General features: G+C 63.7%; 101 protein-coding genes, 2 tRNA genes and 1 pseudogene (1 of these 104 running past the window's edge). 36 read left to right on the forward strand and 68 right to left on the reverse strand.

From position 1 onward, the window contains the following. Positions 1-53: 53 nt before the first annotated feature. The 3 genes from ACFZAI_RS25135 to ACFZAI_RS25145 all read left to right on the forward strand — a co-directional run bounded on the left by ACFZAI_RS25135 (position 54) and on the right by ACFZAI_RS25145 (position 2,368). The gene (locus tag ACFZAI_RS25135; RefSeq protein WP_391569484.1) at positions 54-908 is read left to right on the forward strand and encodes a neutral zinc metallopeptidase; all 855 of its coding nucleotides are present in this window, start codon (positions 54-56) and stop codon (positions 906-908) included. A gap of 162 nt (positions 909-1,070) precedes the next feature. Then, on the forward strand, positions 1,071-1,607 hold the full coding sequence (locus ACFZAI_RS25140; RefSeq protein WP_391569485.1) for a hypothetical protein: 537 nt from the start codon (positions 1,071-1,073) through the stop codon (positions 1,605-1,607). After that, positions 1,604-2,368 (forward strand): DUF1828 domain-containing protein, encoded by a 765-nt coding sequence (locus tag ACFZAI_RS25145; protein WP_391569486.1) that lies wholly within the window; start codon positions 1,604-1,606, stop codon positions 2,366-2,368. The genes ACFZAI_RS25140 and ACFZAI_RS25145 overlap by 4 nt, the downstream gene beginning before the upstream one ends. A gap of 66 nt (positions 2,369-2,434) precedes the next feature. Here ACFZAI_RS25145 and ACFZAI_RS25150 read toward each other — a convergent pair whose 3' ends face one another. The 3 genes from ACFZAI_RS25150 to ACFZAI_RS25160 form a co-directional block, all read right to left on the reverse strand. After that, the gene (locus ACFZAI_RS25150) at positions 2,435-2,707 is read right to left on the reverse strand and encodes a hypothetical protein (protein ID WP_082387210.1); all 273 of its coding nucleotides are present in this window, start codon (positions 2,705-2,707) and stop codon (positions 2,435-2,437) included. Positions 2,708-2,939: 232 nt separating this feature from the next. Next, positions 2,940-3,557, reverse strand: a complete 618-nt coding sequence (locus tag ACFZAI_RS25155) for an N-acetyltransferase (protein WP_391569488.1) — start codon at positions 3,555-3,557, stop codon at positions 2,940-2,942. Between the two features lie 131 nt (positions 3,558-3,688). After that, a complete protein-coding gene (locus ACFZAI_RS25160; RefSeq protein WP_391569489.1) occupies positions 3,689-4,438 on the reverse strand; it encodes an ArsR/SmtB family transcription factor in 750 nt (249 codons plus the stop codon). 85 nt (positions 4,439-4,523) lie between these two features. On the opposite strand from ACFZAI_RS25160, the gene ACFZAI_RS25165 reads away from it, so the two are divergent. Beyond that, positions 4,524-5,831 carry an MFS transporter gene (locus tag ACFZAI_RS25165; RefSeq protein ID WP_391569490.1) on the forward strand — a complete coding sequence of 436 codons (1,308 nt, stop codon included), beginning with the start codon at positions 4,524-4,526 and terminating at the stop codon, positions 5,829-5,831. On the opposite strand, the gene ACFZAI_RS25170 is transcribed toward ACFZAI_RS25165, so the two are convergent. After that, positions 5,791-6,423: an FMN-binding negative transcriptional regulator gene (locus ACFZAI_RS25170; RefSeq protein WP_391569718.1), complete on the reverse strand. Its 633-nt coding sequence runs from the start codon at positions 6,421-6,423 to the stop codon at positions 5,791-5,793. The two genes, ACFZAI_RS25165 and ACFZAI_RS25170, sit on opposite strands and share 41 nt — an antisense overlap. Before the next feature lie 111 nt (positions 6,424-6,534). Then, positions 6,535-6,729 carry a hypothetical protein gene (locus ACFZAI_RS25175; RefSeq protein WP_054426635.1) on the reverse strand — a complete coding sequence of 65 codons (195 nt, stop codon included), beginning with the start codon at positions 6,727-6,729 and terminating at the stop codon, positions 6,535-6,537. Between the two features lie 258 nt (positions 6,730-6,987). Here ACFZAI_RS25175 and ACFZAI_RS25180 point away from each other — a divergent pair, with 258 nt between their 5' ends. From ACFZAI_RS25180 to ACFZAI_RS25195, 4 genes are all read left to right on the forward strand, one after another. After that, positions 6,988-7,701, forward strand: coding sequence for a DUF3313 domain-containing protein (locus ACFZAI_RS25180; protein WP_391569491.1), 714 nt, complete (start codon positions 6,988-6,990; stop codon positions 7,699-7,701). A gap of 191 nt (positions 7,702-7,892) precedes the next feature. After that, positions 7,893-8,306: a hypothetical protein gene (locus ACFZAI_RS25185; RefSeq protein ID WP_391569492.1), complete on the forward strand. Its 414-nt coding sequence runs from the start codon at positions 7,893-7,895 to the stop codon at positions 8,304-8,306. A gap of 213 nt (positions 8,307-8,519) precedes the next feature. Then, entirely contained in the window at positions 8,520-9,617 is a 1,098-nt protein-coding gene (locus ACFZAI_RS25190) for a DUF4105 domain-containing protein (RefSeq protein ID WP_391569493.1), read from the forward strand. Then, on the forward strand, positions 9,614-11,323 hold the full coding sequence (locus ACFZAI_RS25195; protein ID WP_391569494.1) for a hypothetical protein: 1,710 nt from the start codon (positions 9,614-9,616) through the stop codon (positions 11,321-11,323). Before ACFZAI_RS25190 ends, ACFZAI_RS25195 begins: the two co-directional genes overlap by 4 nt. On the opposite strand, the gene ACFZAI_RS25200 is transcribed toward ACFZAI_RS25195, so the two are convergent. From ACFZAI_RS25200 to ACFZAI_RS25300, 21 genes are all read right to left on the reverse strand, one after another. Beyond that, entirely contained in the window at positions 11,310-12,887 is a 1,578-nt protein-coding gene (locus ACFZAI_RS25200; RefSeq protein ID WP_391569495.1) for a diguanylate cyclase, read from the reverse strand. The genes ACFZAI_RS25195 and ACFZAI_RS25200 overlap by 14 nt on opposite strands. Before the next feature lie 113 nt (positions 12,888-13,000). Further along, entirely contained in the window at positions 13,001-13,492 is a 492-nt protein-coding gene (locus ACFZAI_RS25205) for a carboxymuconolactone decarboxylase family protein (RefSeq protein ID WP_391569496.1), read from the reverse strand. A 219-nt stretch (positions 13,493-13,711) separates the two neighbouring features. Beyond that, entirely contained in the window at positions 13,712-13,978 is a 267-nt protein-coding gene (locus ACFZAI_RS25210; protein WP_391569497.1) for a hypothetical protein, read from the reverse strand. After that, positions 13,962-14,456, reverse strand: coding sequence for a hypothetical protein (locus ACFZAI_RS25215; protein ID WP_391569498.1), 495 nt, complete (start codon positions 14,454-14,456; stop codon positions 13,962-13,964). Before ACFZAI_RS25215 ends, ACFZAI_RS25210 begins: the two co-directional genes overlap by 17 nt. Beyond that, positions 14,453-14,917 (reverse strand): hypothetical protein, encoded by a 465-nt coding sequence (locus ACFZAI_RS25220; protein ID WP_391569499.1) that lies wholly within the window; start codon positions 14,915-14,917, stop codon positions 14,453-14,455. The genes ACFZAI_RS25215 and ACFZAI_RS25220 overlap by 4 nt, the downstream gene beginning before the upstream one ends. Before the next feature lie 92 nt (positions 14,918-15,009). Continuing rightward, positions 15,010-18,753 (reverse strand): DUF1983 domain-containing protein, encoded by a 3,744-nt coding sequence (locus ACFZAI_RS25225; protein WP_391569500.1) that lies wholly within the window; start codon positions 18,751-18,753, stop codon positions 15,010-15,012. Further along, positions 18,750-19,361 carry a tail assembly protein gene (locus tag ACFZAI_RS25230; RefSeq protein ID WP_391569501.1) on the reverse strand — a complete coding sequence of 204 codons (612 nt, stop codon included), beginning with the start codon at positions 19,359-19,361 and terminating at the stop codon, positions 18,750-18,752. The genes ACFZAI_RS25225 and ACFZAI_RS25230 overlap by 4 nt, the downstream gene beginning before the upstream one ends. Before the next feature lie 3 nt (positions 19,362-19,364). Continuing rightward, a complete protein-coding gene (locus ACFZAI_RS25235) occupies positions 19,365-20,138 on the reverse strand; it encodes a C40 family peptidase (protein ID WP_391569502.1) in 774 nt (257 codons plus the stop codon). Between the two features lie 2 nt (positions 20,139-20,140). Next, the gene (locus ACFZAI_RS25240) at positions 20,141-20,869 is read right to left on the reverse strand and encodes a phage minor tail protein L (protein WP_391569503.1); all 729 of its coding nucleotides are present in this window, start codon (positions 20,867-20,869) and stop codon (positions 20,141-20,143) included. A gap of 9 nt (positions 20,870-20,878) precedes the next feature. Next, positions 20,879-21,319 (reverse strand): hypothetical protein, encoded by a 441-nt coding sequence (locus tag ACFZAI_RS25245; RefSeq protein ID WP_391569504.1) that lies wholly within the window; start codon positions 21,317-21,319, stop codon positions 20,879-20,881. A 2-nt stretch (positions 21,320-21,321) separates the two neighbouring features. Then, positions 21,322-24,201: a pyocin knob domain-containing protein gene (locus ACFZAI_RS25250; RefSeq protein WP_391569505.1), complete on the reverse strand. Its 2,880-nt coding sequence runs from the start codon at positions 24,199-24,201 to the stop codon at positions 21,322-21,324. A 3-nt stretch (positions 24,202-24,204) separates the two neighbouring features. Then, entirely contained in the window at positions 24,205-24,543 is a 339-nt protein-coding gene (locus ACFZAI_RS25255) for a phage tail protein (protein ID WP_346550802.1), read from the reverse strand. A gap of 25 nt (positions 24,544-24,568) precedes the next feature. Further along, complete coding sequence (locus ACFZAI_RS25260; RefSeq protein WP_391569506.1) at positions 24,569-28,081, reverse strand: tape measure protein; 3,513 nt, start codon at positions 28,079-28,081, stop codon at positions 24,569-24,571. 46 nt (positions 28,082-28,127) lie between these two features. Further along, a complete protein-coding gene (locus ACFZAI_RS25265) occupies positions 28,128-28,424 on the reverse strand; it encodes a DUF4035 domain-containing protein (protein WP_391569507.1) in 297 nt (98 codons plus the stop codon). Then, positions 28,424-28,885, reverse strand: a complete 462-nt coding sequence (locus tag ACFZAI_RS25270; protein WP_391569508.1) for a phage tail assembly chaperone — start codon at positions 28,883-28,885, stop codon at positions 28,424-28,426. The genes ACFZAI_RS25265 and ACFZAI_RS25270 overlap by 1 nt, the downstream gene beginning before the upstream one ends. 5 nt (positions 28,886-28,890) lie before the next feature. After that, entirely contained in the window at positions 28,891-29,358 is a 468-nt protein-coding gene (locus ACFZAI_RS25275) for a phage tail tube protein (RefSeq protein WP_391569509.1), read from the reverse strand. 62 nt (positions 29,359-29,420) lie between these two features. Further along, positions 29,421-29,771 carry a DUF3168 domain-containing protein gene (locus tag ACFZAI_RS25280; RefSeq protein ID WP_391569510.1) on the reverse strand — a complete coding sequence of 117 codons (351 nt, stop codon included), beginning with the start codon at positions 29,769-29,771 and terminating at the stop codon, positions 29,421-29,423. 179 nt (positions 29,772-29,950) lie between these two features. Beyond that, positions 29,951-30,682, reverse strand: coding sequence for a hypothetical protein (locus ACFZAI_RS25285; RefSeq protein WP_391569511.1), 732 nt, complete (start codon positions 30,680-30,682; stop codon positions 29,951-29,953). Further along, positions 30,679-31,458: an ATP-binding protein gene (locus ACFZAI_RS25290; protein ID WP_391569512.1), complete on the reverse strand. Its 780-nt coding sequence runs from the start codon at positions 31,456-31,458 to the stop codon at positions 30,679-30,681. The genes ACFZAI_RS25285 and ACFZAI_RS25290 overlap by 4 nt, the downstream gene beginning before the upstream one ends. Next, entirely contained in the window at positions 31,400-32,263 is an 864-nt protein-coding gene (locus tag ACFZAI_RS25295; RefSeq protein ID WP_391569513.1) for a replication protein, read from the reverse strand. Before ACFZAI_RS25295 ends, ACFZAI_RS25290 begins: the two co-directional genes overlap by 59 nt. Beyond that, the gene (locus tag ACFZAI_RS25300) at positions 32,260-32,520 is read right to left on the reverse strand and encodes a transcriptional regulator (RefSeq protein ID WP_391569514.1); all 261 of its coding nucleotides are present in this window, start codon (positions 32,518-32,520) and stop codon (positions 32,260-32,262) included. The genes ACFZAI_RS25295 and ACFZAI_RS25300 overlap by 4 nt, the downstream gene beginning before the upstream one ends. Positions 32,521-32,603: 83 nt before the next feature. Between ACFZAI_RS25300 and ACFZAI_RS25305 the strand changes: the two genes are divergently transcribed. Then, positions 32,604-33,662, forward strand: coding sequence for an XRE family transcriptional regulator (locus ACFZAI_RS25305; RefSeq protein WP_391569515.1), 1,059 nt, complete (start codon positions 32,604-32,606; stop codon positions 33,660-33,662). Positions 33,663-34,008: 346 nt separating this feature from the next. On the opposite strand, the gene ACFZAI_RS25310 is transcribed toward ACFZAI_RS25305, so the two are convergent. Beyond that, positions 34,009-34,084: transfer RNA gene (locus ACFZAI_RS25310), tRNA-His, on the reverse strand. Positions 34,085-34,293: 209 nt separating this feature from the next. Here ACFZAI_RS25310 and cls point away from each other — a divergent pair. Beyond that, positions 34,294-35,751, forward strand: a complete 1,458-nt coding sequence (gene cls, locus ACFZAI_RS25315) for a cardiolipin synthase (RefSeq protein WP_391569516.1) — start codon at positions 34,294-34,296, stop codon at positions 35,749-35,751. 13 nt (positions 35,752-35,764) lie between these two features. Here cls and ACFZAI_RS25320 read toward each other — a convergent pair whose 3' ends face one another. Next, positions 35,765-36,193 carry a PaaI family thioesterase gene (locus tag ACFZAI_RS25320; RefSeq protein WP_391569517.1) on the reverse strand — a complete coding sequence of 143 codons (429 nt, stop codon included), beginning with the start codon at positions 36,191-36,193 and terminating at the stop codon, positions 35,765-35,767. A gap of 242 nt (positions 36,194-36,435) precedes the next feature. Here ACFZAI_RS25320 and ACFZAI_RS25325 point away from each other — a divergent pair, with 242 nt between their 5' ends. Further along, a complete protein-coding gene (locus tag ACFZAI_RS25325; RefSeq protein WP_342066967.1) occupies positions 36,436-37,308 on the forward strand; it encodes an NAD(P)-dependent oxidoreductase in 873 nt (290 codons plus the stop codon). A 94-nt stretch (positions 37,309-37,402) separates the two neighbouring features. Here the strand turns inward: ACFZAI_RS25325 and ACFZAI_RS25330 are convergent, their stop codons facing one another. Together ACFZAI_RS25330 and ACFZAI_RS25335 are read right to left on the reverse strand one after the other, a co-directional pair. Continuing rightward, positions 37,403-38,665 (reverse strand): MFS transporter, encoded by a 1,263-nt coding sequence (locus tag ACFZAI_RS25330; RefSeq protein ID WP_391569518.1) that lies wholly within the window; start codon positions 38,663-38,665, stop codon positions 37,403-37,405. A gap of 458 nt (positions 38,666-39,123) precedes the next feature. Continuing rightward, positions 39,124-39,780 (reverse strand): GntR family transcriptional regulator, encoded by a 657-nt coding sequence (locus tag ACFZAI_RS25335; RefSeq protein WP_391569519.1) that lies wholly within the window; start codon positions 39,778-39,780, stop codon positions 39,124-39,126. Between the two features lie 163 nt (positions 39,781-39,943). On the opposite strand from ACFZAI_RS25335, the gene ACFZAI_RS25340 reads away from it, so the two are divergent. Both ACFZAI_RS25340 and ggt read left to right on the forward strand, forming a co-directional pair. Beyond that, a complete protein-coding gene (locus tag ACFZAI_RS25340) occupies positions 39,944-40,942 on the forward strand; it encodes a Bug family tripartite tricarboxylate transporter substrate binding protein (protein ID WP_391569520.1) in 999 nt (332 codons plus the stop codon). Positions 40,943-40,967: 25 nt separating this feature from the next. After that, positions 40,968-42,563, forward strand: coding sequence for a gamma-glutamyltransferase (ggt, locus tag ACFZAI_RS25345; protein WP_391569521.1), 1,596 nt, complete (start codon positions 40,968-40,970; stop codon positions 42,561-42,563). A 13-nt stretch (positions 42,564-42,576) separates the two neighbouring features. Here the strand turns inward: ggt and ACFZAI_RS25350 are convergent, their stop codons facing one another. Continuing rightward, entirely contained in the window at positions 42,577-43,278 is a 702-nt protein-coding gene (locus ACFZAI_RS25350; protein WP_391569523.1) for a response regulator, read from the reverse strand. A 442-nt stretch (positions 43,279-43,720) separates the two neighbouring features. Between ACFZAI_RS25350 and ACFZAI_RS25355 the strand changes: the two genes are divergently transcribed. Then, on the forward strand, positions 43,721-44,143 hold the full coding sequence (locus ACFZAI_RS25355) for an Hpt domain-containing protein (RefSeq protein ID WP_391569524.1): 423 nt from the start codon (positions 43,721-43,723) through the stop codon (positions 44,141-44,143). Positions 44,144-44,345: 202 nt separating this feature from the next. After that, on the forward strand, positions 44,346-46,094 hold the full coding sequence (locus tag ACFZAI_RS25360) for a ShlB/FhaC/HecB family hemolysin secretion/activation protein (protein WP_391569525.1): 1,749 nt from the start codon (positions 44,346-44,348) through the stop codon (positions 46,092-46,094). Between the two features lie 52 nt (positions 46,095-46,146). Here ACFZAI_RS25360 and ACFZAI_RS25365 read toward each other — a convergent pair whose 3' ends face one another. Together ACFZAI_RS25365 and ACFZAI_RS25370 are read right to left on the reverse strand one after the other, a co-directional pair. Beyond that, positions 46,147-47,082, reverse strand: coding sequence for a dihydrodipicolinate synthase family protein (locus ACFZAI_RS25365; protein WP_175171199.1), 936 nt, complete (start codon positions 47,080-47,082; stop codon positions 46,147-46,149). Positions 47,083-47,128: 46 nt separating this feature from the next. Then, the gene (locus ACFZAI_RS25370; RefSeq protein WP_391569526.1) at positions 47,129-47,914 is read right to left on the reverse strand and encodes an SDR family oxidoreductase; all 786 of its coding nucleotides are present in this window, start codon (positions 47,912-47,914) and stop codon (positions 47,129-47,131) included. Positions 47,915-48,199: 285 nt separating this feature from the next. Here ACFZAI_RS25370 and ACFZAI_RS25375 point away from each other — a divergent pair, with 285 nt between their 5' ends. After that, the gene (locus ACFZAI_RS25375) at positions 48,200-49,075 is read left to right on the forward strand and encodes a LysR substrate-binding domain-containing protein (RefSeq protein ID WP_391569527.1); all 876 of its coding nucleotides are present in this window, start codon (positions 48,200-48,202) and stop codon (positions 49,073-49,075) included. A gap of 74 nt (positions 49,076-49,149) precedes the next feature. Here the strand turns inward: ACFZAI_RS25375 and ACFZAI_RS25380 are convergent, their stop codons facing one another. From ACFZAI_RS25380 to ACFZAI_RS25400, 5 genes are all read right to left on the reverse strand, one after another. Continuing rightward, positions 49,150-50,550, reverse strand: a complete 1,401-nt coding sequence (locus ACFZAI_RS25380; protein ID WP_391569528.1) for a PLP-dependent aminotransferase family protein — start codon at positions 50,548-50,550, stop codon at positions 49,150-49,152. A gap of 91 nt (positions 50,551-50,641) precedes the next feature. Next, positions 50,642-52,852 (reverse strand): aldehyde oxidoreductase molybdenum-binding subunit PaoC, encoded by a 2,211-nt coding sequence (paoC, locus tag ACFZAI_RS25385; protein ID WP_391569529.1) that lies wholly within the window; start codon positions 52,850-52,852, stop codon positions 50,642-50,644. A 4-nt stretch (positions 52,853-52,856) separates the two neighbouring features. After that, entirely contained in the window at positions 52,857-53,807 is a 951-nt protein-coding gene (locus ACFZAI_RS25390) for an FAD binding domain-containing protein (protein ID WP_391569530.1), read from the reverse strand. Further along, complete coding sequence (gene paoA, locus ACFZAI_RS25395) at positions 53,804-54,445, reverse strand: aldehyde dehydrogenase iron-sulfur subunit PaoA (RefSeq protein WP_391569531.1); 642 nt, start codon at positions 54,443-54,445, stop codon at positions 53,804-53,806. Before paoA ends, ACFZAI_RS25390 begins: the two co-directional genes overlap by 4 nt. A gap of 10 nt (positions 54,446-54,455) precedes the next feature. Continuing rightward, the gene (locus ACFZAI_RS25400) at positions 54,456-55,484 is read right to left on the reverse strand and encodes an XdhC family protein (protein WP_391569532.1); all 1,029 of its coding nucleotides are present in this window, start codon (positions 55,482-55,484) and stop codon (positions 54,456-54,458) included. Between the two features lie 164 nt (positions 55,485-55,648). Between ACFZAI_RS25400 and ACFZAI_RS25405 the strand changes: the two genes are divergently transcribed. The 4 genes from ACFZAI_RS25405 to ACFZAI_RS25420 all read left to right on the forward strand — a co-directional run bounded on the left by ACFZAI_RS25405 (position 55,649) and on the right by ACFZAI_RS25420 (position 59,742). Further along, the gene (locus ACFZAI_RS25405; RefSeq protein ID WP_391569533.1) at positions 55,649-56,305 is read left to right on the forward strand and encodes an NTP transferase domain-containing protein; all 657 of its coding nucleotides are present in this window, start codon (positions 55,649-55,651) and stop codon (positions 56,303-56,305) included. 141 nt (positions 56,306-56,446) lie between these two features. After that, on the forward strand, positions 56,447-57,403 hold the full coding sequence (locus tag ACFZAI_RS25410; protein ID WP_391569534.1) for a glycosyltransferase family 9 protein: 957 nt from the start codon (positions 56,447-56,449) through the stop codon (positions 57,401-57,403). Then, positions 57,378-58,514 carry a glycosyltransferase family 4 protein gene (locus ACFZAI_RS25415; RefSeq protein ID WP_391569535.1) on the forward strand — a complete coding sequence of 379 codons (1,137 nt, stop codon included), beginning with the start codon at positions 57,378-57,380 and terminating at the stop codon, positions 58,512-58,514. The genes ACFZAI_RS25410 and ACFZAI_RS25415 overlap by 26 nt, the downstream gene beginning before the upstream one ends. Positions 58,515-59,178: 664 nt before the next feature. Next, complete coding sequence (locus tag ACFZAI_RS25420; RefSeq protein WP_391569536.1) at positions 59,179-59,742, forward strand: hypothetical protein; 564 nt, start codon at positions 59,179-59,181, stop codon at positions 59,740-59,742. Between the two features lie 131 nt (positions 59,743-59,873). On the opposite strand, the gene ACFZAI_RS25425 is transcribed toward ACFZAI_RS25420, so the two are convergent. The 5 genes from ACFZAI_RS25425 to ACFZAI_RS25445 form a co-directional block, all read right to left on the reverse strand. Then, positions 59,874-61,340, reverse strand: coding sequence for an amidohydrolase family protein (locus ACFZAI_RS25425; protein WP_391569719.1), 1,467 nt, complete (start codon positions 61,338-61,340; stop codon positions 59,874-59,876). Positions 61,341-61,374: 34 nt separating this feature from the next. Further along, the gene (locus ACFZAI_RS25430) at positions 61,375-61,614 is read right to left on the reverse strand and encodes a hypothetical protein (RefSeq protein WP_391569537.1); all 240 of its coding nucleotides are present in this window, start codon (positions 61,612-61,614) and stop codon (positions 61,375-61,377) included. Positions 61,615-61,746: 132 nt separating this feature from the next. Further along, complete coding sequence (locus ACFZAI_RS25435) at positions 61,747-62,208, reverse strand: hypothetical protein (RefSeq protein WP_391569538.1); 462 nt, start codon at positions 62,206-62,208, stop codon at positions 61,747-61,749. 161 nt (positions 62,209-62,369) lie between these two features. Next, positions 62,370-63,041, reverse strand: a complete 672-nt coding sequence (locus ACFZAI_RS25440) for a hypothetical protein (protein WP_391569539.1) — start codon at positions 63,039-63,041, stop codon at positions 62,370-62,372. 2 nt (positions 63,042-63,043) lie between these two features. Further along, entirely contained in the window at positions 63,044-64,075 is a 1,032-nt protein-coding gene (locus ACFZAI_RS25445; RefSeq protein WP_391569540.1) for a TRAP transporter substrate-binding protein, read from the reverse strand. Positions 64,076-64,250: 175 nt separating this feature from the next. Here ACFZAI_RS25445 and ACFZAI_RS25450 point away from each other — a divergent pair, with 175 nt between their 5' ends. Then, positions 64,251-65,102: an IclR family transcriptional regulator gene (locus ACFZAI_RS25450; protein WP_391569541.1), complete on the forward strand. Its 852-nt coding sequence runs from the start codon at positions 64,251-64,253 to the stop codon at positions 65,100-65,102. Here ACFZAI_RS25450 and ACFZAI_RS25455 read toward each other — a convergent pair. Continuing rightward, positions 65,095-65,916, reverse strand: coding sequence for an IclR family transcriptional regulator (locus ACFZAI_RS25455; RefSeq protein ID WP_391569542.1), 822 nt, complete (start codon positions 65,914-65,916; stop codon positions 65,095-65,097). The two genes, ACFZAI_RS25450 and ACFZAI_RS25455, sit on opposite strands and share 8 nt — an antisense overlap. 130 nt (positions 65,917-66,046) lie before the next feature. On the opposite strand from ACFZAI_RS25455, the gene ACFZAI_RS25460 reads away from it, so the two are divergent. From ACFZAI_RS25460 to pcaG, 6 genes are all read left to right on the forward strand, one after another. After that, positions 66,047-67,054: a TRAP transporter substrate-binding protein gene (locus tag ACFZAI_RS25460; RefSeq protein WP_391569544.1), complete on the forward strand. Its 1,008-nt coding sequence runs from the start codon at positions 66,047-66,049 to the stop codon at positions 67,052-67,054. 19 nt (positions 67,055-67,073) lie between these two features. Further along, on the forward strand, positions 67,074-67,517 hold the full coding sequence (locus tag ACFZAI_RS25465) for a type II 3-dehydroquinate dehydratase (RefSeq protein WP_054427825.1): 444 nt from the start codon (positions 67,074-67,076) through the stop codon (positions 67,515-67,517). Positions 67,518-67,557: 40 nt separating this feature from the next. Further along, positions 67,558-68,133 carry a TRAP transporter small permease gene (locus tag ACFZAI_RS25470; protein WP_391569545.1) on the forward strand — a complete coding sequence of 192 codons (576 nt, stop codon included), beginning with the start codon at positions 67,558-67,560 and terminating at the stop codon, positions 68,131-68,133. Then, entirely contained in the window at positions 68,130-69,410 is a 1,281-nt protein-coding gene (locus ACFZAI_RS25475) for a TRAP transporter large permease subunit (protein WP_391569546.1), read from the forward strand. The genes ACFZAI_RS25470 and ACFZAI_RS25475 overlap by 4 nt, the downstream gene beginning before the upstream one ends. A gap of 205 nt (positions 69,411-69,615) precedes the next feature. Beyond that, entirely contained in the window at positions 69,616-70,317 is a 702-nt protein-coding gene (gene pcaH / locus ACFZAI_RS25480) for a protocatechuate 3,4-dioxygenase subunit beta (protein ID WP_391569547.1), read from the forward strand. A 3-nt stretch (positions 70,318-70,320) separates the two neighbouring features. Next, on the forward strand, positions 70,321-70,899 hold the full coding sequence (gene pcaG, locus ACFZAI_RS25485) for a protocatechuate 3,4-dioxygenase subunit alpha (protein WP_391569548.1): 579 nt from the start codon (positions 70,321-70,323) through the stop codon (positions 70,897-70,899). Between the two features lie 3,862 nt (positions 70,900-74,761). Here the strand turns inward: pcaG and ACFZAI_RS25490 are convergent. Continuing rightward, a complete protein-coding gene (locus ACFZAI_RS25490; protein WP_391569721.1) occupies positions 74,762-74,872 on the reverse strand; it encodes a hypothetical protein in 111 nt (36 codons plus the stop codon). Between the two features lie 684 nt (positions 74,873-75,556). Between ACFZAI_RS25490 and ACFZAI_RS25495 the strand changes: the two genes are divergently transcribed. Then, on the forward strand, positions 75,557-76,045 hold the full coding sequence (locus ACFZAI_RS25495) for a hypothetical protein (protein WP_391569549.1): 489 nt from the start codon (positions 75,557-75,559) through the stop codon (positions 76,043-76,045). A gap of 420 nt (positions 76,046-76,465) precedes the next feature. Here ACFZAI_RS25495 and ACFZAI_RS25500 read toward each other — a convergent pair. The 11 genes and pseudogenes from ACFZAI_RS25500 to ACFZAI_RS25550 all read right to left on the reverse strand — a co-directional run. Further along, a pseudogene (locus ACFZAI_RS25500) lies at positions 76,466-76,722 on the reverse strand (ATP-binding protein); the annotation flags it as partial. A 51-nt stretch (positions 76,723-76,773) separates the two neighbouring features. Then, positions 76,774-79,254, reverse strand: a complete 2,481-nt coding sequence (locus ACFZAI_RS25505; RefSeq protein ID WP_391569550.1) for a TonB-dependent siderophore receptor — start codon at positions 79,252-79,254, stop codon at positions 76,774-76,776. Positions 79,255-79,372: 118 nt separating this feature from the next. Next, on the reverse strand, positions 79,373-80,377 hold the full coding sequence (locus ACFZAI_RS25510; RefSeq protein ID WP_391569551.1) for a FecR domain-containing protein: 1,005 nt from the start codon (positions 80,375-80,377) through the stop codon (positions 79,373-79,375). Further along, positions 80,370-80,882 (reverse strand): sigma-70 family RNA polymerase sigma factor, encoded by a 513-nt coding sequence (locus tag ACFZAI_RS25515; protein WP_391569552.1) that lies wholly within the window; start codon positions 80,880-80,882, stop codon positions 80,370-80,372. Before ACFZAI_RS25515 ends, ACFZAI_RS25510 begins: the two co-directional genes overlap by 8 nt. Positions 80,883-81,079: 197 nt before the next feature. After that, a tRNA-Arg gene (locus ACFZAI_RS25520) sits at positions 81,080-81,156 on the reverse strand. Positions 81,157-81,317: 161 nt separating this feature from the next. Continuing rightward, on the reverse strand, positions 81,318-81,902 hold the full coding sequence (locus tag ACFZAI_RS25525) for a helix-turn-helix domain-containing protein (RefSeq protein ID WP_391569553.1): 585 nt from the start codon (positions 81,900-81,902) through the stop codon (positions 81,318-81,320). 13 nt (positions 81,903-81,915) lie between these two features. Further along, the gene (locus ACFZAI_RS25530; RefSeq protein WP_391569554.1) at positions 81,916-83,208 is read right to left on the reverse strand and encodes an NAD(P)/FAD-dependent oxidoreductase; all 1,293 of its coding nucleotides are present in this window, start codon (positions 83,206-83,208) and stop codon (positions 81,916-81,918) included. A 16-nt stretch (positions 83,209-83,224) separates the two neighbouring features. After that, positions 83,225-83,914, reverse strand: a complete 690-nt coding sequence (locus ACFZAI_RS25535; RefSeq protein WP_391569555.1) for an amino acid ABC transporter permease — start codon at positions 83,912-83,914, stop codon at positions 83,225-83,227. 2 nt (positions 83,915-83,916) lie between these two features. Beyond that, positions 83,917-84,609: an amino acid ABC transporter permease gene (locus ACFZAI_RS25540; protein ID WP_391569556.1), complete on the reverse strand. Its 693-nt coding sequence runs from the start codon at positions 84,607-84,609 to the stop codon at positions 83,917-83,919. A 46-nt stretch (positions 84,610-84,655) separates the two neighbouring features. After that, on the reverse strand, positions 84,656-85,447 hold the full coding sequence (locus tag ACFZAI_RS25545; RefSeq protein WP_054427840.1) for an ABC transporter substrate-binding protein: 792 nt from the start codon (positions 85,445-85,447) through the stop codon (positions 84,656-84,658). 105 nt (positions 85,448-85,552) lie between these two features. Then, complete coding sequence (locus ACFZAI_RS25550; RefSeq protein WP_391569557.1) at positions 85,553-86,302, reverse strand: amino acid ABC transporter ATP-binding protein; 750 nt, start codon at positions 86,300-86,302, stop codon at positions 85,553-85,555. A gap of 162 nt (positions 86,303-86,464) precedes the next feature. Between ACFZAI_RS25550 and ACFZAI_RS25555 the strand changes: the two genes are divergently transcribed. The 8 genes from ACFZAI_RS25555 to cynS all read left to right on the forward strand — a co-directional run bounded on the left by ACFZAI_RS25555 (position 86,465) and on the right by cynS (position 95,127). Continuing rightward, complete coding sequence (locus tag ACFZAI_RS25555; protein WP_391569558.1) at positions 86,465-87,967, forward strand: aldehyde dehydrogenase family protein; 1,503 nt, start codon at positions 86,465-86,467, stop codon at positions 87,965-87,967. A 227-nt stretch (positions 87,968-88,194) separates the two neighbouring features. Continuing rightward, on the forward strand, positions 88,195-89,487 hold the full coding sequence (locus tag ACFZAI_RS25560; protein ID WP_391569559.1) for a phospholipase A: 1,293 nt from the start codon (positions 88,195-88,197) through the stop codon (positions 89,485-89,487). Positions 89,488-89,754: 267 nt separating this feature from the next. Further along, the gene (locus ACFZAI_RS25565) at positions 89,755-90,891 is read left to right on the forward strand and encodes a PAS domain S-box protein (RefSeq protein ID WP_391569560.1); all 1,137 of its coding nucleotides are present in this window, start codon (positions 89,755-89,757) and stop codon (positions 90,889-90,891) included. A gap of 6 nt (positions 90,892-90,897) precedes the next feature. Next, positions 90,898-91,536 carry a response regulator transcription factor gene (locus ACFZAI_RS25570; protein ID WP_054427845.1) on the forward strand — a complete coding sequence of 213 codons (639 nt, stop codon included), beginning with the start codon at positions 90,898-90,900 and terminating at the stop codon, positions 91,534-91,536. Positions 91,537-91,672: 136 nt separating this feature from the next. Further along, positions 91,673-93,031: a CmpA/NrtA family ABC transporter substrate-binding protein gene (locus tag ACFZAI_RS25575; protein WP_391569561.1), complete on the forward strand. Its 1,359-nt coding sequence runs from the start codon at positions 91,673-91,675 to the stop codon at positions 93,029-93,031. Further along, positions 93,031-93,873 carry a nitrate ABC transporter permease gene (gene ntrB, locus ACFZAI_RS25580; protein WP_391569563.1) on the forward strand — a complete coding sequence of 281 codons (843 nt, stop codon included), beginning with the start codon at positions 93,031-93,033 and terminating at the stop codon, positions 93,871-93,873. The genes ACFZAI_RS25575 and ntrB overlap by 1 nt, the downstream gene beginning before the upstream one ends. Before the next feature lie 4 nt (positions 93,874-93,877). Continuing rightward, positions 93,878-94,672: an ABC transporter ATP-binding protein gene (locus ACFZAI_RS25585; protein ID WP_391569564.1), complete on the forward strand. Its 795-nt coding sequence runs from the start codon at positions 93,878-93,880 to the stop codon at positions 94,670-94,672. 11 nt (positions 94,673-94,683) lie between these two features. Continuing rightward, complete coding sequence (gene cynS / locus ACFZAI_RS25590) at positions 94,684-95,127, forward strand: cyanase (protein ID WP_054427874.1); 444 nt, start codon at positions 94,684-94,686, stop codon at positions 95,125-95,127. On the opposite strand, the gene pdxK is transcribed toward cynS, so the two are convergent. The 12 genes from pdxK to ACFZAI_RS25650 all read right to left on the reverse strand — a co-directional run. After that, positions 95,128-95,991: a pyridoxine/pyridoxal/pyridoxamine kinase gene (gene pdxK, locus ACFZAI_RS25595; protein ID WP_391569565.1), complete on the reverse strand. Its 864-nt coding sequence runs from the start codon at positions 95,989-95,991 to the stop codon at positions 95,128-95,130. It abuts the gene before it with no gap. Between the two features lie 58 nt (positions 95,992-96,049). Continuing rightward, positions 96,050-96,547 (reverse strand): RES family NAD+ phosphorylase, encoded by a 498-nt coding sequence (locus tag ACFZAI_RS25600; RefSeq protein WP_391569566.1) that lies wholly within the window; start codon positions 96,545-96,547, stop codon positions 96,050-96,052. After that, entirely contained in the window at positions 96,544-97,044 is a 501-nt protein-coding gene (locus ACFZAI_RS25605; RefSeq protein WP_391569567.1) for an MbcA/ParS/Xre antitoxin family protein, read from the reverse strand. Before ACFZAI_RS25605 ends, ACFZAI_RS25600 begins: the two co-directional genes overlap by 4 nt. A 61-nt stretch (positions 97,045-97,105) precedes the next feature. Next, positions 97,106-98,170, reverse strand: a complete 1,065-nt coding sequence (locus ACFZAI_RS25610; protein WP_391569568.1) for a peptidylprolyl isomerase — start codon at positions 98,168-98,170, stop codon at positions 97,106-97,108. An 18-nt stretch (positions 98,171-98,188) separates the two neighbouring features. Then, on the reverse strand, positions 98,189-98,674 hold the full coding sequence (locus tag ACFZAI_RS25615; RefSeq protein WP_391569722.1) for a YbjN domain-containing protein: 486 nt from the start codon (positions 98,672-98,674) through the stop codon (positions 98,189-98,191). Between the two features lie 120 nt (positions 98,675-98,794). Further along, positions 98,795-99,493, reverse strand: a complete 699-nt coding sequence (locus ACFZAI_RS25620) for a DNA repair protein (RefSeq protein ID WP_391569569.1) — start codon at positions 99,491-99,493, stop codon at positions 98,795-98,797. 5 nt (positions 99,494-99,498) lie between these two features. Continuing rightward, positions 99,499-101,193, reverse strand: a complete 1,695-nt coding sequence (locus ACFZAI_RS25625) for a putative porin (protein WP_391569570.1) — start codon at positions 101,191-101,193, stop codon at positions 99,499-99,501. Between the two features lie 36 nt (positions 101,194-101,229). Then, complete coding sequence (locus ACFZAI_RS25630; RefSeq protein ID WP_054427855.1) at positions 101,230-101,943, reverse strand: TonB C-terminal domain-containing protein; 714 nt, start codon at positions 101,941-101,943, stop codon at positions 101,230-101,232. Positions 101,944-101,960: 17 nt separating this feature from the next. Next, positions 101,961-102,380, reverse strand: a complete 420-nt coding sequence (locus tag ACFZAI_RS25635; RefSeq protein WP_006222018.1) for a biopolymer transporter ExbD — start codon at positions 102,378-102,380, stop codon at positions 101,961-101,963. Positions 102,381-102,389: 9 nt separating this feature from the next. Beyond that, on the reverse strand, positions 102,390-104,315 hold the full coding sequence (locus tag ACFZAI_RS25640) for a DUF2341 domain-containing protein (RefSeq protein ID WP_391569571.1): 1,926 nt from the start codon (positions 104,313-104,315) through the stop codon (positions 102,390-102,392). A gap of 39 nt (positions 104,316-104,354) precedes the next feature. Further along, a complete protein-coding gene (locus ACFZAI_RS25645) occupies positions 104,355-105,971 on the reverse strand; it encodes a ShlB/FhaC/HecB family hemolysin secretion/activation protein (protein ID WP_391569572.1) in 1,617 nt (538 codons plus the stop codon). Positions 105,972-106,223: 252 nt separating this feature from the next. After that, positions 106,224-114,480, reverse strand: the 3' portion of a protein-coding gene (locus ACFZAI_RS25650; protein ID WP_391569573.1) for a filamentous haemagglutinin family protein. 4,424 nt of this gene lie beyond the right edge of the window; the window shows 8,257 of its 12,681 coding nt (coding positions 4,425-12,681); its start codon lies beyond the right edge, outside the window; its stop codon occupies positions 106,224-106,226.

Below are 114,480 nucleotides of genomic sequence, written 5' to 3' on the forward strand. Positions count from 1 at the left end.
CATGGCGCGGCGATGCAAAATGGCGGGAACGCCGACCCGCCCGGAGAAACAGTATGCGCCTCGATGACTCGCGCGAAAGCGACAATGTGGAAGACCGACGTGCCAGCGGTCCCCGAATCGGCGGCCGGGGAACCATCGGCATCGGTACGATAGTACTTGCCTTGGTGGCCATGTACTTTGGCGTGGACCCCAGCGTGGTCTTGCAGATGGCCGAAGGCCCGCCCGAAACGCAGCAGCAAGCGCCCGCCACGCGCCCGCCCGTGAACGATCCGCAAGCGCGCTTCGTGGCCAAAGTGCTGGGCGAAACCGAAGACACCTGGAGCGCCATTTTTCAGAAAGATCTGAACCGGCAATACGTCGCGCCCAAGCTCGTGCTGTTCCGCGGCGCCACGCCCACGGCCTGCGGCACCGGCCAGACCGCGATGGGCCCGTTCTACTGCCCCGGCGATAGCAAGGTGTATATCGACCTGGCGTTCTTTGATGAATTGCAGAACCGCTTCAAGGCGCCGGGCGACTTCGCCCAGGCCTATGTGATTGCGCATGAAGTAGGCCACCACGTGCAGCACTTGCTGGGCATCTCGGACCAGGTCGACCAATTGCGCCGCCGCAATCCGGCTCAGGCCAATGCGTTGTCGGTGCGGGTCGAATTGCAGGCCGACTGTTTTGCCGGCCTGTGGGCGCAGCGCGCGAATGCGGCGCGCAACATCCTGGAAGGCGGTGACGTGGAAGAAGCATTGGCGGCAGCCACCGCCATTGGCGACGACCGTCTGCAAAAGCAGGCGCAAGGCTATGCCGTGCCGGACTCGTTCACCCATGGCTCGTCGGCTCAGCGCGTGCGCTGGTTCAAGCGCGGCCTGGACAGCGGCAACATCAAGCAATGCGATACGTTCTCAGCCAGCACGTTGTAGGCGCGGCCCTTTAGCTGGATATCCATCCAGCCAAAAGAACGACATCGTCTTCATCTTGTAAGATTACGCCCCCTCGCACTGTTTCCGCGCATGAGTTCCCTGCGCCGACGCGAGCGGCGCCGCGCACCTTAAAGCGCAATTCCAAGACCCTAGATCTGTTTTATGGCCAACAAGTTCGAACCGCTAATCACCGTTGATGAGGTGCAAGAGATCCTTGCCGAACCCAAGGAAACCGTAAAGCCGATCGCCTGGGTGCCCAAGCCCGCCGCCAACAACATCCAGTGGATGGAGTTCGCCAGCACCTGCAAGGTCAAGGGTGAAGTGCGCGACGACGTGATCTTTCGCGTGACCTACCGCGGCGCGCGCACCGTGGTGCACGGCCAGGCCACGATCTTCCTGACGGAAGCATTCTGCGCCAGCCTTTTCGTGGGCCCGCACCGCGTGTTCGGCGTGGACACGGACGACTCCTTTCACACCAGCCTGGTGGGCGAAGGGCGGCCGCAGTACCGCAAGCCGCTGGCCGACCGCAGCCATGAACATATCTGGGTGGACGAAGGCGAAGGCTACGCCGAACCCATCGTGCCTGCCCTGCACACTATCGGCGCGCTGATGCAGTACTTCCTGCCGCGAGCGAACCTGACGCTTGCCGGCGGATTTGCGCATCCCCTCAAAGGCCGCCAAATCGAATTGATCCTATGAGCACTTTTCTGGAAGCCTCCGGCTGGACTGTCCTGCCGGCCGGTGAACACGCCATTCGCGCCGTCGCCCCCATGACGTTGGGGCTGGACGGCCAGCACGCGGCCTTCTTCATCGCGCACCCGGACGACGCCACCTTCTACCTGACCGACGCCTGTGAGACCACGATGCACGCGTCCAGCTACGGCATCGACGTGGGCGCCAAGCGCATTGACATGCTGAACGAAACGCCCGGTGTCACCCTGGCGCACTTCGACCGCGACGGCGCCATCGTTGCCTCGGGCCCCAACGAGCAGCTGCAAGAGGCGCTTTGGGACGCCGTGAAGCTGGCGATGGCCTTGTCGTTCCAATGCGCCAAGTGGATGCCGCGCTTCAGCCAACTGCGCTTTCGTGCTCAGGTGGGACGCGCGCTTGCGGAAGGCGTGGGCGTGAACCGCATGGTCAAGGGCGCGCGCGCCAAGGCCAGCAGCGGCCACACGGCCGACTTCGCGTTCGCCGTTCGTGCGGCGGGCAGCACGGCGCTGACCTACATTGAGCCGATTGCGCTGAAGGCCGGCAAGAAAATGGATTGGACGCAGGTTTACCAAACCCACGGCAAGATGTCGGACGTGAAGATGGCGAATGCGCGCCACTCACGCATGGTCATCCTGGAAGACGGCGCAACAGCCGAAGAATTCAAGAAGGCCGTGACCATTCTTGAGCAGTCCGCCACGGTGCAGACGCTGGCCAAGACGCGCGACTGGCGGGAAGTGTTTTCCGACTAGGACGACGCCGCCAAGACGGCCACACTAAGACGGCAACGCCGAGGCGGCGACACTAAGACGGCAACACTAAGACGGCATGTTCGTCAGGCCGTCCACGATCTCGCGGCCATGCGATATGGCCGCGTGCACGGCTTCTCGCGGACTGTAGACGAAACCGCCTTCGGCAAAACGGGGAACCGGGTACTCGTCGCCGCCTTCCAGCACGGCGCCTGCCTGAACCACCATTATCGAGGCGATGAATACGGGGCCGCTGGGCAACGCTTGAACCTCTGCGTCCGCGCCCCGGGACACCTTGGCCGTCAGCCGGTATCCCTTGTAGATCAAGTTGTTTGGATGCACTTCGAATGCCCTCTTTCTGCGGTCGAGCATACTCCGGGCTTTCATGACAGTTCAGATATGTTTTGTAACCTGGGCAGAAAATAGAAACATTGTTGCACCGCAAGAATTACGTCCCCATTTCTCAAATGTTGAGACGCGGAAAAGGCAATCTGCCGGATCGATAAGCCTGATGCGGGCTGCGGCGCAACGCAAGGTTCGCCGCGCCCGTATCAGCGCCAGGTCTCAGCCCGGCCTACGGGGATTTCCCTAAGTCCTGTTGCGAAATCGCATCTTCAGCCGCAAGCATGGCTGTCGCCCGCATGTAGTCATCCAGCGTCCACCCCCGACCCAACAGGATGATCCGCGTGTGCAGATCCTCCTGAACACGAGGCGCCACCTCACGCCCCAGATAGCGCAGCTGCTTGCGGCGCAGATCCACGTAGCCCAGCTCGTAATGCCGCGCCAGCCCCATCCACAAGCGATGCGCGCCGGTGGACTGGCGCGCGCCGCTGATGATGCACAGCCCTGCGTCCAGCCCCCACCGGTACACCGCCGTCGCCAGCCCCATGCCCTGATACGGCGCGGCGTATTTCGAGTGCGGCGCACGCACGTAGGGGTCGGCGCGCTTGCCCACTTCGATCAGCCGGTTGAACACGGTGTAGCCCGCCACCCGGTCGCGCTGCACATCCACCACATACACGTAGTACTCGCCGTCCGCTTCGCGATAGCGAAGCACGATGCCAGGGATGTCGGTCTTGACCTCCGGCAGGGCGTGCAAGCGATCCAAAGGGCGGTTCATCCGCGCGTGTATGGCATCGAGTTCGTTCTCCACTTCTTGGGGAGCATGATTGACGTCGATGCGTAGTTCCATTACTCCGCTCATGAAACGCGAGAGCGAATGCAATGCGTGCAGTGCCAACGTAGGCAAGGCCACCTCCTGTACAGCGTTGATAAAAAAATAGCCGCATTCGCGGCTGGGAATGGATGGGTTATGGGTGTGGGCTAGGCCGCGGCATGCGTATCTGCCTGCGTCCAGCCATTGGCATGTTGGGCCAGGGATTGCCCGTCGGGTTGGCCGAAGAACGCCGGAAACTGCCGCGCGCCCTTGCGCGTGACCGACAGCGCGCGCGAATCCAGATCCTTGGTGATCCAGCCGCGTTGCACCACCGCGTCAAGCAAGGCCGCGCCCAGCGCCCCGCCCAGGTGCGAACGGCGCTCGCTCCAGTCCAGGCACGCGCAAGCGAAGCGCCGGCGGCGTTGCCGGGCTTGCGCGACGTCAACGCCTGCCTGCGCAAGCGACGCTTCGCCCAGCGGCGTCAGCACGTAATCGCGCCCATCAGGCGTGAGCCATTGACGCGCGATCATCGCGTCGTGAATGCGCACAGCCAACGTGCCGGCCATGTGGTCGTAGCAGGTGCGGGCTTCGCGCAACGCAGAGGGCGTATTGGGTTTGAACGGCACGCGTTCGGCGCCGGCCACAACAAGCAGCGCTTCCAGCGCGTGCGCCACTTCACCATTGGCCAGGCGGAAGTAGCGATGCTTGCCTTGCACCGCCATCTCGACCAAGCCTTGCTCGCGCAAGCGCTGGAAATGGCTGCTGGCGGTGGACGCGCCAATGTCCGCCGCCGACGCCAATTCCGTCGCGGTGCGCGCGCGGCCGTCCAGCAGCAGGCACAGCATGCGCGCGCGGGCCGGGTCGGCAATGGCGCCCGCCACGGCCGAAAGATTGATGTCGGCGAACTCGGATTCCATGATTCGCTACAGACCAAAGTGTTGTGTGCAAGGCATAAGCATACTGCGACTCATCTCAAGAAAACATCCGACGCGTCTGAAAACCATGCCTACTGCTCAACCCTTCTTCGGCTGGAAAGTCCTGTCCGCCACGTTCGTCCTGGCCATCTTCGGTTGGGGCGTGGGCTTTTACGGCCCGCCGGTCTTCCTGCACGCGGTGGTGCAGCGCACCAGCTGGAGCGTGGCGCTGGTGTCCGGCGCCGTCACCCTGCATTTTCTAAGCGGCACGATCGTGGTGGCCAACCTGCCGCGCCTGTATCGCCGCGTGGGCGTGCCGCAAGCCACGTTGGGTGGCGCAGTGCTGCTGGCGCTGGGCGTGGCCGGCTGGTCGCAAGCCCAGGCCCCGTGGCAACTGTATGCCGCGTCGGTGCTCAGCGGCATGGGGTGGGTGGCGCTGGGCGCCGCCGCCGTCAACGCGCTGATTGCGCCGTGGTTCGTGCGCCGCCGCCCCGCCGCGCTGGGCATGGCCTATAACGGCGCCAGCGTCGGCGGCATCGTGTTTTCACCGTTGTGGGTATTCCTGATTGCCCAGGCCGGCTTTGCGCAGGCCGCCTTGTGGGTAGGCGTTGCGATGGTGCTCGTGATTGCGTTGCTGGCGCGCAGGGTGTTCGCCGTCACGCCGCAGCAGCTTGGCCAATTGCCCGACGGTGACACCGCCGCCACGTCCGCCGCGTCATCCGCCGCCCCGCTTGCCCGCGTCAGCAACCTGTGGCGCGACCGTGCTTTCCTGACGTTGGCGGGCGGCATGGCGTTGGGGCTGTTCGCCCAGATCGGGCTGATCGCGCACCTGCTGTCGCTGCTTGCACCCTTGCTGGGTGCGCAGACGGCGGGCGTGGCGATGGGGCTGGCCACCGCGGCCGCCATTGCGGGCCGCACGCTGGTCGGCGCGTTGATGCCAGCGGGCGCGGACCGGCGCAAGGTGGCCTGCGTGGCATATGCCATCCAGATCTGCGGATCGCTCACGCTGATGCTGGCCGCCGACCATGCCTGGGCGGTGTGGGTGGGCGTCGTGCTGTTTGGCTCGGGCATCGGCAATGCCACCTCGTTGCCGCCGCTGATCGCACAAACCGAATTCGCCCGCGAAGATGCGGCGCGCGTGGTGCCGCTGATTGTGGCGCTATCGCAAGGCGCCTACGCCTTTGCGCCCGCCCTGTTCGGCCTGCTGCGCGCCGTGCTCGACGCAACCGGGCAATCGATGCTCGGCTTCCTGGCGGCAACAGCGCTGGTGCAGGCCGCGGCCATTGTCTGCTTCCTGGCCGGGCGCGGTGCGGCGGCAGCGCGCGGCAACGTGTCCCATGACGCCGCGCACGCCCTCAGCCCAGCCCGCCCCGGCGCGCAACAAGACCGGCCATGATCGCGTTACCGCCTTCGCTGGCCAGCCCTTGCGCCACGCCCTGGCGGTCGGCCAGCGTGCGGTTCTGGCTGACTTTCCACTTGCCTTCGATACGCGAAATCGGAATCTCGACGCCCACAATCGCCCGCATCTGCGCCGCAATGAAATCCGCCGGCGCCTGGTCGACGCTCCACGGTTGCGTGCGCGCCTTTTCCTGGCTGTGGGTCAACGCGTCCAGCTGCGCGCGCAGCCAGGCCGGGTCATCCTGAATGACGGGCGTGCCCCACACATGCACGGCCACAAAATTCCACGTGGGAACGACCTTGTGCGTCTCGGCCTTAGTGGCGTACCACGAGGGCGTGATGTAGGCCTGCGCGCCATGAAAAGCGATCAGGCATTCCTGCCCCGCCGCCAAATGCGCCAGCTGCGGATTCGCGCGCGCCACATGCAGCCTCAACACGCCGTGCGGGCCTTCGGGATAGAGCAAACAGGGAATGTGGTTGGCCATCAGCCCGCCGTCCCCGCTGGTCATGATGACGCCGAGCGGATGGGCGCGAATGAAGTCATGCTGGACGGCTAGGTCGTCTTCACGGAAAGCGGACGGCAGATACATGGCGGGGCTGAAGTGGTCTGGAAAAATCACAACATAACGCCTTCGTGGCCCCATGCACAGGGCCATCGAACTGCTGTTTCATGGAGCCAGCCGGGCGGGCTGTCTAGCGCGCTATCGTCGGACGCGCTCGTAGGCTTGGTTCATGCGGTCTCGCGCCTCGGTTTCAAGCGCATAAGCGCGGTCGTAGCTTTCCAGGCACCCCGGCGTGGGGCTCGGCCACTTGATTGCGGCGATGGCTGCGGTGAGCTCGTCGCGGGCGCGCTGCCATTCCTTGACAGCGGCATACCATTCCTTGGCGGTGTCCATAGTTTCCTCCCTATGTGCACCGCCCCATCGTAGCGCCGGCATGCATGCCGCAACCGCGCGGCGCCACAGGAATAAAGGATGATCTCCATTTCCTGACAGGGTTTACCCAGAGGACTGGCGGGGCAGATCGCAAGGAAGATCTGCGGGAAACTCGCCTTGGATACCTCCCCTGAAAAAAGCTGCCCCCGCGCGGGGCGAGCGGAAGATAATTGGCGATGCGCTGGCGTGGATACCGCCACTTCCTGAAGGGGAACCATCATGAACGCACGCTTGAATCAGGCCGCTGGGTTCGTCACGCTCTGCGCCGCCATCGCGCTGGCCGGCTGCACCAACCTGCCCCGCGCTGAAAACTATTCCACGGAACTCGGAGAATCGCAGGCGCAGCTGCAACCGGACCCCGTCTGGAGCGGCGGCCGCATCTGGGTGCGCCCCGCCCCGCCCATCAGCAGCCAGTACGACAAAAAAATCTTGCTGGAGCCGATCACGTACATCCCCGGCGACCGGCCCGACCAGCTGGACATGAAGAACAACGCCGTCTTGCGCGAGCAGGTCCTGGCGTACATGAATGAAGCGGTGCGGCGCGAACTTTCGAAAGCAGGCTATCAATTGGTGGCGGCGCCCGCGCCACGCACGATGCGCGTGCGGGCCGCCATCACCGCCACCTTCAAGAACGACCGCGATCCGCGCGCGATGGAGTACATCCCGATCGGCTTTGTGCTCGGACAGGGCGCCAAGGCTGCCGGCCTCCGCGATGATTCCGCGCGGCTGCTGATCGAGGCGTCGGTGCGCGACGCCAACACCAACGAACTGCTGGTCGCCTCACTCGGCGCCGTCACCGGCGGCAATCTGCCCCCGGACAAGACGCCCACGCCGGACGACGTGCGCGCCGCCATTGACGATTGGGCGCGTCAGGTCACCGAGCAATTCAACCGCATCTGGCTGAACGCCCCGGCAACGAAAGCCAGTCCCTGAGCGCCGGCCGTGGACAGCGTCCGCCCCACCCCGCCGGCTTCCAGAAGCGGCAGAGCCATCCTTAGCCCATTTCATCGCGTCGCTGCGCAACCTGCGTAAAATCCGGCAGCCCGATCGGGACACGCGGGGCGCAGGCCTGCTGCCGCTGACGGCCAACCGCCGCCGACAGGCCCGGCAGATTCAGCCAGCGTATGGGCGCCTCGCGTAAGGCCGGCAATCAGGGCGCAATCAACGAAGGCCCGCCTCCGTCGAAACCGCCTATTTTTTATCTTGTTGGCAGCGACCCGCCGCGAGCAGGGAACATAGTTGCCGCCGCCATGGTCAAAAACGCCAAGTTTTTTCTTAAAAATCACGATGTGATGAATATTGACGTCAACCCTCACTTACTCACAGCCACGGCTAATGCTACTGTTCCGCCTGTGCAAGGAGTACATGCAATGGATCAGAAAACGAAGCCCTGGGCTTTTCCCAAGCCTCATCCGGAAAACACCCCACGTGGTGAGCGCAATAAACAGGAGTTTGACGCTCCGCCCGAAGTGAAAAAAGCCGCGCCCAAACCGCGCGCCAAGAAAGAGCCTCCGGCCGCGAGCCGCGTGCGCTCATGAACGTGCCAGCCAGGACGCGCGCCGCCATCACGGCGGCGCCGTCCTTGCAGCGCTGGCCGCTTTCCCCCTTCCCATCCCGCGGAACCCGCGCTGACACGCCCACGGCGTGATCACCCATTCAAAGATCGCCGGTTCAAAAATCGCCGGTTCAAAGATTGACGGTACAAATCAAGCCCGGCCATACTCTGGCGGCCTGGACCGATCAACACCCCCATGACCGCTTCCATCCTGCTTGGCATCACCATCGTGCTCGCCGCCGGTTGGGGCGCGCTGGCGCTATGGATACGCGCACCGTTGCCCGCAAGCGTGCGCGGCGCGCTCGCAATCGCCTGGACAGCACTGGCGCTTGCCGCTATCGCCGCATTGATCTGGCCCGCCTGGCAGCCTGCGGGCATTGGTTTTGCCGCCGCGCTGCTGCTGATGCTGATCTGGTGGCGCAGCATTCGCCCGTCAAACCACCGCGACTGGATTCCCGAAGTCGCGCAGCAAACCTACGGCGACATCGACGGCGATAACGTCACCCTGCACAACGTGCGCAACTTCAACTGGCGCACGCGCACCGACTTCACCCCGCATTGGGAAACGCGCCACTACGCGCTGCACGAACTCGAATCCGTGGACGTGGCGCTGTCGTATTGGGGCCGCCCCGCCATCGCGCATGCACTGGTCTCATTTGGCTTTGGGCACGATCGCTATGTCGTGTTTTCCGTGGAGATCCGGCGTAAGCAAGGCGACCGCTTTTCCGAGATCGGCGGCTTCTTCAAACAGTACGAACTCAGCGTCATCGCATCCAGCGAAGAAGACAGCCTGCGCGTGCGCACCAACGTGCGCGGTGAAGACGGCTATCTGTACCGCATCCACATGCCGCCAGACAACGCGCGATCGCTGTTTCTGGCCTACGTGAACACGGCAAACCAGTTGCGCGACACGCCGCGCTTCTATCACACGCTTACCGCCAATTGCACCACCATCGTGTTCCAGATGGCGCGCCGTATCGTGCCAGGCCTGCCGCTGGATTACCGGCAACTGGTCTCTGGCTATCTGCCTGAATATCTGTATCAATTGCAGGTGCTGCAAGGCGCTGACAGCGCCGCGCAATACCGGCGGCTGGGCCGATACACAGACCGCGCCCGCGCGACCCAATCGCTACCGCCATCGTCAATGCCAACGTCATCGCCGCCGTCACTTGCCCCTGCGGCAACGGCGTTGCCCACGCCGTCGCACACGCCGTTCTCACAAGCCATCCGGCAAGGTGTGCCGGGCATCGAACCCTTGCGCGCGCGCGTGAACCAGACTCCGCCCAGCCCATGACGACGTTGATGGACCCCACGCTGCGCGGCAGCGGCAAGATCAGCGGCGTGTTCTTCAACGCGGCCAACGACGTGGTGGCCGTGGCGTCGGCGTTTTCATTGCTCATCAACCCGCGTGCCCGCGCGGCTTATGGCGGCCACGCCTTACGGTATCGCGTCGCGCTGTACCGGCAAGACGCCCTCGTTCCCTTCGCCGCCTTCGATGACCTGCATTATCCCGTCAACGACGTCGCGTTCAATCCCGACGGCACCAAGATCCTTATTGGCGGCGGCAGCTACGACGGCGGCTATCTATTCGAAGGCGACCTTATCGTCTGGGACTGGCGCAACGCACGCGCCACGCGTCCGTTCAAGCACGTGCCAGAAGTGGTGCGCTGCCGCTACAACGCAGCGGGCGATCAGATCGAAGCCTGGATGCGGCCCTGGGACGAAGAATGGGGCGCTGCCGATGACGATGCCGGCGACGCCGACAACGCCGACGATGCCTTCGACACCCTGTACCTCGTGCAGACTCCCGTCCCTGACGCCGCATCGCCCGCGCGCGACCTGGAGCTGGACCCCGCCGCCATCGCCCCCAAAGCGCCGCCCGCACCGGACATGCCCTCGCCCGTATCGCGCTTGAAAGCTTGGTTTGGCGTTCAGGATTGGACCAGCCGGGACGCCATCACCGACATCGCCGCGTTGGACGGCGGCCTGATCGCCGTCGCGCATCGCGGCTGCCTGCTTGAAATCTACCGGCGCAATGGCGAGTGCATCGCGGCCTACGCCGGCCATGGCCACGGGGCCGAAATCTTGAAGTCCGCGGGCGTGCGCGTCCACGTCGTTGAAACCACACAACGCCCGCCCAACGTTGGCCGGCAAGACTCCCGGCTGTACGCCTTGACCGAAGACGGCCTGCAACAGACCCACGCGTACGAAGGCGAACTCACGTTCTCGTCCACGCCGAACGGCCGCGTGCTGGGCCGCCAGAATCGGTTTCACCTTGCGGGAACGCGTGCGCGCGACGTGCTTCTGGACTTGAACACCGGCCTCGAGCAGCGTGTGGACCTTGGCCACTACGACTGCTTCAATCACTACCTCAATATTCGCGGCGCGCCGTACTTGTTCATGCTGCAAGGCACGCCGGCCAGCTCCCACGAAAACAAGGTGCTGTGCATCGTGGAACCGGACGGCGCCGTGCGCCGGCTTTGGCCGCTGCTGAAAGCAGACCGGAAACCCGCCAGCCACGCCATGGAGCTGTGCGGCGCCTATGTCGACGATGCACTGGGGGCCGGCGTCGTCATCAGCGGCAAGCACTATTGCCCGAACGTCACCACGCCCTACGTCGGCTTCATCTACCGCAAACCCCTGGACCGGGACCGCGAGGTGTGGCGACGCAGCACTCCGGCATCCGCCAGCGCCATCGTCGCCCTGCCCCACGCCGGCCTGATCGTGGCGGCCTTTCTGGACGGCAGCTTGCAAGCCATCGACGCACAATCGGGCGCGCTACGGCGAAACGCCAAGGTGCACGTGGACGGCCTGCCCACAATCATCTTCGCCATGGACGCCGACGACGACACGCTGCTGATTGGCACCGTGGACGGCAGAATCGCGCAATTGCGCATCAGCGCGCTGTGTCAGGACGCGAATGGCGAAACGGAAAATTCGCCTGCATCAAAAGCCTCATCACAATCCGCAAAATCGGCATCCATCCTTAATTTGAATTAGCGCCCGCCCCCCACGTCACCACTTGATTGCGGCCCGTCGTCTTCGCCTGGTACAGCGCCTGATCGGCGCACTTCAGCACGGCGCCAGCATCCGCATCATCGTCAGGCCAGCGCGCCGCGCCAATCGATACCGTGACATGGCCAACGCCGCCCGGCATCAGGTGCGCTTCCGTGGCGTGGCGAATGCGCTCGGCGATGGCGCGGGCCGCGTCCGGCAACGCCCCCGGCATCAGCACCAGAAACTCTTCGCCGCCCACCCGGCAGCAGGCGTCGTCGGCGCGCACGCACGAACGCATGATGTCCGCCAGCGTGGTCAATACGACGTCTCCCGCCGCATGCCCAAAGGTGTCGTTGACGCGTTTGAAGTGATCCAGATCCAGCGCCAGCACCGCAAACGGCAGCCGCGCGGACGTCAGCCTGGCCAACGCATTGGCCATGCCCCGGCGATTCAACAAGCCGGTCATCGGGTCCGTCATCGTCTCGGCATTCAACTTGCCAATCTGGCTTTCGTGCTGCGCCAGGGAATAGCCGACGGCATCACGCAGCTGTTCGGCTTCAAAGTAATTGGCCTTCACCGTTTGGATCAATCGCCCGGCCTGATTGGCGTCACCCGACTTCATCGCGCGCGCCAAAATGGACAACGGCCTGGCAATCCAGAAGCCCATCGCCGACACCATCAACAGCATCACAAACGCTGCGGGCACCGAGTATTCAAAGATGCGCCACATCAAGCCATGCAAGGGCGCCAGCGTCTCGGCCACGGGCCGTTGCACCACTACGCCCCAGCCCCCAAGCGTCATGTGCGCATAGCCGGCCAGCATGGGAACGCCCTGGCTATTGGTGACCGTCATCGAGCCGGACTCCCGGCGCAACAAGGCCTGTATGACGCGATTGGAGTCGCCCGCCGTGCCGATCCGGCTATGGTCGCGGTGGTACAGAATATTGCCATCGGCACCGACCACATACACGTACGACCCATCGCGGTAGAAATGCTCTTGCAACAGGCGGTCCAATTCGGTGTTGTGCTGCAAGTAAAGCGCCGCGCCCACAAAGCCCAGATACCTGCCCTGCGCATCCCGCACGGGCTCCGTCAATGCCACCGTCCACAGCCCTTGCGACGACAGATACGGCGGCGTCACATTGCTGGCTTGCTCCGCGCCCCGCAGATCCACGCCCGATGTGGTCCTGCCCTGCGTTTCCGCGCCCGGCAGCAGCGACGAGAAAGCCAGCATATGGCCCTTTGCATCCACCACCGCGGCCGCAATCACACCATCGGATTGCTCGGCCACGCGCAAGACTTCTTCGTCCAGCGCCGCCGGCGCGTCCATCAGCTTCGACACCCGCCGCGCGCTGGCTTTCAACTGCTGCTGGATGGCGCCCACGTACAGGTCCACCACTTCAGCCAGCTTCACCGCGTAGGCGCGATTGCCCTCCAGCGTCGTGGCGACCAGTTGTTCCTTCTGCACCGTGTACGCCGCGAACAGCGCATTGGCAAACGCCACGGCCGCGCTGAACACGGACAAGCCGACAACGAGATACAGCAAGGTGATTCTGGGTTTACGCAAGCGGCCTCCGATTTTTTATCAGATACGTTCTAGCATCTGCTTATCGGATGAACCATTGTTACGCGCCTCAAGAATCAAAAAAACAACAGCTGCGCCGGAGAATATCGACCCGGCTATTCCTGCGGCTCGGCGCTATCCGCGGCGAGTTCCGCCGCCGCGGCCGCCGCCGGCGTTGCCCTGAACGACACGCCCAGCCGGTTAAACGCGTTCATCAGGCCAATCGCATAGGTCAGATCCGCCAGCTCCTTGTCGGTGAACTCGGCGGCGGCCGCCGCATAGTCCTCGTCCGGCACGCCGGTCTCGGACACGCGCGTCACGCTTTCCGCCCAAGCCAGCGCCGTGCGTTCGCGGCGGCTGAACACCGCGCCGGCCTCGTGCCACACGGGCACCAGCACCAGCTTGTCGACGGCAACGCCCTGCTTGACGAGGTCGCGCGAATGCATGTCGATGCAATAGGCGCAGCCGTTGATCTGGGACACCCGAAGAAACACAAGATCAATCAGCGTCTTGGGCAATCCGCAGCGCTGTAGGTAAACATATACCCCGCCAAAGGCCTTGTAACCGTCGGGCGAAGCGTGGGCGTAATCGAGGCGGGGAGCGCTCATGATGGGTCCTGGATAGAGAAGATCAGAACCGCTATCGTGCGCCTTCCTGGCCTGGCGCGATAGAGCCATAAACCGCCATATCGACTAGGTCATGACGGCGCGCCGCAAAGCCTGCGCCAGACGGTATTGCCCTCACGAATCTGCCGGCGTACCGCCGCTGGCGTGTCGTCAACCTGCTGCGCGTCGTCAAAATAAATCGGGCGCGCATGCTCGCAGTATTCAACGCCCACCCGGGCCGGCGCCACGCACCCAGTCGCGCTTAAGCTCAGCAGCAATGGCAGCGTCATCCATGCGAGCCGTTTGATCTTGCACATCTCGTGCCTCCTGCCGGGCATGATCCGCCTGCTGGTTGATGCGCGCATCGCGCTGCTCGCGTTCGGCCTCTCGGCCCGCGCCGCGGCCACGCAAGTAAGCCAGTACCAATAACGCGACGGCCCCGAAAGCGGCCCACACCATCTTGTTGATTCGTTCAAGCCATGTGCGCATGAAAGTTTTCCTCTGCCAGGCGGGCTTGCGCATACAGCGCCGGCCACGTATGTGGATGCGGCTTGCCCGGGCGCCAGGTACGCAAGTACAGCGCCCACGCGCCGTCGGCATCACCGGGCGCCGGCAACCGCCAAGGGTCGGTCCATAAGAGCAGCCGCGCGAAGCCTGCGGCCAGCACATCGTCCGTTTCCAATGCTGGGTAGACGGATGCGGATAGCGGGGCAACGTTGCGGGCGGCGCACAGGTGGTGCGCGGCGTCGCGGCTGGACGGGTGCGTCAGCACGCCGAGCACACCGCCATTTTTCTCAAACTGCCAGAACCCGCGCGCCGGGCCATTGATCTGGCGGCGGTGCAGGAATCGGCTTTCTTGAAGCCCGATGGCAAGCAAGAGGATGCGAGCCGCGGAGGTGGTCATGGAGGGCGGCAGCAACGCGAGCGCGGGGGAGATGGCGGTGTGGATGAGGGGGTTAAGGGTCATGGTGGTTTCCTCTCATGGCTGTTTCCTCTGTCACTGGGCGTCCCCAACACCTTGGCGCGCGCCTCGGCCAGCCACTCCAGCAAACCCATTTTTCGCATGCTGGCCATCCAACGCATGTACGCGCCCAACACCCACCACGCCGGTAGGCCGGCCAACAACATGCTGGGACCCAGCACGTAGAACTTGGCCAGCAACGCATCGTCGGTGCCCGCGCCATGATGCGCAAGCCAGGTCATGGCCTCCATCAAGGCCGGCTTCCAGGCAATGACGGACGCCGCCAGCGCCGGGCCGAAAAGGAAGGAACAGGCCACGGTAGACACCGTGCGTACCGTGAATTCCCGCACGGTGCGTGGCGGCATGATCAATAAGCCAAGCATGGCCGCGATGGCGGCGGGAATCCCGTACGCCATCGCGACCTTTAAGGCGGCAAGACCGCCTAGGCTAGTAGAGCCGGGTTCCATAGAAGGGGTGCTCCTGAGTAGGGTGTGCAGGATGGCCTCCTGTGGGGTGAAAAAAGCCCGCGGGGAGGCGGGCTTGATGGATGGAGAGTTTGCTAGCGAACGAACGAGAGAAGGGAGAGGTTTCCGCTGACGATAATGATCCCGCCGTTAGGACGAGGAAATTCGAGCGTGAGCGTATGAGCTCCCGCTCCCAAGCCAGTTCTAATTGCGCTCCCTGATTTCATGTTCTCGCGTTCATCGCTGGTGTAACTAATGATTGGGGTGCGGCTGATCTCAGTGCCATCCAGCAACAAGCGGACATTTCCACCTACCAGAGCAGTACCCGAGCTGGATCGCGCCGCGTAGTCATAGTTGATGAGAGCATGGCCGGAATCGGCCAGCGTAAATGGAATTGACACGCTGTTGGTACCGCTGCCTGCACCAAACTGCAAGCTAATCGCCACTGCATTGCCCGCCGTCACCGCCCCATTCCTGAGCTGCAGCGTGCCGATCTGTGCTGACTCAATATTGGCGGCTTTGATATAGGCTCTATCAATATTGGCGACCTTCGCGAAAAAGGAATCCGCGTCGATTCTGTCCGCACTCATCGTGCCTGCCGTGACTTTGCTGGCATTCAGGTTTTCGATCATGGCATTCCTGATCCAGGCGTCACCAATCAATGCCTGATTCATGAAGACCTGTCCGCCCTGAATGACAAAGGGCGTAGTGATCACGGTCCCATTGGGGTGAATGACGGCAAAGCGGTCAGCTGCCACCAGCACCTGCGACTCGGATATGCCACTGGAGTTATCGACCCCAACAGCAATGCCTGCAAGGTAGTGTCTACCCTGACTGGTTGTCTGCGCCTTGATCGTCCACATCGCAGACAAATTGCCGTCTATATCTGCAACGGCATCCTTGGTCTCCTGCACCACGGCGCTAATGCTCTCGGCCTTCTCGTCCGCAGCATTTGCCTTATCAAGTGCCTCATCAGCCTTGGTGGACGCCCTACTCGCCGTAGCACCAACGGTACTGACCTCGCTAGAAATGGCCTTGCCTTCTTCGATGCGTTCTTCGCGCTCGGTGCTGATTGCGCCACCCAACTCCACGACCCGGCCGTCGATTTCAACAACCTGGGTTTTCAAGCCCGGAATCTGTTGAATGGGCGTCAGCAGTTCCTGCCCTAGCTGAGACGACGTGATCTTGCCGTTCAGGTATTCCAGGATCTCGGACGCATCTGAACTGGCCTGGCCAAGCACGCCATTTCCTGCTGGATAGCGTGCCCCGGCAATGCCATTGCGATCCCGCAATACCGCCCAGAAGTACAAGCGTGCGCCCGCGGACAAACCCATCAAGGTCGCGGTGTCCTGCGGAAATGCATAGTCACCCATCCGCTGAGCAGTTGAAAAGGTGGGCAACTGGCTGTACCAGATTTCCGTCCGATCGATGATCGAGGGCGACGTTGGCAGCGTCCACTTCAAGCGAATAGCAAAAACGAGCGAAGTCGCTGTCAAGTCCGTGACTGCAGCAGGTGGCGCCAAAATTCCATCAAGCTGCGTCTGCATCGACGACGCCCATATCGAGGCGACATCCAGTGCATTGAGCGCGCGCACACGACAAAGAAAGGCCCCGGCGTAAATGTTGGGGATCTCGACACTTGTGGACCCCGTGCGCGGCAAGTTGATCCACTCTGAACTGTCTCGACGCCATTGCACTTGGTAAGCGACCGCATTAGCCGCAGGCTTCCAACTAAACACCGCCGTATGACTTGCATAGCCCTGATCGATGACCGAGTACGAAGTGATCGTTACATTGGCCGGAGGCGGCTGGACGCTTGGCGGAACGACGGTGATCGGCGCTGGATCAAGACGAGTTCCGAAGTCCACATTATCGAATTTCCCCGGCTCGTGCTGAATCGCAGAAATCTCCGCTTTCATTCCGTCAATACGCTTGACGCTCAAGACGCGGAAGCGCTGCGCGGACAGCTCCTCCGACTCCAACGTCCAAATGCACTCGGCGTGGGGAACTTCGGAGTACGGCACCGTTACGGTCAATACGAGTACGGTGTCAGGCAAGCCCACGAGGTCTGCGGTCAACTCGGTCGAGTCCACCGTGAAGCGCGTCAAGTCCGCCGTCAGCCCCTGCCCGACCGCAGAGCTGATGATCCGCGTTTCCGAAATTCCGCTGGGGAGATTGACCGTAAGACGGTCCCCCACCCGCACGCCAAGCTTCGCATCGACCGTGACGACCGTAGCTGTGGCCTCACGAATTCTGCCGCCGATCCGGCGCCCGGCCAGATGCTGATCCGCAACACGAATGATGCTGCCAGGACGAACGCGGCAGGCGTCCAGGCCTACCGAGAAGGACACCGAGCGCGTCTCCATTTTCGAAGTCAGCAACACCCACTTCCCAACGCGGTTCGCCTGACCGCGCGACGTGCAACCGAACGCGCTTATCTCAATTTGCTTCAGGCCATAGCGGCCCAGAGATTGCCGGTCCTCGACATACTCAACCTTCTGCCGGCCCATGTCGGACAGATCATTCCATGACACCAACGCGACGGTATAGCGCGTGTTCAACGGACTACCGACGTAGCTGAAGCGGCCACCAATAACGTTTGAGGACGTAAAGGTATAGACCGGGTCACCAGGCATATCGGCCACCGCGAAAACGGCGCCGCTCGCCCAGTACGCCATGCCCCGGAACGCCGACGCCAAGTCCTGCAGAACGCGATACGCGTCGGCCGCCGACTGCAGATACACGTTGCAGGTGAAACGAGGCTCCTGACCACCAAACCCATCCGGGACCAACTCATCGCAATATCGGCCTATTTGATACAGGCCCCACTTGTCCAGCCAGCCAGCCGGAATACGCTCGCCCAAGCCGTATCGGTCGTTACTGACCAGGTCGAAGAAAATCCATGCGGGGTTATCCGTCCAAGCCAGCTTGAAGGTGCCATCCCAAGTTCCGCTGTAAGAACGGTCATCCACGTTGTAATTGGACGGCACGCGAACAATGCGCCCCTTCCAGTCATAGGCTCGCGTGGGGATACTCTGGAACTGTGACGCATCAAGCTTGATGCCAACGACGGCCGACATGGGATAGCGCAACTTCGCGTCAACCACTTCGGTATATGCATCCACGAAAGTCTTGTCGCCGATGGTGTTGCTCGTCGCATTGGCGGTGATCCGAACGACTCGGATAGACCACCCGGATCGCGCCAAAGGCAAATCGATGCGATGCGATCGCGAATAGCGCTGCGAAGTCTTTCCGTCAAACGCGCTAAGCAACACCTCGCGATATGCACCACCGTCAGTGCTGAGTTCTATCCGATACTCCACCCGATAGCCAGTGATATCACCGTTGCTGGTGTTGGCCAATGAGAGGCCATTGACTGCGAGCGTGATCCGCACAGCGGACAATTGAACATTGGTGAACGACTTGACCCAGGGAACAGCAGCCGTCAGTTCAACGTTTACCGCAGCCGTAACTTCTGAAGCTGGAAAACCCGGCAACGGATCTTGAGTCTGCGTGCCCGCCCGAAAATCGATTGCGACATCCTGAAAATTCAGGGAACCGTCCTCGTTGGCAATCGGCGTGCCGTCCAAATACACATCACGCAGTGCACCATTCAACCCGTGCGCCGGGCCGTACACCTCGCCCTCTGACACCAGATCGACGACGCGCGCATACGCCGTGCTATGAAGACTGTCAGGTGATTCTTTAGGGCTACGGCCTGCGCCACCGCCTTTCCCGCCACCATACCCGACAACCAAAGGCTTATTCGGCATTTTGGCCCCAGAAACCACTAGGGCGCCTAAAGGCGCCCCATCAGTCTGATTATGTTGCATCGTCATACCTGATCCTCGGCGTAGATGCCTGCTGAGATTACGGAGCTGCCCACAATCATTCGGCCATACAAAACTGGCACGGGATTGCCCTGTGCGCTGGTGTTGACGGCGCCATTGAAGTTGTACGACGCCCCGTTATCTGGACCGTCCTTTGCGCTTAACCCGCGTTGCTGAGGCGATAGCATCTGCACGACGCCGCCCATCACCATGGCGATTCCCACGGACATGACGGTTGACGCGACGGACCCGACTTCTGCGTAGAGCGCCATCCCCGCAAGCGGCGGAAAGTAGATAGAAGCAACAATCAACACGGCTCCCAGCACCGCTTGAAACAGGCCACCATTCTTTGCACCCGCCGGGATCGGAGCAATTCGAATCGCATCATCACCACACGGCAGCCGCAGTTCTTCGGAACCAATATTCCGGCGTCCAAGAAAGCACGCATATTTCACGCCGCGCGTCTCGCTCTCAGCCAGCGCCTTCTCAAAGCCTGGCAACAACACGCAAAGCGCTCGTATTGCCTCCGCGGTGCTGCTCACGGCAAGGCGATGAGCTCGTCCGAACTGAGTTCCCAGCCAGCCATAAAGCCTGACTTCCCGCAATTTTTCGCTCATCTTTTATCCTTTGTAGCGAAGCACAAGGCGGGTAGCCTCGCGCCAATAGCCGCCGTACACAACCCGCTCGGAGTCACGTCCATACAGGTGATGCAGCATGGCATCAGGTACAGGGTGCAGGTTGCGGTCTTCCTGAAGCGCAGCCGAGCCGATATACACACCAGCATGGTTCGCCCGGTCTGAGCGGATCTGCATCAGCACCACGTCGCCCGCCGTTAATTGTTCATCATTGGCGAGCGGACGAAAGCCTGCTTCAGCGTAGTGATCCATATAGAGATCGCCTTCCTTGCCCGGCTCCCACCAGCCATCATCGCGGCGGAAGTCCCGTAGCAGGATGCCGCGCTCCCGCGCATACCAATCGCGGATCAGGCTGTAGCAATCGAGAACGCCGTGAGCAAAGGGACGCCCCAGCAGAGGCGCGGAGTAGCCTTCCGGCGCGAAGCCGGCCAGGTCTCCGCTGACAACATGGCCGCCTTCCACCTGCGCCACCGCCACGATGAACCAGGGCAGGCCAGTCGCCTCGCATGCAACGCGGTCCGCCTCGCTGGGGGTGGCGGGTGCGTCGGGGTGCGAGTGCACAACTGCACTGATGCGCCCCGAGTCCTCAGCTTGCGCATAGTCTTCAGGCGACATCACAAAATGATCCGTCCCAGATGCAAGATTGCGGCACGGCGCATAGGTTTCGCGCCGACCCTGCATCACCACCAGACCGCAACACTCGCGCGGATACTCAGCCACCGCGTGCGCACGGATGGCTGCCATCGTCTTTTTACGCATCGTTATCCCCTGAGCCGATCCGCTGACGGAAAGCCACCGAAGTTGACCACTTCGTACTCGCCGAAGCGTTTTTTGCAATCTGAGAGGAGGCCCGAACAGCGATCCAATGCCGGATCGGAGACCGCGTTCCCGTTGACATCGAACATGCGGGGCCCGGTGTAGCCGCAGTAGGTACCGCGATAGCCGCCCTTAGTTAACCAGCCGCAAACGCCTGCGATGATCTGCCGGGATGGCAGCATCTGGCCATTGAAATCCAGCGCGCTCGACAGTTCGAACTCGACCACCTCGGCGGCCTCGGCAGTCTTCTGCTGAATGATCCAGATTTCAGGCGGCAGTTCTTCGTCGGGCGACGCCGTTGGATTGCCATCCGCAAAGTTGCGCGCATCCAGATATTTGCCCAGCGTCCGGCGCACGACAATCCGTGCGCCCACCAGGTCATCTAGTGCGATACAAAGCGCCGACATCACGCCGGAGATGGGGTTGCCATCAGCATCCTGCCCAATGTTGCCGACAGACAACGTAGGTGTGGGCTGCTGCCCTTCTCCTACCTGCTCAAACCCTTCGGCCTTGATAGCCCAAGGCTCGTACTGATTGCCCTGCCACCAGATCGGACCGACTTGCGTGTAGCCGTGGAAGCGTTGAAGCGTGCCGCCGATACCGGTGGCGTCCAGCTCATAAAGGTCGACCAGCGCGCCGACCTCCAACTTTTGGACGTCTGCATAAATTCCCATGACGTCTCCTTAAGCCTGGATGCTTGCGGCCAGGACGAACAGCGCGTCAATCTGCGCTGACGAAAGGCCCAGCATGCCGGCGACTGCGGCTAGCATTTCGCTGTCGCGCCGGAACTCCTGCAGGTCATCCCAGGCGCGACGGTACATGGCCAGCGTGGCAGGGTCTGCGAGGACGGCCTCGGCAGCTTCGAACAGCGTGGTGTCGCCGTGGCGTGTTTGCCACATGGCTTCGCGGCCTTGGAAGCGGCTGACGACCTGCGGGACCGGCGGCAGCGCGGGGGCTTCTGAATCGTGCGCCGCAATTACCGCCATAACGGCATCTTTCAACTCCTGGGTGGCCTCATCGCCCCAGAAGACATCGCCATCAGGGGACCAGGAAAACGGCTCTCCGGTAAGCCCGGCAGCCTTCAATTCATCTGGAAACCGAGGTCCGATCTTCTTGTTTTCCATGCTTACCCCTCGTACACAATAGTTGTATCAGCGCCAAAATAGACGCTCGCCCCGCTTACATTGGTGAACGCCCAACACGTCAGACGGTGCACACCGTCGGCCGTCACGCCCCAAGGGGAGTTCATGGCTATAGCTATTTGCGCCCCGGGCCCTGTGCATGAGTATCCATAATTACCTGCCGCATGAAGACTATTGACGCGCGCGGACACATAAGAACCGGCTGACATATTGGCGTAGGTCTGCCCCATGGCGGAAACCACGAGTGCGTCACCTGCCCAGGCCAAGCAACCGCAACCATTGTTAAGCATGATGGCCGAATTAAATGAGGCAGTACCTGCGGAGAAAAATTCCTGCACTGCTGACTGTCTGCGGTTAAACCACGTAGCCACATACCTATTTGTCGCGTTCCACAGAAAGTTATTGTTGTTTTCAGTCTGTGCCATACCGACAAGCGTTCGGCTGGCGTCTCCGCTCTTTATGCGCACCCCGTCGGTGTGGCGTACATGGATAGTTGTGGAAGCCTCAAGCGCGATAGCCCCCGAGCCGTTGTCGTACGCGTATACATACATCAATGTTTGGGCGCTGAAAGCGGTGTTGGCAATTGTGATGCCAGCAGCTGGCACGCGGTACTGCCGACCATTGATGATTAGGCCGTTCCCATCAATTGGGAACAAAGCGCACTGCGTGGTGCTCACGTACGCAAATCGGCATTGCCCATGGTCTTTGCCCGCGAACGTAGGCTTATAGGCAGTGCCGTTCCAGGCATGCCAGCCCAAGCCGTCTACGTAAATGTCGCCCATGTCGCTTGTGGGCATCCAGCCTGCGCTGTTGAAAGCAGAGGTGACCTTCCACGGCTGCCAGACCCCCGTGGACGTGTTGCCAAATCGCGCAAATTTCAGCGGCTTGCCCCCGGTCACCAACAACGTCAGCTCTTGCGACACAACCGTCGCCGCCTGCCAGAAAACTTGCATGTAGCCGGCGGCCGAGTATCCCGGAAAGTTCGCGCCGCTGGCGACCGCCGATGCTGTCCAGGTGTAGAACGTATTGTCCGCAGTCAGCGTGTTAGCGTCCGTCGCTGCGGTTAGGAATGTGTGGGTCATCCCCAGGCCGGCAGACAACACCTCCTGCCACGGGGACCAGCTGCTGCCGTCACGTACACGCCAGAACCTGCGAGGGCCGCTCGACGCCGCCAGGCCGCCAGCCGAGCGGACAGTGTATTCCTGGACAGTGCCGTTGATGCCCGCACCTTGCGAGACCTTTAGGAACCCGCCGATGGAAACAGGGTAGTTCGCTCCCGCCGCGGCACCGGCAGTCGAGGATTGACAGTATTCGCCCGGGGTCGTGTAGTTGTTCAGGTCGTGTGCGGCCGTGGGCAACCAGGGCGCCAAAGCCGACATCTCGTAAGTAGTGCCGTTCCAACGGTGCCAGCCCACGCCATCCACGTAAACGTCGCCGCAATTGGCAGTAGGAAGCCAGCCAACATTGCTTAGGCTGCTGATCATCGTCCAGTTTTGCCAGCTGTTTCCGACCGGATCACCGTACCGGAAGAAAATGCGCGGCTTCATGTTGCTGCCTACTAGCAGCGTCACGGTTTGAAAAACACGGGTTGCGGCTTGCCGCCGCACCTCCACTCCGCCACCAATGATGCTGCTGGTTGGGGGCCAGTTGGACCCGGACGTGACAGCCCCGGCCTGGTCGATGGTGTAGTAAGTGTTGTCTGCGATGAGCGCGTTGCAGTCTACCCCCGCAGCACCCAAGTAGACGTGCGTCATGGCGTCGTCAAAACGCGCCTGTTGCTGCCATCCCCCCCAGACGCCGGTTGTGCCAAATCGCACGCGCTTGTAAGTGCGCAGCACGCCACCCGTACCGTTGCGCGTGGTGTACGTCTGCGTAACCTGGGAGTTGCCAGCCGCCGCCGCTTCTACCAGCAACGTGCCGGCCAACTGCTCCGGCCAATTTAGCGCCGCCGTAGCCTGAGCGTCCGAGTTCGTGTAGTAGACGCCCGGGCTGGTCAGCGTGTTGGCGTCGGTACCCGTGGCTACGGCCAATGACAACGGAAACTGCGTCACCGGCTGGCGGCCTACGCCATCCAAGGTTCCGACGCCGCCCGCCACACCTAACTGGCTTGCGTCCAGACTTCGCACCCAAGGCGTCCAGTTACTCGACACAAACGAGCGCGTGAACATCTGGCCAGAGTTCGCAGCGTGGTAGACCTGCGTGCACCCTGTAGCCGCGGTGCCGCCAGGTACACCAACGGAATAGACGATCAGGGAACCGGACTGCCCTATCGGAAAGTTCGTTCCGCTCGCTGCGTTCGCAGACGAACCCACAGTCCACAAGCCGCGCTGCGTGTAGTTGTTCAGGTCCTGGGAAGCGGCTATACCGCCCTGATACGTCAGCACGCCGGTAGTGTCGGCCAACTCCTTCCAAGTCGACCATGACGCGGACGAGACTCGCACGCGCCAAAACCGTTGCGACGTCAGCCCGGCAGCGCGCGTGGTGTATACCTGAAGGACCGGCGTACCCGTAGCCACAACCTCCAAGAATCCGACTTGCGCAACCGGGTAGTTGACGCCAGTGGGCGCGGTCGCGCCGGCAACGGCGGCTTGATAGAACGTTCCGGGCGTGACGTAAGTATTCAGGTCGTGCGTGGTCGTGGGCAGCGTCGGCGCATACACGATGGGCGCTTGCGCCGCCAGCAACCGGCCGTCCGTGCCGAGAGACGCATAGCCACTGGCTTGGCCCTTCCCGTCCAGCACGCCCTGAATTGCGGTGTTCAGCGCCGAGAAATTCCGATTGGCCTTCTGCATCGCATCGCGCAGAGGATCACCCTTCTTGTCGTTGGCAGCTAAGCCTACGTTGATATTTTCAATGTTCGCCATGTTCTAAGGCCTAAACGTTTGCTGGAAAGTGACGGACAGCGAATACATATCGCCACCCAGTGCGACGGGCTCGTACTCGGGCGCCATGTAGTAGCCCGGCTTGCCCAGCGGAGGGGTCCACTCGAAACCTCGATGGCCGGCGTGCCGGTCAAGGAAGGCGACGATGGCGCCGATGTGAGCGCCTGTCCCGACAAATTGCAGCGGCCACGACTCCACTTTGTTATTGATGCCATCCGCCGCAGTCTGCGAGTACCCGTCGCCAAAGCTCGCCGTCAGGGTGCGGAACTTGACCTTGCCTTGTGGATTGATCCTGGGTGACCAGGTGAAGACTTCTGTTGCCATGATTAGCTTCCTTATGCCTGTCCGTTTATGCCCGTCCGTGAAGGGCATTCCAGTTCATTCCGCCAGGTTTGAATGACTTGCCCAGCTCCTGCTTGACGTACGCCTTGACGACTTCACCCAGGCCGCGGCCAAACTGCTCGGAGCCCGATGACACATCCGTTCGATCGGAACCGTCCTGCTGGATGTACACGTTCACGGCAACCCCGCCGGCATCTGCCGCCGGCCCCGCTTGAATGTTCGGAAGTTGCGCGCGGATGCCGAGCGAGCCATCGGCGCCGCGCTGCAAGGGCATGATGGCCTCGGGTCCCGCCTCCCCCATGACACCCACGGGAAATGCCACGGGCGAATCGACAACGCCGTTAGAGAACGCCCCGCCGTTTGCAAAGAACATGAGACCGGAGCCGGCGGCGGCGACGTTTGCAGCGGTAGCTGAGCCCAGGCCTCCGCCCCCGAAAAGCCCACCGATGCCTGAAATAACGGAGCCAAACAGCCCCCCGATCTGATTGGTCTTGCCAACATCGCCAAACAACAGTTCCCCAATCCCTGCCGCGGCGGCATCCGTTGCCATGCGAGTCAGCATTTCTGCGAACCGGGCTCCCAGCCCCTCGAACTTGCCGTTGACGGCGTCGTATAGCGCGTCGCCTAAGTACGCTTGAATATTCTTGGCGCCCTTGACAGCGAATTCCGTCAACGCCGAGACGCCCTTGCCCGTCAATTCATCGATGGATTTCTGGTACTGCTCGATGGTGACCTTTCCGTCCACGAGCGCTGAATCCAGCCAGCCGATTTTCTGCTTTTGTTGTTCAGCATCCGCACTGCCGTTCACCTTCCCGATGTAGGCATCTCCGGCCGCTTTCTCGCGTGCCGAGTCCAGCTTCGCACTTGCAGCCACAAGCGCGTCCTTTGTCTTTCCCTCCAAGGATGCATAGGCTCCGCTTTGTGTCTCCCAAAGCATCCGCTCCGCCTCGGTCTTGGCGTTGATCAGCGCAATTTCTTTCTGCATGTCCGCGAGCCGCTTAGATGAATCCACCATCAAACTTGCGGCATAACCTTCCTCCTCAAGTTTCACGATGTCTGCCCGATGCGATGCGCCGAACTTCAAGACTTCGTTCTCCACCCTCCTGGCCATGGTGGCTTTTTCGACGGCGTCTCCACCTTGCAGATAGGCTTCGGCCAATTGACGTTGGCCAGCGATTTCTGCTTCTCGATCCCGCGCCCAGCTGGCCCAATCCGGGCCCGACTTTGGGCCCGACTTTGGATTAGGTGTCTCAGCCGAAGGCGAACCCGCCACTCCGGAAATTTGAAGGTTTGTCCGAGCTGTTCCGAGCTCCATCACATTGGCATAGGTACCCGTGTACGCCTTACCAACCGCTTGGTCATATTCGTCCTGCGACATACTGCCGCCCGTCAGGCGGTCTTGAAGGCGCTTGGCCTCTGCCGCCGCCGCGATGATGGCGCGCTGCTGTGCTTCAACCTTGACCAACTCAAGCAATGTCGCTTTCGCGCCTTCGATTGCTTTACCGTCCTTGTCGGCAGTGGCCTTCTTCAGCACGTTGGCCGTCTCGGCCTGTAGAGACAAGGTGCCCGCCAAGGCGGCCTGCGTCTCGTTGGCGCCTTGTGAGCGTGCTTGATACTCAGCAATTTGCGACGACGTCATGCCAATCACGTCGCGGGCAGACTCCAGATTTTTCAGGTAGTTTTCCCAGCCCGTGCCACCCAGTTCTTTACCGATGGCATTGAGACCTTCACCAAGCGCGCTGGCGCTCGCGGCCGCCCCACTCTGCGCGCCGTCGATCTTCGCCATCTCTGCGTTACTGCGTTCGAGCAACTCACGATTCTTGATGTATTGCGCAGCGACTTCGACCAGCTGGTCTCGGTAGCTAGCCACAGCCGGATTGGCCTGGACGTACGCATCAATCTGCGCCTGTATCTGCTCGCTGGCTTGACTGGCGTTCAAGTTCTGATCGGCGTGGACGGCTTCGATTCCGGACTGAAACGACGCGAATGTGCTTTGGCCTGTTAGCTGTGCGCCGGTGCGCGCCGCGCGGGTTAGCGCTTTGAAGCTCGATTCCGTGCTTCCCTGAGCTTCAACAATTTGCGACTGCTTGCCGCGGCGCGCCTTATCGCGCTCAAGTGCGTTGAGCTCGCGGTACTTTTTGGCGACCTCGTCCAGCGGGGTGTGCATGTCAGTCATCGACTGAGTCGCTTCGGCCGCGTTGTCGCGGAACATCAGCCAACCCGCCGCCACAGACGCCAAACTCACCGCCAGGCCCACGGGGCCACCCAGCACACCAAGAATCGCCCGGCCAGCCAAGCCAGCAGTCGAGCTCACGGCCGCGTATTGCGTCGTGGCGGCCGTTGCGGCAACGGTGGCGCTTCGGCTAGCCATGCGCGCCTGCGCCAGTTGCAGCTCCATCGATGTTTGCACGGCCGTACCGCGTGCAGCGATCGCTTCTTTCTCAGCCAGGAATACGATGTTCTGGGCCTTGCGCTCGGCGGCCTGCGAAGCCAGCATCTGCGCCTTGGCCTGGCTCTGCAGTTCAAGGCGGTTTTCAACGAAGGCCTTTGTCGCCTGTACCGCCTGCACACCCGACTGACCCAGCTTCGCTGTCAGCGCACCCACCGCCGCCGCGCCTGCGATGAACGCGGCATCATCGACATGTTCCGACAAGGCGAGAAGGCCGTCCGACAGAACCTTGCTGGCCCCAGTTGCCTCATCCGTGTAGCCCACCCAGGCAATGACGGCGTTCTCCAAGACCGTAAACGCGCCCCCCACGGAAGCGGGCATGCTGGCGAATCGGGCGTCCACGCTGCCCGCCATGCTTTCAACGGCGCCGATAACTTGTTCCGCCGTCAACAGGCCAGCGGCGCCCAGCGCACGGACTTCGCTGATCGGCATCCCAAGGCCCTGGGCAATTGCCATGGCCAGACCAGGTGCCTGTTGCATGACCGCGTTGAGCTGTTCGCCGTTAAGCGTGCCGGCGCTGAATGCTTGGCCCAGTTGAGACAAGGCAGCCCCCGCGGCTGCCGAAGACGTACCGGACAGCGCAATGGACTTGCCCATGGTCTCAACCACCGACGCCATCTGCTGCCCGCTCAGGCCCAGCGCATCCTGGTTCCTGGCAATACCTTGATAAAGTTCCGCCGTCGCTTGCAGGGGCACGCGCGCTTGTTGCGCGGCGTTGAAGACGCCCGACTGCGCCTCCTGAAATGCGGCAGCGCCATTCGTCACCAACTGCAGACGGCTATTCAGCGCGGTCCAACTATCCGCATACTGAAGAATCTTGGCCGTAGAAGAAAACACATCGGCGGCCGAACGCGCGTAGACCGCAACAACCTGCGTGGCTTCACCCACGCTTGCGTTCTGAGCGGCCAGGGCTGCCGAATTGCGCTGATACGCAGCGTCGATGCGCTTGCCCCCTTGCTCGACAAGCTTGAGGTAGTCGCCGCTCATGCGCGAAAGCCGATTCATTTCGCGCTGATAGGCAGCAGTGTCCACCTTGACTGCGACAACGATGTCACGCAGATTATTTGCCATGGTTTACCAAAAAAAAAATGGCCCACGCAAGCGGTGGGCCGGAGTACTAAGGGGCGGGTTTTGTCAGCTTGGACAACAAGAAGGTCTTCAGTGCACTTTCGCCGGCTTCGGCTTCGTTCTGGGGTTCGTCCTCTACGCCCCAGCGGATCAACATGTCCTGCACTTTGACCTTTGCGCCAGCGGCTTGCGCCACCGTTGCGGACAGCGTGGCGCTCAGAAGATCGCCACGCTCGTCACCAATGGGTGACAACCGATCAAACTCCCGCCAAAGCGAGAGCTCGTAGGTGTCCATGCCGTCCATCAACTCGCCCAACGTCTTACCCAGACGAAGGGCGAGCGCCATCAGGAAACGGAGGTCTGGCGTTTCCTGGAGGGCTTTTTTGCGACGTCCGCTCCCTCATCGGTCAAGTTGCCAAGCTCGATGGACTTAGCGACCAGACGCGCATGGACCGGCCCGAATGCCGCCGCGACCTGGTCCACGTCGGCATCGGCGAAAACACGCCGAGCGCCGTTGGCGGATTGCTCAAAGAGCGTCCGCACCAAAAGCGCAGCCGATGCACGGGTGTAGTCGGTGGCGGGAGCGTCGAGCTTTTGCTTGACCACTAGTTCTTCATCACCCTGCGTAACGCCAGCGGCGTCCCAGATAGCGCGAACATGAAAGAGCCGGTCGCTGGGACTGGGAGCACGGACAATGACGCTGGCGTCCTCCCACTCGGCCACCTGCAACGCTTCATGGCGAAACCCTGCCAACGGGTTCGCCGCCAGGGTCCGCAGCGCGACGACCGGAATCCGATCCGATGCCATGGGAATCAGCCTCCGCTGGCCGGCGCGTCAGTCATCTTGACCGCGCCGTTCACGCGCACGTTGAACGTGCCCGACACAACGTTGTCCAGCTGCGATTGCCACTGGAACTGCGTGACCAGGCCCAGGAACTCGAACTTCGAACCGTCCGAGAACGTCACGCGGAAAGCGCGCGATTGCTTGTCGCCACGAGCGTCCACCAGAATCTTCTGGGCGGCATCATCCGACTTCCAGTTGCCGGCCATGGTGAACGTGCCGTTGTCGTCCAGGCCAAGCGCGTATTCCTTGGCGGCGGAAGCCAGAACCGTCACGTCGATTTCGGTGGTCTGACCACCCTGGAAGTTCGGGTCTTTGATCGTGACCGACAGGTCGGCATAGGTCAGACTGGCATTAGCCAGATCGTCGGCGACCGTGGTGGACACCTCCAACTTCGTGCCTTGGGTCAATGCGTACTTCGATTTATTGGTCGTTGCCATTCGAGGCTCCAAAAAAAAACCCGCCGGATGGCGGGTTTGGGGGTAGCTGCCGCGGATGCGGATCAGCGAATCAAATTGAATTCCATGGAAGCGTTGCGGAACTGGGTTTGCGCTTCATCGTAGGCCCAGGGCACATCTTTGGTGCTTGTACACATGAAGTCCGGCCCCTCAGCGCTCAACCGTGTGAACGCTTGCTCAAGCAAGCTGGCCGCCTCATCGGGCGTAGCTGCCCAAGCGCTGACCTGGATGGTTGCCTTTTCCGCGCCGCTGGGGCCTGCAAGCGTCCAGTCCCGGCCTCCGCCAACTTGGCTGTAAGTCAGGTAGGGCGTGGCGGTGTCGGCCGGCGCCACGCCTGCGAATACGCGGCCTCCGGCCAGGCTCTCGATTCGTATCTTTACGAGCTGTTCAATCATCAAGTACCTCAAGGGCGGGTGGGTCGCGTCAACGTCGCCGCAAAGAAAACCGGCAACAAAAGCGTTCGTGGAACGCAAAAAAGCCCGCTGCTTTCGCTGGCGGGCTTTTTGTGCGCACTTAGTCACAGTGACTAAGTGAGGTGAATATTAGCAGTGAAAATTCACCGTAGCAACTGTTTTTATGCGCACAGTCGTTTCGCTACCAAGACATCAGTGATGTACTCCATGGCCAACGCCTCGACGCCCTTGTTGCCATCCCCGCGAGCCCCGTTCTTTTCTTTTGTCGTGCGTGAGCCATGAAGCCATAACTTGATCTTGCCGTTGTGATTTGTCGCCGTGGCCACGCTGACTCCCGCGCGGTTGGCGGCATCAGACAGCATCACATCTTTGCCAAAGTAGCGAGCGACGATGGCATCCCGCAGGATGCGCGCAGTGGGATGCGCGGACAAGGCGTCTGAAGCCGCGGCGTCGGATACCTCACGCACTGCGGCGAGCCAGTCATGGCGGTCGACCGTGCCCTGGCAGCATTTGCAGCGGTCGGTGCGCGGTGAAAACCGCGCAACCAGAATCGCTTGATACAAGCGCGGCAGCTTTTGCACCGCCGCCAAAATAAGCCCCGCTTGCGCGGCGCCGTCCACGCCCCCTAAGCCCTTTCCCGATCCCGATGGCGCGCCTTGGGCCATGCGCGCCATGAGGGGCCTGTCGTAGATTTCATTGTGATGGTTATACGCAAACGTCAATGCCGAATGCGCCGAACTGAACAATGGCTCGGAGTCCGCTTGCGTAGGGGTCCATGCGGCCGCAACACCCGTACCTGCTGTACTCATCACTTGATCTCCCACCGCCGTTTTTGTCTTGCTCTGCGTCCCTTGTGCGCTAAATGCGCCGCCGTAAACTGCTGCGAATGTCATGCTCGCACTCCTCGATAACTTTCCCAATCGAACACCACCATCCTCCCTCCCCCTTCACGCATGCGGTCAAATGCACGTTCGCCCAAGTAAGTTTCCAACGGCTCGCGCGCCAGATTGCTAACCAGAATCGTCGGCTTCATCTGGTTGTATCGGGCGTTGAGAATGCTGAACATGAGCATGCGTTCCGTATCCGTTCCGTGCTGCACGCCGATCTCATCCAGCACCAGCAAGTCGGGCGCGGTCAGGCGCGCCATGGCGACGGTCTCCGTCACGGCAGAATCCTTTCTATAGGTGTCTTTGATGGAGCGAAGCGTGTCCAGCAGCACGGCGTATAACGCAGTAAAGCCGCCCGTGGTGACCTGGTGAATCGCGCCAATCGCCAGATGCGTCTTTCCCGTTCCCACTCCGCCGCAGAGGATCATGCCGCGTCCCGTCCTGCGCGCCTCGCCGAATCCGTTGGCGTAATCGCGAACCAAGCGCTGCGCAACTTCGGCCCGCTGATTTGTTGCGTTGAACGTGTCGATACGGCGATCAGAGAATCGCTCGGGAATGGCGGCGCGCCGCAACAGGGCGCGTTCCGACGCAAGCGCCTCTTGGCGCAGCAGCGCCTCGTGCTGGCGTTGCGCGTTGCACCGTGGACAATCGGACATGCCGACGGGCGTTTGCAGCGCTTGGTATTCGCCATGCATGGAGCAATGCCGCGACTGCGTGTCGAGACTAAAACCGGCCATCTTCTGAAACCCCGAAGCGGTAGTCTTGTTGATTGAAATTTCCATGGATCTGTCCTCCTAGCGGGTTTCCGTCCCGAGAGGGGCGGACATACAGTGACTTGCCGGTGTCACGCTGCGCGCGCGCCAGCCAACTGACAATGAATCGGTCTATGCCGCGTCGCGTCTTGCGCTGCGCTCGGTTAGCGTCCAGCCACGCTCGCATTCGAAGCAGCTCGCCAAGCACGTCAACAGCGGGAAATGCGGCGGTCCATTCCACGATTTGTTGAGGGGCAACTGCATGCTCGGCCCCATCCGCAAGCGGCAGCAGCGCCGCAACCGGCGACACCGCAGTACGAGTTGCGGACCACAACTTGAGTTCACCGTTTGCCGAACCCTCAGCAGACAAGTCCGTGTTTTGTCGGTTGTCTTTTGGAAGGTTGTCTTTTGTGTGTCCCGCATCGGGACTACCGGCCTGTCCGATGCTCGGACAAGGGGCGATTTCGGATTCGGACTCCTGTCCCGATGCGGGACGGCTTAGCCATTGCGAGAAATCGGTGTTGATTCCCACGACAGAGCCATATCGGCCAGGCCGCTTGTGAATGACGCGCATCGCCGCCAGCTCGTTCAACGCCGTGGTGATGTGCTGCCGCTTCATCTGGCCCAACAGCGAACCCAACTGCGATGCCGACAAGTCATCTTCCTTCTTGTTGAAACCAATCGTTTTACGCACAAGCGCCAGCAACACACGCAACGTGGTTTGCTTGAACGCATGCATCGTGATCGCCTCGAGCAGCTCGTTCGCGATCTGCGTATGGCCAGCGGGGCGTGTGTTTCGGTCTTCCAACGGGCTGATCTTCTGTCCGTCACTCATCTTTTGGTCCGATATTGTTCAGGCCGATCCAAATCCGGCCAGATAGTCCAGTAGTCTTCAGGGCGCAGCGCTGCGCGCGACACGCCCACTGCGAGCTCAATGCTTCGGCAGTGCTCGGGACGCAACGCGTTGGGGCTGTTCAGCCACTTATGGACATGGGGTTGGGTTTTGCCTAGCAGTCTTGCCAGAGCCGCTTGCGAACCTGCCAAGCGGATAGCTTCCTCAAGGGCCGGGCGTGACGGGTTTCTTGTTTTCATAACCAAATATATAACTAGAGTTATAATTCAGTCAATAACCCTGGTTCTTTGACCACCAACAACCACGGTTATAGGATGCCGCCATGAAAGCCACTACCTTCGCCTCCCGAGTCAAAGCACGCCGCGAGCATCTCAAGATCTCGCAGACAGAACTCGCCAAGCGAGTGGGCATTTCGCAAGTCGCAATCAAGAAGATCGAAGGGGGTGGTAACACCCGGCACGGCCGCTTGCTTGCGGATGCGTTGGGTGTGTCATTGGCTTATCTGGAGACCGGGCAGGAGCAAAGTCCGGTTGTGCAGGACTCCGTTTCTTCCGGCACGGGTCAAACCGCAAACGCCACCCCATCCGGATGGCCATTTCCTTCCGTGCCGGAATCGCTAGTTCGCTCGTTGCCCGGTGATCAGATCAAGCGCCTGGAAGGGGCGCTGTTGCTGGCGCTCGGCCAAATGGGCGTGCGCACCGCATCCAACTCCACGGCATCGCGTTCGGCTTCCGCGACTCGTGGGGGCGTCGCCAATATCGATCATGTGGAAGACCCGTTCCCAATGCAGCTGCGTGAGCCAATGCCGTGGGAAGGCGGGCGAACAACCTTCGCCGCGACGGATCTGCACGGACTGCGAATCAGCATGGCTGTGGATGTTGGTCATGTCGCAAATGCCGGTTACTCCGCAAACGACCAGGAATTCACGCCAGTACCCGAGCTGGATGTGCGCCTTGCCGCAGGCAGGCTTGGCATCGAGAATTATCACGAAACAGAGATAGGCGAACTGCTGCTCCGGCGCTCGTTCTTGCAATCATTCGGTTTGCCCATCGAGCGCATGAGAATCGTGTACGCCGACGGAGACAGCATGGAGCCGGTCATCCGGCATTGCGGGCCGATGCTTTTTTACGAAGACCCGGTAACGGACTTGCAGCAGATTCATCCTCGAACCATCTATGCCATCAACCATGGCGGCAAGATGATTGTGAAGTGCATCGTCCACGGCCGCGACGGAACGTGGCTGGCGCGTTCGCTGAATCCTGCACATGCTGATTTCGCTCTGCATGAACAGGACGGGCGCGAAGTGCGTATCGTCGGCCGAATTCTATGGTCTCCGTATGATCTTCGAAATGGCGTGGACCAGCGCTTGGTGTCGCGCTGATATTCGCACGCTGCGCCGTAGCCCCCTGAAGTGAACGACTTGTTCTATTGGCACCAGGCGCCAGTCCGGACCACTTGAAGGGCGCATCGTTCCCAGCACAAGATAGCGTGATGATCAGCGTTCACATCTTGGCGTTGATGAAGGCAGTCATCTCATGCGCGACGAATCGCATCGGCGCACACCGAATGCTGATTCCATAGGTGTCGAACTCGCCGTGATTTCGGGTGTGGGAAAGCCCCAGTCGGATTTGGCGAACAAGTTGAACAACGCGCGATGAACTGGAAATTATTATGGTTCGCGCAAAAGAAAAAAGCCGCTCTAGGCGGCTTTCTTCTAACAAATTCTTTGGGGTGGCTGATGGGGCTCGAACCCACGACAACCGGAATCACAATCCGGGACTCTACCAACTGAGCTACAGCCACCTCTGATACTGCTTTGAAGCACTACTTTTTTGTACTGCTTCCCCTTCACCGCCGCGCTTCAGAAAGAAGCTCAACAACGAAGAGGCCGAAGTATAGCACACTTTTTTGACGTGTCAAAAGCCCTGCCCCTAATTTTGCTTGCCTGACTTCGCCAGCTTGCTATCCTTCCGCTTGGCTCACCTTTGGAGGCCGGCTTTTTTGCCATCGCTATGGATCGCCTACACGCATTTTTGATCGATTACTGGCCTCATATCGTGTTCGCCATCAGCATCGTGGCGGGGTCGGGCGCGGCGGTGCATGCTGCGATGACCAAGCAGGATGTGCGCGCGGCCATCGGCTGGGTGGGGGTGGCGATGTTCTCGCCGCTGTTTGGCGCGCTGTTTTATTTTGTGGCGGGGATCAACCGTATCCGCAAGACCCGCGTGTCGCAGTTGCGCGACGAGGCGATGGTGGTGGATGCCGAGCAAGTTGAAACGCGGCCCGTGGATGTTGCGCCGATCTCGGGGCCGCAGTTCGCGTCGCTGAAGGTGCTGGGTGACCGGGTCAGCCGGTTCCGATTGCTGGGCGGCAATGCCGTGCAGCCGCTGGCGGGGGGGGATGAAACCTATCCGGCCATGCTGAAGGCCATACGCGATGCGCGTCATGCCATCGCGATGCAAAGCTACATCTTCGACAACGACTCCATCGGCCGAGAGCTGGCCGAGGCGCTGATTGAAGCGCACGCGCGCGGCGTACAGGTGCGGGTGTTGATTGACGCCATTGGCTCCAAATATTCGCGCCCGCCCATCGTGCGCATGCTCGCGCGCGGCGGGGTGCCCGTGGCGCGCTTCATGACAAATCCGCTGGGCGTGATGCGCATGCCGTATGCCAATCTGCGCAGCCACCGCAAGGTGCTGGTGATTGATGGGCGCGTGGGTTTCACCGGCGGCATGAATGTGCGGGCGGCCTTTGTCAGCGCGCTGTCGGGGGATGCCACCAACCGCGACACGCACTTTCGGGTGGAGGGGCCGATCGTGACGCAGCTGATGTCGGTGTTTGCGCATGACTGGAACTTCACCACGCACGAATCGCTGCCCGCCAAGCCCTGGTTCGATCCGCACGCCTTGCCGCCCACGGGCAACGTGCCGGTGCGCTGCGTGCCGTCCGGGCCGGACCGCGCGCTGGGCAGTTCGCACAATATGCTGCTGGGCGCGCTGGCGGTGGCGCAGCGCCATGTCCGCATTCAGTCGCCCTACTTCCTGCCCGACCAGACGCTGATTGGCGCGCTGGCCACTGCCGCGCGGCGCGGCATCGTGGTCGATATCGTCATTCCGGACAAGAACAATTTGCGGCTGGTGGACTACGCCATGTCGGCGCAGCTGGACCAGGTGGTGCGCACGGGCTGCCGCGTATGGCGCTCGCTGGGCGCGTTTGATCACTCGAAGCTGATGACGGTGGACGACGCGTGGGCCTACGCCGGTTCGTCGAACCTGGACCCGCGCAGCTTGCGGCTGAACTTCGAGCTGGACATCGAGATCTACGACCCGGCGGTAGCCTGCTGGATTGGCGGCCAGATCGACGGGCGCATCGCGCATTCAAAACGCGAGACGCTGGAAACGCTGACGCAGACGCCCTTCGCCAAACGGCTGCGCAACAAGATCATCTGGCTGGCGACGCCGTATCTGTAAGGCGGCTAGCGGCTCAGCCGTCCGACGCCGGCACCGCCGCGTGACGCACCGCGAACACCGCGTTGGCCTTCAACATCAACCGGCCGTCGGCTTTGAGCAGGCAGGTGGCGTAGATCAGCCGCTTGCCCTGCTTGTCCACCTGCACATGCGCTTCGAGCCAGTCACCGGGCTGCACGGCGTTCAGGTATTCCACCGACATCTGCACCGTGACGATCGACACGTGCGCCTGTTGCGCGATGGTGTAGCCCAGCGCGCTGTCGGCCAGTGTGGCGAGCAGGCCGCCATGCGCCATGCCGTGCATGTTCGTATGCGGCTCGCCGACGCGCAGCGCCATGACGCCGTCCGCCTCGCGCCGGTAAAAGGCGCCCAAGTCCGCCAGGTGCGTCATGAAGGGGCTGCTGGGCGTCCAGCGTTCAAAGCCCTCGGGGATGGAATCTGTCATGGCCGGGAAAGTAGCAAGTCTGATAGTGGATGATCGACAGTACCCCAAAGCGCAAACCGTTGGGCATCCCGCGCAGCAAGAGGTGACCGCACAGCGAACAAAGGCGCCAATTGCTGGACGCGCGAATCCGCCCGCCCCTGTGGCCTTCCCCGATGGCCTTCCCCAGTGGCCTTCATGTCGTCCGAGTTCTAAGAGTAAGATTTACGGCACAACAAACACCTACATGGCAGGAGCAGTGGAAGATGGCGAAAGTCGGCATGGTTGGAATCGGCCTTATGGGCCATGGCATTGCAAGCAATCTGGTGAAGCATGGTCATAGCCTGACCGTGTTGGAGCACCCGGGCAATCAGCCCCTGGATGCCCTGAAGGCCGCGGGCGCAACCAGCGTGACCACGGGCGCCGCGTTGGCCGCCCAAGCCGATGTGATCATTCTGTGCGTGACCGGCAGCCCGCAAGTCGAAGCCGTGCTGCTGTCCGAAGGCGGCGTGCTGGAAGGCCTGCGCGCCGGCACCGTTATCATCGATTGCTCGACCGCAATCCCGTCGTCGACCGTGAAGGTGGCGCAGGCCGTGACGGAATCCGGCGGCCGCTTCCTGGACGCGCCGATGACGCGTACGCCCAAGGAAGCCGCCGAAGGCCGGTTGAATCTGCTGGTGGGCGGTGACGCCGCCTTGTTCGAAGAATGCAAGCCGATCCTGGCCTGCTTTGCCGAGAACATCACGCATGCCGGCCCCGTGGGCGCCGGCCACCGCATGAAGCTGCTGCACAACTACGTGTCGCTGGGGGTTGTCGCCCTGCTGTCCGAAGCGGCGGCGTGCGCACTGCGTTCCGATATTGATCCCGCGGTGTTTGCCGATGTGCTCAGCAAGGGCGGCGGCGGCGGCGTGGCGCTGGAACGCATCAAGCCCTATCTGCTGGAACAGGACCCGTCGTCGCTGCGTTTCTTCATGTCGAATGCGCAGAAGGACCTGTCCTACTACAACACCATGGCGGCCGAGGCGGGCGCTGTGCGCGAAATCGGCGCGGCCGTACAGCACACGTTCGACCAGGCCGTGACGCAAGGCGGCGGTGACCGCTATGTGCCTGAGCTGGTGTCGTTGCTGAAAGACCGCTAAGCCACCCGCAACGCGCGTTCGGTAAACGACTTACGGCTGCCGGCGTACGCGCTATCGGTTAATGGCTTACGGCTGCCGGCGTACGCGCTATCGGTTAACGGCTTACGGCTGCCGGCGCACGCGCTAATCCGCGCCCCGGCAGCCGCAGCGAAATCGCCGCCGCCAGCAGCAGCAACACGCCCGCCGATCCGAAGGCGACCCAATGCGTGTGGAACGTGTCGAAAGCCCAGCCGCCCAGCCACGAACTGATCATGCCGCCGACCTGGTGGCCCAGATACGTCAGCCCGTACAGCACGCCAACCAATCGGATGCCGTAAACATCCGCCAGAATCGCCGAGGACAAGGCGATGCTGCCCGCCCACACGATGCCGCCGATGGTGGCCGCGGCGTAGAGCTCCCAGTGCGCGCCCACCATGACCAGCGCAAAGAATCCCAAGCCCCGCACCAGATAGATGGCGGCCAGGATGTTGCGCCGTTCGACCTGGTCCGACATGCGCCCCAGCACCAGCGTGCTGAAGATGGCGACCAAGCCAATCAAGCCGATACCCAGCGAACTCGTCGTGGCGTCAAAGCCGTGGTCCATCAGCATCGGCATGCCGTGCGTGCCCAGCAGATTCATGCTGTAGCCACAGGCGAACAGGCCAAGCGCCACCTGCCAGAACGGCAGCGTGCGCAAGGCATTGCGCACGTTGGGCGCAGGCGCCTTGGCTGTGGGCTTGGCGGCGGACTTGCCTTCGATGATCTGGTGCGGCAGCAGGTCGGTGTGCTCGGGTGCGGTGTCGCGCATCACGAAGAGCGCGACGGGCACCGTCAGCAAGGCGAACAGCACCGAAAAGGCCAGCAGCGTTTCCTTCCAGCCCACCGCCGCGATGGCGAACGTGAGCGTCGGCGTCATCAGCGCGATGCCCGCCATCGAACCCGTGGACAAAAAGAACAGCGCCATGCCGCGCTGGCGGGTGAACCAGCGGCTGATCACCGGGGTCAGCGCAACGGGGCTGGTGAAGGCCAGGCCGACCGATAGCGCCACGCCGAACGACAGCAGGAATTCAAGAGGGCCGCGCGCAAAGACCGTCCATAGCGAAGACGCCACGACGATGGCGGTGCCGGTCAGCAGCACGAAGCGCGTGCCGCGCGTGCTGACCAGGTAGCCGGCCAGCGGCATGGCCAGGCCGTAGCACAGCATGCCCACCGCGACGATGCCCGACAGCAGGCTGCGCGAAAATCCCAGCCCGTCCGCCATGGGCAGGAAAAACGGCCCGATGCCCATGCGCAGGCCAACCGTCAACAGGGTAAGCACCGCGGCGGCGCCGACGATGTTCCAGCCGAAATACCAGCCGGCCGACTCTTGCTTGTCCAAGTCCTTCTCCTCGATGTCTTCTTATGGCCGCTTGCGCGCCAAGGCTTACAGACACCGCAAGGAAAGCGCGGAGGGACTCCGCTATCGACACGGGTGGGAAGGGCGAGGCGTGGATCGGCGTGTTCTAGCCGGAGGCTGATTGGCCGTCCGACGCGACATATTACTCCTGGCTATAAAGCTCGCATGCGCCAGGAATTAAAAACTGTCCGATCTCCGGGCACTCACGCAGGCCGCCGCGCGAGTGCTTCAGCGCAGCACGTTGCGCGAGTCCTTCAGCGCAGGACGCCGCGTGAGCCCTTCAGCGCAGCATGTTGCGCGATTCCATCAGCGCACCACGCCGCATGAGTCCTTCACCGCAGCACGTTGCGCACGAAGCGCAGACGCTGCGCCTCGCGGCAGAAAGAAATCCGTCGCGCCGAAGGGGAAACAAGCCGTGGGCGGCTCGGCCTGAAACCGAGTCAGCCCGCCTGTTCCAGAAACGCTTGCAAGGCGGGTACGGTGTTCAGCACGTGCTGGCGCATGGCGGCCTCGCAGCGCGCGGGGTCGCGGGTCTTTAACGCGTCGATCAGTTCCTGGTGCGACTCGCGCACGCGCAACACGCGCCCGGGTTGCGCGGCCCACAAGCGCATATAGGGCTCCACCACGGAATGCAGTTCCGAGAGCTGGCCCAGCAAGCGCGGCTGCTGACAGAAGCTGCACAGGTATTCGTGAAATTCGCGGTGGGCGGTGGTCCAGTCCAGATCTTCGCCCGAGCCCTGGTCCAGTTGCTCCAGCATGTTCGTCAAGCGACGGATATGCTCGGCGTTCATGTGCAGCACGGCGTTGCGCATAGCCAGCCCTTCCAGCACCGAGCGCATCTCGAACACTTCCAGCATCTCTTGCTGGTTCAAACCGCGCACGACCGCGCTGCGGTTCGCGCGAATTTCCACCAGCCCTTCCGATGCCAGCCGGCGCAATGCGGCGCGCACAGGCATGCGGCTCGTGCCGATCTCGGTGGCGACAACATCCGGCACCAGGCGCTGGCCCGGGGCATAGTTGCCCAGCCGGATTTCGCGTTGCAGGTGCAGGTACGCCTCGTCTTCGGCGCTGATCGCTGTCTTTTGAAATTGCAGCATTGTCGTTCCCGGGCTTGGAAAGCCGCCATGATAGATAAACGCAAAAATAACACAAACTGGATACAGTTATCCATGGATGCAAATACCAATGGTTCGAGGAGGCCTGCTCCCGTCTAATTCCCTCCGAAGGGCGTCGTCATGCGCCCTCATAACAGGGGAATCCATGAAATTTCGTCTTATCCGGACGCTGGCGGGCCTAGCCGCCGTGGCCTTCGCGGCCCAGGCCGGCGCACAAGCCAGCGCCCAAGCCGCCACCCCGGCCACCGATTGGCCGCAGCATCCCGTGCGTATCGTTGTGCCCTTCCAGGCTGGCTCCGCCACCGACCTGATCTCGCGCCAGCTGGGCGCCGCGCTGGCCACTGAACTGGGCCAGCCTTTCGTCGTCGAAGCCCGTCCGGGCGCGGCGGCCGCCATTGGCAGCGCCTCGGTGGCGCGTTCGGCGCCCGACGGCTACACGCTGTTGATGGGCGGCCCCGCTGCTGTCGTCACGAACCGCTTCCTGCAAAAACGCCTGGCCTATGACCCCGACGCCTTCGCGCTGGTGTCGATGGTGGCCTATACGCCGAACATTCTGCTGGCCAACCCGCAGCAGCCGTTCAAGACGCTGCCCGAAATGGTGGCCTATGCCCGCGCCAATCCGGGCAAGCTGACCTATGCCTCGTTCGGCACCGGCACCACCTCGCACATGGCGGGGGAAATGCTGAAGTCGATTGCCGGCATCGACATCCTGCACGTGCCGTACAAGGGCGCGGGCGAAGCCATTCCGGCGTTGCTGTCGGGACAGGTGTCCATGTACTTCGACACCATCATGACCGGTCTGCCGCAGGTCAAGAGCGGTTCGTTGCTGGCGCTGGGCATGTCGAACTCGCAGCGTTCGGCGCTGGCGCCGGACATCCCCACCATCGCCGAACAAGGCTACGCCGGCTACGACATCGCCCCGTGGTACGGTCTGGTCGCGCCTGAAGGCACGCCGGCCCCGATCCTCGACAAGCTCAACCGCGCCGTGAACAAGGTGCTGGCCGACCCGGCATTGCGCGGTAAGCTCGCCGAAGCAGGCGCCGAGCCGCGTGGCGGCAGCCGTGAGGAATTCGCCGCCTTCATCAAGGCCGAAATTCCGCGCACCAAGCAGTTGATCGATCAAGCCGGCATCACGCCGCAGTAATCCTATTCACACGTTTCCAGCATCCATGTCCTCCTCCTTCGATTGGTCTTTTCCGTACGCTTCCCGAAAAATGCCGGTCCTGGCCGCCAACGCGGTCGCGACCAGCCAGCCGCTGGCTGCGCAGGCGGGGCTACGCATGCTGCTGGCCGGTGGCAATGCCGTTGATAGCGCCATTGCCACCGCGATTGCTCTGACCGTCGTCGAGCCTGTCATGAACGGAATCGGCGGCGACATGTTCGCGCTTGTCTGGCATGACGGCCGCCTGCATGGCTTGAACTCCAGCGGCTGCGCGCCGGCCGCGTGGACGCCCGAATTCTTCAACGGCCGCGACGCCATGCCCGGCACCGGCTGGGGCACCGTCACCGTGCCAGGCCAAGTCGCAGGCTGGAAGGCCTTGTCGGAACGCTTTGGCAAGCTGCCCTTCGCCAAGCTGTTCGAACCCGCCATTGCCTACGCCGAAGAAGGCTTCGCCGTATCGCCCACCATTGCGCGCCAATGGGCCACGCAAGCGCCCAAGCTGGCTCACGAACCCGGGTTTGCCGATGCGTTCCTGCCGCAAGGCCGCGCCCCGCAAGCGGGCGAATGGTGGCGCTTTCCGGCGCAGGCCAAGACGCTGCGCGATATCGCCGAAACGGGCGGCGACAGCTTTTACCGCGGCGAACTCGCCCACAAGATCACCGACTTCGCCAGCAAGACAGGCGGCGCGCTTAGCGCCGCGGACCTGGCCGAGCACCGCCCGGAATGGGTCGCGCCCATTTCGCAATCATTCCGCGACGTCGAGTTGCATGAAATCCCGCCAAACGGCCAGGGCATTTCCGCGCTGATGGCGCTGGGCATGCTGGAACAGTTCGACCTGGAAGGCATGGGCCGCGACAGCGCTGACTACTACCACGTCAGCATCGAAGCCATGAAGCTGGCGTTCGCCGACCTGCACCATCACGTCGCCGACCCGCGCCACATGCGCACCGATGCTCGCGCCCTGCTCGACCGCGCCTATCTGGCCGAGCGCGCGCGCCTGATTTCCATGGACCGCGCCAGCGTCCCCACCGCAGGCACGCCCGCCACGGGCGGCACCGTCTACCTGACCACGGCCGATGCCAACGGCACCATGGTGTCGTTCATTCAATCGAACTATCACGGCTTTGGCTCCGGCGTGGTGGTGCCTGACACGGGCATCAGCCTGCACAACCGTGGCCTGAATTTCGTGCTGACGCCCGGCCACGCCAACCAGGTCGCGCCGCGCAAAAAGCCCATGCACACGATCATCCCCGCGTTCGTCACGCGTGGCGGTGAGCCGCTGATGTCGTTTGGGGTGATGGGCGGATCGATGCAGGCGCAAGGCCATCTGCAAATGGTCACGCGGCTGGCGGCGTTTGGCCAGAACCCGCAGGCGATGAGCGACGCGCCGCGCTTCCGCGTGGAAAAGGGCCCGGTCGTGAATGTGGAATCGCACCTGCCGGCGGATGTGGTCGAGGCCTTGCGCGCACGCGGCCACAACGTGGCCGTGGCGCCTGCCGACAGCCTGGAATTTGGCTCGGCGCAATTGATTTGCCGTTTGCCTCAGGGCGGTTATGTCGCGGCGTCGGACTCGCGCCGCGATGGCCAGGCGGTGGGCTTCTAAGCCATCGGGGCGGTCAAATGCGGTTCCAGACGCGCTCGTCCATGCGCGGGATCATTGATAGCCCGCCATCGCCCGTTTGAATTTGCGCAGCGTCGGCGCCGTACTTGATCAAGTCGGCGTCGCGTTCGATTCCCAGCTTGCGCATGGCGCTACGCTTTTGCGAACTGACCGTCTGCACGCTGCGATGCGACATCTGAGATATTTCGGTCACGGTGGCGCCGGCGCAAAACAGCCGAACGATTTCGGCTTCGCGCTTGGTCAGGCGCGCGCGCCCCAATGCAAACGCCTGATTCACGATCATGTCCTTGATCGTGGGCGAATAATAGGTGCGCCCCTGGTACATGGCGTGCACCGCATTGATGATGTGGCTGGTTGAATCCGATTTGCTGAGCACGCACAAATTTTCATACGCCAGCAAGGCGCGGATCAGCGTGGGGTTGTCGATCATGGTCAACACCGCTACGCGCAAAGCGGGATAGCGCCGGCGCAAGAGGGCAATCAGGCCCAGGCCGTCGCCGTATTTTCCGCCTGGCATGGTGTAATCGGAAACCACCACGTCGCAATGCTGCGTTTCCAGCCGCGCGATCAGGTCGGTGGAATTTTCCGCGCAGCCGATGACATCGATGGCGGGATCAAGGCCCAATTCATAACTGACGCCCAGCGCAACGGCGGGATGGTCGTCTGCGACGATGACACGAATATATCGGGACGACATTGTTGCATTCCCCTCTTCCACATTGGGACTCCCCGGGCAACATACTCGTTCTCGCGCAATGTCGACGATCGGCGAAAACGAGGTTTCTCATTTATCGGATGATACTCATGGGTGCTTCGTCGGTGTCAAACCACTTGAGCGATAGACCGATATAGTGCTGCCGTACACCTAATAAACAAATAGGAAGAATACGAAAGTGCCAGTTTTGAGCCGTCGCCGCGCATAAGTCAGACGTAATCCTAATACGCCTCAGACCAATCCCACAGACGCCGCCTGCCTTTTGGCGCATATTGTCTGATCCCGCGTACCGGCACTCAGGACGCTACCCAGGCCCATGAAAAAAAAAGACCGATTGGACGCCGGGACGTCCTCCTCCAGATCCCCCGCGCTTGCCCTAGACCAAAACCAAGACCCCTACCAAGACTCAGATCCAAACCCCCACATGGCCTTACCTGACGTGCCGGCGTTTGTGCTGCCCCCCCAGCCCGAAGACCGCGAACGCCGCCATGAACAACGCGTACGCACCATCAGTGACTTGACCGGCGCCGACCCCTCGCGCATCCGCACGCTGGCCAGCGCATTCGTCAAAGCCAACGACGTCGACCTCCAACAGTTGCGCCGGCTTCATGACAATGGCGACCGCCTGGCGTTGCGCCAGCTGGCCCACCGCATCAAAGGCGCCGCACAAATGACGGGCGACGCGCAACTGATTGCGCACTGCGCCGAACTCGGCGCGGCGTGCCTGGACCCCAAGGCCTCGCCCTTCGCGCTGACCGTCTGCGTTCGCAACATGGAAAACGCCATGCGCGAATTCGGCGAATCCTGCCAGCGCATGGCGCAGGATGCCGCCGCACCGCCCGCCTGAAGCGCGACGATTCGCGTTTCAGACACAAATCGGAATCGTCAACCGCAGAATTCGTACTCTTCATAGGGCTTCATTCCTGCCCGTTTCGTATATTGGCCGCTTGCATCGCGTGGCCCGATGCCGCTGGGCCACGCCACGTCTCTGACGCCCGTACGCGCCGCCTTAGCGCCTGCGGCTCCCGCGCCCCACCCGGACAGCCCTCATGACATTACGACCCGGCGGCGCTCGCAGCATGGCGCTTGCTAAGACGTTCCGCACGCGCTTTCGGCACGTTAGCCTCATGCCCAACCCGGCCGCCTGCCTGGCGCTGCTGTTCGCCCAACCCGCTTGGGCGCAGGCGCCAGACGCCGGCCGCTCGATCCGCGACCTGGAATCCACCATTCCGGCCCCGCCGCCCGCCGCCCCCGCCCCGGCGCTTGATCTGCGTGAGCCCAGCGCGCCCACAAGCCCTGGCGCCGACCACGTCGCCCCTGTCGCCCCTGTCGCCTCCGTCGCCGTGCAGGGCTTCCAACTGGACGGCAACCGCGTGTACGACAACGTGACCTTGCAGGCGTTGCTGCTCGACCTGGTCGGCTCCGAGCAAGACTTGAACGGCCTGCGCAGCGCCGCCGCGCGCCTCACGGCCCACTATCAGCGCGGCGGTTATCCGCTGGCGCGCGCCTACCTGCCCGCGCAGGAAATTCAGAACGGCATCGTGCGGATCAGCGTGTTGGAAGGGGTGTATGGGCAAGTGGTTCTGAACAACGCCTCACGCACCCGCAACCGCGTGCTGCAACCCGCCCTGGATGCCTTGCATCGCGGCGATGCGGTACAGGGCGCCGAGCTCGACCGAGCGCTGCTCGCGTTGAACGACATCCCCGGCGTCATCGCCAAAGGCACCTTGCGCGCAGGCGCGGTGACGGGGGCCACCGACCTGATCGTCAATGCGGAATCGGGCCCGTGGATTTCCGGCAGCATTGACGCCGACAACTACGGCGGCGTCTACACCGGGCAATACCGGCTGAGCGCAGCGGCCAACATCAACAGCCCCTTGACGCTGGGCGACCAGCTTGATGTGCGCCTGCTCTCAAGCGACCGCGAACAGCGCTACTACCACGCCGACTACTCCCTGCCGCTAGGCCCCTGGTCCACACGCGTGGGCGCCGGCATGTCGGCCATGCGTTATGAATTGGGCCGGGAATTCAACTACCTGGACGCGCACGGGCGCGCCGACACCGCCACCGTCTATATCAGGCAAAGCGTGTTGCGCAGTCGGGACGCCACCGTGCAGGCCACGCTGCAATACGAACACAAGCGCTTGCAAGACGACTACGACGCCGTGGACTACACGCGCGCGCATCGCGTCGGCTTGTGGACAGCCGCGCTGAACGCCAGCGCCAACGATCACTTTCTGGGAGGCGGGCGCAACGCCGCCTATCTGAGTTATTCCCGGGGCAACCTGCGCTTTGGCGATAAGGCCCTGCGCGATGAAGACCGGCGCTTCAAACACGCGGGCGGCGGGTTCGGCGTGGTCAATGCCAGCCTGGGTCGCTTGCAGCATGTGGCGGGCCACGTGCAGTTCTATGGCCGCCTGCGTGCGCAATGGTCCAGCAAGAACCTGAACAGTTCAGAAAAATTCAGCCTGGGCGGGCCGTACGGCGTGCGCGCGTTTGTTCCCGGCGCAGCCAGCGGCGACCAAGGCTGGCAGGCAACAGGCGAGCTGCGCTATCTGCCCCTACCGGGCGTGCAGCTATCGGCCTTCCTCGATACTGGTTCGGTAGAGGCCGATAAGCGCAGCTGGGCAAACGAACGCAACCGCCAATCCTTGACCGCCTTTGGCTTCGGCATTGCGCATGCCGGGCCTGCGCATTTGATCAACGTCAGCGCCGCCTGGCCTTTGCAGCAAAGCATGGCGCGCACCGCGACCGATCACGAGCCACGCTTCTGGGTGCAAGCCACCCGGTATTTCTAAGCGGCGTGGTGCGCTACGGGGGTGCGCTACGGTGGTGCGCTACGGGGGTGCGCTACACCAGGTTCTTCGCGCGCGGATCGTGCTTGCCCAAGCGGGTCAGCAGATGATCCACTTCGGCCTTCGCCGCGGGCGTCAACGCGCCGCCCGGACGGCGTTGCGCCGCGCTGGACAAGATGCCACGGCGCATCATCACGTACTTGCGCACGGCCAGGCCCACGCCCGGCTGCTGTTCGTAGCGCAACAGCGGCAAGTGCGCGTCGAACAAGTCATGCGCGGCTTCTGTTTTGCCTTCGCCCACCCATTTGACGAAGTCGCACAGCATGTCGGGGAAGCAATAGCCGGTGTTGGCGCCGTCCGCGCCGCGCGCCATTTCGTAATCCAGGAACAGGCCGTTGTTGCCGCACAGGATCGAGATGTGGCGCATGGCGCCTTCGGCTTCGAAGCGGCGCAGCGCCGAAATCTTTTCCAGGCCGGGCCAGTCTTCGTGCTTGAGCATCACGCACGAGGCCAGGTCCGTGACGATGCGGCGGATGACCGACGGCGCCATCTGCACCGAGAACGTCAGCGGATAGTCTTGCAGCACAAACGGCACGTCATCGCCAATGGCCTCGACCGCCTGGTGGTAATACGTGACGATCTGGTCATCCGTGCGCAAAGTGTTGGGGGGCGCAATCATCACGCCAGCGGCTCCCCGGTCCATCACTTCGCGCGTCAGCGAGCGCATGGACGCAAAGCCCGGCGCCGACACGCCCACCACGATGGGCATGCCGCCAGCCTTGCCGATCACCTGCGAGGCGATGTCCAGCGATTCCTTGAAGTCCAGCTTGGGCGCTTCGCCCAATTGGCCCAGCACCGTCAGGCCGGTCGCGCCGCACGCTTGGTAGAAATCCATCATGCGGTCGATGGACGCGTGGTCCACCGCGCCGTCGTCAAAGAACGGCGTGGGCGCAATGGGGAACACGCCCTTGGCGTCAGCAGTCAGTTTCATTTTCAACATCCTTCAATGGCTGTGCGGCGATTGGCCGCGATGGCGTTCAGATACTGGCGATCAGGCCGCCGTCCACGCGGATCGTCGATCCGGTGATGTAGCTGGCGCGCGTGCTGGCCAGAAACGCCACCGCGTCACCGTATTCCTTGGGGTCGCCATAGCGTCCCACCGGAATCGTGCCGGTGCTTTCGCGGCTGACGTCTTCCACGCTGCGCCCTTCGCGCTTGGCGCGCGCCTCGTCCAGGAACGTGATGCGGGCGGTGGCGATGCGGCCCGGCAGCACGATGTTTGACGTGATGCCGTCCTTGCCGACTTCGCGCGCCAGCGTTTTGGACCAGCCCACCAGCGACATGCGCAGCGCGTTTGAAATACCCAGATTGGCGATGGGCGCGATCACGCCCGACGACGTGCTGGTGATGATGCGGCCCCACTGCCGTTCACGCATGCCGGGCAGCACGCGGTCGGTCAGCTTGATGACGGACAGCACCATGCCTTCGAAGTGCTCGCGCCACAGATCGGCCGCTTGGCCCGAGGACGGCGTGGGCGGCGGGCCGCCCGTGTTGTTGACCAGAATGTCGACCGCGCCCACGTTGGCTTCAATCCACGCGACCTGGCTGTCGATGGCGTCAAGCGCGCGCAAATCCCATTGCATGGCCACCGCCGTCAGGCCGTCTGCGCGGAGCTTGTCCGCCGTGGCCGTGGCGGCCTCGAGGTTCAGGTCAGCCACCACCACCTTGGCGCCTTCTTGCGCCAGCGACGCCGCAATCGCGCTGCCCAGCCCGCCGCCCCCGCCCAGCACCAGCGCCGTCTTGTTCTTGATACCCAGATCCATCGTTGTCTCCTGAAGTCAGACCCGAACCCACTGGAACGGGCAAGCCATTGCGCGTTGCCGCTGTGCATTGCCGCTGTGCATTGCCGTCGCGCTTGCTTTCGACTTATTTTCAGCCAGATCCCACCCGCATGAAAAACGGAAAAACCTCATGCAGATCATTCGTTTTATGAATGACCTTTACCCGCGACGCTTGATGAAGCTCAAGATATTTCTGCTACGCGCGGTATATTGACCCGTTCCCATTCATGTAGTCACAGAATGAATCCGCGCCGCCTGACTCCCTCCATGTCGCTGCTGCTAGCCTTCGAGGCCAGCGCCCGCCATCTGAGCTTTACCCGCGCCGCGACGGAGCTCGCGCTGACCCAAAGCGCCGTCAGCCGGCAGGTGCAAGCGCTGGAGGATCTGCTGGAAGTGGCGCTGTTCCGGCGCGAGAAGCGGCGCATTCTGCTCACCGAAGCCGGCATGCGGTATCAGAAGGAACTGGAGGCCGCGCTACAGCGCATCCGCAGCGCGTCGCTGCAAGCGATCTCGCACCGTACCGGCCGCGGCGACATTCATCTGGCCGCGCTGCCCACCTTTACCGCCAAGTGGCTGATGCCCCGGCTGAACCGTTTCTACGCACGGCATCCGGGCATACTTGTCCATCTGCATTCGCGCGTGACCCGGTTCGATCTGGAGCTGGCCGGCATTGACGCCGTGATCGCCGTGGGTGACGGCGACTGGCCGGGTCTGACTCCGTATCGCTTGATGGATGAATACGTCATTCCGGTCATCAGCCCCGAGCTGGCCGTCAGCCACCCGACGCGCCAACCGTCGGACCTGGCGCAACACAGCCTGCTGCAAGTGGCCGCCCGCCCGGCAGTGTGGCAGCGCTGGTTTGAAGCGCACAAGCTGCCCGTGCGTTCGATGCGCTGGGGCGCGCAGTTCGAGCTGACCACCCATTTGATTCAGGCGGTGGCCTCGGGCATCGGCATCGGCTTGCTGCCGACATTCCTGGTGGAAGACGAGCTGCGGCAAGGCGTGCTGGCGCCCGCACTGGATGAGGAATTCAGCACCGGCGCGGGCTATTACTTTTTGGCGCCGCCCGAAAAATTGGCCACCTGCCCCGTCTCGGCGTTTCGCGACTGGCTGCTGGAAGAAAGCGGGCAGGCGGGCAGCTGACGGGATCTTTTGGGGATGGTATCGGGTTGATGTGGGGTTGATGCGGGGTTGGTGTGGGGTTGGTATGGCCTGCGCTACACGATAGGGTCGCGCTGAAACGCAGGGCGACGGCGCATCAGCCGCGCCAGCTTTTCCAGCGCGTCCGAAAGCGCCTGCCTGTCTTTCACGCCGCCCAGTGAAATACGGATGGCATTGTGCGCCGCGTTGCCCATCACGGCTGTTCCCACCTGAAAGGCGTCCGACGACGCCACGCTCAAGCCTTCGTCACGCGCCACCCGCGCCAGATCTGCCGCCATCCATTGCGACGGCAGCGGCTGCCACAGATGAATCCCCACCGGGGCCGAACCAAACGGGCCGGGCAACAGCTTGCGCGCCACGCGCTGGCGCGCCTGCGCTTCGGCCCGCACGCCATGCAGCACGCTCTGCGCAGTGCCGCTCACAATCCATTGCGTGGCCAGCGCGCCCATTAATGGCGTGGCCATCAGCGCGAAGGAACGCATGGCGGCCATCACGCGCGTGCGGCTGTCTTGATCCGGGCTCAGCACGAAGGCGGTGCGCAGGCCCGGCGTCAGGCACTTGGCCAGCGTAGCGATGTAGAACACCGACGCGGGCGCGAGGCTGGCCATGGGGGGCGGCGCGTCGTCCAGGAACAGCCGGTACGGATCGTCTTCAATGATGCGTGCGCCGCAAGCGGATGCCGATCGCGCCAGGTCGCGCCGGCGGCGTGCGCTCATCGTGTGCGTGGTCGGATTCTGCAACGTGGGATTCAGATAGACCAGCCGGCTGCCGCTTTCGCGGCAGGCGCGTTCCAGGCCAGACGGCGTCATGCCGTCATCGTCGACCTCGGCGGCCAACACGTGGCGGCCCAGATGTTGTGCGGCGTTGAGCAGGCCGGGGTACACCAGCGGCTCGGCAATGATGCTGTCGCCGGGTTGGCTCAGCGCCAGGATCAGCGCGGCCAGCGCCGCTTGCGCACCGGGGCAGACCAGCACCCGGTCGGGGTCGACCGGCCCCACCGCCTGCGCCAGCCATTGCGCGCCTGCGCTGCGGTCATCCCGGCTGCCGCCCGCCAGGTGATACGCCATCATCACGTTGACGTCGTGGCGGTCCATCACCTTGGCCAGCCCGCGTTGCACCAGCGCTTGCAAGTCGCACCCCAGCGGTGCGGGCGGCATGTTCATGCCCAGATCGATCAGCGGCGCGGACTGCGCGGCGGGCCGGGCGATGAAAGTGCCCAGCGCGCCGCGCGGGTCCAGCAGGCCGCGCTGCCCGGCTTCGGCGTACGCACGCGTGACGGTCGTCAGGTCTACGCCCAGCCGCTGCGCCAGCCCGCGTTGCGGAGGCAGGCGGTCGCCGGGTTGCAGCTGGTTTTCCGCGACGGCGACTTCGATGAAATCCGCAATCTGGCGGTAGCGCGGGCCGCCGCCCCCGGTCAGATGCTGCGGCCAAATTGAATACAAATCTTCGTCTTGCATGGATTTAACGGCGCCAGAATGTCGCGATGTATGGATGATAGTAATCAACCCGCATCGCGACAAACGTAAATTGCGCCGTGGGCGCGGGGAATCACGCCTGATCCGCGTTTGCCGGCAACCCGGCCAAGAGCTTGTCCAACGTAATCGGATAGTCCCGCACGCGCACGCCGGTGGCGTTGTAGACCGCGTTGGCAATCGCCGCGCCCACACCGCACAGGCCCAGTTCGCCCACCCCCTTGGCTTTCATGGGCGACGACGTGGGGTCGGTTTCGTCCAGGAACACCACCTCTTGCGACGGAATGTCGGCATGCACCGGCACTTCGTACCCCGCCAGATCGTGGTTGACGAAGAAGCCCACCCGGTGGTCCACGGCCAGTTCCTCCATCAGCGCCGACCCGACGCCCATCGTCATTGCGCCTATCACCTGGCTGCGCGCCGTCTTGGGGTTCAGGATGCGGCCCGATGCGCACACGGCCAGCATGCGGCGGATGCGCGTTTCGCCCGTGTCGGCGTCTACCGCCACTTCCACGAAATGCGCGCCGAACGTGGACTGCTGGAATTTCTTGTCCAGGTCGCCGAACTCCACGCCCCCTTCCACCACCAGCTCGCCGTCGCTAGCCGCTTGCCGCAGCAGCGCCGTCCGGCCGCCAGCCTCGGTCACCGAGCCATCGGCGAACGTCGCGCCTTCCGATTTGAAACCCAGCTTGTCCAGCACCGCCGCGCGCAACTTCAGACACGCCGCATACACGCCGGCCGTGGCGCTGTTCGCGCCCCATTGCCCGCCCGAACCTGCCGATACCGGGAACGACGAATCCCCCAGCCGCACCACGACTTTCGCCAGCGGCACGCCCAGCATCTCGGCGGCGGTCTGCGCAATGATGGTGTAGCTGCCCGTGCCGATGTCGGTCATGTCGGTTTCAACGATGACCTGGCCCGCGGCATCCAGCCGCACCCGCGCGGCGGAATCCATCACCAGGTTGTTGCGAAACGCCGCCGCCACGCCCATGCCCACCAGCCAGCGGCCTTCGCGACGCGTACCGGGCTGCGTGTTGCGCGCCTTCCAGCCAAAGCGCTCGGCGCCCGAACGCAGGCATTCAATCAGACTGCGTTGCGAGAACGGCCGCTCCGGTTTTTCCGGGTCCACCTGCGTGTCGTTGCGGACGCGGAATTCGATGGGGTCCAACTTTACGGCCTCGGCCATTTCATCGATGGCGATTTCCAGCGCCATCAACCCCGGCGCTTCGCCCGGCGCACGCATCGCGTTGCCTTCGGGCAAGTCCAGCTCCATCAGATTCAAGGCAGTCAGCCGGTTGGCGCCGGCATACAGCAAGCGCGTCTGCTGCACGGCTTCCTCGGGCTTGCCGCCAGGCAAATCGCCCGACCAGCTTTCGTGCCCGATGGCGGTGATCTTGCCGTCTGGCGTCGTGCCGATGCGAATGCGTTGAATGGTCGCCGGACGGTGCGTGGTGTTGTTGGCGATCAGCGGGCGTTGCAACGCCACCTTCACCGCGCGCTTGGCCGCCCGCGCGCCCAGCGCCGCCAGCAGCGCATCCGAACGCACAAACAGCTTGCCGCCAAAGCCGCCGCCAATGTAGGGCGAAATCAGCCGAACCTTGTCCGTGGAGATTCCCAAGGTCTTGGCGACGTCGCTGCGCCCCCAATCGATCATCTGGTTCGACGTCCACAACGTCAGCGCATCGCCTTGCCACATGGCGGTGGACGCATGCGGTTCCATCATCGCGTGGGTGTGGTCGGGCGTGGTGTAGGTGTGGTCGATCTTCACGGCGGCTTGCGCGAACGCGCCTTCGAAGTCGCCGACGCGATCCGCCTGCGGCGGCTTGCCGGCTTTTTCCGCGGCGACTTTTTCCGCCGCCAGATCGAATGCCCCCGGCGCACGCTCGTACTGCACGCGGATCAAGCGGCTGGCGGCGCGCGCCTGCTCCAACGTGTCGGCCACCACCAAGGCAATCGCCTGGTGATAGTGTTCAACGTCCGGGCCGCCCAGCAAGGTGGCGGTGTTCATCTTGCCCTTGCCGAGCTTGCCGGCGTTTTGCGCGGTAACCACCGCCAGCACGCCGGGCGCGCGCCGCGCGGCCTCGATGTCCATGCTGCGGATGCGGCCCTTGGCAATGGCGGAACCCAGCACGTAGCCCACGGCGGCGTCGGGCGCCGTGTCGTGGTGTTCATACGCGTAATGCGCGGTGCCGGTCGTCTTCAGCGGGCCGTCGATGCGGTCAACGCCATGGCCCACGATCTTCAATTGATCGATGGGATTTTCGGTAGCGGGAGTATCGAATTTCATCGCGTCAGGCCCTCGCTTGCGCCAGCACTGCACTCAGGGTTCGCGCCGCCAAGGTCAGCTTGAAGGCGTTGTCGTCCGTGGGGCGCGCGTCGGCCAGCAGCCGGTCGGCCACCGCTTTCGCGCCTTGCGGCACCGCGGCATCCGCCGCGTCCATGCGCCAGGGCTGCGGCGCAACGCCGCCCATCGCCACGCGCCCGCTGCCGTCCGCCTGCACAATCGCGCCCACCGACACCAGCGCAAACGCAAAAGAGGCGCGGTCGCGCACCTTGCGGTAGACGTGCGTGCCGCCAGCGGGCTTGGGCAGGGTGACAGCCGTGATGAGTTCGCCCGCGTCCAGCGCGGTGTCGATGTGCGGCGTGTTTCCAGGCAGACGATAGAAGTCCGCAATCGGAATCACGCGCGCCGCGCCGTCCGGGCGCACGGTTTCCACCTGGGCGTCCAGCAGGCGCATGGCTACCGCCATGTCGCTGGGATGCGTGGCGATACAGGCGTCGCTTGCGCCAATCACGGCCAATTGCCGCGTCACGCCGCCTATGGCCGAACAGCCGCTGCCCGGCGCGCGCTTGTTGCACGGCATGTTGGTGTCGTAGAAGTACGGGCAGCGCGTGCGTTGCAGCAGATTGCCCGCGGTGGTCGCGCGGTTGCGTATCTGCCCGGACGCGCCCGCCAGAATGGCGCGCGACAGCACGGCGTAGTCGCGGCGCACGCGTGCGTCCGCCGCCAGGTCCGTATTGCGCACCAGGCTGCCCACGCGCAAACCGCCGTCGGGCGTCTCGGTGATCTGGTCCAGGCCCAGGCCGTTCACATCAATCAGATGCGCTGGCGTTTCCACTTCCAGCTTCATCAGGTCCAGCAGGTTGGTGCCGCCCGCGATGAAGCGCGCGCCGCGCATCTGCGCCGCACTGGCCGCGGCTTCCGCAGGTGTGCGGGGGCGCTCATAGGTAAAGGGCTTCATGATTTGCCCCCTGCCACGTCGACGATGGCGTCAACGATGTTTGAATACGCGCCGCAGCGGCAGATGTTGCCGCTCATGCGCTCGCGGATCTCGTCTGCGCTGAGCAGCGGGCGTTCGGTCAGGCTGGCGCTGACGTGGCTGGGCACGCCTTGGGAAACTTCGTCCAGCATGCCGACGGCGGAGCATATCTGCCCCGGCGTGCAATAGCCGCATTGGTAGCCGTCATGCTTCACGAACGCCGCTTGCAAGGGATGCAGCGCGCGCGGCGAACCCAGGCCTTCGATGGTGGTGATCTCGGCGCCTTCGTGCATCACCGCCAAGGTCAGACAAGAGTTGACCCGCCTGCCGTCCAGCATCACCGTACAGGCGCCGCACTGGCCGTGATCACAGCCCTTCTTGGTGCCGGTCAGGTGCAGATGCTCGCGCAGGGCGTCCAGCAGCGTTGTGCGCATATCCAGCGACAGCTCGTGCGCCGTGCCGTTGACGCGCAAGTTCACGGTAGACGACATGGGCAGCGTGCCGGTCTGGGCCGCTTGCTGCGCCGTGGCGATTGATGGCGTGGCCATGGCGGTGGCGGACACGGCGCCTGCCTTCAGCAGATTGCGCCGGGTGATCTTGAGTGCTAGCGAATTTTCCAAGGCAGCCCCTTCATGAATGTGCAAAAGCCAGCAAGCCGCATTCCTGCAACGCTGGCGAGGTGGCGGGCGCGCCATCCAAACTACGGATCTGCGCCGTTTGCCGAATGCGTTCCGCCGTCAGCTGCGCCAGGATCGACACCGCGATCTCCGGCGGCGTGCGGCTGCCGATGTCCAGGCCCACGGGCCCGTGCAAGCGCTGGACGGTCTCGTCCGAAAAACCAAAATGTTCGGCCAGCCGTTTGCGCCGGTTCGCATTGGTGCGCCGTGAACCCAGCGCGCCCACAAAGAAAGCCTGCGACGGCAGCGCTTCAAGCAGCGCCATGTCGTCCAGCTTCGGGTCGTGCGCCAGCACGATGATGGCGGTGCGGACGTCTGGCGCCAGGGCGGTGACCGCGTCATCAGGCATGGCCGTCACCAGCTGGGTACCCGGCACATTCCACGACGCCGCGTACTCGTCGCGCGGGTCGCAGACGATGACGTCGAACTCCAGCGCCACCGCCATGGGCGCCACATACCGGGCGATATCGCCCGCCCCCACCAACAGCAGGCGCCACTGCGGCCCGTGCAGGGTCGTCAGCGATGCGCCGTCCCAACGGAAGCGGCCGCCCCGCTGCGCAAGCGCCAACGTCGCAGCGCCATCCTTCAACGAGACGGTGCGGCTCACGAGTTCGCCGCGGCGCAAGCGCGTATCCAGCTGCTGCAACGCCGCCATGTCTGGAGCAGGCTCAATCAGCAGCTCCAGGATGCCGCCGCAAGGCAGGCCAAAATTCAGCGCCTCGTCGCGCGTGGCGCCATACGTCAACGCGTAAGGCTGCGCGGCCCACAATGCGCCGCGCCGCATCTTGTCGATCAGGTCATCTTCAATACAGCCGCCCGAGACAGAGCCGGCGATTCGGCCATCGTCGCGCACGGCCAGCCAGGAACCCGGCGGGCGCGGCGATGCGCCCCAGGTGGCGGCGACGGTGGCCAGTACCACGCGATGCCCCTGGCGATGCCAGTCGCGGATGGCGGACAGCACTTGTAAATCCAGACTCTGCATGACGGCGCCCCCAGATAGTCGAACGAGTCTAACAACCGGCCCCTTTCGGGAAAAAGGGGCAAAATCTGCATACACCGTTGAAACCGACTCATCAATGCGGGCCTCTCTGGCCCCTTACCCTTGGCCTGTCGCCTGTGATCAGCTAGCCGTCATCGGCAAGAATCATGCCCAATCCTCTGCCCATTACTAGATCGTCATCAATGCCCGCCGCGGCGTGCGTGGGCTTGCTGCTGGCCGCGGGCCATGGCCGGCGCTTCGCCGCGATAGCGCCCGGGCAAGACAAATTACTGGCGCCGCTCACGCCGGGCTTATCCGTGGCGCAAGCCGCCGCCACCGCGCTTTGCGCCGCGACCGGCCGCACCATCGCCGTGACACGTGCAGACCAGAGCGCGCTGCGCACCCTGCTGGCGTCAGCGGGGTGCGAGGTGCTTGTCGTCGGCCCCGAGGCCAACGGCATGGGCGACAGCCTGGCGGCCGCCGCGCGCCACTTGCTGAACACCGCGGCGCCGGGCGAACAATCCTGCCTGATCGCCTTGGCAGACATGCCCTGGTTGCGTGACGACACCTGCCAGCAGGTGGCGCAGGCGGCGCGGGAACATTCCATCGTCATACCAACGTGGCAAGGCCGGCGCGGCCACCCGGTGGCATTTTGCCGCGCGTTGTGGCCGGAACTTGCCACGCTGTCGGGCGACACGGGCGCGCGCTCGCTGTTGGCCCGGCACCCGGTTACGGAACTGGCGGTGGACGACGCCGGCGTGCTGGCCGATGTCGACACGCCGCAGGACTTGCATCCTGCCGTCGGTGGCCGGTGCCGGCCCTGACCGGGGAATTGTGTAAATCTATAAAGCGGCGACGCGCGCTTCTTCACACTTCTTAAATGGATTGAAGAACGTTGCCACTCCCCTCCCGATACATTGCCCGCCAACGGTCGCGGACCGCAATGCCATGCACGGGAGGAAACGGTGTCGGAAGTCGTCGTCTATATCAGAAGCCAGCCGCAGTGGGGCGACCAGATCGTCGCGCTTCCCACGCTGTACCAGTTGAAAACGGGGTGGGCGTCTGAACGAATCCGCGTGGTGGCGCGTGACGACGTGGGCGGCTTTTACCGCGCGTTGCCGTGGGTGGATGAGTTCGTGCGCGTCGCCTCGTTCGGCGACACCGTGCGCAGCCTGACGCCGACTACACAGATGTGCGTCAGCCTGCATCACAGCAGCGAACGCGTCGGCATGGCCACCCTGCTGCGGCCGCCGGCCATTCGGCTGGGGTTTCGCAATGCGCGCTTGAGCGACCTGATCTGGACGCACTGCCACCGCAAGACCACTGCCGAATACATCGGCCTGGCCAACCTGCGCCTGCTGGCCACCTACCGGCCGTTTGACGCTGAAGACACCACGCGGCGCTGTTTTCAAACGCTGGCCGGCCCGCATCTGCGCTCATCGCCCAGCGCCGACGTCGTCATGATTCCCGGCGGCGGCGCGGGGGCGTTCAAACGCTGGGGGCTGATGAATTTCCTGCGGCTGGCCGACCGGCTCACGCCGTTGCTGGGCGCAGACGCCCGCTTCCTGTTCGTGCTGGGGCCGCAAGAAGCCGCCGAACGCGAAGCGCTTGAAGCCATGCGCCGCCCGGACTTCGCGGTTGCCTATTGCCGCAGCATTGCCGAGCTTAGCGCCATCATGCTGCGCGCACGGCTGGTGGTGGCCAACGATTGCGGCCCCTCGCACATTGCGCAAGGCGCCTGTGTGCCCTATGTGGGCATCTTCAACGAACCCAACCCGGAATGGTTCTGGGACCGGCCCTACTCGGCCGCTGTGGTCCCCCGCCATCCCAAAGACGGCATTGACGCCATCACGCCCGACGACGTGTTGCACGCCTGCCAAAACGTACTGGAGCATCATGCGCGTTCTTCATACGCTGGCTGAACACAGCCTGGGCGGACTGGAATTCCGAACCCTGGAGCAGGCCAGCTGGCTGCAACGCGCAGGCTACGGCGTGGCCATCGCGGCGCCCGCCGCCAGCGCCGTCAACCAGGAAGCCCGGCGGCGCAATCTGGACGTGGTGGACATCGACTTCAGCCCCGCCTATGCGCCCGGTACGGTCTTGGCGCTGCGCCGCGCCGTCAAATCGCTGAACATCAGCGTCATCGACAGCCACAGCCGCGCCGATGGCAAGACGGCGGCGCTGTGCCGCGACCTGTGCGCGGTGGTGCGCACGCGCCACTTCGCCAAGCCGATGCGCACCTCGCCGCGCCGCCGGCTGGAATGGAAGATCGGCTGCGACCATGTCATCGCCACCAGCCATACCGGCAGGCAAGAACTGCTGGCAGCGCGGTTCGCGCCAGAAGATCGCATCAGTGTGGTGGGGGAATGGGCGGCGGATGCGTTTTTTCAGACGGGCTGCACCGCCGGCCGGCGCGTCAGCGCCCGGCGCGAACTAGGGCTGCCCGCGTCCGACGCCGCCTGCGTCATCGCCACGATTGGCATGTTGCGCCCGGAAAAACGGCAGGCCGATCTGCTGCGCGTCGTGCAACGCTTGCGCGCGCAGGGCGTGCCCGCGGTGGCGCTGGTCATCGGCATGCCTACGCCCGCCACCCAGCCGTATGCCTACGAGCTTTATCAATTGGCCGTGGCGCTAGGCATCTCGGCACACACCGTATTCGCCGGACACCGCACCGATATCGCCCAGATCATCCACGCCGCGGATGTGGTGCTTGTGCCGTCGGCAACCGAAGCCTGGTCGCGTATCGTGCCCGAAGCCTACGCGTCGGGCCTGCCCGTGGTCGCAAGCCATGTCGGCGGGCTGCCCGAGATCATCGCGCCCGGGCAAACCGGGTGGCTGGCCGCGCCCGGAAACATCCGGGAATTCGCCGACTGCATCTTGCAGATCCGCGCACAGCCAACTGACGCGCAAGCCGTGACCGCCCGCGCGCGCGCCTATGCCGAGCAGCACTTTCGGCTGTCAGCAAAAATGATCAGCACTTTGGATGCCTATAAAAAGGCGATGGGCGCGCCGGTCAGCCGCGAATTCCGGTGACGGCCCGCAGGCGGTTGACGCTGGTTTGCCGTGCGCCCACGCATCCGGCGCCCTCCGGCAATTCCCATTGAATAAATACGTCTTTTCGCATCAGCACGATTATCTTTGTGCTGGCCGGCGAGGTCACGCAGATTATCTGCTCCATTATTGTGGGCGACGGCCAAACCGCAAGCAAAGACGCTATAGACACTACCACTGCATTGTTCAGCATCCGGATTCGCTATCTATACGGAGCGCGCAGTGTAGTGAGGCTTATGCCGAATCCACGCTAGGAAAGGCAAACAAAGAAAACAGAAAGTATCTAACACATTAACTGTATTTCGATTTATTCCGCAATAAATAATTTTGCTTATCGAACCAGTCCTATATCCCGGGGCAATGGGTGGCAACTACATTCGGCACTGAACTTTCGCCGGCGCGCTGGCGCCCGTCTTTATTTTCAAACTGAATGCCACTGAATCGAACGCTTAATGGATACGCCGCCACCCCCAACATCGAAGCGAGTGCGTTGGGCCGCTCTGGCCGCGTCAGCGCTGATTTGCCTGGAGCCCCAGGGGCAACGGGCCGTCCTGAACGCCACCCGAGCGCTGGCGAACTCGCGCGAAAGCGCCAGATTGCCACGCAGAGGCGGTATCTCTCGGTGCATCTTGACGGTCTCCAACTTATGGAGCGTGCATTATCAATGGGACAAAAAGGGAATACTGATCGAACATCTGGAGCCGTGGAGCCCGCTACGCTGACAGCGCCCGACCCTGCGCTTGAACTTGCCCCGAAAATATCGCGCGGCGATGGCGAGCCCGCTTATGTGCTCTTGCGCCATGACGAGTATCTGGAATTGCTTCAAGCCTATCTGCCGGGTAATGGCGTTACGGATTCGATTACCGATACGTGCTTTCAATCCCAGCTTGCATGGGCTGAAAACGATCTCCTGACAGCTGCCGCCCAACAGGATATCGACCTGGCGCGTTTGGCCAACGACGCACCGCATATTCCTGATGACGGCACCATCCCCCAGGACGTGCTGGAGAAAGCCGTCAAGCACCGCTGGCCTTTGCCGCGCGCGTGGCGCGAATACCTGAAACTGTCCAAGCAGGAAGCCGCCGCACGCGCCGATATGTCAGACCGGCGTTACGGCGAACTGGAGGACGGCTTCTCCAGGCTCAACGAACGGCGCAAGGCCATGATTGCGCACGGTCTGGCGCTGCAAGCGGCGCAATTGCTCGCTTAATAAAAACAGGAAGAACCAGCAAGAAGCAGCAGAACCCGAAAGAACCAGAGAGAACCGGAACGCGGCAGCAGGCCGCGCGTGGCCCGGTGTGTTAACCGGATAGCGAGTTCTTGTAGACGTGGCCCGGTGCGTTAACCGGATAGCGAGTTCTTGTAGATTTTGCCGTCCTTCATGATCAGCCGCAGATTCTTCGCCGGGTCGGCCAGGAAATCCAGATTGCGGGCCGGGTCGCCATCGGCCACCAGCAGGTCAGCAAACGCGCCGGGAACAATGCGCCCCAGCACATGCGGATAGGGCTTGCGCGCGCCGGACAAGCCCAGCAGCTCGCCGTTGACGCCCGTGGCCTGGGCAAGCGCCGTCAGCGGGTCATAGAAGCGCGCCATCTTCGCCAGCTGCCTGCCCTGGCTGGGCGTGTTCTTGGCGTTAAAGAGAATATCCGTGCCCCATCCCGTCTTGATGCCGTACTTCTGCGCCAAGGCATAGGCATTGACCGTGCCTTCGGACACCAAACGCTGGCTTTCGCGGCGCTCTGCGTCGGGGTAGGTATTGGCGTCTTCGTCCATCAAGAAGGGCTGCAAGCTCCACCACACGCCTTCGTCACGCATCATCCGCGCGCTGGCCTCGTCGGCCAGCTGGCCGTGCTCGATGCTTTTCACGCCCGCCTTGATGGTGCGCTGGATGCCTCGCGGCGTGTAGACGTGCGCCATGACATACGTGTTCCAATCCGCCGCCGCGTCCACCGCTGCACGCACTTCGACTTCCGAGAACTGCGTGCTGTCCAACGGGTCGTACAGCGACGCCACGCCGCCGCCAGCCATGATCTTGACCTGCGATGCGCCCAGCATCAGCTGTTCGCGCACGCGGCGCAGCACCTGGTCCGCGCCATCGGCAATCATCGCAACGCCGCGCTGCTCCACCAGGTTGTGCGGCGTGTCGGCGCCGCGCGGCACCTCACTGCGCAAGCGAAAATCGCCATGCCCGGCCGTCTGCGAAATCATCGCCCCGCTGGGGTAGATGCGCGGGCCGGGCACCATGCCTTCATCAATGGCGCGCTTTAACGCAAACGCCGGGCCGCCCGCATCGCGTATGGAGGTGAAGCCGCGCAGCAACGTGCGCTCGGCCTCTTGGGCGGCCGCAATGTAGAGATACCCCAGGTCGGCCGTCATCGCCGTGGTCTGCGCAATGGCGGCCAGCATCGTGTGCCAATGCACATCGATCAGCCCGGGCATCACCAGCTTGCCCTGGCAATCAATCACCTGCGCGCCTTCCACGGTTTCACCGGCCGCGGGCAAGGCAGTGATCACGTTGCCCTGAATCAGCACCTGCACCCCGTCCTGCACCGGCTTGCCGGACCCATCGAACAGCCGCAGATTGGTCAGCAGCTGGGGGCGGTCAGACACGGCGGGACGCCGCACAAGGTCGTCAGCCGCACGCAACGAGGTAAACGGAATCAGCGTCGCGGCAATGCCGCCCAGAAACAGCCGGCGCGACATGTCGGCCATGACGCGTTGATAAATCAGCGTGCAGGCCACGCTGCCACATTGGCAGACACGATTGCGGCAGGACAGATAACCCTGCGACGCATCACGGCGGGGCATTGCGGACACGCCCATAGCGGACTCCTGATGGCGCTTATTTTGCGAAAGCGCGGCGCAGCCGTTCCAGTTCGGCGGTGTTCAGCCGTTTGGCTTCTTGCTCGGCATAATTGCGTTCCCCCGCATCATACGAGCCTTCGTAGATGCACCGGCTACGCAGCCATTTGCAGTTGTCGCTGACCACCCGTTCCGAGGCGGCGCTGGAACTTGACCCTGCCTCGGCGGCAGCCGCGCCGGGCTTCACCGACGAACAGCCGGCGACAAGCGTCGCGAACAATAGGGCGACTCCGTAGCGGCTTAGCGTTTGAACAGACATATTTCGGGCCTTACATCGCAAATAGACGGTTGTAGCAAGCCGCGCGTCAAATTGGCGTTCAACAAGAGGCCTGTCGGCCGCCCGCGATTCGGATTAATCGTCCTCGGCGCCAGATAAGTCGGTGAAGTCCTCTACCTTGCCGTCCTGAATGTTCACCATGATGCCGTAGGGTTCGCAGATGGGAAACACGCCGTCTGCGAAAAGAATCGACCATTCGTCTGCGCTATGGAAAATGACTTCCGGCCCCTCCACGACGGGCACGCCCGCCGGAAGCTCGAAGGATTCGTCCGCGCCCAAGGCCTGGGGGTCGGATCGGAAAACGCCTTCCAGATACGCCGTGGCTTGCGCAATCCAGCCGCCCAGATCCGCCATGACGCGTTCAAACGCCGCCAGGCCGGCTTCATTATCTTGAGAATCCGCCAGCACCTGCACGGACACATAGACCTTGCCGTCGTTGATATCGGGGGCCGTGTCGTAGGTGCCCTGTAGATAGCGCAGGCCGTCTTCGCTGGTATTCAGGGTCAGGGCGGACAAGGGGGAATCGGGGGTGGTCATGGCGGGTCCTTGAAAGCGGAATCAGGGTCCATTGTGCGCGAAGTGCGGGGCAATGGGGGTGGCAATAAGGCAGCCAGCGCAATACCCATGGCCGTCACCCTGATCCGAATTCTATTCGTTGACCTGTGCCTGGCAGGCATCCCTCTGATGGGTAAGAACCCCTACCCCGCCTCCAACGTATGCGACAAACAATAAACCTCTGACCAGGCCGCGCCGGCGCCGTAGTCGCGCAGCGCCGGCGCATTCAGCACGTCGCCGTCGCACGCCGCCACGGCATTGATTTCGTAGCCGTTGATGAGGTAGATCCAGTCGGCTGTTTGATCCTTGCCGCCGCGTATCTGCTGCTCGGTCGTGGCGGCGATGGGTGGGGTTTGTGTCATCAGCAGGTGGGCGCCTGAAATGCCGGCTTGCTGGGACACGGACGCCGCATGCGCCTTCAGATACGCACGCAATTCGTCTTGCGCGCCCGGCCGCGGCGACAGGCGGAGGGTGAGCGCGTATCGGGCCAGGCCGCCGCCAGCGCTTTCCAGCACGCGGCATTGGCTGCGGATCATGTTGCGATGCTGCGGCATCAAGGTCGTGGACCAGGGCGTCGGACGATTGAGCCGGTTCAGGTAGGCGGGGGAACTCAACGTTTCGTAGGCATCCAGCTCGTACAGAACGAAGAACCCTTCCCCTCCCCGCGCGCTCACCCATCGCGACCCGCGCAAGAACCCCGGCACATTCATCCGCTCGGGAAAGTGTTCATGCGAATGCCAGTCTTCGAACTCAGCGCGCCAGGCTGGCGAAATGTCCCACCACATGGCGATGGCGGCGTCTCCAAGCAGCGCCATGATCAGCGCTTGGCCCGCAGCGTGGACAGTTCGGTGGCCGTCTGTTGCATGACCTCCGGGCCGATTTCTGCCGCGAACTTATCGACCACGGGTTTCACCGCGTTGCGCAACTGGGTGACCTGATCCGGCGTCAAGCCATTGACCTGCATCAGCTTCTTCAAATCGTCGATAGCCACGGCTTCCTTGGCTTGCGAGATCTTGCGTTGCTGCGCCTTGGCTTCGGCGGCCGCATCCAGAATGATCTGGCGCTCGGCTTGCGTCATACCGTCCCACGTTTTCTTGCTCATCAAGAAAGGCATGCCGGTGTAGATATGGCGCGTGAGCGACAGGTACTTCTGCACCTCGGCGAACTTCGCGGACTGGATGACGCCCACGGGATTGTCCTGCCCATCTATCGCCTTGGATTCCAGCGCGCCATAGACTTCGCCAAAGGTCATCGGGACCGGATTTGACCCCAAGGTCTTGAACATGTCGATATAAACCGGCGCGGCAATGACGCGAATTTTCAGGCCCTGAAAATCCTGCACCGTTGAGATGGGCCGCTTGCTGTTGGTCATGTTGCGAAAGCCCAGGTCCCAGATGCCCAGGCCGATCAGACCGTGATCCGACAGCCCGCCCAAGAGGCGCTGGCCGACCGGCCCATCGGACACCGCATACGCCTCCTGCGCATCGTTGAACAGGAACGGCAGGTCGAACACCATGAAGCGCTTGTCGATGCCGGCCAATAAGCCCGTCGCCATCGACGTGAAATCCAGCGTGCCGCCGCGCACCGCTGACAGGTTCTGCGGGTCGCCGCCCAACACGGCGTTGGCGTAGATCGACACCTTCATCTTGCCGCCGCTTTTCTCGGCGACAAGATCGGCGAATTTCTGCGCGCCCTGGCCTAGCGGATGATCTTGCGCCAGGCTGAAGGCGAACTTCAAGGTGCGCGTCTTGACGTCCTGCGCGGCCGCCGTGGCCATCAGCGCCAGGCTCGCCAAGAGCGATGCGGCTGCCGTTGCAGCAACGCGAACAGGCGATTGCTTCGTCTTCATCTCCAACCCCTTATTCCATTTGGTGGTGGCAAGTGGTCCGCATCCATCGACCGCCGCAGCAGACCTTATCGTTGAATATTTCGCTGCGAGCATAGGGCATAATTTTGAATGCCGTTCAAAATTTGAGTGAATTCAAAATTTGAATAACTGGCCGGACGATCTTCAGGAGAAGGCGATGAGCGGGGCAATTGAAAAGACGCTGGCGCTGCTGGAATACCTGGCGAACCACCCTGACGGCGTGGCGCTTGCCAACATCGCCGACGACTTGAATCAGCTGCGCAGCGGATGCCATCGCACGCTGCACGAACTGATGAAATACGGCTATGTGCGACAGACGCCCGTGCGCGGCGAATACGCGCTGACCACCAAACTGGCTTCCATGGGCCTGAGCTTTCTAAGCCGCTCGGGCGTGGTTGACATCGCGCAACCCGTCATCGACCGGTTCGCCCTGGCCACCGGTGAACTGGTGCGACTGGCCATTGTTGACGGCAAGCGGCTGACCTTGGTGGCCAAGGCTCAGGGCGCAAAATCGGGCCTGCTCTACGACCCCGACATGGGCATTGATCTGCGTCTGTCTTGCAGCGCCGCGGGCCACGCCTGGCTGATGACCTTGCCCGAGGATCAAGCCATTGCCTACGTTACCGAGCAAGGGCTGGGCAAGCCGCGCGACTTCGGGCCGAATGCGCCCACCTCGATACGCGCGCTGCTGGCCAGCCTGGACGGCCACCGCCGGCGCGGGTACAGCATCCTGCAAGACGTATACGCCGCGGGCATGAGCGCGATGGCCGCGCCCGTGCGCCGCCCGGGCCACGCAAGCACCGGCATCCTGGTGGTGGCCGGCCCCTCGCAGCGCCTGACGGTGAAGGCGATGGAGAAATTCGGCCCCGCCTTGCTGCGCGCCGCCAGCGAGCTCGCGCAAGCCGGAGACGCGTCACCGTTACTGCGTTCCGCCCGCGTAGGCACGTGGGGCAATGGCCCGGCAGAGGATGGCGACGCGAGCGGCCAGCCCGCGTCATCACTCACTTGACGGTATCGTCGCCCGCATTGCGGCCCTGCATCGGAAAGCGCGTGCGGAACATGGGCGAGGCCAGGCTGGCCAGCGCCAGCTCGTTGGCCGCGGCCAGCAAGTCCGGACCCAGCTCCAGCATGCGCGCTTCGGTCAAACGCAACGCAGGCCCGGCAATACTCAGCACGCCGATGGCGTCTTCGCCCTTGCGCTGCACCGGCGCGGCCATGGCGGTCATGCCCGGCGCGAACACTTCATTGATCATTGCGTAGCCGCGCTTGCGGCCCGCGTGCAGCATCTTGGTCAGGGCCGTGATGGTCGTCGGCGCATTGGGACCATATTCCTCGGGCGTGCCAAAGCCCTGCCGCGAAACCAGATCCAATGCGCGCTCATCAGACATCGTCAGCATCCATGCGTGCCCGGATGCACTACACGACAGCCGCGCGTCGGACCCCATCTCGGGGTCATAACGCAAACCGTGGCGCGCGCCCTGCGCCTTGGCCACCCAGGTCAGCCGTTCGTTGTCGACGATGGCCAGGCGCACCAGTTCGCCTGAAATCTCCGCCAGACGATCCACCAGCGGCTGCGCGATATCAACAATGCCAGTGGCGGCCAGATAGCTCAGGCCAATCGACGCCACGCGAGCCGTCAGCGCGTAGTCGCCATGGTCACGCATCTGCCGCACGTAGCCGCAACGGCACAGGTCCGTCAACAGCCGGTGCGCGGCGCTTTGCGGAATCTCCAGCTGTTGGGCCAGGGACGCAAGCGGAACACCTTCCGGCCTGGAAGAAAGGTGCTCCATGACGGCGAGGGCGCGTTCGAGAATTCCGGCCATGACATCTCAACAAGTAGTGGGGTGATGGATGATAACCCTAGGTGGAAAACTATTCCACTCGGAATTACATTCCACTACCGAGTCTTGCAAGACATCGAGAACATTCCAAAAAAACCGGAAGGAGACAACCATGAAGACCAGCATTTTCCGCTTGGCTTTGGTAGGCGCCCTGTGCTCGGCCGCCATGACGGCCACCGCGCAGGACATCCAGGAACGCACGATCCGCTTCGGCCACCTGAACAACACCGACCACCCCGTCAGCGCGGGCGTGCAGAAGTTTGCCGAGCTGGTCTCCGCCAAGAGCGGCGGCAAGATGAAGGTCAAGGAATTCCCGGCGTCGCAGCTGGGCAATGAAATGCAGCAGCAGTCGGGCTTGCAAGGCGGCGTGCAGGAAATGTCGGCGCCCGCATCGACGTCGCTGGCCGGCATCGTCAAGGAATTCGGCCTGATCGACCTGCCCTTCTCGGTCACCGACTTCGGTCAGGCGGACGCGCTGCTGGACGGCCCGCTGGGCAAGGCGCTGATCGCCAAGCTGCCCGAGAAAGGCCTGGTTGCACTCGGCTTCTGGGACTTGGGCTTTCGCAACGTCACCAACTCCAAGCACGCCATCACCAAGCCGGAAGACCTGGCGGGCCTGAAGATTCGCGTCATTCCCAACCCGGTGTTCCTGGATACGTTCAAGGCGTTCAAGGCCAACCCGGTGCCCATGCCGTTCGCGGAACTGTACGGCGCGCTGGAATCGAAAGCGGTGGACGGCCAGGAAAATCCGTACTCGGTGATCCTGTCGAACAAGTTCTACGAAGTGCAGAAGTACGTCAGCGCGACCAACCATGTGTACGCCGCGAACATCGTGCTGGTCAGCAAGAAATTCTGGGACAAGCTCTCGCCCGCCGAGCAGCGCATCATGAACGAAGCCGCGGATGAAGCGCGCGGCTACCAGCGCAAGGTCAGCCGCGACGCCGCGCAGAAGGCGGTGGCCGAATTGCAGGCCAAGGGCATCCAATACAACACCATCGAACCGGCCGAAAAGGTCCGCATGCAGCAGGTGGTCAAACCCGTCATCGAGCACTTCACGGGCAGCTACGACCCCGCCATCGTCAAGCTCTACAACGACGAACTCGCACGCATCCGCAAGTAAACGCACCGGCGTATCCATCATGAAGATTCTTGTTCTGCACGGCCCGAACCTCAACCTGTTCGGCCGCCGCGAGCCGCACATCTATGGCACCACCACGTTGGCGGAAATCAACCAGCGGCTAGCCGCGCTGGCGGGCGAACTGGGCGTTGAGCTTGCCACGGTGCAATCCAACCACGAAGGCGCATTGATCGATTTTCTGCACGAGAACATCGACACCGCGCAAGGCGCGCTGGTGAACCCCGCCGGGCTGACCCAGCACGGTGTGCCGCTGCACGACGCGATCAAGGCCATGCCTTTCCCGACGCTGGAAGTGCATATGTCGAACATCGCGGCGCGCGAAGCGTGGCGTGCGCATTCGATCATCTCGCCTGCCGTGCGCGGCACCGTGCAAGGGCTGGGGCCGCACTCCTACCTGACGGCGCTGCGCGGGCTGGTCGATATCGTCCGGGAAGCGCAAGCATGACGCGGCCCCGCCTTCATCCGATTCTTCAAGGGGCCGCGCCATGGTCTACATAGACAGATTCATTGGAGGGATCTGCCGCGTGCTGGAACTGGCCATCGCGCTGCTGCTGGCGGCGATGGTGGTGCTGGTGTTCGGCAACGTGGTCGCGCGCTATGGCTTCAATTCGGGCATCACGCTGTCGGAAGAAATCTCGCGCTGGATGTTCATCTGGCTGACTTTCCTGGGTGCCGTCATCGCGCTCAAGGAACGCGGGCACCTGGGCATGGACATGGTGGTGGCCAAGCTGCCCACGGCGGGCAAGAAAATATGCCTGGTCGTGGGGCAGGTCATCATGCTGTACATCGTGGGCCTGATGTTCAAGGGCAGCTGGGAACAGGCCGTGATCAACGCGGATGTCAGCGCGCCGGTCAGCGGCTTGCCGATGGCGATCGTCTACGCGTCGGGCTTGGTGTTCTCGGCCCTGGCCGGGCTGATCATTGCGCTGGACCTCTACCGCGTGCTCTCCGGCAAGCTGCATGAGCAGGACCTGATCATGGTGCAGGAGTCTGAAGAAGCCGTGCAGCTCAAGCAGATTCTTGACGACGCCCAACACGGCGCACCAGGGAGAAGCGCATGACCATCGCCGTCTTCATTGGATCGCTGCTGGGGGTGATGGCGCTGGGCGTGCCGATCGCGTTTGCGCTGTTGGCAAGCGGCGTCGCGCTGATGTGGCACCTGGACATTTTCGATTCACAGATCCTGGCGCAGAACGTGATTGGCGGCGCCGACAGTTTTCCGCTGCTGGCCGTGCCGTTCTTCATGCTGGCCGGCGAAATCATGAACGTCGGCGGCCTGTCGCGCCGCATCGTGGACCTGGCGTTGGCGCTGGTGGGCCACGTCAAAGGCGGCCTGGGCTACGTGACCATCATGGCGGGCTGCCTGCTGTCTGCCCTGTCCGGTTCCGCCGTCGCGGACGCCGCCGCCCTCACCGCCTTGCTGCTGCCGATGATGGTCGCGGCCGGCCACAAGAAATCGACGGCGGGCGGGCTGATTGCGGCCACCGGCGTGATCGGCCCGGTGATTCCGCCCAGCATCGGCCTGGTCATTTTTGGCGTGGCGGCCAATGTGTCCATCTCGAAGCTGTTCATGGCGGCCATCGTGCCCGGCCTGATGATCGGCGGCGCCTTGTGGCTGACGTGGGCGTGGCTCGTTCGACGCGAAAAAGTCGTACCGCCTCCGCGCAAATCCGTGCAGGACATCGCCATCGCCTTCCGCAAAGCGTTGTGGGCGCTGATGCTGCCGGTCATCATCCTGGTGGGCCTGCGCATGGGGGTGTTCACGCCGACGGAAGCCGCCGTGGTGGCCGCCGCCTACGCCTTGTTCGTGTCCACCGTGGTCTACCGCGAGCTGAAACTCAGCCAGCTGTACGCCGTGTTTGTGTCGGCGGCCAAGACCAGCGCCATCGTCATGTTCCTGATTGCCGCGGCGATGGTCAGCGCATGGCTCATCACCGTAGCCGACCTGCCCGCCAAAGTGGTGGAGATGTTGCAGCCGTTCATGGGCAACAAAATCCTGCTGATGGCCGCCATCATGGTGCTGGTCATGGTTGTGGGCACCGCCATGGACATGACGCCCACCATCCTGATCCTGACACCCGTGCTGATGCCGCTGGTGCGCGCGGCCGGCATTGACCCGGTGTACTTCGGCGTGCTGTTCATCATCAACAACTCGATCGGCCTGGTCACGCCCCCCGTCGGCACCGTCCTGAACGTGGTGGCGGGCGTGGGGAAAATGAAGATGGACGACGTCACGCGCGGCGTGGTGCCGTTCATGGTGGCGGAATTTTTGATCATGTTCCTGATGGTGGCCTTCCCGGCGCTGGTGATCGTTCCCGCACGCTGGTTCGGCGGCTGACGCGCGGCGCGGTCGCCGGTTCGGCTGTTCGCCGGTTCGCTGGTTCGCTGGTTCGCTGGTTCGCCGGTTCGCCTGTTCGCCTGTTCGTCGGTTCGTTCGTACGCCTGTTTGCCTGTTCGTCCATTCGTCCGTTCGTCCGTTCGCCTATTCGCGCCGCCGGGGCCAGTGATCTGCCCCGGCGGCGCTTCCCAGGAGATTCGCTGCAATGTCTCAACTTGCTCAATACCGGCGCCCGTTCTGGGATACCCAGCCGGGATACCGCTTCGACCCCTATGGTTCCACGCAACTGCGTTCGCCCAATGAACCGCTGATCGTCGTGCCGCAAACCCTGTCGGAAATCACCGGCCCCGCGTTCGGCGGCGCGTTCGTCAAACAGGGCGATAACGATCTGACGCGCATCGCCAGTGCGGAAGCCATCGGTGAACGCATCATTGTGTCTGGCCGCGTGCTGGACGAGAACGGCCGGCCCGTGCCCGATGCGCTGATCGAAATCTGGCAGGCCAACGCGGCCGGACGATACCTGCACAAACGCGACCAGCACGACGCGCCGCTGGACCCGAACTTCAGCGGCGAAGGCCGCACCGTCACCGACGCGCACGGCCGCTATCAATTCAAAACGATCAAGCCGGGCGCGTATCCCTGGGGCAACCACTACAACGGATGGCGTCCGCAACACATCCATTTTTCCTTGTTCGGCCGCGCCTACGCCACACGTCTCGTCACGCAGATGTACTTTCCGGGCGACCCGCTGCTGGAGTTCGACCCCATCTTCCAATGCGTCCCGGACGTCAAGGCGCGCAACCGCCTCGTCGCCACGCTCGACTGGGAAACCACCGTGCCCGAATACGCGCTGGGCTACCGCTTCGACATCGTGCTGCGCGGCCGCAACGCCACCCCCATGGAGTAACGCATGCTCTACCCCACCACCTCGCAAACCGTTGGCCCGTACCTGCATATCGGCCTGTCCGGCCTGAACTGTGCGGACCTGACCGCCGGCCTGCCCGACCCGGGCGCCCCCAAGGTCGTGATTGAAGGCCGCGTCATCGATGGGCAAGGCAACCCTGTCCCCGACGGCATGATCGAAATCTGGCAGGCCGATGCGCAGGGCGTGTACCGGCATCCCGATGATCCGGGCTATGCAGGTAAGGATGATGCGCGTTCGGCGTTTACCGGCTTTGGCCGTTTGCCCACGGAAGCCGACGGCTCGTTTCGCTTCACCACGATCAAACCCGGTCGCGTTGCTGGCCCGGGTGGCTCATTGCAAGCGCCGCATTTGGTCGTGTCGTTGTTCATGCGCGGGTTGCTGAAGCATTTGTCGACGCGGATGTATTTTCCGGACGAGGCGCAGGCGAATGAGAACGACTGGATACTGCAACAGGTGCCTGCGGCCCGGCGTGCGACGTTGGTCGCGCAGCAGACGGATAACGGCGGGCTGAGGTGGGAGGTTGTGCTTCAGGGGAAGGAAGAGACGGTGTTTTTTGATATTTGATTGGAGGGGTATTTACCGAGTCTAGATGACCGTCGCGATCCTCGAATGGGTAAAACGGGCTCGCTCAGTCTATATCCTAGTGGCCACACTAATTTCCATTTTCTGAACGGTGGAGGCCTGCATCACGAAAAAGCTACAGACGAAAAAATACAACATCGCGGAACGGCATCGTGCGGCCGAAGAGGTGGCGCTTTATCTGGATGCATGGATCGAAGAGAGTAAAGGTGATGCCGCGTTTATTGCAAAAGCGCTGGGAGATATTGCGCCTGCCCAGGGTAGACGAAGATTGCCAAAGAGACAGGAATGTTCCGCGAGAGCCTGTACAAAGCCCTCTCAGGCGACAGATTCAGCAACCATACTCAAACCCATGGGAGCCCTTGGCATTGCGCTACACGCAGCAGTCGCCAAACCGGCGAACTCCAATGTGGCTGCGTGTGGCAACATTGCGCTGCCGGCATAACAATTCGGAGTTTTGATTCTGGCGCTGCTGGAGGGGCTAGAACCCCCGACCCCGGGCTTAGAATGCCCGTCCGAAGCTCTCATAAAGCATTGAGATAAAGGAATGTTTGATTTTCAGCGCTGGAACCATTTGGCGATCCGCGCTAAGAGTTATCCGGCTCTCCAGCCATCTGTTCTGACCCTTTGCCCCACTTCACGCCAATGCCCCCAAAGCTCGGCAGGAGCTAGATCTGTACCGCCTGGCACTGCGAAACCGCTGCCTAGGTGTGCAGGCCCCGTACTGCTGCGGTGACCCCGGCTAGCGTATCGCCCCTGTCTACCCTGACAAGGGGTCGGCTAGTGGGTGCGTAGATCGGGATCGGACGACGAGATCAAGCTATCGAAGGGACGGGGGCCGCAGGTGGACTCGTCTTCGCTCTCGGCCCAGCCCCATCTCTCTGACCAACCATGCGACGGGAGTCGACTGCGGGAAAGTTTCGGGGCGAGCTACCTGTGATAGATTCGACGCGCTTCGTTTAACCTATCCGCCCCAAATCCGGGGAAAACTCAAGAATTCAATGCGCAAAATCTTCTTTGGGTCGCTGCTCCTGGTTGTGCTCATCGGCGCATATGCGATGGCTACGGGCGGGATTCTCTCGAGCTTCGGTCCGATACTACTTCTCGCTTTTGTTTGCTTTTGGGTGGCACTGCTCCCGCCCCAGGACGCGCCACAGCTAGAGCAGGCAGTCGTTCCCGCTTTGGCGGCCTTCTTGTTTGGGTTGGCATTCTGGTCGGCAGCTCCCTCGATCTCCACGTACCCTGCTGTGACCCTGACCGTTACGGGCGAGAAAAACGCTGCAGCGCTAGGCACGGAGGTCTGGGTAGTAGGTGTCGGATCAGCCTCTGGTTCCGTGAGCGTCGCCGGTTTGGACGGCTGGGCCCAACGGGGCGCTGCCGTTGTCGGCTTTGAAGGAACCGAAAAGACGATTCAAATTCCACAAGGTTGGCCTTACGCGGGAATTATCCGCTTTGGCACGAGCCCATATTCCGGAGTTGTGGAAATCTCGGTCAACGGCAAGAGGTCCAGAATCGATCTCTATTCTGCGGCAAGCAACAGCATGGATGTAACTTTGCCGGGTACTGTCGATACGGCCTTTTCCGCGCCGTTCCGAATTGCAGCTACCTTGCTGTTCTCTTGGGCTCTGTTCCTGCTAATCATGCGCGCGAGCCAACAACGGAAGACGAACTTCCGTTATTTTGTGACTTTCGCCGCCATGTTAACCGCGATAGTGGTGTGGCTAGGCACAGCAAAAATGTCAGCGCCAGGTGCTGTTGAATTGCTCTTCGTAAATTCGGAGATACCAACGCTAACAGAGCCGAGACAGACTACCGTGTATCTCGGAACTAGCTATGACTATGCTGATGGTCTGCCATTGCCGGTTAAGAATTATGCGACCCAGAAAGCACTTCTAGTCTCAAACTCCGCCACCAGTGTGACTTTGCAACCCAGCATTTCTCCCACCTCTGTATTGACTCAAGTGGATGCAGGGCGGAGGCAGGACAAAGGACTTGCGTGCAGCCGAGAAACGCCGCTGGTGGCGCAGTTCGACCCGCAGCAAAACGTTAGCGTCCGAATCATCAAAGGTGCCGGGAGTGAAGTTGCGCTTACCGCTCCCGAACTTCCCTCGACCACTGGTGCCGATGCCGCATCGAATCGCCGATTCCTAGTGTGCTGGCCCTACCGTGATGGGCTGCTTATCGCTTGGTCTAGTGCGTATGTGAAATATGGAGACGCGTGGTCTGCCCCAGTCGGTGCGGTCGAGCGTGTACGACTGGACGGGCCAGATCTCCATGCGGTTGCTCTGCGCTTATCCTCCAGCTCATCCCAGTTTTCTCAGTTGCAACCGCTCACAGCGGGAGAGTTTAACTATCCGCGCATACCGACTTCAATGACACATGCCGATCTGGCGAGAAGGTTATCGACAGCTCTAATCGCGGCATTGTGTGTACTTCTGTTGATTCCAATTCGAGAAGTATTCAAGTCCCTTCGTTTATTGGAATCTAATGGCCGCGGGGCTGCTGCACGCTGGGCCATGCTGACCGTCAGTGCCTGGATGACCTTCGCCATGGTTGTGGCGTGGCCCAGTTTCATCGGGCCGGACGCGTTTAGCCCTTTTAGTCTACATGGCGTGGGAGGCAAGGACCTGTGGTACGGAATAGGGTACCCACTGTTTGTGTCCGCCCTGATCAATCTGGGCGGCCCAGAACTGTCTCTTTTCCTGAAGGTGCTAGTGACGGGCATAGTTCTACTCTGGGCCTCTTTCCGAGCCCTGGAAGTCGGAGCCAAGGGGTTGGCAGTCTGCGGCTACTTGGTAGCCATGCTGGCTCTCACCGGCACTACGATGGTCGCTGCAACTGAGTTGCGAGATGCTGTCAATGGAGTAGCGCTTAGCAGCTTCGGAATCTATGTGTTCACCCTAATGACTACATACCGCACAGTGGCACAACCCATACGGCTACGGCACTGGGTCTTGCTGGCGATTTTGGGGGCATTGATAGTCTTGCTACGCATAGACAACATTGTCTTTCTAGGGCCGCTGTTGGCTGGGCTGGCGCTCGGACGACACTGGAGACGCACCTTGCCGGCATGCTTGGCGATAGTCGCAATTTGGATGAGCGCAACGCCGACTATAGTGAGATACGTAGTCGATAGGGGTGACCACGGCGAATTGGAAATGAGGCTATACAAACAGACCGCATATATCAATCCACTAGTGGGGATGCTGCGCGGCGATTCCCTTTCTCCGGACGAGAAAGCCCAGCTAGCTAAGACTTTAGACAAAGTGCTGAACGTGGACTTTGCCGTTGAACACTGGGCGCCGTCCGACATAATTTACTGGCACCAGAGCCATAAGGGGCCAGGGACACCGGAAGACATTTCTGCGTTACAGAAGGCGTTTGTCATGAACGCACTGCGACATCCTATAGAGTTCATCACCCTGCGGTCGGCCACATCCTTGAAGGCACTGGGCATGGACAACGCAGCCGCATGGCTGGCGAACAAACATATTCAGCGCACACTCCGACGTGTTCCGTATTATGACCATGTGGCCCGTCAGGATGCATACGGGAAAAGCATGGTGCTTCTCTCAGGTTACCGACCGCCCACACACCTCTTTCCGGAAGTGTCGAATGCAGTCTTATCCTGGTACTCGAATGTTGCCTTGGCGACGCCTCAGCTGCTGGCTGCCCTGGTACTTGTTTTCGGATTCCGGTTATTTCCGGTGACTTCGTTGCTCGCATTTGCAGTGGTGCTACGAGCGGCGCTATTCTGGCTGGCACAGCCCGCCTCAATCTTCATGTATTTGTCTGAGCTGCAAATCCTTGGAACGCTGTTGCCAATCCTGGGGTGGATAGAGTGGCGTCAGCGTTCGCTTACTCCATCATATGCCCGTTCGCGAGTTAGTCCTGCGATGCTGGAACGATCTGCAATCCCCGTAAGGTCTGTCGGTCGGTCGCTCACCCGGCCGAGCATGTAATAGAACAGATCACTCACATCGGTCCATGACGAGCTTCCGTTCCGGCGCCGCCTCAGCGTAACTCCTCACCCCAGCCAGGATGGCAACGTTGGACAGCGTGCTCATGGGGCGACCTCGGCTACAGCGCGCGCATAAATCGCCGGCTAGTCTGCGGATGCGGCTTTCCGGGGTGGCAGGGGCGCAGGTATTGCGCCCAAGCCGTTCCGAGATCTCCAAGCGCTGGCAAAGGCCTCGTATCTGTCCACAACCGCTGCCAGCGAATACCGCGGCGAGAACGTCATCGTTGCCCAGCGCTTCGTACACAGGATCCATAGTGAACGGCGCGCCGCGCGCCTTGCACACCGATTAGGCCCGCTCCTGCGCCGTCGCATGAAGCACTGCCCGTCACTCCCCCGCCCTTCTCAAACTGCCAGAAGCTCCGCGCCGGTCCGCCGTTCTGGGACGGTGTTGAAGTCAACTTTCCTGCAATCCAATGGCCAACAGGCGATGTGCGCGAATCTGACAAAGTTCTTTGGACGCATGAACCCCGCCGATCTGACCACACAGCATGGTTACCAATACCTAGAAGATCGGGCGGCCGCCGGAGCACCTTTGAAGTCAAACACGGAGCTCAGCCAACTTCGGTCATCTGCAACTATAGCGTTCGTCGGGGGCCTATTCCGGCGAACCCGTTCACCAGCATGATGACGAATCGCTTCACCACTTGGGCGGAGTTAGTTTCCCGACGCCAAGTCCTACGGTTCTATCCCTGGTCGGTAAAGCAGCGCCAAAATTGCCGTGTCATGGGCTGTGCCGCGATGTTCACGTATCTCACCGAGTTTTGCCCGTCAGAAAATCGTCCATTCCTAAAAACCGGTTTGACGAGCTACGGCGATATCATCTTTTCGACCAAGCGAAAGAAAGGGCTGTTTGAGGTACTGAAGATTGGGGAATGGTCGACGCGCCTTCGGGACCGAGCAAAAACTGGCAGTAAGTATCTTTTCGCACCGAAAAAGGCGCTCAGAGGCACACGCTCGGACGGGAGCGAATCCAGCTGGAAAGGCGCTCAATTGGCCTGGATTCTGACGTTCGATCAGGTGAAAGAGAAGATTATTGCGGCCCACCCCCTGTACTTCACCCCTCCCGGATATTCGTCCAGCAGCTATTACCAAGAAGATCGCGAATCGTGACCGAGACGCATACGATTTCGCTGCTGACGCTGACCCGTCAACAACCCACAAACACTACGACAGGCGCCCAGTGAAAGGGGCTACGCAACCGAATAAAATTCTAAGGCAATCATTTTTATTCTGATGATTAACTCGCTATAGATTTTCAAAGGACCCGTAAATCCTAATATTTAATAGCTATTCTGGCGCGACTGGAGGGGCTCGAGCAGTTATATTAGAAGTTGGAATACTAAACAATACGCCATGGCAAGTAGGTCTTTGAAAAGTATGTCTTTTCTCTGCGTTCCTAATCTGCAATCAGATGCATACTACGAACGCAACCTTCCGGCCTCGCCTTTTCCTTTGGCCACGGATAAGCCGGGAACGGAAAATGCACTGCGCCAAACCGCGCAGCTTTGTCATCGCCCGCATCGAGCGGTCGTACCCAAGTTCGTCGAGAATAACGATGCGCGAGTGCATGAGCCGGTGGGCGAGGTGTCCGGCCTTGCCGAACTGCTTTTCGAGCTCCAAGATGTTTACCAGCTCGATCATGGAGAAGAAGCGATCGCGCCGCAGTGCAGTCGCCAAACGAAGGCTTCGTCGAGCTCGCCCCATCCGAAGCCAAAGCCTTGTAAGGCTCGATATGCTGGGAACTTGGCCGCCTTCATCTGATAGGCATTAGAACGCACTTCCCGCTCGACCCAGCCGCACCAAAGGGGTTCCCCTTGGATGCGGCGGGTGTCAACGGCTTAGAAGCGGCCGCGCAAGGTCAAGGCGGCGCTGCGCGGCGTCCCGTAGAAGTTGCCGTAGTCCAGGTAACCAACCGTGCTGTAGTAGGTCTTGTCGAACAGATTGTTCACGTTGACCTGCGCCGACCAGTTGTCGTTGATCTGGTATTGGGCAAACGCATTCCAGATCGCGTAGCCAGGCTGCGTGAACTTGTACGGCGTGCTTTGCTTGCTGAGGCTGCCGTCGGCATTACGCAAGTACGCGCTGCCGCTGACATAGGTAGTGCTTTGAATGTTGACGCCGCCGCCCACTTTCCAGCGATGCAGTTCGCCCGGCAACTGGTAGGTCGCAAAGATCTTGGCCATGTGCTTGGGCGTCAGGGGCTGATAGCTGCCCCCCGACGCATTGCGGTCGCGATTCTGGTTGTAGTTGTAGCTGGCTGTCAGTTGGACGCCCGGCGCCACTTCCCCGCTCAGTTCCGCGTCAAAGCCCTTGCTGACGATGTTCCCGTCGGGCAGGAAGCAGCAAGTCGCGCCGTTGCCCGCCCTGCTGGACGGATAGGCCGTATCGCGCACGGCGGCATTCTTGCGCTCGATCTGATAAATGGCGAACGCGCTATGCAGCTTGCCGCCCAGGTGCTCGCCCTTCAAGCCGATCTCGTAGTTGCGGCCAGTTACCGGGTCCAGCGGGTTGCCGGGCGCCGGGCCTTGCAGGCTGTTGGCTTGCGATTTGAAGGTTTCGGCCACGCTGGCGTAGGTGGTCCAGGTGTCGTTCAGGTCAACCGTCGCGGCCACATAGGGCGTAAAGACATTGTCGTCCTGGTACTGGGTCACCGACGTTGCCAGGACCTCTCTTGCCGCATTCAAGGTCTGGTTCGTAAATGTGTAGTCGTACCGGCTCAGGCGGCCGCCCACAATGACATGCAGCGGTTCCGCCAGATGCATGTTCAGCGACCCGTACACGCCGGCCTGCCGCGTGTCGGTGGTCTGATTCCACATCGGCGTGAAGTCCGTATCGCGCGGGTAATCGTAAGGATTGAACTCGAAGATGTCAGGCACCGCCTGGCCGCGGTTGGACGGTTTGGAACCATAAGTGCTGGGCCGGAAACGTTCCCAACTGGCACCCACCACCACCTGGTGGCGGCGGCCCCATAGGCCAAACGAACCATTGGCGGACAAGTCGATGGACGTGTTCTTGAAGTGCTCGTTCTGGTTGCTGGCGGCGTCGAACAGCCCGCCGCCAGTCAAGGGGTCGATCGCGCCGGAGAAATAGTGATCGAAGCGGTCCTGGTGCGAGTTTTCATGGTTGATGTCCAGGTTGGCGCTCCAATCGCCTCCAAGCTGCTGCGTCACGTGCCCGAAGAGATTGACGATGGTCCGGGTCGCCTGATCGTCGGCGCCGCTCAGGTAGGTACTGCGGGGAAGCTTCAGGTCCTCGCCGGTGGCATAGCGCGGCAACCCGTAGCCCTGATAGGACGAATCCCGCTTTTGATAAGACGCCCCGACAAAGGCCGTGGTGGTGCTGGTCAGATCCGCTTCAAGAATCCCGTAGCCCAGCGTGCGGCGGCTGTGCGCCACATCGTAGAAGAAGTTCTTGTCTTCATAGGCCAGCACGCCGCGCCCACGCAACTTGCCGTTTTCCGTCAGCGGGCCACTCACGTCCAGATCCGTACGCTTATACGCCCAACTGCCTACCTCGGCCTGCGCGATGATCTGCAATTCCGGGGTGGGTTTCTTGCGTACCAGGTTGATCGTACCGCCCGCTTCGTTGGCGCCGCCAAACAGGCCGTCAGCCCCGCGCAGCACTTCGACGTGGTCATAGAACGCCATGTCATCGTCCGCACCGAACGAGCGGTACATCGACGCCCCACCATCCACGCGCATATTGCCGATTGCGAATCCGCGCGACAGATAGTTGCTGCTGAGCATCGCCCCCTGGAACATCGCGATGCCCGGCGTGGCGCTCATCACGTCGTTCAGGCTGACCAGACGCCGGTCTTCGATCTCTTGCCGGGTGATCACCGACACGCTTTGCGGCACCTCGCGCAGCGCTTGCGCCGTCTTGCCCCCCACCGTGGCCGAACTGGCGGTGAAAGAGCCCGTGTTTTCGGTCACACCCGCGCGGCCCAGCACGGTGACGGGCTCCAACTGAGTCACGCCGGGCGGCGGCACGCGAACCAGGCGATACCCGTCACGCTCGGGCAACGCCTCCAGACCCGTGCCGCGCAGCAACGCCGACAGCCCTTCCCTGACGCTCATCACCCCATCCACGCCCGGACTCTGCAAACCCGACGTGACGGCGGGATCGCTTGCGATCAACACCCCGGCCTGAGCGCCGAAGCTCAACAAAGCGGCATTCAAGCCGCCCGCGTCAATGCGATAGGCGCGACGTTGATCGTTCTCTGCGGCCTGCGCCCAAGCAGAAGACGGCAGATGGGGAAGGATTGCGCCAAGCAATACCGACGCAAGAAGGGTGTGGCGGGCGGCTCGGGGGAAGGCCATGACTCAGAGTTCCTAGACTGGGATGAAAAACAGATACGCCGGTGTGTTGGCGCCGTTCTCTATCTCTTTCGCTCGAACGCTGAATTTCCGCCTTTCCTGTAACAACTTCACCGCGCCATCAGTGGGCGGCGCTCAGGGACACCCAGTACCGCGTGCGGTAATGCACCCGCACGGGCAACACCCGCGGCAGCATCGTCAGGATGCTGTCGGTGTCCGTCAACGGATACGTGCCCACCACTTCCAGCCGCGCGATTGCAGGATCACAACGCAGCACGCCCGTCCGGTAGCGGGCCAGTTGCGCCACGAAGTCGCCCAACGGCATCCGGTCGGCCAACAACATGCCATGCGTCCAGGCGTCAGCGCCCGGCGCCACTGGCAGCACCGGACCCGCGCCCAACGCTTGCAGCGCCGTATGCTGGCCTGCCAGCACCCGCGTCACCCGCCCGTCGGCGCGCGCAACGATATCCACCGCCCCTTCGAAAACGGCAATCTCGTAGCCCAGGTCACCCCCGTTGTCGCGCACGGAATATCGCGTGCCCACCGGCGTCAGCACGCCGTCGCGCGTCATCACCGACAGCGGGCCCAAGTCGCTGGAACTGGCGCTAGTGATCAAGATTTCACCCGAACGCAGCGCCAGGGAGCGAGGCCGCTGGTCCAGGCGCAGGTCCAGCGCGGTGCCCGGCCCCATGACGATGCGCGTGCCGTCATCCAACGTCAGGGTGCGCAGTTCGCCCGTGCCCGTGCGCTGATCCGCCAGCAGGACGGGCAAGCGCTCCCACGGTTCGGCGGCCCATGCCAGCCCGGCCACGGCGCCGCCCGTCACCATCCACTTGAGCGCATCGCGGCGCGCGCGGCGCATCGCCGCCCGCTCGATCAATTCAACCGCGACCGCCGGCGTCGCCACGGCACAGCGCGCCGCAAGATCGCCGCGCATGGCGCACATCCGCTGCCAGATGGTTTCGTTGTCGGGATGCGCTTGACGCCAGCGCAGGCAGGCGGCCACCGTCGCGTCGCTGGGCTCGCCTTGCAGCCGGGCCATCCAGTCGGCCGCCTGCGCCAAGCGCTTGCGATCGACCGGCAGGCCGTCCGGGGCACGCTTGCTCAGCATCGCGGCGTCAGCCATAGATCGCCAGATAGCAATGCTGCAAGGCCTTGGACAAGGCTTTCTGTACGGCGTTGGTGGAAATGCCCAGTTCGCGGGCGATGTCGGGCTGCGACAGGCCTTGCACCTGCGCCAGCATGAACACCCGGTGCACGTGCACCGACAGGCCATCCAACACGGCGCACACCGCCGTCACCGCCTCGACCACCAGCGCCCGCTCTTCCGGCGAAGGGGCCACGTCGACGGGCTGGCGCGCCAGCACCTCGCAATAGGCCGCCTCGACGGCCGCCCGGCGGAAATGGCCGATAGTCAGCGTGCGAGCGATGTTGGTCAGGCAGGCGCGCGGCGCCGCGATGATGGCGCGGATATCGTCACGCAAGACCCGTTCGAAGGTGTCGTGCGCCAAGTCGGCCGCCTGGTCGACGTTACCCGTCTTGCGCCGCAGCAGTGTCACCAGCCAGCGGTGATGGACGCGATAAAGGTCCTCGACCGCCTGGCCTTTCATAACATCGGATGAGGAAGACACGGCTGCGCCCGCACCAAAATGGAACAATAACGATTCGCATTATAGACACAGCGCCCACCACCGTGCGGCAGCGGCAATCCAGCGATTCCTGAAACCGGCTACGGCAACGGAAACACTAACGCAGGCATTTTTATTCTAATGATTAACCTGCCAGCGAATTTCAAACCCTTGTACAGCCTTGTATTGACTCGCTGTTTTGGCGCGGCAGGAGGGGCTCGAACCCCCGACCCCGGGCTTAGAAGGCCCGTGCTCTATCCAGCTGAGCTACTGCCGCGCAGTCTTTTGACGACCCGGAACATGTCCGGGCGCCGAATTTTACCTTGTTGGGGAAAAAGGTGGGGGCTGCCTGATTCGGGCGCCTGATTTGGGCTGCCTGATCCGGCTGCCTGATCCGCACGCCTGATCCTGCCCGGTTACCCCCGCCCCTGCCGCGCCCTACTCTTCCTCAATATCCGCGTGCGTGGACACCCACAGCACGATTGCGTCTTCCGGGCTCAGGCTGATGACCCGGTGTCCCATGCGGCTGTCTATATAGAAACTCTCGCCGGCTTTCAGGCGGGCCGGTTCGTAGAACTCCGTGTACAGCAGCACTTCGCCTTCCAGCACGTAGACGAATTCTTCGCCGCCGTGGCGGCTCCAGTCTTGGAATTCGTCGAACGAGCGGGCTTTGACGCGGGTGTGGAACGGCATCATGCGCTTGTGTGACAGCGCGGTGCACAGCAGGCGGTGGTCGTAGTACGGGGTGTCGTATTGGCGGCCTTCGCCCTGGCGGCTGAGGCTGCGGCGGCCGGTGCCCATGTGGGCGTCGGACGCGGTGAAGAGTTCGGCCACGTCCAGGTCCAGGCCGGCGGCGATCTTGATCAGGTTGTCATAGGTGGGCGACAGCAGGCTGTTCTCGATTTTGGACAGCGTGGACGCGGCCACGCCGGTGGCCGCCGCCAACTGCTTCAGAGTCCAATCGCGCTCTTGGCGCAGGGCTCGCAGCCGTTGTGCCAATGCGCTCTGTTTGTTGCCTTGCATCCTGTGTACCTTGTCATGCCCGCGATGAGCGCTCCCGCCACCAGTCGCGCGCCTGGTAAGACCAATAAGTCAGTTGAACCGCCGCTGTCCCCAGCCCGCCGCCGTTCCACGCCAGCCCGAACGGTTCGAACAGCTTGTAGCGCTGCGTGTCGCCGGTGATTCCTTCGGCCACGACGCGTCCGCCGATTGAGGTGGTGTTCATGCCGTGCCCGCCAAACGCCGTGCAATACCAGACGTCCGGCGCCAGCCGGCCGATCTGCGGCATCAGATGCCGGGCGTAGGCCATGCGCCCCGACCATGCGGTCTCGACGCGCAGCCCCTGCAATTGGGGGTAGACGGACAGCAATTCGCGGCGCAGGGACTCGGCCAGATCGGGCGGGTCATCGACACGGGTAGTGATTCTACTGCCCCAGCCGATGCGGCCGCCATCCAGCACGCGATAGTAGTTGCCGGCGCGGCGGTCGTCGCCAATGGCGGCGGTGCTGCGGATGGCTTCCTGCACGCGGTCGCCCAGCGGTTCGGTCAGCATGATGTAGGTGGCGATCGGCAGCATCGCGCGGCGCAGCGCAGGCACGACGTCGCCCGTGTAGCCGCCGGTGGCCAGCACCACGGTGCGGGCGTCGATCTGGCCCTGCGCCGTTTTCAGATGCTTGATGGCGCCTTCCAGGGTGACGCCGGTGACCGGGGAATCTTCATGGATGCGCACGCCCAGCCGGACACATTCGCGGGCCAGCGCGCGGGCGTAGTTCAGCGGATGAAAGTGAAACGAGCTCGGATCTTCCACGCCTTGGTGGTAGACGTCGGACACCAGGCGTTCGCGCACCTGGTTGCGCGTCAGAAAGCGCACGTCGCGGCCGAAGTCGCGGCGCTGGGCGTCGCACCACTGGTTCAGCGCATCGGTGGCTTCGTAGCGCACCACGCGCAGCCGGCCATCGACCTTGTGCGCGTCGGCGATGGCGAGCGTGCGGATGTTGTCGCGGATGATCTCCACGCCTTCCATCGACAGCCGGTACAACTGGCGGTAGTGGTCTTCGTCCACATGCTTTTTGATGGCGTCGGCGCCGGCCGAGAAAGCCGGCGAGACCGAGCCGCCGTTGCGGCCTGACGCGCCCCAGGCCACGCGTTGCGCTTCCAGCACGGTGACATTGCGGCCGCGGCGCGCCAGTTCCAGCGCGGTGGACAAGCCCGCCAGCCCCGCGCCCACGACGCAGACGTCGGTGCTGGACACGCCCGCCAACGCCGGATAAGTGGTCTCGGTGTCGGACAGCGTGCGTTTGTAATAGGTGTCGATGTACTCGGAGGCCATGCCGATGCGGTCCGTGTCAGTGCAGGCTTGCGCCCTGCAAGCCGCCCGTCAAGCGCTTTTCCAGCCAGTTGGCCAGGCGCAGCAGCGGGTAGCAGTAGATGAAATAGATGGCGGCGATCATGCCGTAGATGAACAGCGATTTCGCCGGGAAGGTAATGATGAACACCTCGCCCTGGCGCGTCAGTTCGGTGATGCCGACCACCGACAGGATGGCGGTGCTTTTGATCAGCATGACGTAGACGCCGCTCATGGGCTGCACGATCAGGCGCATGGCTTGCGGCAAAATCACCAGACGCAATATCTGCAAGGGCCGCAGGCCTAGCGTCATGGCCCCTTCGGTCTGGCCGCGCGGCACGGACTGAATGGCGCCCATGACGATTTCGGCCACATAGCACGATGTATAGACGGACAGCGACACAAACGCCGCCGTGCCGGAATCCCAATGCAGCAGCGCGATGCCGGTGCTGGGCAGCACGAAGTAGAAGATGTAGAGCTGCACCAGGAACGGCGTGCCGCGCAGAACGTGGATATACAGCCCTAGCAGCTGGTGAATACCCCGAATGTGATAGCTGCGTATCACACCAATCACAAACCCCAGCAACGAGCCCGCGATGATGGCCACAAACGAAATCTTCAGCGTTTCCCAGAAGCCCTTCAGCAGAAAGGGCAGCACGACGCCAGCGGTGGAAAGATAGGAGTCCAGCATGTTTACCTCGCGTTCCAGGCCGGGCCGGCCAGCCACAGGCTGACGCCTCGTGACAACAACAGCATGACGCCGTAGATCAGCAGATAGCCGGCGGCAATCGTCAGGAAGCTTTCACTGGGCACGATGCGGTCACTGTTCATCTGCACGCCTGCGGCCACCAGCTCAAACACGGTAATCAGCGACAGCAGCGATGTGTCCTTGATCAACACAGCGGTTTGCCCCAAGAGCGGCGGCAGCGTATTGACGAAGGCTTGCGGCAGCACGACGTAACGCAGCCGCTGTTGGTAGTTCATGCCGCAAGCCTTGGCGCCTTCGATCTGGCCGCGCGGCACGGATTCGATGCCCACGCGGATGATTTCGCTCATGTAGGCGGCGTGATGCAGCGTCATGGCCATGATGCCCAGGATCATTTCGCTCCAGCGCCCGGCGCCCGGAATCAGCATGGGCACCGCGTAATAGACCAGATAGATCTGCACCAGCAAGGGGGTGGAACGAATGAACTGCACGTAGGCGGCCACGGGGCGCCAGATGACGGCGCGGCGCGACATGTGCAGCAAGGCCAGCGGCACGCCGGCCAACACCGACAACACCAGGCTTGCGCCTGCCGCGATCAGCGTGTTGGCCAGGCCGGTGGCGAATTGGCCCGTGTACTGGCTGACGATGCGCCAGTTGTAGTAATCGATCAGCCAGTCCATGGGCGCTCAGGTCTCCGTGTGGTGTTGCGTGATCGCAATCGATGGATCAGTGGTCTTTCTTCCAATCCGTGGAGTACCAGTATTTGACCTGCTCGGGCAGCGTGTTGTCGGCGGTCTTCAGCGTCTGCCAGTTATCCAGCCAGAACTTCAGGCGGAACGCATTGGGGCCGACGGCGAACGCCAGCGGCTCGCGCACCATCACGCCGTCCAGCACGCGCAGGTTGCCGAAGTCCACCAGGAACTGGTTCGCGGTAGACATCGACATGATGCCGGCGTCCAGACGGCCGCTGGACAAGGCCTGCCCGACCGGGGCGCTGCCGCCCGAGAACTCTTTCATCGTGGCCTTGGGCAGCATTTTCTTGCCCACTTCGGCATACGTGCTGGCGCCCAGCACGCCGACGTTCACCCCGGCCTTGTCCAGTTCCTCGTACGACTTGTACGGGGAATCCTTAGGCACGACGGCAACGGTTTCGGCATAGAACATCGGCGCCGAGAACAGCACCTGCGCCGCGCGTTGCGGGGTAGGCGTCATGTCGGCGGCCACCATGTCGGCCTTGCCGGACAGCAGCGCCGGCAGCAGGCCCTTCCACTCGTAGTCCTGCAAAACGAGTTTCACGCCCAGGTCGTCGGCCATGCGCTTGGCCACTTCCACGGCCAGGCCCGTGCGGTTGCCGGACTTGTCCATGAAGCTCATCAGCGGGCCAGAGGTCTGCACCGCCACCCGCAATTCACCGCGCTTGATGATGTCGCCCAGCTCGTCGGCTTGCGCCGGCTGCGCAACCGTGGCGGCCGCGAATGCGACGCTGGCCACGCCCAGCCATTGTTTGATTTTCAGCATTTCAATATCCCCTAGAGGTGGATGAAGCCTTGTCGTTCCGGGCGAAGCGAGTCGTGTTGCCGCAGGGCCGGCAGCGCCCGGATTAGCCGGACCGGCCTGCTTGGACTACAAAATCTTTTCCAGAAAGGCACGCGTGCGCGCCTCTTTCGGATGACAGAACACCTCGTCGGGCGTGCCGATTTCAACGATGCGGCCGGCGTCCATGAACAGCGCGCGGTCACCGACGTCGCGGGCGAATCCCATTTCGTGGGTCACCACCGCCATCGTCATGCCGTCGTGGGCCAGCTGGCGCATCAGCTCAAGAATGCCGCCCACCGTTTCGGGGTCGAGCGCGGAGGTCGCCTCGTCAAACAGCATCAGCTTGGGGTCCATGGCCAGCGCGCGGGCAATGGCCACGCGCTGCTGCTGGCCGCCGGATAACTGGCTGGGATAGCGCTCGCCGTAATCGCCCATGCCGACACGGCCCAGCAGTTCGCGGGCATAACGTTCGGCGTCCGCACGGCTGCGGCCGCGCACCACGCGCTGGGGTAGCGCAACGTTGTCCAGCGCAGTACGGTGTTGGAACAGGTTGAAGTGCTGGAACACCATGCCCACTTCGGTGCGCCACCGGTTGACGTCGGTGGCCGGGTCAGTGAGCGACACGCCATCCACGCGGATCGTGCCGCTGTCGATGCTTTCCAGCCCATTCAAAGTGCGCAGCAAGGTGCTCTTGCCAGAGCCGGACGGCCCGACGACCACCATCACTTCGCCCCGGTTCAGCTGGCAATTGACGGCGTCCAACGCAATATGCGGCGGCTGGCCGTCGCGTTGGAAGGTCTTGGTGACTGCTTGAACATCCAGTAAAGCGTCTGCCACGTAGGCACCCCATCACGTTGGGACTGCGCTAAAAAAAGTTTCGCAATTCACGCCAGAGTTTCGTATAGTAAATTTTTTTCCAGAATCGCCACTTAGGCATAACCCTTAAGCGAAGCCATGCGTTTCAAAACATGGACTTCGCTGGCAATCCAAGGAACCGGCATGGACACCCCCCAAGACATCCTGCGCGCGCTCGGCCTGAATGCCGACGTGCTTAGCGGCGGCACGCTGACCGCACGCAGCCCGATCGACGGCGCTGAACTGGCCCAGGTGCACGAACACACGGTGGCGCAGGCCCATTCGGCCATCACCCGCGCCCGTCAGGCCAGCCTGGCCTGGCGCGACGTGCCGGCCCCGCGCCGGGGGGAATTGATCCGCCTGCTGGGCGAAACGCTGCGCGAAAACAAGACCGCGCTGGGCCGTCTCGTCAGCCTGGAAGCCGGCAAGATCGTGGCCGAAGGCGAAGGCGAAGTGCAGGAAATGATCGACATCTGCGACTTCGCCGTCGGCCTGTCGCGCCAGCTGTACGGCCTGACCATCGCATCCGAACGCCCCGGCCACCGCATGATGGAAACCTGGCATCCGCTGGGCGTGATAGGCATCATCAGCGCCTTCAACTTCCCCGTGGCCGTGTGGTCATGGAACGCTGCGTTGGCTATCGTCTGCGGCAACGCCGTGGTGTGGAAGCCGTCTGAAAAAACGCCGCTGACGGCGCTCGCCTGCCAAGCCCTGTTCGCCCAAGCCATGCAACGCTTTGGCGACGCGCCCGCCGGCCTGTCCGAAGTGCTGATCGGCGGCCGCGAAGTGGGCGAAGCGCTGGTCGACTCGCACACCGTGGCGCTCGTGTCCGCCACCGGTTCCACCCGCATGGGCCGCCAGGTGGGCCCGCGCGTCGCACAACGCTTTGGCCGCGTACTGCTCGAACTGGGCGGCAACAACGCCATCATCGTCGGCCCCACCGCCGACCTGGACATGGCCGCACGCGGCATCGTCTTCGGCGCCATCGGCACGGCCGGCCAGCGCTGCACCACCACGCGCCGCCTGATCGTGCACGAAAGCGTGGCCGACGCCCTGGTCCAACGCCTGCACAAAGCCTACGCCAGCGCCCCCATCGGTAACCCGCTGGACAGCGGCAACCTGGTTGGCCCGCTGATCGACCGCGGCTCGTTTGACGCCATGCAAGACGCCCTGAAAGCCGCGCGCGAACAAGGCGGCAAGGTCACCGGCGGCGAACGCGTGCTGGCCGATGCATACCCCAACGCCTGGTACGTGCGCCCCGCCATTGCCGAAATGCCCGGCCAAACCGACGTCGTCTGCCACGAAACCTTCGCGCCCATTCTGTACGTGATGCGCTACAAGGAATTCGCCGACGCGCTGGCGTTGCAAAACGGCGTGCCGCAAGGCCTGTCGTCCGCCATCTTCACCAACGACCTGCGCGAAGCCGAAACCTTCCTGTCGGCATCGGGTTCGGACTGCGGCATCGCCAACGTCAACATCGGCACCTCCGGCGCGGAAATCGGCGGCGCCTTCGGTGGCGAAAAAGAAACCGGCGGCGGCCGCGAATCGGGTTCCGACGCCTGGCGCAACTACATGCGCCGCGCGACCAACACCATCAACTACTCGCGCAACCTGCCCCTGGCGCAAGGCATCAAGTTCGGTGAGTAATGCGTAAGGCGCACGCATAGCCGCGCTGCGGCGCAGCCACAAAAACCAAGGCCCCGGGCATTGTCATCAATGCCCGGGGCCTTGTCGTATGCAGCCCAAGCAATGCCGCGCCAACATCCTGATTACCCGATGTTTATTACAAGGCCTACATCCGATAAGCCTGCCTTACAAACAGTTTCCGTGCGCGATGCTACATTGCCTCGTCACAAGAACAACACACCGCACCCATGTCCCTACGCCGTCTTGCACACCCCCACTTCGCCCTGCACGCCTTGACCGCCGCCGTCGCCCTCAGCGCGGCAAGCGCCGCGACCGCAGGCGTGTCGTACCGCCTGGACCGCCCGTCCGCCGCCCCAGGCGAAACCGTCACCATCGAAGCCGTGTACTTCAACGAAGGCAGCGCGCGCGCCAATTGGGAAGCGCCGCCAGAACTGGTGCTGCAATGGCGCAGCCAAGACGGCAAAATCGTGCGCAGCCTGGCCAAGCTGGCCGGCGACCGCGCGAGCTACAGCGTGCCCGTCAACAACTTCGCGCGCATGGCGTGGACCGCCGTCGTCCCCACCACCGCACGCGGCCTGCAAGCCGTCTCCATCGAAGGCCAGCCGTCCATGATGGCGCTGGACGCCACCGGCCGCGAAAGCGGCACCGTCGCCAGCACGCCCGCCCAAGGCCCCGTCGTTGACGCCCGCAGCGGCCAGCCTGTACCCGTGGCCGCCGTCACCGCCGTCGGCGCATCGCCCGAAGGCGGCCCCGCCCCGGACGCCGCCGTCGTCCCCACCGTGCAACCGCAAACAGCGTTCGACCGCTTCCGCAGCTCGATCTCGGAATACAAACCCGTCTACTTCGACATCGGCACGCGCGGCCAAACCACCGCCCGCTTCCAGATCAGCGCCAAGTACCGCCTGTTCAGCCCCAGCGGCGACCGCCCGGCCACCTGGGGCGAGAACTTCTACCTGGCCTACACCCAGACTTCGCTGTGGGACTTGCAGGGCGACTCCATGCCCTTCATCGACACCACGTTCAACCCCAGCGCATTCTGGCTGTCGGACAACATCTGGCAGTCGGCCAACCAGAACTGGCGCTTCGGCATGAACACCGGCGTGGAGCACAACTCCAACGGCAAGGACGGCGAAGACTCGCGTTCGGTCAACGACGGCTACATCGAACCGCGCTTCCACTACCGCTTCGACAGCGGCAGCACGCTGACCTTCGCCCCCAAGGTCAAGGCCTACTTCGCTGTAGCCGACGAGAACCGCGACTACGCCGACTACGCCGGCCGCGTCGATTGGCAGTTGCGCTGGGCGCAAGACAACGGCGCGGTGGTGTCGGCGATGTATCGCCAAGGCGACCAAAAGCGCCGCACGACGCAGTTGGACTTCGCCTGGCCCTTGCAGCGCACGTTCTTGAACATGAACGGGTATCTGCATTTGCAGTACTTCAACGGCTACGGCGAAACCCTGTTGGGCTACAACCAGCGCAACGAATCGCAGTTCCGCGTAGGCCTGTCCTTGGTGCCGTAATACCCAACACCCCCACATGCCCACCGCCCGCCGCCCGGGCGGCAGGCGACGGGCGGCCCTGCAAGATCTTCCAAGCCAAACCCAGCACCCCAGAAGCAGGCCAAGCACACCGCCCGCCACCCCGGGCGTCCCCAGCACTCCGGCCGACGAATTACGCGCGCGCGGTTCCTCCGTGAACTAAAGCCCCGTCACCCACGGCAAACACCCTTCCCTTAAACTCCCCAAAAAACAAAAACCAAACGCGCTCCTCGGGGAAAACACGCAATCATGTTCGCCGACTTAAACCATCTCTCGCACCACGCCGCCTGGCGCCGGCAGTTGGAAATGCTGTTGGAGTCCGCCGGCGAAGGCATCTACGGCATCGACCTGCGCGGCCGCTGCATCTTCATCAACGGCGCCGGCGCCACCCTGCTCGGCTACTCCCCCGATGAAGTCGTTGGCCGCAACATGCACTACCTGATCCATCATTCGCACGCCAACCGCGACCTGATGCCCGTCCACGACTGCCGCATCTTCCAGGCCTTCCGCGAAGGCCGCGGCGTGCGCGTTGACGACGAAGTGCTCTGGCGCCGCGACGGCTCCTGCTTCGACGCCCAATACGCCTCCTACCCCATCCGCAACGAGCAGGAAGTCGTCGGCGCCGTCGTCACGTTTTCAGACATCACCGACCGCAAACGCATCGAACGCGAACTGCACAGCACCCAAGCCCAGCTCGAACGCCGCGTCGGCGAACGCACCGCCGAACTCACCAGCGCCCACGACTCGCTGCGCCGCCTGTCATCTCACCTGTCCACCCTGCGCGAAGAAGAACGCGCCCACATCGCCCGCAACATCCACGACGATCTTGGCGCCTCGTTCACCGCCTTGCAGCTGGACCTGAACTGGCTGCGCCGCCAACTGGGCGCCACCCCCGAACTGCAAATCCACGTCGACCGCATGCTGGACGTCACGCAGACCGCCATGGGCGCCACGCGCCGCATCCTCAGCGACCTGCGCCCCGTCGTGCTTGACCACCTGGGCCTCTGGGCCGCCCTGGAAACCCTGCTGCAAGACCTGCAAACCCGCACCGGCCTGCAATGCCGCTACCTGTGCCCGCCTGACACCGAACGCCGGCGGCTGGACCGCAACGCCGAAATCGCCGTCTACCGCATCGTTCAGGAACTGCTCACCAACGTCCAACGCCACGCCTGCGCCCGCAGCGTCAGCGTCAGCGCCGTCTGGACCGAAGAGGGCCTGCTCCTCACCGTCGAAGACGACGGCATCGGCATGCAACTGCCCGAAGCCCGCCACACCTTCGGCATCCTCGGCATGCGCGAACGCGCGCGCGGCATCGGCGGCGACCTTGCCCTGGACAGCGCCCCCGGCGCCGGCATGCGCGCCCGCCTGCGCCTGAACCCCACCTGATCCGCCATGGCCCTGAACCTGCTCATCGTTGACGACCACCTCATCATCCGCCGCGGCCTTGCCCGCATCCTGGAAGAAGACCCGCGCGTGGCCCTCGTGGACGAAGCCGCCGACGCGCCCTCCGCCTTGCGCGCCCTGCGTCAAACCCGCTACGACGCCATCGTGCTGGACGTCGCGCTAGGCGAACGTGACGGCCTGGACGTCCTGAAGACCGTACGCGCCGACTACCCCGCACTCGGCGTCGTCATGCTGTCCGTCTACCCCGAAACCCAGTTCGCCGTGCGCGCCCTGCGCACCGGCGCGCACGCCTACCTGAACAAAGGCTGCGACCCCGACGAACTGCTGTCCGCGCTCGTCAACGCCGCCGCCGGAAAACTGTACGTGACGCCCGCCGTCGCCGAACTGCTGGCCCACACCGTCCGCCAAGACACCACCCGCCCCCCGCACGAACAACTGTCCAACCGCGAATTCCAGGTCTTGCAGCTGCTGGTCGCTGGCCGATCCGTCTCCGCCATCGGCGAACAACTGGCCTTGTCCGTCAACACCATCTCCACTTACCGCAGCCGCATCTTCGAAAAGCTCGGCGTGCGCACGCTGGTGGAACTGGTCGCCTACGCCAACACGCACCAGCTGGGTGCGCTTTAACGCCCCACGCACCACCCCGGCGCACACCGCGCACCGCGTAGTAAATCCCCTACACGCATATCGTCGAACCCGGGATACCGCCCCCGCGCGGCCGGCCCCATGATGGCTCCAACCCCCTCTAGGCCGGAGCCATCCCATGTCCTTATTCAGCAATCCGTTCGACGCCAACAGCCGTCTTGCCTGCGGCTGCGGCCGCCATGCCTCGCAGGCCGAACACGAACGCGCCGCGCAAGCCGCCACGCCATCCGCCACGGACAACGCGGTAGAACAAGCAGTCATGCGCGCCCTGTTCCCGCAAGACGCGCTGCGCCGCCGCTTCCTGCGCGCCGTGGGCAGCAGCACCGCCATGGCCGCCATCGCGTCGATCTTCCCGCTGGCCGCCGCCCGCGAAGCATTCGCGCAATCCACCGGCCCGCTGGAAAAGCAGAAACTGAAAGTCGGCTTCATCCCCATCACCTGCGCCACCCCCATCATCATGGCGCACCCCATGGGCTTCTACGCCAAGCAAGGCCTGGATGTCGAAGTGGTCAAGACCGCCGGCTGGGCGCTCATCCGCGACAAAGCCATGTCCGGCGAATACGACGCCGCCCACATGCTGTCGCCCATGCCGCTGGCGATATCGATGGGCGTGGGCGCCAGCCGCGCCGTGCCGTGGACGATGCCCGCCGTGGAAAATATCAACGGCCAGGCCATCACGCTGTCCATGAAGCACAAAGACCGCCGCGACCCCAAGGACTGGAAGGGCTTCAAGTTCGCCGTGCCGTTCGACTACTCCATGCACAACTACCTGTTGCGCTACTACCTGGCCGAACACGGTCTGGACCCCGACACCGATGTGCAGATCCGTTCCGTGCCGCCCCCGGAAATGGTGGCCAACCTGCGCGCCGACAACATCGACGGTTTCCTGGCGCCTGACCCCGTCAACCAGCGCGCCGTGTACGACGGCGTGGGCTTCATCCACACGCTGTCCAAAGCCATCTGGGACGGCCACCCCTGCTGCGCGTTTTCCGCCAGCAAGGAATTCGTCACGACGATGCCCAACACCTACCAGGCGCTGCTGAAGTCCATCATCGAAGCCACCGCCTACGCCCGCGACCCCGCGCACCGCAAGGAAATCGCCACCGCCATCGCCGCGCCCAACTACTTGAACCAGCCCGTCACCGTCGTCGAACAAGTGCTGACCGGCACCTACGCCGACGGCCTGGGCAAAGTGCTGACCGACCCCAACCGCATCGACTTCGATCCCATGCCCTGGCAATCGTTTGCCGTGTGGATACTGACGCAGATGAAACGTTGGGGCCAGCTCAAGGGCGACGTCGACTACCAGAAGGTAGCCGCCGACGTCTTCCTGGCGACCGACGCCGTGCGCCTGATGCGCGAGGCCGGCCTGACCCCGCCCGCTGAAACCAACAAGACCTTCAGCATCATGGGCAAACCGTTCGACCCCACCCAGCCTGAAGCCTATCTGGCCGGCTTCAAGATCCGGAGGACCTGATGCGGTCCATGCAATATTGGCGGGCGACGTTCCTGTCCGTCGCGCTGTTCCTTGCGTTTCTGCTGCTCTGGCACGCCGCCACGCGCCCCGACACGGGCGGCGCGGCGGTGGACCCAGCCTATGCGGCGCTGGTCGGCAATGCGGCGGCCAGCGGTTCGAAGACGCCCTTTCCCGGCCCCGCCGAGGTGGGCGAAAAATTGTGGCAACACGTCAAAGACCCGTTCTACGACCGCGGCCCCAACGACAAGGGCATCGGCGTGCAGCTGGCGTATTCGGTGGCGCGCGTGCTGACGGGCTTTGGCCTGGCGGCGCTGGTAGCGATACCGCTGGGCTTTCTGATTGGCATGTCGAAGACCGTCTACCGCGCCTTCGACCCCTTCATCCAGGTGCTTAAACCGATTTCACCGCTGGCGTGGATGCCGCTTGCGCTCTATACCATCAAAGACGCCGACACGTCCGCCATCTTCGTGATCTTCATCTGCTCGCTGTGGCCGATGCTGGTGAACACCGCGTTCGGCGTGGGCGCCGTGCGGCAAGACTGGCTGAACGTCGCGCGCACGCTGGAGGTGTCGCGCCTGCGCACCGCCCTGCAAGTGATTCTGCCTGCCGCCGCGCCCACCATCATGACGGGCATGCGCATCTCGGTGGGCATCGCCTGGCTGGTGATTGTGGCCGCCGAAATGCTGATTGGCGGCACCGGCATCGGCTACTTCGTCTGGAACGAATGGAACAACCTGTCCATCGCCAACATCATCTGCGCGATCTTCTTCATCGGCCTGATCGGCATGCTGCTGGACACCTTGCTGGCCCGCGCGGCGCGCCTGGTCAGCTATCGGGAGTAAGGCCATGAGCCACGCATTTCTGCAAGTCCAGGGCCTGGGCAAACGCTACCCCGGCCGCAACGGCCAACCCCAGCCGCCGGTGTTCGAGAACATTGACTTCGACATCGAACAAGGCCAGTTCGTCTGCGTCATCGGCCATTCGGGCTGCGGCAAGACCACCATCCTGAACGTGCTGGCAGGCATCGACGACACCAACGAAGGCGTTGTCATCATGGACGGCCGCCAGATCTCTGGCCCGTCGCTGGAGCGCGGCGTCGTGTTTCAGGCGCACGCGCTGCTGCCGTGGCTGACCGCGCTGCAAAATGTGGAATTCGGCGTGCGTTCGCGCTGGCCCGCCTACACCCGCGACCAGGTGCGCGAACACAGCCTGCGTTATCTGGACATGGTCGGCCTGGCGCATGCCGCTGCCAAGAAACCCAGCGAGTTGTCGGGCGGCATGAAGCAACGCGTGGGCATTGCGCGCGCCTTCGCCATCCAGCCCAAGATGCTGTTGCTGGACGAACCCTTTGGCGCGCTGGACGCGCTTACGCGCGGCACCATCCAGGATGAGTTGCGCAGCATCGTCCAGCAAACCCGCCAGACCGTATTCATGATCACGCACGACGTGGACGAAGCCATCTTGCTGTCGGACCGCATCCTGCTCATGAGCGCGGGCCCCTACGCCCGCATTGCCGAATCCGTCAGCGTGGACCTGCCGCGCGACCGGACGCGCGCCAGCCTGCACCACGAACCCCGCTACTACGAAATCCGCAACCATCTCGTCGACTTCCTGGTCGACAAGGCATCCCACAAGGAGTGAATCCCATCATGATGTCCCGCGCTGAAGTCACCGAACTGATCGTTACCCGCAAGCTGGAAAAGAAGCTCAGCTGGTCCGCCATTGCCGAGGCCGTGGGCCAGAGCAAGGAATGGACCACCGCCGCGCTGCTCGGCCAGATGACCCTGACCGAGGAACAGGCGCTTGCCGCCGCCCGCGTGCTGGACCTGCCGGCCGACGCCGTGGTGCAGCTGCAAGTGGTGCCTTACAAGGGATCGCTGCCCACGTCGGTGCCGACCGACCCGCTCATCTACCGCTTCTACGAACTGATCAACGTCTACGGCACCACGTTCAAGGCGCTGATCAATGAAGAATTTGGCGATGGCATCATGAGCGCCATCGACTTCAAGATGGACCTGTCGCGCGAAGCCGACCCCAAGGGCGACCGCGTGCAGATCGTGATGAGCGGCAAGTTCCTGCCGTACAAGACGTATTGATCAGTCTTCCACCGCCAGTTCTTCCCACGCCAGCTCGCGCGTGCGGACAAGCGTGGCGGTGACCAGGGCCGCGGCCTCGCGCACGGCCCCGGGCAGGTCCTGCCCGGTCAGCAGCTTGGCCGTGACGCTGGCCATGAACACGTCGCCGGTGCCATGCACCGACGGCGGAATGGCGATCTCGGGGTGCGTGACCACGCTGACGTTGTCGCGCGTCACCACCGCCAGCTGCAAGGTGCCGGGTTCCGCGGCCATCGGCGCGGCGCTCGTCACGACGATCCATTGCGGCCCCAGCGCGATAAGCTCGCGGGCTGCCGTCACCACCTCGTCCATCGTCGACAAGGCGCGGCCCACCAGCAGCTCAAGCTCGAAATGGTTGGGCGTCATGCCATCGGCCAAGGGCACCAGCAAGCTGCGGTACTGCGCGACCAGGCCCTCGTTCACGTACAGGCCATCGTTGCGGTCACCCATGACCGGATCAATGTGCACGCGCACGTCCGGCCGCGCCGCACGTAAGGCCGGCAGCCAACGCGCCAGCAGGTCCGCCTGCCCCGGCTGGCCCAGATAGCCGCAGACGACCGCGCGCGCCACCTTGGTGACGCCGCGCTCGTCCAACCCCTTCAACAAACCTTCGAACCAGTCCAGCGGCACCGCGCCCCCATGCAGCGTGGGATAGTGCGGCGTGTTGCTCAAGAGCACCGTCGGCACGGCAATGGCCCGCAGGCCGGCGCGGCGGAATACCGGCATGGCGGCGTTGTTGCCCACATAGCCATAGACGACTTGGGACTGGATGGAAACGATGTCCACCTGCGCGGTGTAGGCGGGCAACGCTGCGCCCGTCTCGGGGGCAGCGGAGATTGCGGTCATACGTCGGGCTCCTGACAGGAACGAAGGGCACGCCGGCCAACGCCGGCTGTGCCACATTCTAGTCCTGCCCGCCCCCGGCATCCGCCGCGGCCAGCCAGGCGGCGTCTTCCCGCACCGCGCGGGCGATGCCCGCCAGGTGCGGCGCGTAGGGATACGCAACCGACGACACAATCTGGCACTGCGACAACTGCGGGTGGCTCGCGTTCAGCAAGTACTGCACGCCCCCCGCCGCCGACGGCACGCGCAGCAGCAGCGACTCGCCGCTCGCCAGCCACGCGTTGCCCAGCGCGCGGGTGGCGGGCAGATCGGTGTGCCAATGCAAGGGCGCGTCGGCATCACTAACGGCAGCGCCGGGCGCCTTCACTTCCAACAGGAAGTAGTGGCGGGGCAAGGCTTGCGGGTGCGCCACTTCGGACAAGGCCAAGCGGGCGAACACGGCGGCGGCAGGATTGGCGTCCAGCACCACCACCGGCGCGCCGGCGCTGTGCCAGCGGCCCGCGGGCCGCGCCCGAGGCTGCAAGTCCTGGCTATTGCTTAAGCGCCAGAGCGCAATCATGGGCCGTTTCCTTCATCAATATCGACAAGCCATGCTTCAACGACCGCGGCGTAGCGCCCGTGCTGGCACAACAGCAACGGCACCCGGCCATGCAGCCGGCGCTTGGGCGTGCATAGCCAGCGCCGCGCCTGATCGCGGCCGCCGAAGACCAGCTCGGCCAGCCACGCCACGCGAAGCGCCCGATACAGCACGCGCAGGTCGGCCAAGTCCAGGCCCAGCGCGCGCGCCGGATCTCGCGCGCGACGGGATGCGGACGGCGGCAACGCGCGGGGCGGCGGCAGGGGCGTGGACTTCGCCGGAGGCATCGGCGACGCTTCCCGCAATACCATCGGCGACGCCCCCGGCAATAGCATCGGCGACGGCCCCGCCGCCAACATCGGCATCAAGGGAAGCCAGCGCGCAAGCTCGGCGGGAAACGTTAGCCTCAGGGCCTGCAACAGCGCCGCCGCGTCTTGCATGCTGGCTGGCGGCTGGGCGCTGCCCAGCGCTTGCGTCAAGCGCCGGTCAAGCGCCCGGGTGATACCGCCTGCCGCATCATGCCCCCCATCATGAAACCCATCACGGGGCGCGGGCGACGGACGGGGGGCTGGCCTGGCCGGCCGCGCTTTGTTCAAACGCGGCGTTGAGGGCTGCGCCATCGATGCTGACGGTTCCGGCATTCAGCAATCCCTCCAGATAGGCCCGCGCGGCCAGTTCCTGACGTTGATTACGCAGCGCAACGCGCAGCTCGTCCTTCACTTGATCAAACGGCGTCACGCTGGCCGGCTGCATCGCCGTCAGCTTCAGGATGTGAAACCCCGCCGCCGACTGCACCGGGGCCGACACCTCGCCCGCCTTCATCTGCGCCACCACCGGACGCATTTCGGGCGTCAGCTGCGCCAAGGGCAGGTAGCCAATATCGCCCCCTTGCGCCCGCGAGGTCTCGTCGCGCGACTGGCTTTGGGCCAACGCCGCGAAATCCGCCTTGGGCGCTTGCGCGCGCTTGGCCAGGTCTTGCGCCTGCTTGCGCGCCGCCGCCACCGCGTCCGCATCGCTTAACGCCGCTGGCAGGAAGATCTGACTGACGCGGTACTGCGCCGGCACGGTCAACTGCGGCTTGGCGCGTTCGTAGGCCACTTGCAGATCGGCGTCCGACGGATAGGCGTCTGGCGCTCGGCTGACGGAATCCAGATAGCTCTGCACCACAATGCGTTCCTGCGCGGCTTGCACGGCGCGTTTGATCTCGGGCTTGTCTTGCCAGCCCTGCGCGCGCGCCTGCTCGATCAGCGCGCGCTCGGCCAGACGCGCGCGCAGCCACTGGTCCAGACCCGCCCGGTTCTCCTGCAATTGCTGTCGCGCCTGCGGCGGCATCGCCTGCAACTGGCGCAGCAGTTCGTCGCGTTCGACGCGCACCGTACCCAAGGTGGCGACGGCGGGCGCCTGGGGGGCAGCGGACGGCGCTGCTGGCGGGGCGATGGCGGCCACCCCTTTGGCCGGAGCCGAAGCCGGGGCCGCGGGAGCAGGCGCCTCGCTGCTTTGCGCATCGTTGCCGCGCATCAGCGCCACCGCGCCCGCCAGCACAGCAATCAACAGCACGGCCGCCGTCAGGCGCAGGCGGTTTGAGGAAGTCAGGGTCGTAGTCATGAAGAAAGCCTCAAGGCATCAATGCGCGGTGGCGGCTTCGGTCTCAGCGTTGGCCGCTACCGCAGCCACGGCGTCGCCATCCTGCGCCGACGCATTCGCGCGCAGGAACAGCAGAAACTCTTGCAGCAAGCGGTCCCAGAGTTCGGTCGTCGCGCGCAAGTACGATTCCGACACGCCGCCCGCCACAATCACGTCCAGCTCCAGCACCAAAAACACGCCCTGCACCGTCAGGCGGGCAAAGCGCTTTTCCACGTTCCAGCGCTCGGCAAGCCCGGCCGGCACGTCGCCTTGCACGCGCAGCGCGCAGCTGAGCGTGTAGTCCAGATAGTGGCCGTCGTGCGGGGCGGGGTTGCCCATGCGGGCGGCAAAGCCCACGCCCTGGCTGGCGCTCAGCAATTGCACCGCGCCGTTCTGTTCAGACAGCGTCACGCGGTAGCCCACCGATTGCAGCAGCGCTTGCAGGCGCTCGGCGTTCACGTCAAGAATCAGGCCGGCTTCGGCCATCGCAACGTCAGCCGTTGCCACAGCCGTTGCCACAGCCGTTGCCACAGCCGTTGCCCCTTCAGTCGATTCAATTTCAGTCATTTCAAATTTCCTGGATACGCAAAAGTAATGTGGAACAGACTACGGCTTGGACGTTGCAGCCGCTTGACTGCGCGGCGTTTGCGCGTCGTACAGCTTGTCGCCATAGGCTTGCGCCTGCTCCTCGAACTGCACACGCGCCTTGCCGGCAAACGGCTGCTTCAGCGCCAGGATGTCGCCCGTGCTGATGCGTTCATAGGCGTTAAGGATTTCCTTGCCGGCCGCATACATGTCGCGGTTCTTCGCCACGCACACCTTGACCTCTTCATCGCGCTGGGCGAGCGTGCGCGCCAGCGCCACGCGCTCGGCTTCCTTCGTGCGCGACAGCGTCAGCAGCTCGTCATACGCGCCCTTGTATTTGCCCAGCTGCGCGTGGCTGGCGGCGACTTGCGCCTGGGCGTTCTCCAGCACGGCCTCCTGCTGCCCGGCCAGCTTTTCGGCTTGCCCCCGGCTCTTGGCCAGCTGCGCGCGCAGCGACTCCAGCTCTTTCTGTGCGGCATCACGTTGCGCCTCCGCCGCCGTCTTGGCGGCGTTGATCTGCGCCTGCTCGCTTTGCAATTGCTGCAACTGCTGCGTGGTGCTGCGCAGTTGCGCGCGCAGGCGCTCTTCCATGCTTTCGGCCTGCGCGCCGCCGCCCACGCTCAAGCCCGCCGCGCACAAGGCCACGGCGGCGGCCAGCCGCCGCCCGCGCGCGGACGGCAGCCAATGGCGGGGTTCATCCCATACGATGTGCATGTTCATGGCGCTTAGAACCTGGCGTTGATTTCAAACTGCATCGTGTCGATGGCCAAGGGCGGGCCGTAGATTTCCTTGGTGCTCATCCAGCGGAACACGCCGTACACGTTCTTCTCGAACGCGTAGCCCGCGCCGATGTAGTAGCCGCGCGCATTCGTGCCGCCCTGGTGGAACGACGAATCGTTGAACGCATCGGGCAGCGCATCCGGCTGGATGTACTTGTAGCCAACAAAGGCCAGCCAATCGCCCTTCTCCTTCAGGTCATACGACCGGCCCAGCGTGGCTTGCAGCATCCAGGCGTTGGGGCCGCTTTCGATGTCGCCGTTGTCGCCGAAGTTATTGACGATGTAGCCCTGCGAGCGGCTCGCCATCTTGCTCTTGCTGTAGGCCAGGTTGCGGATGTAGTTGCCGTTCAGGCGCAGGCCCAGGCCGTCGAACACGCGCGTGTCCCAACGCAGGTTCAAGTCCAGCAAGTCGAACTTGGACGCCAGGCCCACGTATTGCGGCTGCGGCGTGTCGGCCGGGTTGAGCGGGTTGGGCGCGATGTTGCGCAACAGGAAAAGCGTGTTGCCCTTCTGCATGAAGGCGGGGCGCGACCAATCGGTGTCGCAGCTTTCATCACCCGCCCACGGCGAACACGCGCTGGAGCGCTTGCCCGCAATGTTGTCGAAGTGGTAGTAGGCCAACGCGCCGCGCAGGCTGTTCTGGTTGTTGATCTTCCAGTCGGCGCCCACCTGGGCGCCCAGCAGCCATTTGTTTTCGGTGGCGCCTTCGCTCATGGACGACGAGTTCCAGCCGTTGTTCGCGTATTCCGTTGCAAACGCGCCCAGCGTGCCGAACAGCGTGACGTCGCGGCCTTGCAGCGGCTGCTTGAAAATCGCGGCGATACCGTCAAAGTTCAGGTCGTTGGAGAACAGCGTGTCGGTGGATTCGAAGGGGTTGGCGATGCGCCCGCCCGTCACCGTAGCCCACTTGGCGGGGCGATAGGTCAGGTACGCCTGATCCAGCCAGATGTCTTTCTTGCCCATGCCGCCACCCAGCGTCTGCGACGTGGAGACCGGGCTGTCGTCGCTGCCGGTCGCCAGCCGGATGCCGGCCGTCCAGTCGTCGGAAATCTCGGCGCGCACGCCCAGGCGGGCGCGGATGCGCAGCTGATTGCGGCGGTCTTCGCGCGTGTTCAGCATGGGCGGGTAGCCGCCATTGGTGTTGGAATTGACGTCGTACGGCCCCTTGGCGTTCAGCTTGGCGAAGTCGGTGATTTCGTTGCTGTTGCCGCCGTTATAGAAGCGCGATTCGTCGCGCACGCGCACATCGCCTTCCACCGTGATGCGCGACACCCAATCCGGGAACGTGTTGGGCTGCGCCCAGTTTTCTTCCTTGGCCTGCACCATGACTTCGGCCTTGACCTCGTCGCGGATCTGATCGCGCACGGTCTGCGGAATGTAAGGCACGCGCACGTCGCCCGCTTGCGCGACGGCCGCGCCGCGGTCGGGCGTGGCTTGACGCGCGGCCTTGGCTTCCGCCTCGGCCTGCGCGACCAGCGCGTCGGCCTGTTCGGGCTTGAGCACGCCTTGCTGCACCAGCAGGCGGATCAGGTTGATGGTGGCGTTCTCGGACGGCGCGGGCGCGGAATGCGCCGGCAGCGCGGCGGCGCCCGCGGCGGCCAGCGCCAGCGATGCCGCCAGCCGGTTCAGTTGGAACTTCATGCTTAGGTCACTCCAGGATCGGTTCTATTCAGGACATCAAGAGGGGCGGCGGCCGGTGAGCGAGGCGCGGATCGGCATGTTGGCCGAGGCCGGCGGGCGTTCATCCAGGCCTGGCACGGCGCGCAACGCCGCCACCACGCGGGCGTCGACATCGGCGTCACCACTGCCCCGGGTCAGTTCCACGCGCGTAATCTGCCCCGACGCCGTGAGCCAGATGTTGGCTTGCAGGCGGAAAGTCAGATTGCGGGTGCGTTCGTCTTCGCGCAGGATCTTTTGCAGCGCGTAGGCCAGGTACTGGCTGTAGGTAGCGTTGCCCGCCCGGCCGCCGCCCCCGCCCGACATGCCCTTGCCCTGCCCCGCGCCGATGTTGAACGCGTCGCTGCCGGCTTGCGCGTCGCCATCGATCTGCATGGGGTTGGCCAGGTCATCGGCGGGGCGCGGCGGCGCTTCGTCCTGCGGTTTGGGCGGCTCGGGCGTAGGCGTGGGCTCGGGTTCGGGCGTGGCCACCGGTTCTTCCTTGGGCGGCTCGGGCTCCGGCGGCTTCTCGGGTTCGGGCGGCGGCGGCGGGGGCGGCGGCAGCGGGATGATGGCCGTGACCTTGGGCGCATCGCGCCGGACACCGGACATATCGTTGGCCCAGCGCCAAAGCGCGTAGGCCGCCACGATCGCCGCCACCGCCACGGCCGCCAGCTTCAGCCAGCGGCGCGCCGGATGCGGAACGCGCGAGGAATCGGATGCGTGTTGCGGCATGACGTTGGTCCCGGCCCCTATTGCGGCTTGCCGGTAACGAGACCGACCTGCGCAAGCTCCAGGCGGCGCAGCAGGTCCAGCACTTCCACGACCTTCTGGTATTGCACGGCGGCGTCGCCGCGCACAATGACCGGGAAGTCAGGGTTCAGCGCTTTCTCCGTGCGCAGCCGGTCTTCCAGCTCGGGCAAGGTGACCGGGTAGGCGTCCAGGAAAACCTGGCCGGCGTCGTTGACGGAAATCGCCTTGGTCTTGGGCTGCGACAAGGCCATGGTGGAACTGGCCTTGGGCAGGTTGACCTTGATGCCGGCGATCTGCGCGGTGGCGGTCAGGATGAACATGACCAGCACCACCATCAGCACGTCGACCAGCGGCGTGATGTTGATACCGTCGACGGGCGCGTCGTCATCATCGTCTTGGGAGGCGGATACGGAAGCCATGGCTGCTCCTTACGCGTCGGCGGCTGCGGGTTGCACGTCGCGGCCCGCCTCGCGCGCGGCGGGGCGGCTTGCGGCCGGCGCACGCGGGGCGGGGTGATAGGCGGCTTCCTGCGCCTGCGTCTCGCCGTGCACTTCGGCCAGGCGCGTGACGAACTCGTCGACGAACACGCGCATGTCGGCGCTGACTTCCTTGTTGCGCGACACCAGGCGGTTGTAGCCAAACAGCGCCGGGATGGCGACGAACAGCCCCATCGCGGTGGCCAGCAAGGCCGCGGCCATGCCGGGTGCGATGGCGTTGATGTTCACGTCGCCCGCCATGGCCGTGCCCAGGAACACGACCATGATGCCCAGCACCGTGCCCAGCAGGCCGATGTAGGGGCCACCGGCAATGGCGTTGGACAGCGAGCCGAGCTTCGAACCCAGCACCTGATTTTCCTTGGTGCGCACGGCGTCCATCGATGCGCGGATGGCTTCGATGGTGGCGGCCGAGATCGACGTCGTATCCGCGCCTTGCGCACGGCGCGTGCGGATTTCGTTGATGGCTACGCGGTACAGACGCCACAGGGACGCATGTTCCAGGCGCGTGGCCAGGGTCTTGTCATCGGCCAGCAATTCCAGACGCTGGCCCACCGTGGCGAACGACTCGCGGAACGCGTCGTTGGCGCGCGCCAGACGCGCCACATGGCGGCTCTTCTTGATCATGATGATCCACGACTGCACCATCATCAGCACCAGCACGCCGATGATGATCCAGGCGTCCAGCGGCACCGCCTTGAGCAGAAAGCCCAGGCCGCCAAAGCCGAAGCCCGACTGCTCTTCGTCAGCGCCATACGCCACCAGACGCGACTCCGCGCCTTGCGACGTGGCGTCGGCGTAGATCAGCGCAGCGGGACGCGCCACCTTCGACAAACGCACTTCGTCGATGGCGCCCACAAACGGCGCATACACCGGGCGCGCCGCGGGTGCGGCTTCAGCGGGCGCCGCGCCGTCAGCAGCAGGCGTGACCGGGGCGGCAGGTACCACAGGCGCCGGCACATCGCCGCCCAGCGCGGCGGTGGCCGCCAGCGGCGGCAGGCTTGCGGCCAGCGACGCGGTGGCGCGGCCGTTCACATACAGATGAACCTGGCTGCCATCGGCCGTTACGGCCAGATGCTGCCAGGCGGCGGGGGTCAGCGGCTGGCCGGGCTGGCTGCGCTGGCCGTTCACTTCCACAAACGGCACGCCCTGGTTGATCCCGATCAGCAAGGCGTTGCCCGCATCGCGGCGGGCATAGACCAGCTGTTCGCCGGCCGGCTGGTCGGCGCGCACCCAGGCGCTGAACGTGAACGCGCCCGCGGCGGGAATGGCCAGCGAGGGGCTGGCGGGCAACATCAAGGGGGCGGCGCCCGTGAACTGCGCGGCGCGTCCGATCACGCCATCAACGGCTGCGCCCGTGGGCGTCTGGCCGTGGTTGCTATAGGCCGTGGTGTCGCGCGGCGGCGCACCGGCCGCGCCATCAAAGTGGTAGACCAGCGTGTAGTTGGGGTCGAACGTCAGTTGGCCATTGGCGGACGCCGGCGCCTTCTGGTTGCCGTAGTACATCCAGATGTCCTGGCGCTGACCATCGGCCACCTCAGGCACGTCCACCCACACCAGCGCCATGCCCAGCAAGGGGTCGAACGATTCCAGCTGGTGGTTCAGCACGGTTTGGTCGTCGGCCGCCACGAAGCGGATGTCGGCGCCCTTTTCATGGATGCCATCAAACGTGAAGTTGCCGGTATGCAGGCGAACCAGCAGCGGCGTGCGGCCGGCGGCGCCGCCCAGCGGCATGCCTTGCGCGGTGCTGTCGACGGTGATTTGCTTGCGGTACTGCCAGTCTGGCTGCCACCAGGCGTGGGCGGCGGACGGCAATACGCCGGCCAGCACGGTCAGTAGGAGCATCAATAGGCGTTGCATGGATAAGACTCCGGGGGTGAATGTGGAAACGGCGCGCGCTCAGAAGCTGGCGCGTACGCTGAAGTTCAGTCGGGGATCGTGTTTGCGGGTGTTGGGACCGTCTTTCAGCGGATAGCCCCAGTCCAACGAGCCAGACAGCCAATCCAGCACCTGCATGCGGGTGCCCAGGCCGACGCTGGCCAGCGAGTAACTGGAATCCTGTTCGGGCAAGGGGTCGCGCAGGCGCAAGGTGGCGGCGTCGGCAAAGGCGTAGAAGCGCCACTCGTTGACGTTCGCGCCCAGCCAGCGCGCAAGCGATGGCGTGCGCCATTCCACCGAGCCCAACACCCCGTCATCCCCCGTGCGTTCGGCGGCCAGGTAGCCGCGCACGCTGGTCGCGCCGCCTGCCGAGAATTGCTCGTTGGACACGAGCGCGCCGGAGGCCAGCTGGAACGAACCGCGCAGGCCGAGCTGCCAGTCGTCAAACAGGTTTTGCGTATGCGTGCCGTCACCGCGCAGCAAGGCGAAGCTGGGGCCGGCTTGGTAGCGCTTGTCGTCGAACTCTTTCCAGTCGCTGCCCTGGTTGAAGAACGAGCCGCTGGCGCCCACGATGGACAGGCCCACGCTGCTTTGCGACGACTCGGAATAGCGGTAGCCGTTGTACGCCAGCGTGAACGGCAGGTACTTGATGGGAATCTGGTCTTCGCTGGCGCCAAAGCGCGTGGACTCATCGAACTTCTTGTAGTCCAGGCCCACAGACAGCGAATTGCTCCAGTCGCCCTGCGGGTCCATCGTGTAGATGGCCGACAAGCCAAACGAATAGCCCTTGCCCAGCACGTTCGTGCCGCCGATGGTGGCCACGTTGCTGTCGCTCTTGTAGCCCGAGAATTGCAGCCCCCAGCGCGGCGCAAGTGGCATGGAGTACGAACCCGACCAGACCTTGGCGTTATCGGTTTCCTGGGGTGCGGTGAAGAACGTCAGGCTGACGGAATGGCCCAGCTGCCACAGGTTGTCGTAGCCCAGCGACGCGGTGCTGCGCAGGCGCGTGGTGTCGGCGCTGTAGTCGTTGTTCAGGCCCACGCTGGCGTGCCAGGGGCTTTTGTCGTCGACCTTCAGGTCCACGTCCATCGTGCCGGGCATGCGCCCTTCCTTCACCACCGGCACCACCTGGCGGCTGGCGCCCTTGTTCAGGTTGGTCAGCTCGGCTTGCGCGCGGTTGAAGTTGGGCACTTCGCCTTCCTTCAAGGCGGGGACTTCATCGCGGATCGCCAACGGCGAATAGTGCTGCGCGCCCACGACCCGCACCCGGCCCACCTTGGTTTCGGAGACTTGCAGGAACACGATGCCATCGGCCACCTGCTGCTCGGGCAGGTCCACGTACACCGACTGATAGCCGCGTTCCTGGTAGATCGTCTGCAAGGCTTCGCGCGCCGATTCGATGTCGGCCAGCGTGCGGTCGGGGCCCAGGTAGGGGTAGACGGCGCGCTCGATGTCGCGCGCCTCAAGCACGGTGTTGCCCCGCACGATGTATTCGTTGATGTTGACCAAGCGTGCGGCGGCCTCGCCCGGCGCGCCCTGCGCCCAGGCTGCGTTGATCGCCAGGGCCAGAACAAGCGCTTGCGGCGCGCGGCGCAATATGGCGCGCAAGGCGCTGCCCCTACTGTCGAAATCATGCATAGCGATGCACTCAGTTCCTTGTGTGAAAACCGGTCAAGTACCGGCTGCTACCGTGCAGCGCTTCGCGACAATCCCGTTACGGTTTTCGCCCGTAACCCTGCGTCTACAGCTTCTGCTTGTTACTAGACGTACTGAGACGCCCAAGACCACGCGTTGTAAGAAAAACTTCATGAAAAAAAGCGGCCAGTGAACGCTGGCCGCCTCATGACATTCGGATGACGGCCGGCAACGCGCCGGCCGTCACGCGTTTCGTCACATCGTCAGCTTGCGCCGCTCGTCCGCGCTCAAGGCGCCCGTTTCACTGGCGTCCAACGCCCCCGCGCCCAGCACCTGCACGGCGCTGGCCGCGTCATACTTCGGCGCGGCGGATGCCGAACCGCCAGACGGCGCGGGGGTGCTCGCCCCCGCCACCGGCTCGTCGCCATACCCCAGGATCTGCACATTGATTACCGACGGCTGGTTCTGGCGCGCTTCGTTCTGCGCACGCTGTGCGGAATCCTGCGCGGCGTTCACGGCGGACGTGGCGGCGGCGCTGGCGGAGGACAACGCGCCGGTGTTGACGGACGCCGTCACCGGCACGCCCACGCTGTCGCCTTGCGCCTGGATGTTGGCGGCGTTCACCACTTGCAAGGCCGCGATGTTTACGTTGCCCGACACGCGGATGCCGGCTTCGCCCGCGTCGATTGTGCCCAGCGGGGCGTACAGGTCCACGTCGCCCGCCGGCACTTCCGGCAGCGGCGCCAGCGTGGCGATGCCCGCGCCAGTGCTGGGCGCGTAGGGCGACAGCGTCACGTTGCCGACGTCGTCGTAGACGCGCTTGGGCGGCGTGTACAACACGGTCGTCTTCGAGCCCCGGCCCGCGTTGATATCGCCTTGGGCCGACCACGCGGTGATGCCGCCGCCAAAGGTCGTCATGACCCGGCTTTGGCCCAGCAGGATGCTGCCTTGCGCATACAGCTGGATGTTGCCCTCGCCTTGCGTGATGATGCCGGCGGTTGCGGGCGGCGCCACGCCTTCCACGCCAAACACCTGCTGCCCGCCCGGCGTCATCAACTGGATGTCGCCACCAAATGTGCTTCGGATGCCGGCCGCGCCATACAGCGTCAGGTCGCCTTGATAGGCGCCCGGCGCGGTTTCCGGGAATAGCGCGGCAATGGCTTGGCGGCCGCGCAGATAGCTGCCGTTGCGCGGATTGGTCTTGTCGTTGTATTCACGGCCACCGGCCCGCAGCTCGGCAAAGTAAACCTGCCGCGCGAAGATGCGTTGCTGCTCGGCGGGCAGCGCCGCGAAATAGGCGCGCGCGTCGTCCGTGTTGCCGGCAAAGCCGTAGCGTTGCGTCAGCCACAGCAGCAATTCCGCTTCGTAGGTCTTGAAGGCCAGGCCCTGGTCCACCAGCGGGCGGCTGGGGTCCGCCGCCATGGCCGGGTCCAGATAACGCGCGATGAAGCCCGCGTAGTCCGGCCCCTTGGCGCCCACCCCCGCCTGCACGGCGATGGACGCGCCCGGGCTGCGATCGCCCGGCAATACCGCGCCCAGGCTGGTGATGGACGCGCGGTCCGCCATCAGCACATGGCGGCCGGCAGACACTTCCAGCACGCCCGGCCCCGCCACCTGGAACGAGCTGTACAGAATGTCGCGGCCCGCCGACACGCGCGACACATCCAAGGCGTCGCGGTGCAGGAACAGGTTGCCGGTGGACGTCGCCGACGCGCCGCTTGGCCCAAAGTTCAGGCCATTGGTGTTGGGCACATCGGTTGAAGCGCCGGTGTTGGTGCCAGAGGCCACGATGTCGCGCCCCGCCATCATCCACACCGGCCCCGACGCTTCGTACCACGTCTGCCCCAGATTCGGCCCCTGCACAATCGCCAGCGCTTCGCCCGTGCGCAGCCCCACGATGTCGCCATCGCGGGCATAAAAGCGCGTGACGGCATTGGAGCCTGCCGCGCTGGCCGTCATTGCATTGAAATAGAACAGGGGGAAATGGGTGTAGCGGTCGCCAGCGATACCGTCAGCGCCCTTGTTGCCCAAGACGACGTTCGTGTTGGCCTCGGACGCATAGCCTGCGAAGGCGGGCGTCAGCACGCTCGCCACGCTGGCCGGATCGGCGCCCGAGCGGTTGATGGCGTAGCCGCCCGCGTAGATCGAATTGCCCGCCAGCATTTCCAGCTGGCCGCGCGCGCCGGGCGCCAAGGTCAGCGAGTACGGCAGGCCCGTTTCCTCGTTATTCAAATAGGCCGCCGACAGCCCCGCATAGATGCTGCCGTCAAAGGCGGTAGCGCGCAGGATGGACGGGTACAGATAGCGCCCGTCGGACGGCGACGTGTTGCGCCCGGTGCGCACCGTCAGGCCTTGCGCGTTGTTCGACGTCTGCCGGCTGGGCGTCAGGTTGCCCCCCGCGCTGGACAGTTCGATGGCCGTGTTCTCGGTCCACATCGAGAACCAGCTGTAGCCGCCGCCATTGCGCAGCGTGCCGTCCGTCATGCGGTACGGCGTGCTGTTCGGCAGCGCGACACGGCCGGGGTCGCTGGCGCCGCCCACGACGAGATCGCCGCGGGTATCCAGACGCATGACCGAATCACCCGGGATCAGCACCAGCCCGCCCGTGGCGCTGGCAAGCGTGGACACGTAGGGATCGTAGCCGCGGCTGTCTTTGGCGTCTTGCTGGTTGGCCTGGTTGCCGTACCGCAGGTCCAGCCCACCCACCGCGCCGCCGGACAACTGCGCATGGCCGCGCAGGTTGATCAGCGCGCCTTGCAGGTCCAGCGCGGGTTCGCCGTAATACGGAGTGGGACCCGACGTGGACGACACCCTGCCGCGCGCGCTCGGCGTGGTGTTCAGGCCACCGCCTACGCGGATGTCGATATCGCCGCCGCCCGTCAGCGTCATGCCGCCGTCGGCCGCCACGCGGCCCGTGCTGCCCACGGCCACGATCAGGCCCTGGCTGCGCGGGTTGCTGACGGAGCCGCGCGATTCGAGGTTGCCCGCATCGCCCTCCACGCGCACGCTGACGTTGCCGCCGCCCAGCGCGCCAAAGCCCGTGAAGCCCACCAGCAGCGGCGTGTTGTCCTTGAAAGTCGAGGATGCGCGGGTATAGCTGCCGAAGTTGATCCACCATGCGGTCGGCGTGTCGCCGCCATTGGCGCTGCCCGTGCCTTGGCGCCACAGCCAGTTGCCAATGCCGACGCTGGGTTCCAGCACGCGGGCGTCAAAGGGACCGCCCGTGGTCTTGCCCCAGACGTCGCCGCGCAACGCGCCGCCCGTGTACAGGCTAAGGTTGCCGCCCGCTTCCGGGTACCACGCCTGATAGCCAGCGCCCGCCGTCACAAAGGGTTCGTAGGTGGTCGAATGATCGTCGCCCAGCACGGTGGATTCATAGCGGCCGCGCGGCAACTGGTAGGCGGACGCCACGTTGGCGGATTGCGTGCCGGCCGTGTAAACGCCATAGGCCGACATCAGGCTGATATCGCCGCCCGCCGCCAGGTTGAGATCGCCCGTGCCGGTACGCAACACGCTGAAGTTCTGCGTGTGCATGGTTACCGTCGTCGACGATTTGTTCTCGTAGCACTGATCGGCGGATAGCTCGCACTTTCCCAGGTCCTCGTCAGCGACGGGCGAGCCCGCGGGATACCCGAACCAGTTATTCGGCCCCCACGCGATCGGGGGCGGCGGCACGCACAAGCCTTCGATAGCGTCACACAGCCACAGCAGATCTTCCGGCACGGGCGAGTACGGATCAAACCCGGACGGCCCCGCTTCCGGCCCCCAGACTAGACGCGCGCCCTGTACCAGGCTGGCGTTGTAGTGGGTGTCGGCCAGCGTGAGCTTGCCGGCGTTCGGCCCGGGCAACACGCGCAGCGGATCGGCCGCGTCCAGGTCCGCGCCCGCCACCAATTGCACTGACCAAGACTGGCTGCCCGCCGGCAGCATCTGCGCCACCGCCCAGTTGCGCCGCTGATCCGCCGCCGTGCCGGGGCGCAGCTCGACATAGTCGACGCCTTCCGGAAACACCAGCTTGGTTTGCGACGGAATAAAGGCGCCCTGCTTGAGCGTGATGGTGCCGGCCATCAACAACACATTCGGCTCATAACCCTGCGTGGTGTGCAGATTCGGCAAGGCCACATTGGCCGGCCACGTGAAGGCCTGCATGGCGGTGCCTGCCGTCAGCAAGGTGCCCGCGCCCAGGCGCGTACCCGCGGGCAAATCCACCGCCTGCTTGAGAATGCTGCCCGCGGCGTACAGCAACTGGCCCGAAGCGTCGCGCACCTCGCCCGACAATACGGTGCCCGCCGCGATCGACAGCGCTTGATTCAGCGCGGCTTCGACCGGCAGGCGCGTGCCGGCGGCCAGCGTCGTCGCCTGCAACGGCAGCGCGTAGTTCAGCGTTGTGCCGCCCGGAAATTCCGTGCCGTCCGCCAGCACGACGCCCCCGCGCGGCAACACCACGTCGCCGCCAAAGGCTTGCGCGCCCGGCGTCAGAATCCAGCCATGCTCGTCATCGGGCGTGGCGGACGGCGGCGCAAAGCCGTCGTTGATGCTGCCGTACACATCCAGATTGCCCTTGGCGCGCAATGTCAGCGCGCCCGCTTCGCCCGAGCCATAGGCGGACGTCATGGCCGAGCGCGGGTTCAAGCTGGCATAGCGATAGCCCGACAAGTCCAGGTCGCCTTGCACGACCAGATCGCCGTCGGGCGTGTTGCTGACGATTTCCACGCCCGGGCGCAGATGGAACGCGTCGCGGTAGGTGGCGTTGTTCAGACCAGCGAGCTTGCCATTGAGCAGGTTGCCGTTGGCCAGCGCGTTGGCGATGAACGTTGCGCTGTCGCCATGCAACGTGTTCAGGTACGCCTGATCAATGATCTGGTAGCTGCGTCCGTTTTCCCGATCCGCCGCGTCGCCCGGGCGCGCGTCGTCATAGCGCTGCGTGGCGACCACGGAAATGGATTTGGCGCCGTCGATGGTGACGGGGCCGCGCGCCTCGATGGCGATATCGCCATAGGTCGCGGCGCCGCCGCCGTTGACCCCCGCGTTGCCGGCCGCATCGATACGCGGCGCCAGCAAGTCCAGCGTGCCGCGCGATGCGCCGTCGTGCTGGCCCGCGCCGGCACCGGGTGTGGCCGACGTGCCGTGGCGCAAATCGATGCGCGCCCCGCTGGCCAAGGTCAGCACGCCGCGCCCGGAATTCAGCTCGACCACCGCCCGGTTGGGCGCGTCGATGATCTTGCCGTAGCTGTCTACGCGCAGCACGGTGCTGTGCGCGTCCAGCACCGCGTTCGACGCCAGCGTCAGGCCATCGCGCGCCGCCATGCGGATGCGGCCCACGCGTTCTCCGCTGGCGTCCACCAGGCCGGCCACCGTCAGGCTGCCGCTATCGATGGACAGGTTGATGTCGCTGGCGCGCAGCGTGTTGCCCACCGTCAGGCTGCCTTGCTTGAACTGGAAGCTGCGCGCGCCGGTGACGGCGCCGTCATTCAAGCGCTGGTTCAAGGCATCGAAATCCGCGCTGAGCGAACCCGCTGCGCCCAGATGCTGGGCGCGGATATCGATGCTGCCCGCGCGGTACGGCACGGCGGTGCCGCCCGCATCGTAGTAGCCCGAGCTTGCGCCCAGGATGCGGCCTTGCAGGTCCACGACACCGGCTGACGCCGCCACCGCGTCGGCCCGCAGGCTGCCCGCGTTGTTCTGCTGCGCCGACACATCAATCAACGCGCCGCCTGCCTGCCGGATGCTGCCCTGGCTGCTTTCCAGAATGACGTCACCGCCCCAGCTGTAGCGCATCACATCGTTGAATGCGATGGCGCGTCCGGACAGGTCAATGTGCGATGCGCCTGTCAGCAAGACGCCATCGCGCCCTTGCACCGTGAGCTTGCCGCTGGGCAGCACAATGCGGCCGTCGATCTGCACATTCGCGCCCGACAGGCTGACCTCGCCCCCCAAGTCCTGCAGCGCCGCCGCTTGCCCGCCCGCCATGGCGGCCAGATGCAAGTCGCCACCTGCCGTGAGCCGGTTGACAGAGTTCGCCCCGCCGGTCAGCAGCGGCGTATTCAGATTCAGGTTGCCGCCGCTGTAGGCGTAGCGCCCCGTTGCGCTATCGAATGCGCCTTGCGATGCGTAGACCGACAGGCTGCCGCGATGGTTGGCCGTGATGCGGTCGCTGGCGTTCACGTTGACGTTGGCAAAGCCCAGCGCCAGGCGCGCGTTGTCATCCTGGCCGTCCGGCTGCGCGCCCTGTGCGTAGCCGAACTCGATGCGCTCAGCCTCAAGGCGCAGCGTGCCTTTACCCGTGCCGGCGCCACCCGCCACCACCGCGCCGGGCGCTTGCGTGGCGCCGTTCCAGATCAGATTCTGCGTGCGGATGCTGGCTTCGTCGCCCGCATCGCCATAGCCATAGATGGCCGGCGTGCCTAGCGCCAGCGTGGCCAGGCTGTATTTGCCGGTGACCGGGTCGCGCGTGTCCAGCGCCACGGTGCCGTAGAAGTTCATGGCTTCGCGCGCGGTCAGCGTCAGCACTTCCAGCGCGGGTGCGCCCGTGCTGGTGTCGCCGCGCAGCAGACGGCCCAGGATGTCCTGGTTCAGCGTCAGCCCGCTGGGCAAGATGCCGCGCGCGGCCGCGTCGGCCAGCGCGTCGGCCGTACCGGCGTTCACCGCGCCCACGGCCAGCGCCAGGTTGCGGGTGCCGTAGCGCACCTGGTCGCCCAGATCAAACGTGCCGTTGGTGGCGGCGGCAATCGTGCCTTCGGAATACAGACGCGTCGCGCCGTCGCAGGCTTGCGCCGCGCAGGTGCCGATGCGAATGGCGCCCGTGGCCAGCGCGTCGGGCGCCAGCACGTCCAGACGGCCATTCGATACCGCCAGCAAACTGGCTTTGCCGGGCTGGAAGGCGTAGCCGCTGGACGAATCCACCGACGGCGCGCCGCGGCCCAGCGTCGAAATGCCTGCGCCCGCCTCAAGCTCGATCGTGCGCGACGAGATCAGCACTTCCGGCCCCGTCAGTTGCGCACCGGCCCGCAGCACGACGTTGTTGGCGGATGCCTGGAAGGTGTAGAAACGCCCGCCCTGCCCGTACTGCACCATCGGCAACGCGCCGATGATCAGCCGGCTCGCGCCCAGCGCGGTCAACGCATCGGCTTGCACCGACGTGCCCTCAAACCCCGCCGTGGGCGACTGCCCCGCCGCCAGGATTTCTACCGTCGAGCTTCCGCCGTTCAGCGCCACCGCGCCGCCAAAGCCCCCCTGCGCCGCCTTGAAGTTCGCCAGGCCTTCGAAGCTGAGCGACTGCCCGTCGGCGGACCCGGTGTGTATCGCCAGCCGCAAGGTGCGTGCATCGGCCGGCAGCATGGCGCGCGGCACGCCACGCGTCACGGCGTCTGCCGCCACAAAGCTGGCATAGCTCATCTCGTTGTATTGCGACAGCGTGCGCAACACGTTCGCCGGGGTCAGGATGACCGCGCTGGCCAGAGGGTTCGCCACGTTCGTGCCGGCCGTCGACAAAGTGCCGCTGGCCGCCCACGACTGATTGCGCATCTGCATCGGCGCCACCGCCGCGCCCGCCGACGCGCCGCTATTGATTTCGACGCGGAACGCGCCGGGCAGCAAGGCATAGGTGGACGGCATCAGCGTGTAGGTGCCCGCCGGCAAACCGGGCACGCCTGCGCCCAGCGTGATCTGCTGGCCCACGCCCGGTGTGGATGCACCGGCCTCGCCGCCCGACGGCGCCACCGCGGCTTGCGCGCCCGGCACAATCGCGTAGACCGGGTTGCTGGCCAGCCCCGGCAAGGTGAATCCGCCATTGGGATTCATGCGGACAAGCGGTGAATAGCGCGCGTCGGTCGAGCCGCCACGGCCCGACACAAAGCCCGCGCCGGTGAGTTCACCGCCGCCTGACAGGTCGATCACCGAGCCCGGCATCGCGTCCACGTCGCGGAACCCCAACGTGATACCGGTGCGCAGGCTTGCTTGCCCATCCACGCCGGTTGCGCCGCCCACGCCCACCAAGGACACGTCCGCGCCCTTGAACTTGTACGACACGCCATCGGTCGTGCCGCCGTAAGGCATGAGCAGGCCCGCGCCGCTGACGGACGTGACGCTGCCGGGCAACAAGGCCAGGCGCTGCGTGCCCATCAGTTCGCCCAGGTCGCCCAGCGTGATCGCGCCCAACGGGGCGCGCAACACGCCGCCCTGCTCCACCGTGGCCGCCGCCAGACGCATGGCGCCAAAGGCCGAATAGGGCGTGGCGGGCAAGGCGTCCGTCGTGCCTGCGTGGCGGGCGATCCGCAAACTGCGGTCCGGGTCAAAGCCCTGCGTGCCGTTCGGTTTACGCGTGTAGCCCGCCAGCACTTCGGCTTCCGCCCCCGTCGCCGGATAGATCTGCGCGGCGATCAGCTCCAGATCGCCGCGGGTCCACAGACGCGAGCGCGGCTCGTTGTCGTTATTGGCCAGAAAGCGCAGGTCACCCGCGCTGTCCAGCGTCACCCGGTCAAAGCCGCTGCGCGCAATCGCCAACGGGCCGCCC

This window comes from Achromobacter sp. NPDC008082 (genome assembly GCF_042957345.1).
Classification (GTDB): Bacteria; Pseudomonadota; Gammaproteobacteria; order Burkholderiales; family Burkholderiaceae_B; genus Achromobacter; species Achromobacter kerstersii_A.

Excerpts from the sequence above, each read along its gene's own strand:
- ACFZAI_RS25270 (WP_391569508.1), bottom strand. The coding sequence starts at position 28,885 with ATGGCATCGGATCGGATTCCGGTCGTCGCGCTGCGGACCCTGGCGGCG.
- ACFZAI_RS25225 (WP_391569500.1), bottom strand. The coding sequence starts at position 18,753 with ATGACGATGCAACATAATCAGACTGATGGGGCGCCTTTAGGCGCCCTA.
- paoC (WP_391569529.1), bottom strand. The coding sequence starts at position 52,852 with ATGAAATTCGATACTCCCGCTACCGAAAATCCCATCGATCAATTGAAG.
- ACFZAI_RS25350 (WP_391569523.1), bottom strand. The coding sequence starts at position 43,278 with ATGTCGTCCCGATATATTCGTGTCATCGTCGCAGACGACCATCCCGCC.
- cynS (WP_054427874.1), top strand. The coding sequence starts at position 94,684 with ATGTCCCGCGCTGAAGTCACCGAACTGATCGTTACCCGCAAGCTGGAA.
- ACFZAI_RS25600 (WP_391569566.1), bottom strand. The coding sequence starts at position 96,547 with ATGATTGCGCTCTGGCGCTTAAGCAATAGCCAGGACTTGCAGCCTCGG.
- ACFZAI_RS25505 (WP_391569550.1), bottom strand. The coding sequence starts at position 79,254 with ATGGCCTTCCCCCGAGCCGCCCGCCACACCCTTCTTGCGTCGGTATTG.
- ACFZAI_RS25190 (WP_391569493.1), top strand. The coding sequence starts at position 8,520 with ATGACCGCTTCCATCCTGCTTGGCATCACCATCGTGCTCGCCGCCGGT.
- ACFZAI_RS25305 (WP_391569515.1), top strand. The coding sequence starts at position 32,604 with ATGAAAGCCACTACCTTCGCCTCCCGAGTCAAAGCACGCCGCGAGCAT.
- ACFZAI_RS25320 (WP_391569517.1), bottom strand. The coding sequence starts at position 36,193 with ATGACAGATTCCATCCCCGAGGGCTTTGAACGCTGGACGCCCAGCAGC.
- ACFZAI_RS25155 (WP_391569488.1), bottom strand. The coding sequence starts at position 3,557 with ATGGAACTACGCATCGACGTCAATCATGCTCCCCAAGAAGTGGAGAAC.
- ACFZAI_RS25240 (WP_391569503.1), bottom strand. The coding sequence starts at position 20,869 with ATGGGAATTTATGCAGACGTCCAAAAGTTGGAGGTCGGCGCGCTGGTC.
- ACFZAI_RS25530 (WP_391569554.1), bottom strand. The coding sequence starts at position 83,208 with ATGGCCTCCGAGTACATCGACACCTATTACAAACGCACGCTGTCCGAC.
- ACFZAI_RS25245 (WP_391569504.1), bottom strand. The coding sequence starts at position 21,319 with ATGGAAAACAAGAAGATCGGACCTCGGTTTCCAGATGAATTGAAGGCT.
- ntrB (WP_391569563.1), top strand. The coding sequence starts at position 93,031 with ATGCGGTCCATGCAATATTGGCGGGCGACGTTCCTGTCCGTCGCGCTG.
- ACFZAI_RS25185 (WP_391569492.1), top strand. The coding sequence starts at position 7,893 with ATGGGCGCCTCGCGTAAGGCCGGCAATCAGGGCGCAATCAACGAAGGC.
- pdxK (WP_391569565.1), bottom strand. The coding sequence starts at position 95,991 with ATGACCGCAATCTCCGCTGCCCCCGAGACGGGCGCAGCGTTGCCCGCC.
- ACFZAI_RS25365 (WP_175171199.1), bottom strand. The coding sequence starts at position 47,082 with ATGAAACTGACTGCTGACGCCAAGGGCGTGTTCCCCATTGCGCCCACG.
- ACFZAI_RS25525 (WP_391569553.1), bottom strand. The coding sequence starts at position 81,902 with ATGCAAGGCAACAAACAGAGCGCATTGGCACAACGGCTGCGAGCCCTG.
- ACFZAI_RS25405 (WP_391569533.1), top strand. The coding sequence starts at position 55,649 with ATGCCCAATCCTCTGCCCATTACTAGATCGTCATCAATGCCCGCCGCG.
- ACFZAI_RS25560 (WP_391569559.1), top strand. The coding sequence starts at position 88,195 with ATGTCCCTACGCCGTCTTGCACACCCCCACTTCGCCCTGCACGCCTTG.
- ACFZAI_RS25425 (WP_391569719.1), bottom strand. The coding sequence starts at position 61,340 with ATGCCCCGCCGTGATGCGTCGCAGGGTTATCTGTCCTGCCGCAATCGT.
- ACFZAI_RS25565 (WP_391569560.1), top strand. The coding sequence starts at position 89,755 with ATGTTCGCCGACTTAAACCATCTCTCGCACCACGCCGCCTGGCGCCGG.
- ACFZAI_RS25265 (WP_391569507.1), bottom strand. The coding sequence starts at position 28,424 with ATGGCGCTCGCCCTTCGTCTGGGTAAGACGTTGGGCGAGTTGATGGAC.
- ACFZAI_RS25450 (WP_391569541.1), top strand. The coding sequence starts at position 64,251 with ATGAGCGGGGCAATTGAAAAGACGCTGGCGCTGCTGGAATACCTGGCG.
- ACFZAI_RS25470 (WP_391569545.1), top strand. The coding sequence starts at position 67,558 with ATGGTCTACATAGACAGATTCATTGGAGGGATCTGCCGCGTGCTGGAA.
- ACFZAI_RS25355 (WP_391569524.1), top strand. The coding sequence starts at position 43,721 with ATGGCCTTACCTGACGTGCCGGCGTTTGTGCTGCCCCCCCAGCCCGAA.
- ACFZAI_RS25370 (WP_391569526.1), bottom strand. The coding sequence starts at position 47,914 with ATGGATCTGGGTATCAAGAACAAGACGGCGCTGGTGCTGGGCGGGGGC.
- ACFZAI_RS25400 (WP_391569532.1), bottom strand. The coding sequence starts at position 55,484 with ATGCAGAGTCTGGATTTACAAGTGCTGTCCGCCATCCGCGACTGGCAT.
- ACFZAI_RS25440 (WP_391569539.1), bottom strand. The coding sequence starts at position 63,041 with ATGGCGCTGCTTGGAGACGCCGCCATCGCCATGTGGTGGGACATTTCG.
- ACFZAI_RS25540 (WP_391569556.1), bottom strand. The coding sequence starts at position 84,609 with ATGGACTGGCTGATCGATTACTACAACTGGCGCATCGTCAGCCAGTAC.
- ACFZAI_RS25620 (WP_391569569.1), bottom strand. The coding sequence starts at position 99,493 with ATGAACATGCACATCGTATGGGATGAACCCCGCCATTGGCTGCCGTCC.
- ACFZAI_RS25585 (WP_391569564.1), top strand. The coding sequence starts at position 93,878 with ATGAGCCACGCATTTCTGCAAGTCCAGGGCCTGGGCAAACGCTACCCC.
- ACFZAI_RS25335 (WP_391569519.1), bottom strand. The coding sequence starts at position 39,780 with ATGCTGCAATTTCAAAAGACAGCGATCAGCGCCGAAGACGAGGCGTAC.
- ACFZAI_RS25445 (WP_391569540.1), bottom strand. The coding sequence starts at position 64,075 with ATGAAGACGAAGCAATCGCCTGTTCGCGTTGCTGCAACGGCAGCCGCA.
- ACFZAI_RS25135 (WP_391569484.1), top strand. The coding sequence starts at position 54 with ATGCGCCTCGATGACTCGCGCGAAAGCGACAATGTGGAAGACCGACGT.
- ACFZAI_RS25165 (WP_391569490.1), top strand. The coding sequence starts at position 4,524 with ATGCCTACTGCTCAACCCTTCTTCGGCTGGAAAGTCCTGTCCGCCACG.
- cls (WP_391569516.1), top strand. The coding sequence starts at position 34,294 with ATGGATCGCCTACACGCATTTTTGATCGATTACTGGCCTCATATCGTG.
- ACFZAI_RS25380 (WP_391569528.1), bottom strand. The coding sequence starts at position 50,550 with ATGCAAGACGAAGATTTGTATTCAATTTGGCCGCAGCATCTGACCGGG.
- ACFZAI_RS25610 (WP_391569568.1), bottom strand. The coding sequence starts at position 98,170 with ATGACTACGACCCTGACTTCCTCAAACCGCCTGCGCCTGACGGCGGCC.
- ACFZAI_RS25645 (WP_391569572.1), bottom strand. The coding sequence starts at position 105,971 with ATGCATGATTTCGACAGTAGGGGCAGCGCCTTGCGCGCCATATTGCGC.
- ACFZAI_RS25285 (WP_391569511.1), bottom strand. The coding sequence starts at position 30,682 with ATGACATTCGCAGCAGTTTACGGCGGCGCATTTAGCGCACAAGGGACG.
- ACFZAI_RS25275 (WP_391569509.1), bottom strand. The coding sequence starts at position 29,358 with ATGGCAACGACCAATAAATCGAAGTACGCATTGACCCAAGGCACGAAG.
- ACFZAI_RS25325 (WP_342066967.1), top strand. The coding sequence starts at position 36,436 with ATGGCGAAAGTCGGCATGGTTGGAATCGGCCTTATGGGCCATGGCATT.
- ACFZAI_RS25635 (WP_006222018.1), bottom strand. The coding sequence starts at position 102,380 with ATGGCTTCCGTATCCGCCTCCCAAGACGATGATGACGACGCGCCCGTC.
- ACFZAI_RS25375 (WP_391569527.1), top strand. The coding sequence starts at position 48,200 with ATGTCGCTGCTGCTAGCCTTCGAGGCCAGCGCCCGCCATCTGAGCTTT.
- pcaH (WP_391569547.1), top strand. The coding sequence starts at position 69,616 with ATGTCTCAACTTGCTCAATACCGGCGCCCGTTCTGGGATACCCAGCCG.
- ACFZAI_RS25390 (WP_391569530.1), bottom strand. The coding sequence starts at position 53,807 with ATGAAGCCCTTTACCTATGAGCGCCCCCGCACACCTGCGGAAGCCGCG.
- ACFZAI_RS25300 (WP_391569514.1), bottom strand. The coding sequence starts at position 32,520 with ATGAAAACAAGAAACCCGTCACGCCCGGCCCTTGAGGAAGCTATCCGC.
- ACFZAI_RS25625 (WP_391569570.1), bottom strand. The coding sequence starts at position 101,193 with ATGAAGTTCCAACTGAACCGGCTGGCGGCATCGCTGGCGCTGGCCGCC.
- ACFZAI_RS25170 (WP_391569718.1), bottom strand. The coding sequence starts at position 6,423 with ATGTATCTGCCGTCCGCTTTCCGTGAAGACGACCTAGCCGTCCAGCAT.
- ACFZAI_RS25495 (WP_391569549.1), top strand. The coding sequence starts at position 75,557 with ATGATGACGAATCGCTTCACCACTTGGGCGGAGTTAGTTTCCCGACGC.
- ACFZAI_RS25175 (WP_054426635.1), bottom strand. The coding sequence starts at position 6,729 with ATGGACACCGCCAAGGAATGGTATGCCGCTGTCAAGGAATGGCAGCGC.
- ACFZAI_RS25435 (WP_391569538.1), bottom strand. The coding sequence starts at position 62,208 with ATGACCACCCCCGATTCCCCCTTGTCCGCCCTGACCCTGAATACCAGC.
- ACFZAI_RS25460 (WP_391569544.1), top strand. The coding sequence starts at position 66,047 with ATGAAGACCAGCATTTTCCGCTTGGCTTTGGTAGGCGCCCTGTGCTCG.
- ACFZAI_RS25340 (WP_391569520.1), top strand. The coding sequence starts at position 39,944 with ATGAAATTTCGTCTTATCCGGACGCTGGCGGGCCTAGCCGCCGTGGCC.
- ACFZAI_RS25145 (WP_391569486.1), top strand. The coding sequence starts at position 1,604 with ATGAGCACTTTTCTGGAAGCCTCCGGCTGGACTGTCCTGCCGGCCGGT.
- ACFZAI_RS25360 (WP_391569525.1), top strand. The coding sequence starts at position 44,346 with ATGACATTACGACCCGGCGGCGCTCGCAGCATGGCGCTTGCTAAGACG.
- ACFZAI_RS25415 (WP_391569535.1), top strand. The coding sequence starts at position 57,378 with ATGCGCGTTCTTCATACGCTGGCTGAACACAGCCTGGGCGGACTGGAA.
- ACFZAI_RS25490 (WP_391569721.1), bottom strand. The coding sequence starts at position 74,872 with ATGCTCGGCCGGGTGAGCGACCGACCGACAGACCTTACGGGGATTGCA.
- ACFZAI_RS25295 (WP_391569513.1), bottom strand. The coding sequence starts at position 32,263 with ATGAGTGACGGACAGAAGATCAGCCCGTTGGAAGACCGAAACACACGC.
- ACFZAI_RS25615 (WP_391569722.1), bottom strand. The coding sequence starts at position 98,674 with ATGGCCGAAGCCGGCCTGATTCTTGACGTGAACGCCGAGCGCCTGCAA.
- ACFZAI_RS25215 (WP_391569498.1), bottom strand. The coding sequence starts at position 14,456 with ATGACCCTTAACCCCCTCATCCACACCGCCATCTCCCCCGCGCTCGCG.
- ACFZAI_RS25255 (WP_346550802.1), bottom strand. The coding sequence starts at position 24,543 with ATGGCAACAGAAGTCTTCACCTGGTCACCCAGGATCAATCCACAAGGC.
- ACFZAI_RS25510 (WP_391569551.1), bottom strand. The coding sequence starts at position 80,377 with ATGGCTGACGCCGCGATGCTGAGCAAGCGTGCCCCGGACGGCCTGCCG.
- ACFZAI_RS25465 (WP_054427825.1), top strand. The coding sequence starts at position 67,074 with ATGAAGATTCTTGTTCTGCACGGCCCGAACCTCAACCTGTTCGGCCGC.
- ACFZAI_RS25250 (WP_391569505.1), bottom strand. The coding sequence starts at position 24,201 with ATGGCGAACATTGAAAATATCAACGTAGGCTTAGCTGCCAACGACAAG.
- ACFZAI_RS25195 (WP_391569494.1), top strand. The coding sequence starts at position 9,614 with ATGACGACGTTGATGGACCCCACGCTGCGCGGCAGCGGCAAGATCAGC.
- ACFZAI_RS25230 (WP_391569501.1), bottom strand. The coding sequence starts at position 19,361 with ATGAGCGAAAAATTGCGGGAAGTCAGGCTTTATGGCTGGCTGGGAACT.
- ACFZAI_RS25160 (WP_391569489.1), bottom strand. The coding sequence starts at position 4,438 with ATGGAATCCGAGTTCGCCGACATCAATCTTTCGGCCGTGGCGGGCGCC.
- ACFZAI_RS25210 (WP_391569497.1), bottom strand. The coding sequence starts at position 13,978 with ATGCGCACATGGCTTGAACGAATCAACAAGATGGTGTGGGCCGCTTTC.
- ACFZAI_RS25205 (WP_391569496.1), bottom strand. The coding sequence starts at position 13,492 with ATGAGCGCTCCCCGCCTCGATTACGCCCACGCTTCGCCCGACGGTTAC.
- ggt (WP_391569521.1), top strand. The coding sequence starts at position 40,968 with ATGTCCTCCTCCTTCGATTGGTCTTTTCCGTACGCTTCCCGAAAAATG.
- ACFZAI_RS25630 (WP_054427855.1), bottom strand. The coding sequence starts at position 101,943 with ATGCCGCAACACGCATCCGATTCCTCGCGCGTTCCGCATCCGGCGCGC.
- ACFZAI_RS25260 (WP_391569506.1), bottom strand. The coding sequence starts at position 28,081 with ATGGCAAATAATCTGCGTGACATCGTTGTCGCAGTCAAGGTGGACACT.
- ACFZAI_RS25280 (WP_391569510.1), bottom strand. The coding sequence starts at position 29,771 with ATGATTGAACAGCTCGTAAAGATACGAATCGAGAGCCTGGCCGGAGGC.
- ACFZAI_RS25475 (WP_391569546.1), top strand. The coding sequence starts at position 68,130 with ATGACCATCGCCGTCTTCATTGGATCGCTGCTGGGGGTGATGGCGCTG.
- ACFZAI_RS25420 (WP_391569536.1), top strand. The coding sequence starts at position 59,179 with ATGGAGCGTGCATTATCAATGGGACAAAAAGGGAATACTGATCGAACA.
- ACFZAI_RS25235 (WP_391569502.1), bottom strand. The coding sequence starts at position 20,138 with ATGCGTAAAAAGACGATGGCAGCCATCCGTGCGCACGCGGTGGCTGAG.
- ACFZAI_RS25535 (WP_391569555.1), bottom strand. The coding sequence starts at position 83,914 with ATGCTGGACTCCTATCTTTCCACCGCTGGCGTCGTGCTGCCCTTTCTG.
- ACFZAI_RS25570 (WP_054427845.1), top strand. The coding sequence starts at position 90,898 with ATGGCCCTGAACCTGCTCATCGTTGACGACCACCTCATCATCCGCCGC.
- ACFZAI_RS25140 (WP_391569485.1), top strand. The coding sequence starts at position 1,071 with ATGGCCAACAAGTTCGAACCGCTAATCACCGTTGATGAGGTGCAAGAG.
- ACFZAI_RS25545 (WP_054427840.1), bottom strand. The coding sequence starts at position 85,447 with ATGCTGAAAATCAAACAATGGCTGGGCGTGGCCAGCGTCGCATTCGCG.
- pcaG (WP_391569548.1), top strand. The coding sequence starts at position 70,321 with ATGCTCTACCCCACCACCTCGCAAACCGTTGGCCCGTACCTGCATATC.
- ACFZAI_RS25180 (WP_391569491.1), top strand. The coding sequence starts at position 6,988 with ATGAACGCACGCTTGAATCAGGCCGCTGGGTTCGTCACGCTCTGCGCC.
- ACFZAI_RS25220 (WP_391569499.1), bottom strand. The coding sequence starts at position 14,917 with ATGGAACCCGGCTCTACTAGCCTAGGCGGTCTTGCCGCCTTAAAGGTC.
- ACFZAI_RS25555 (WP_391569558.1), top strand. The coding sequence starts at position 86,465 with ATGGACACCCCCCAAGACATCCTGCGCGCGCTCGGCCTGAATGCCGAC.
- ACFZAI_RS25640 (WP_391569571.1), bottom strand. The coding sequence starts at position 104,315 with ATGCAACGCCTATTGATGCTCCTACTGACCGTGCTGGCCGGCGTATTG.
- ACFZAI_RS25455 (WP_391569542.1), bottom strand. The coding sequence starts at position 65,916 with ATGGCCGGAATTCTCGAACGCGCCCTCGCCGTCATGGAGCACCTTTCT.
- ACFZAI_RS25290 (WP_391569512.1), bottom strand. The coding sequence starts at position 31,458 with ATGGAAATTTCAATCAACAAGACTACCGCTTCGGGGTTTCAGAAGATG.
- ACFZAI_RS25575 (WP_391569561.1), top strand. The coding sequence starts at position 91,673 with ATGTCCTTATTCAGCAATCCGTTCGACGCCAACAGCCGTCTTGCCTGC.